The organism is Paenibacillus amylolyticus (genome assembly GCF_050990605.1).
GTDB lineage: Bacteria > Bacillota > Bacilli > Paenibacillales > Paenibacillaceae > Paenibacillus > Paenibacillus amylolyticus_H.
In genome coordinates this window covers 1-115343 of record NZ_CP158832.1, presented here as the reverse complement: position 1 = coordinate 115343, position 115343 = coordinate 1, and the positions used below count along the sequence as shown (strand labels likewise).

Here is a 115343-nt window from a genome sequence, read left to right as displayed (position 1 = left end):
CACATGTTCTCCGCCCTGATCGGCAATCCAGCGAATGGCATCCGGCACGGTTAATTCTTTGCGATCCAGTGCTTGTTGCAGACTGTAGGTGCTGAGTCCAACTTTCATTTTTCCTCATCCTCTCATGTAGTCAATGTCCATACCCAACGTATACCTTTTTCCGGCGGACACGACAATTCTCAATAATCGTTTGGCTCACCTATTTTCCTTTTCCTAGCCCAAATCCGGTGTATCCACGAACGTTACGGCCAGTTCAGACGTCTGATGAAGCTCGAATACGATGATTTCATTATCACCTTCACGAAGAAGCGGGGCAGGTACATACAACGTTTTTTGCGGTCCTTTATTCCAGTAGCGACCCAGATTGAATCCGTTTACAAATACAACTCCCTTGGTCCAGTTATCCAGTCGCAGAAAAGTATCTCTTACCCCCATGACTTGAAAACTTCCCCGGTAAAAGGCTGGCCCTTCCCCCGGTCTCTCTCCTTCTTCATCCCCTGCCGAAGAGGGCTCGTTAAATTTTAGACCCGACAGATCGGTTAAGGGCAGACAATGAATCGTCCAATCATATAAAAATTGAAAGCCATGTCGCACTCCCTCCGTAATCCCCTTTGGATCTCTCAGGTACGGACCATAATTAATTCGCCCCATATTTTCCACAAGGATCAATAGATCTGCACCCTCCGGAGGGACTTCAAAGGAAATCGAAAATGCGGTATTTCCGCGTTCCAGCACACCCTGAAACTGCCCATTAACAAACACAAGTGCACGATCACGTACCTCCTGAACCACCAGTTCCTGTCGCTCCCTGGGTCCGGATATCCGGGTTTGATAACAAATAAATCCATAATCCTGACCCAATTTCTCCATTGGTTCCGGATTCGTACGCTGTAACGGGACGGATATCCGGTCCAACTGGGCCAGTAATGCAGCCTGCTGGTTCAACTCCACGCGCCCATAGGCGATAGTCCCCTTCGATTCTGGCAGCACAAGCTCACCCAGACTGTTGTCGCTATACCGAGCAATAAGATCACGCACCGCGTGGAATTTTGCTGTCGGCTCCCCGGATTCACTGAGCAGTGAATCATAGTCGTAACTTGTAATCGTTGGTTCGTATTGATCCTTCTGCTGACAGTTCGCCCCGTTATAGAATCCAAAGTTCGTTCCCCCATGGAACATATAAAAGTTAACCGAAGCTCCTGCCCGAAGCATCTCCTCAAACACCCCAGCCACATCCGCGGCTTCCCGGGTATGATGCAACTCTCCCCAGTGGTCGAACCAGCCGTTCCAATATTCCATGCACATCAGTGGTTCTTCCGCCTGATATTCACGCAGCTTGGCGAACGCCCCTTCTGTTCCTGATCCAAAATTGACCGTAGCCAGATGCCCCGGCACCGATCCCGCTTGCAGCATAGGGTCCGTCGGTCCGTCGGAGGTAAATAACAACACATCCATACCGCGCTCCACCATGCCATCACGTAAATATTGCAGGTAACTCGCATCATTGCCGAAGCTGCCGTATTCATTTTCAATCTGCATTGCAATAATCGGCCCGCCATGGGTGCTAAGAAGGGGTTTTAATTTGGGCAAAAGCACATCATAATATCGATCCACATTCGCCAGAAATTTCACATTATTACATCACAGACGAATCTCATCATCAGCCAGCAGCCAATAAGGCAATCCGCCAAACTCCCACTCGGCACATATGTAAGGACTTGGGCGAACAATCACATGAAGACCCACTTCTCCCGCCATGCGAATAAACCGTTCCAGATCTGCCATGCCTTCAAAACAATATTGCCCAGGCTGCGGCTCATGAACATTCCACGGCACATACGTTTCCACTGTATTGAAACCGCAGGCTTTCAGCTTGAGTAGCCGATCCTCCCAATATTCGGGGACCACTCTGAAATAATGAATCGCACCCGACAAAATCTGAAGGGGCTCACCATCATACATGAATTGTGAACCTTTATACGTTAGCAACGCCATTTGACAGCCCTCCCCGCTCGCTCAGATATATGCCTAACCCGGACAACGCAGGATACCATCTGGATTCATGAATGGTTACTCGCATCCTTCTCGATGTGACCTGTGGGAAACAGCAAATTCGTTTATACCCCACTACCGTCCCCGTATAGAACGCTTCCCAACCACCATCTGCCCTCTGTGACTCCAGTGTAAAACGCTCAATCCGTTGGCCTGTCTGGATATGTTCCATCAGCACCACCCGGTCGAATGAACGTTCCTCCTGCAAATCCAGCTCGACCCAAGCCTGCTCCGTTCCTTCATGCGGGCACCAGTACGTATCCCGTCTTTCCGTCAGTACCTCCGATACGTCATGTTGTTCATCCATCGTCTCCGATGCTTTTACCAGCGCCTGCAAGGACAAATTTTCCTGAAAAATGGTGCGCAGCGAAGCTCCCAATTCCTGTAGTCGCTCCACATCCCGTTCGTGAATGAGACCACGCGTATCCGGTGGCAGATTGAGTAAAAAAGTGGCATTGCCCCCTACTGCGCCGTAATAGACAGCGAGCAGTTCTTCCAATGTTTTGACCTGATCATCTTCACTTGCATGATAGAACCATCCTGGGCGAATCGAGGTATTCACCTCGGCAGGGTACCAGATCAGTTGGTCAACTTGGGAACAAATGACCTCTCGACTTCCCAAATCACTGTCCTGCGTATTAATTCTTGTGGCAAACTCACCATCATCCACCTGCTGTGATTGTTCCTGAATCTTCTCATTATCCTGCATATGCGCTGGCACAACGCTCCATTCCGATTCCCGCGTATGCCCCGCCTCATTGCCACACCAGCGAACATCCGGGCCGCATACCGAGATGACCGCTTCGGGCTGTAGTTCACGAATAAGCGCATAATAGGCGTCCCAGTCATAGACCTGCCTTTTGCCATTTGGCCCTTCTCCGCATGCCCCGTCGAACCATACACAGAAGATGTCGCCATAATTCGTAAGCAGCTCGCGTAACTGATGGAGGAAAAATTGGTTATATCTCTCGGAATCTCCATAAGTGGATTCATGCCGATCCCAAGGAGACAGGTACACGCCAAACTTCAATCCACCCTCACGGCAGGCATTGGCGACTTCCTGAACCAAATCCCCCGCACCGTTTCTCCATGGACTGGCTGCAACCGTATGCGCTGTAAACTGGCTTGGCCACAAACAAAATCCATCATGATGCTTACACGTCAAAATCAGCCCCTTCATCCCGGCGGCCTTGCACGCCTGCACCCATTGCGCTGCGCTCAGTTCAGAAGGATTGAAGATAGCAGGGTCTTCCTCCCCAGTGCCCCATTCCCGATCGGTGAATGTATTTACCGTAAAATGAATAAACGCATAGAACTCCATCTCCTGCCATCTTAACTGGCGTTCCGATGGGCTGACCTGTGCTGCGGACTTGATCCATTCGGCTGATTGCAGTTCTTTATTCATGGCGTATCACTCCTTTTATTTCGTGCATTCCTATATCACTGGACCAATATCACTATTGATTGGACCACTACGCATTGCACTACTGTTCATGAATCGCTGTGATGCAAGCAATAACTGCTGCTTGGCTCGAGCGATAAGCTGCGAATCTGCAGGATGGTCGAAGCTTCCTTCACGGCGTACGCCTGATCCCATATGGATCTCCGTGATCCCCGTCTGACTCACTAGCTTCTGAATCCCCTCTATGATGACCCCCGCCCCTGCCATGACAGCGATGTTTAAGGTTTGCCCCAGTTCCTGAAGCTGTTTCAGTTCCAGTATGGCTTCAGGCGCCGTCCGTCTCCCTCCCGATGTAAGCACACGCTCCACGTTGCCCCATGTGTTGATGGCCTTGAGCGCCTCTGTCAGGCTTGCGCTCACATCAATCGCCCGATGAAATGTAACGCCCAACCCTTCAGCTTCGACCATACAGGATTGCAAGGATAGAAGGTCCACCTCACCTTCTTCTGTAAGAGCACCAATCACGATGCCAGCGGCCCCAAGTTCCTTCGCCACGTGGATATCCCGGGTCATGGCGTCGATGTCATCTGCGCTATAGCGGAACGAGCGACTATGGGGACGGATCATGACATACACCGGGATGGAGACTTGGGATACTACTTGCTCCATGACACCATAACTGGGGGTAAGGCCACCCTCGGACATCGCAGACACCAGCTCAATTCGATCGGCCCCTCCCTCCTCAGCTGCCTTGGCATCTTCCACATCCACAGCAATGACTTCCAGTACAGGCTGTCTTCCCATAAGGATTGCTCCCTTCACTTCATCGTAGATTATTCCAGCACCGTTAAGCCGTATGGATACCCATCATTCGAACTGCATCCAGCCTGATCCATGACATAAAGGACCGACTGAACGCTTCCTCAGCGCTCCTGCGGTCCTTCTTCATCACTATGGGCGACGGTCAATTTCCAGAACGCAATCCGAACAGGCTGACCTTCCTGAAAGATATATTGTTTGTCAGCAATGATCTTCATGAGTGGATTCTCCTCTCGGAACCGGAATGGGCTAACAAATAGAGAGTGTAACGGACATCCTGTTATTTGCTTGATTTATTTTGTTATTTTTGTTATTTACAATGTTATTATCGATTAGCAATAGTCTAAAACGTTAGGTTCAGAACGTCAATACAAAAAAAGACACCCCAAGGGTGTCTTCATGTCTCCGATAACTTTCTGGTTATCCGAGCTTTTTCTATTTTTTACGCCGAGCCTTCGTCATTCGATTAAACATGATCAGTGCAGCAATGATCATGGCTATCATGGCAATATTACTTGCCACTTCTTGTGATAACCCGAAAAGAACTCCCAGGTTAGTCACCAGGCCTCTTACAATCAGCGCCACCACAACCAGCAGGATTGGACTCAAAAAGTTATAATTTCTCATTCTTGGCAACACCCCTGACCCCATTGTTCAGAACTTCAAATTCCCTAACACTATCATAACAGTAGCTATTCCGCGTTACAACAAAGGACACCGCGAGCAGTGTCCTTTGCCAATTCAACAACATATTCTGGTTTGGATCTCTTCTACACCTGCTTGAATTCGATCCAATCAATCTGGAGACCCGGTTTCGTGAAGTCCAGTTTCAATTCATACAGTCCTGCTTCAAGATCTACTTTGACAAGCTTCTGTCTGATCCATTTGCCTTCTGTACCATTCGTTTGAATGGTAGTTACCAACTGATCATTCAGGAGCAGGTTACATGCACTTTGAGCCAGTTCCGGCTCTGGGGACATGATCTGTACGATAATCCGGTAATGGCCAGCCTCGTCCACTTTCATGTAGACAGGTTCAGCTACCGCAGGTTTCACCTGTGCGTTCTCAACCAACGCCTGAGCTTGTGCAACCGATAGAGATGTATTTGCTTGGAACGAAGCGACATTCTCCACGATCTCGTGTTTTCTGCCGGACACCGGTGCGTTCATGATGAACTTGCAGATGTTGATTGCCGAGCGTTGCAGCTCTCCACGAGTCAATGTTCCATTTTCCAAAGATTCAATTGTGTTGTCGTCCCAGCCATTGATCTCTGCGCCGTAGTTCGGTACAACCATGTAGAGATCATTCTGCGCACGAATCATCCAGTTCGTGTATTTGCGATCAGCCTCTCCCCCTTCGGTCACATCGTTCATAATGGCCCACCAGTCGGTCATTACGATCCCCTCGAAATTCCATTCACCGCGCAGAATTGTGGTGTTCAGGTCGTAATTGGATGCTGCCCAGTGTCCATTAACCGGGTTGTAGGAGGTCATGATGGAGTTCGCTCCGCCTTCTTTGACTGCGATTTCGAACCCTTTCAGGTAAATTTCACGCAGTGCACGTTCGGAGACAACGGCATCTACTTTGCTACGGTGTTTCTCCTGGTTGTTGCAGGCAAAGTGTTTCAGTGTAGCATTGGAACCACCCTTCATAATCCCTTTCGTACATGCTGCGGCAAATACACCCGAGATCAGTGGATCTTCAGAGAAGTACTCAAAGTTCCGGCCATTGAGCGGGCTCCGGCGGATATTCAGTCCAGGTCCGAGCAGAGTATCTACCTGATTTCTCAGCAGCTCCTGTCCCTCCATCACATACAATTCTTCAACGAGATCCTTGTTCCATGTCGCGGCAAGCAACGTACCAATGGATACCTGTGTTGCTTTCTCTCCACTATCCATACGAATACCGGACGGGCCATCTGCCGTACATGCTACCGGAATACCGTAATTGAACAAGCTGTCGCTGACACCACCAAATGCAGATGCCGTTCCCGAAGTAACGAGCGGGCTGCTCATGCCTTCGCCACGGATAATCGCCGCCAGATCCTGATCACTCAGTTGAGCGATGAAGGTTTCCAGGCTCACTTTGCCAGCCTTAACGTCACTCAGCTTGTAGCCTTGGTTGCCCGTCTGCTCCAGCGTTTGCGGGAGATTCTCTTCAATCCGTTTTGCCATGGATATCTTACGTTTCGGTACTTCTGTATAAATCAGTTCATAAGATCCATCTTCCTTGCGCGCACCTGGTTTCATCCGTGTAAAATCTTCAGTTGGCGCCATTGCTTCCTGCAGTTGCTCCACCAATTGAAGGGATTCAATCACATATCCATCCTGGCCATCGATGCTAACGTGCTGCACTTGTTTCACACTGGTTCCTACATGCAGTCGATATGTGCCTTCTTCCAGAACGTATGCGGAAGCATGACCTGTAACGCCCGCATCATCATAGGATGCCATGTCATGGATCGGGAAGCTGATCGTCAGCAGTTCAGACTCGCCCGGCTGCAACAATCCTGTTTTACCGAAAGCCACCAATGCCTTCACCGGTTGTCCCAGTTTGCCTTGTGGTGCTTCATAATAGACCTGCACAACTTCTTTGCCCGCATATGTTGTACCTGAGTTGGTCACATTTACACGAACTTCAATGTAGGTTTTGCCATCTTTGGACACTGATTTTGCTTCTTCATGCTGGACCAAAAACGTCGTATAAGACAGGCCGTAACCGAATTCAAACTGAACACGCTCAGGTCGAAACGTTTCGAAATATCGATAACCTACATAGATATCTTCCTGATACAGGTTCTTGAACTCATTACCGTAGTTGCTGGTTGAAGGATAATCTTCAATGGAATATGCAATCGTATCTGTCAGTTTACCGCTTGGTGTAACGTCTCCCGCCAGCACATCAGCAATCGCGTTACCGCCCTCCATACCGCCATGCCAAGAGTAAATTACGCCTTGGATCGGATGTAGATACGTTTCGTTTAACCAGCTCATGTCGATGATATTCGAGACATTCAGCACAACGATCGTGTGTTCAAATTGCGAAGTGACTTGCTTCAACATCGCTTTCTCATCTTCTGTCAGTTGGTAACTTCCTGGCGCATCCGCATTATCCTGGTCTTCTCCTGCTGTACGTCCAATTACAATAATGGCTTTGCTAGACTTGCTTCTGGCTTGTGCAACCAGTTCATCCGTCAAAGGCATTTCTTTCTGATTCCACGGCTCGGCAGCCCATACTTTTCCGCCATCATCAAATGGATTTTCCTCAATCCACTTCTCATAGACCGCTGCCAGCTCTTCATTCACGGTAATATTCTTTTTGCTGCGCAGACCATCCAGCAGATTGGTTGTGTACGCCACATGAACACTACCGCCTGAACCTGTGCCACTGCGATAATAATTGACTTGAATTCGACCAAAAACTGAAACGTTTTCGTTTTCGCGAAGCGGAAGCACTTGCCCTTCATTTCTAAGTAAAACGGCTCCTTCTGCGGCAACGATACGACTAAACTCTGCAAACCCTTCCAATGGAACTCCAATTTGATGTGTGCTCAATGATTTCCCTCCTGATTGTCATCCCCATACCTACGAATCGCTATATATAAAATGAACTATATAAATTGAACTAAAGAATATTTCCACTGGACACTCCGATGACAGAATAACCTTCCGATCGCTGTTATCCCCAGATTTTATGAATCCCTCTTATATGGGGAAATCCGGGGATAGCGTATGCTTCCGATGCAGCTTTCTTTCAGAAAGCTTTTAGGCGAACGCTTTCGCTTCTTCAGGTTTTTTCTGTCCTCTCCGTTTCGTGTAAATGTTTAGTTCAATTTTTATATAACAAAACGTACACTCATTTTATATAAAAGATATTCTATGATCTGGTAGATTCACTTGTACCTAGTCTCATATTAACAGATTCTATCGCAGAAATTAAACTAGATTTGTGCCTAATTTATATTATTAAGGCTTGTCCACGATCAGTGGCATAACAAAAAGCCACGGACACCTGCTGTCCGTGACTTTTCTCCATTTTAGATCACTATATCACGTCGTAAGTTTCGCATACACCAGGAAGAACAACATCTCTTCGCCCATGATGACATATCCCGGAACCTGGTAGACCAGATCCACAAGAACAAATGCCACAAGCAACCCTACCATTACCGCCAGATGACGCGGGCCTAGCCGCAGATGTGCGTGTCTGTAACGATGGAACACAAGGGTAGTCGACAAGAAATACAACAGCGTTGATCCAAATACAAACCCTAGCATGAACACATAGTTTAACTGATTCTGATATAACAGCTGAATGGACGCAGCAATCATACTCATGGAGATGTAAATGAACAGATGGCCGTATATGATCGCTTGCCCGGCAGTCTGAATCTCTTTGCTGACCTTTTTCTCCACGTTATCGAAGTACTGCCACCACATCGCAATGACAAAGATGGCTGTAAAAGCGGCAAACAGGATGGATTTCATATCCCAATGATCGGCTTGCAGTACAGCAATAATGCTCACCACTGATTCACCCAGCAGGATGAGTGTAAAGAGCGCGAAACGTTCCAACAAGTGATGGGTTTGAACCGGTACTTTCACCAGATTTTTACGTCCGATCAGCGGAAGCACAATATCCACGGCAATCCCCACATACAAAATCAAGTAGCGCAGCCAGGAATCGAAGAATAATGAGCCCGATGAGATCAATATTCCAATGAGGAAACAGATGCCCAAGTACCGGGCTGCTTTCTGCTGATACTCGCTTTTCGACTTGTGAACCGTCAGATACTGAATGGCCGTAAACGCCCGTGAACCGATATAACCTACGAAGAAGGACAGGTAGTACTGGTCAAAATGGGTAGAGAGACTCGCCGTCATGACCATTACGGACAGGAGCTGAAGGATGAGGAATATTCTATGGATCAGGATGTCTTGACCATAGCGGTTAATAAACAAGGTCTGACCAACCCATGCCCACCAAACAGGGATGAAAATGAGTACAAACTTCATTAAGTATTCAAACGTAATTACTCCGTGTTCGGCATGTAACAAGACATGACCCGCTTTGGAGACTGCTGCTACAAAGAGCAGATCGTAGAACAGCTCCAGCCAGGTAACCTTTTTCTCCATCATCCTTCGTTGCTCCTTTGATTTTCATTTACACATACACTTCGATGACAGAATAACCTTCCAATCGCTGTTATCCCCAGATTTTTTCGATTCCCTTTTCTCAAGGGAAAATCCGGGGATAAAGGCGAACGCTTCGCTTTTTCAGTTTTCTTCTGTCCTCTTCGTTATTGTGTAAATGGATAGTTTAATCTATATAGTAATTTATTTCGCAGTTGTAGCAGGTACGAGCGTTCTTACCACGATTGGTTGCAGATTGTCCTCAATCTGAGGGCGGTATTTCTCGAACCACTCTGGCAGCATCAATTTTTGTCCCAGCGAATCAGCAGGTTCATCTTTGGCAAAGCCCGGAGGATCTGTAGCAATTTCGAACAGAATGCCTCCCGCTTCTCTGAAGTAGATTGCGTTAAAGTACTGACGATCCCGAACTGGAGTCGGTTGATACCCGTAATCGCGTACAGCTTCACTCCACTGTGCATGCTCCTCATCGTCTTTGGCGCGCCATGCAATATGGTGCACAGTTCCTGCGCCGCCCATCCCCAAAGCCATGCGGGTCACTGGAACATCTACAACATTACCGATATCCCCGCTTGACCGGAAACGCACATACTCTTCATTTTCACTGACTCTGACGAATCCTAAGATTTTCTCAAGGGCATCCATCGTTCTTTGCGGATTAACACTGAACAGGACAGCACCACCGAAGCCTTTAATCGCTTGATCTGTTGGAATTCCTTCGTGTGCCCAAGTGCTGTTTGCTCCCTCTTCCCGTTCTACAAGCTCAAGCCGCAGGCCTTCGCTATCTTCGAATTGAAGCAGCTCTTCATTGAAGCGAGTTGTTTTGGTTACCTCAATGTTATACTGTTCCAGCCGATTCTGCCAGAAGCCAATCGACCCAGGAGGAATGACATAGGAAGTGATGCCGACCTGACCTCCGCCAATTTTGCCTCGTGGTGATCCAGCTGATGGGAAGAAGGTAATGATGGTACCCGGGCTTCCATGTTCGTCTCCAAAGTACAGATGATATACATCAGGTGCATCGAAGTTGATTGTTTTTTTCACGAGACGAAGTCCCAGAACTCCGGCATAAAAATCAACGTTGGCCTGTGGATCTCCTGCGAAAGCTGTAATATGGTGAATACCTGCTGTTTGAATAGTCATGATTAATTCCTCCTTGGTTTGGTAAGCATGTTTTGAATTGAGTAGGTGTTAGAGATCATTTGATAAATGGGATAGTTTAGATCGTTGATTCATTTATAGTAATTTGTATTATCTTTAAATTAAGATATATATCATGGCGAATGATATGCTAGTTTTTATTTTGATTGGCCTGTTCTTGTTTCAATTTATCAGGAGTCACGTCATCGCCGTTTGGATCATAGATGGTTGCATTCAGCAGAATGTCGTTGACCGAACCACGAAAAGTTTGCAGATATTCCTGGCGAAGACGAACCTGTTCCTCTTTCTCCATCTCCGTCAATCCGCCCTCTTTGGCTTTTCTTGAAAGTTCGTTTATTCTGGTCAATGTTGGGATCATCATCTTGATCGCTCCTCATGTAATGGATTAAAGATATTTGGTTTGTTTTTGTTTGTTATTTATATTCAAATTAAATATCTTAAGTTAAAGATAAATGATTTGTGATTCGTTGTCAACTGTTTTATCTAAACTAAAATAAATGAACTTGCTCCCCCACCTTACATCATATTGCTTTAACTAGAAATCGAAACAAAAAGAGATAGCTCCCGCAATATCACAACCATTGCTGAACTATCCCTACATGTATTCATTTTATTAGCCCAGCTTTTGACCACAGTTTGGACAGAAGTTGGCTCCTTCATTTTTGGCTCCACAGTTCGGACAGAAGTTAGGCTTCTTGTTGCCCTCTGTAGAGGAAGAGTTACCTGAATCACCGTTGTTATTGCCCGCTGGCTTCTGGTCGGCGTTCTGATTCTGAGACGAATTGGCATTATTGTTCTGGTTCATGTTCTTCATCATTTCATTGGCCATGTTCATGCCCATCATCATGCCCGCCATATCCGAAGCTGCGCCGCCGCCCTGTACTTTACCGGATGAGATGCCGTCTGTCATGCTGACCTGCTGATACTTTTGCAGATTACCAATCATCTCATGCGAAGCGGTCTTCGTAATCATATCCTGAATCTCTTTCGGATAATTGAAGCTCATCACCTGGAAACCGGTAATCCCAATGCCGATGTCCATCATCTGCATATCCAGATCTTCCTGAATCCCTTTGGCAATATCGGATGCATTGGCTTGCAGGTTGAACATATCCTTCCCTTCACGGCTGATCCACTTCATTAGAAGCTGATCCAGCACGGAAGTAATTCGGATTTTGACATCCTCCACCAGATAACTCTGCTTGATGCCTGCAATCTTATCAATCAGGGTCACATAGTCACTCACTTTGAAGTTAAATGTTCCGTTGGCCCGGATCGGCATCCCGCCCGGCAGTTGTGGTGTCGGAATCAATACGGGGCTTTGCGTGCCCCACCGCACAGTGAACTCTTTGGTATTTACAAACAATACCTCGACCCGCATGCCGCTGTTGAATCCGAATTTGAATCCTTTTAAGGTCGAAAGAAACGGAATGATCTCGGAATCGATATTAAACGATCCTTCGTCCTCGAAAATCCCTTCCACTTTACCGTTATTCAGGAAGATCGCGTCCTGACCCGAACGGATGATAAGTTTACTGCCCTTCTTGATCTCCCGGTTGCTCCACTTCCAAAATATCATGTCATCTCTGAACTCTTCCCATTCCACCACATTCGAAAATTGATTTCTGAAAAATCCCATATTCGCTTCCATCCCTTCTATATAAACGTGCTCCGATTAATCCGTTACTAAAACGACCCTCTGCTTCCACTGTGTGAATGACCGCCTCGCGATGTACCTCCACCGCCGCCTCCGCCACCATTGTTATTATTCTTCTCAATTTTGCGCTTGGTTACGGTGGTACGGATATATCGATCCTGACGATCAATTACACTGGAATTGCTTGAATCCTCATAAGTCGCACGATTGACCGTGACACGTCCTCCGGAACGATAAGTCATCATGCCTACAACAATACCGCCCAGTACTACGGATACTCCCAACTGAAACCAACCGTTGAACAAAATATTGTTCGGATTCACACCAGGTTCATACCCCATATATTTGTAAGAGAGCTCAATATATTTCTCAAATGCGAGTTTATAATCTCCACTGGACAATTCAGAGGTAATTCGGTTACGGATAGCATCAAGCCGCTGATCACTCAAATATTCTTTTGCCTTATAAAATCCAGCCAGATACACTTCGCGATTATTCATATCCATCGTTAAAATGACAGCATTACCAAACTTCTTATCGTACCCTAGCCCCTGCTTATCATAAAAATCTTCTGTTAAAAGCACAACATCCTGATTCTCTATATTATTTGTTGTCAAAATAACAAAGTCCGTCTGCCGTTCCGTGCCATACTGATTCGCAAGTAGATTCAATTCACTCTTCTCCTGCTCACTCAGCAGGTTGGCCTCATCGTAGATGAGATTTTTGCTCTCCGCTGCGGATGCCGATGACATGGGAATCAACGGGGCAACAAGGGTGATCATAAGTAAAATGAGCGTAGCCATCACGGCCAGAGGGGTTCTTTTTATCATAAGAATCCACCTCCCATCATCCAGGAAACCAGCTTCAGTGACAGCAACGAGACAGCAGAAACTCCTGCGAACCATCCGGCCACTTTGGCTTTGCTGATCGGCGGTTTGCCGACCACCTTACCTGTCTGACCATTCATGGCAAACGTGTACTGTGCACGATTGTAGTCATAATTGACCATCCACACCGGGAGCAGCACATAGTCTGCATTTTTGAGCGTAGTGTCAATCTGCTTGTCGGTGTAGCTCACGCTGCTATAACCGGATACGGTTGAAGCAATATAAGAATCAATGTAAGATCTCGTCTTTTCCTTGGCCCGTGGGAAAAGTTCCTCGTCCGTATAACTGTATTTTTCCGCAATGTACCCTGCCAGATACGGGGTCTTGAACAATTTCAGCTGATTATATGGGAATGGCTCCAGCTTATCCATCAGTTCATCCTTCATTTTCTCCGATGCATCGATGGGCAGATTCACGTAATTCAGCCGAATCCGGCGGTATATATCGAAATGCTGTGTTTCCGTGTAATGGTAGTCGCCCTGGGTGTAGGATCTGACCTTGGTGCCACGACCATGCACTTCGATTTTGTTATGTAACTCGTACAACCAGAACGGCACGTACATGCCGGTAATGCTCTGAATCCGATCGGCAGACATAAAGCCACTTGGCGTTAACAGGCCGTTTTTGCACCATTTTTTGAAAGCCTGCTTGGCTTGATCCTTGTTTATGGAAAAGGGAATCACCATCGCAGGGGCCAGATTGCCCGTCAGCCGATCACTGAGTACAACCGCCGCACCGCAGAAACTACATGTCGTCGCACTGGTCTCCGGCTCCGTAACAATGTCAGCTCCGCAGCTGTTACAGTGGTATTCCTTGACCTCATTTTCCGTGAACACTTGTCTCTTCAAAGGATCTGGGATCTGCTCTATGTTGTCCTGACGGCCACAGCTGGGACAGGATAATGCCCCTGACACACTGTCAAAGATCATGCCACTGCCGCAGTTGGGACACTTATATTCAATAACCGGCATCTGCTCACCTCAATGTTAACGAAATATGATTCTAATTGACCCTGTATAACTTCGCTGGCAGAACAACCTTCCGATCGCTCTTAAGGGCGAAGTGTCTGGTTCCGATGCAGCTTTCTTTCAGAAAGCTTTTAGCTCTGCTTCTTCAGCTTTTCCTGAATCGCTGCGAGTTCTTCCTCCGCACTTGGCGACGCATGTTCATTATTACCCGCATCCGCGTTCATGTCCCTCTCAAGCTGGGCAATTAATTCATCCAGATCATCTTCCTGTGCCCCTGCACGAAGTTCTGCCAAAGCCTCTGCTTCGTTCAACGCCTGGTTCGCCTTGTCTTCCATGGCCTTCAATGCAGCATCAGCCCTGCCCGCAGATGCATTCCGTTCGTTGGCCTGTTGCTGTGCTTTCGCATCTGCCATGCGACCTTTCAGCTCTGCATGTCGTGCTTCCAATTGCCCCAGATCGGCAACGAGCTTATCGTTCATATGCTTCATCATCTTGGCTTTGGCAGAAGCACGTTCATAGGCAGCCTGTAATTCGCTCAATTTGTCAGCCAGCTTCACTTTCTTCTCCAGAAAACCACGTGCCTTGTCTTCGTCTCCCGACTTCTCTGCATACCGCTGCAATTTCTTAACCTCGGCACTGCACTCATCCAATGCTCGCTTCGCCCGGCTCTCATCTGACAACACCGCCGTCGTCTCCGCTTTTACCTGCCCCAGATCACTGCTCAGACTGCGCATATACTCATTCACGCTTTTCTCCGGGTCTTCCGCCCGAGACAACATGTGGTTCACATTGGCCTTCATCACGTCTCTAAACCTCGATAAGATTCCCATTACGTGTTCCTCCTCCGAAAAGTTCATATGTATACTATAATACATGAATAAGGCGACATACGTTTCACATTTCACGTTGGCAAGTGGAGTCCATATGATGCAAATCCCTATCTAATCTAAGGTTCAACCGGAAGGCTCTCCACCGCTGTGAAGAACACATCCAATAGTTCAACGTGATACATCATGCGCACGTATTCTTCGATCTCGGCTAACTCTTCTTCCCGCTGATACTCCAGACATGGACGGCCTTCACTCCACAGCGTCCTGCACGGGAACTTTCCGACAACATCCTTAATGATGTGATCTGGCTCAGCTACTTTATGAATGTCTCCCATATAAAACTCCTCATTTCTCTATATTTATCGTGGCAATTATGCATTAATTTTTAAATAGTTAACGAATCGATTCAGTGCACTTCATCACATTTCACGGGAGAGTTAGGCGACATCCCACACAGGCATTTGGCACACCTAACAGTGACCTGTCCCACCATAGGTGCCATTCCTTCGCAAGTTGGCTATAATAAGGGGATCAAAGTTTTCGATAAAGGCAGGAAAATTATGCGTACACGAGTTCACTTTATTGCTCCCTACGAATCGATGATTCCTATTATACAAGAGTGCATTCCCCGTTTTCCCCAGTTAACCATTCAGACAGACGTGGGCGACTTGGCGAACGGCGTGGAGCTAGCAACCCAAGCTGAGAAAAATGGGGCAGAGATTATCATCAGCCGCGGCGGAACCGCCCAATTGATTAAAAAAGCCGTGACCATTCCCGTCATCGATGTGCAGTTATCGGGTTATGATATGATTCGTTCCCTTACCCTGGCAAGCCAGTTTAACGGCCAGACGGCCATCGTGGGCTTCTCCAATATCACCTCTGGTGCACAATCCATTATAGATCTGATGGATCTGCCCCTTAAGGTCTATACCATACATAGCTCGGAAGATGTGGCGCGATTGCTCTTGGAGTTGAAAGCTTCCGGGTACAGACAGATTGTCGGAGATGTGATCACCGTCAACACCGCGAAAACTTATGGTCTGGAAGGATTATTAATTCAATCCGGCCAGGAATCCATCCTTAGAGCCATGGAGGATGCGCAGTTGGTCTACCGTTATTTGAGCAAAAATCATGCGATATCGATCATACTGAATGACCTGGTTACACAGGAACATCCGAATTTGCTTATTTTAAATGAACGAAATGAAGTCGTATTCGAGAACCTGACTGATTTTGAGAAAAATCCGCTGACCGATAATCACCTTTATCTGACCAACACCAGTCTGGAATTCCATCAATCCCAGATCCAAAATGTGTTCATGGTGGACGATTATCAGCTCACGGTCAACGCCTATGAAACGACCCTGGACAACAAGAACTACAAGGTATATATGCTGGAAAAAGGACAACCCTATGCCTTTGCACAATTCGGCATAACAACGTTCACGGACGCATCGATGGAGCCCATCGTTGCCGAATCCCCTGCCATGCAGATGGTATTGAAGAACATTCGAGCACTCTATGAGAATCATGAACCGATCTATCTGCTCGGTGAAGCGGATTCCGGTAAATCTTTTCTGGTCAAACATATTCATCAGATGTACTCCGGTGGTGGACTTTTATTACAGATTGATCTCTCGCAAGTGCCTCCCGGTCATTTGCACAAGATACCACTCGCCAAAGTTAGAAATGTAGAAATTAACCACGTGGAAACACGTATGGAAGATCCGGAGTTGCTCTCCTTTATCCAGAGCTGCCTTCAAAGCCAAATTGGGGTGTTTATCCTCGGGAAACAGGTAATAAATCCCCATTGGTCACTCGATTTGAAGCTTAATACGATCATGATGCCTAATCTTGCAGATAGACCAGAGGATCTGGCTCCACTGATGCAGCATTTCCTTACGGGGTACTACCACAAATACGGAACTACTGCGGTGAGAATAAAAGAAGAGGCGCTACAGCTGATCCAAGAACAGATTACACATATGAATGTCAACCAGCTGAAACATCTGATCAAGCAGGCTGCACTTAATGAACAGGAATATGTAATCACCACGGCTACCTTATCCCGCTTGCTCGATCAGGAACCTTCTTCAAGCCCAATGAAGTTGAACGGTACGCTGAAGGAGATCGAGAAAGAAGTGATTCAGATCGTGCTTCAGGAGGAAAATAACAATCAATCGAAGGCGGCAGAGCGTCTGGGGATTAACAGGGCCACATTATGGCGTAAACTTAAAGATTAACTTTAAGTTTGCGTCTTTTTTATCGCCTTAATGTGTTGCATTTTTAAACAATTGAGCAAGTATTTAAAATTTGCAATAATTAATTGTTGCTATATTAAACGATATGGGATAACATAATCCCTGCAAGCGCTTCATAAAAACGATTACTTCATAAGGAGCTACTACTATGAACATTAAAGCAACTTTAGATCGCATCCCTGGCGGTATGATGGTCGTTCCCTTGTTACTTGGTGCAACCATCAATACATTCTTCCCGAATGCCCTGCGCATTGGCGGTTTCACGGAAGCCCTCTTCGTTAACAGTGCCAGTACGTTGATTGCGCTGTTCCTTTTAATTGCCGGTACACAGATCACCTTCAAAACAGCAGGAGCATCGGTCGGCAAGGGGGTCACCTTGCTTGTCATCAAGTGGGCGATCGGTGCAGCACTCGGTCTCGTTGCCATTCTATTTGCTGACTCAAGCGGATTATTCCTGGGTCTTGCCCCACTTGCCATTATTGCTGCAATGACTAACTCCAACGGCGGATTATACATTGCACTCGCTGGTCAATACGGTAAGGAAGATGACAAAGCAGCCTATCCGTTCCTTGCGCTCAGCGATGGTCCATTCCTAACCATGGTAGCGCTCTCCATCTTCGGTGCAATGGGCTTTGCGAACGGCATGTTCTCTCCTATGGCATTCGTTGCTGTATTGCTTCCGCTCATCGTTGGTGTCATTATTGGTAATCTGGACCGTAATCTGGCGGAGTGGCTACACAAAGGGAGCGATAAACTTGTTCCATTCTTCGCCTTCTCACTGGGTATGGGAATCAACTTCTCCTCGATCATCCAAGGTGGGCTTGGTGGTATTGTGCTTGGTGTTCTGACCGTGCTTCTCACAGGCGGAATCGGATATCTGTTGTTCAAAGCCATTGGCTGGAATCCTATTGTTGGTGCTTCCGAAGGTTCAACAGCCGGGAATGCGGTAGGTACACCTGCTGCCATTGTCGCTGCCAACGCTTCATTTGGCCCGATTGCCGAGATTGCTACTGTGCAAATTGCGGCGAGTGTTGTTACGACAGCTATCCTGTTACCCATCTTCATCGGGTTCCTTTCCAAACGACTGGAGAAATCAGGGGGCGTCGAGAAATACAATCAACGACCAACCACCTAAATGGTTATCACCTGATCCGGTATGCTTAATCTGTACTATTGATGATCTGAACGGACTGTTTATGAAATTTTGCTTACAAGGAGGGATGACTGCATGAAATTAGCCATTATTGCAGATGATTTGACCGGTGCCAATGACAGCGGGGTGCAGCTTGCTCGCCATGGCTTGAAGACCAGTGTTCTTTTTAATATGAATGAAGAACCTCTTACACGATACGATGCTGTCGTCTTTGATACAGATAGTCGTTCCATATCCCCGCAGGAAGCGTATGATCGTGTATATCGGGCTGCTGAATTGCTAACGAACAATGGATTTGAGACGATTTTCAAAAAAATGGACTCCACCATGCGCGGCAATATCGGCATTGAGATTGATGCTGTATATGATGTCGTGAAGCCGGACTTTATGATGATTGCTCCGGGTTATCCCAAAAATAACCGGACGATATTGGAAGGAATTCATTACCTGAACGGCGTTCCGCTGGCCGATACTGAAATTGCCCATGATCCGAAGACACCTGTTACGATTTCCTACCTTCCGGACTTGTTGAAACAACAGACCAAGTACGAAGTTGGCGTGATCACCGTCGCAGATCTGGAAGCCGGGCAGAATCATATTCGTACCAAGCTGGAACATTTAAAAACAAATAACATTCCGTATGTGATGGTGGACTCCACCGAAGAAAGCCATCTGGAACTCATTTTACAGATGACCCGCGAGTTGGAGTATACCTTTACTTGGGCAGGTTCGGCGGGTATCGCCAATTACCTCCCCGCGCATTACGCGTTGGAATCCAAGGCTGCTTCACTTGATATCCCGGAGAATTCCGGTCCAATCCTCACGGTAGTAGGCAGCGTGAACAAAAACTCCCGTGAGCAGCTGCATCGCTTGATGCGCAAGTCCCGCGTGGCTTCCGTCTCCTTCCATTCCTTCAAGGCAGTATCCGCAACCGCAGACCGCGCGGAAGAGATGGAACGTGTCTTTAATGAGGTCCGAGACAAAGCGCTGGCAGGACAAGATGTTGTCCTCTACTCCACCGCTGAACAAGTGGATATTGAACTGGCACGGGCAACGGGCGAAATTCGCGGTCTCAATCACACGGAAGTCAGCAACCAAATTGTACTCTCGATGGGTGAGATCTGTGCCAGACTGCTGGAAGAGGGACTTTTCAATGGGGTATCCATGACTGGCGGCGATACGGCAAAACAAATCTGTCTGAAATGGAATATTAGCGGCTTCGAGCTGCTGGATGAGCTTGAAATCGGCGTGCCGATCTCCAAGTTTATAGGCATTGATGATCTGCACGTGATTACCAAAGCAGGCGGATTCGGTAAACCCGATGTCTTTATCCATGCGATTCAAAAATTAAAAGGGGGTATTCTCGTATGAAACCTACAATCGGAATTACAATGGGCGACGCAGCAGGTATCGGACCGGAGATTATTATGAAAGCACTGGGTCACCAAGAGATGTATGATCAGTGCAACCCACTCGTGATTGGTGATGCGAAGATTCTGGAGCGCGTGCTGCCGGTTATCGGATCAACGCTGAACGTCCATGCTATTCAAGAGCCTTCCGAAGCCAAATACGAATTCGGTACTGTAGATGTGATCGATCTGAATCTCGTTCCAGCGGATCTGGAATACGGTAAAGTATCTGCCGTAGCTGGGGATGCAGCATTCCAATTTCTCGCCAAAGCCATTGATCTTGCCAAAAAGCAGCAGATTCACTCCATCTGCACGGCGCCTTTGAACAAAGAAGCTCTGCACCAGGGCGGGCACCTGTATCCGGGACATACCGAGATTCTGGCGGATCTGACGGATACGCAGGACTTCTCAATGATGCTGACGACGCCGAACCTGCGCGTTATTCACCTGACTACACACATGGGTCTGATCGATGCCATTGCAAGTATCAACCCCGAAAGAACCTACACCGTTGTGAAGCTTGCTCATGATACGCTGAAAAAAGCAGGCTTTGAGAATCCGCGCGTAGCCGTATGCGGAATCAATCCTCATGCCGGAGAGAACGGCTTGTTCGGTAATGGAGAAGAAGAAGAGAAACTGCAGCCCGGCATTGAGCGTGCGCAGCAGGAAGGCATTAACGTCGTTGGTCCACTCCCGGCGGACACACTCTTCTTCCGCGCTGGTCGCGGTGACTTCGATATCGTTGTTGCCTGCTACCACGACCAAGGCCATGCACCGATCAAGGTAATGGGTATCGAGGAAGGTGTAAACATCACCGTCGGTCTGAAAGGTGGCATCATCCGTACGTCTGTCGACCACGGTACAGCCTTTGATATCGCTGGCAAAAATATCGCCGATGATAAAAGTATGCTGGCTGCCATCCGCTCTGCCATTGAGCTGGCGCCGAAGAATCTGGTGTAATTGGCGTTTCACATAGCAGCATTCACCTTATCTACATGCAGCTTTATAGACGAGAAAAAAAGGCAAACCCACTCTTCATTAGAGGGTTTGCCTTTCTGCATGTCACCATACATACCTGTCTCAAGGGAACATGCACTTATCTTCATCATCGTATCTAACTCAACCCTTTAAGCAAAAATCCAACTTAGGATAATAATTCCCAGCCAGATGAAAAAAGAAGCTCCACAAGCAATAAGTTCATAGAAATGAATCTGAAACAACCTGTACGCGCCCTGTTCGGTTTGGCGCAGTCCCAAAAAATCACAATGCTGATTAATATAGATCAGTCCGCAAGCAACGGTTAAACCCGATAGTATAAAGGTAGATGCAGGTAAACTCATGACATAGCGCGGATTACCCCCAGTCTCCAAACTGAGCTCCCACCCGAACCATTTTGTAATCAGAAACGTCAGCACAATAATTAGAAACACAAGAAGCCCTAAGCTGAAAGGGTGTTGCCTGTAATCGATCAGACGCATAAAGGTCTGCATGAATTGACTTTGAGGCTTCAAATCCTCCTCTTGCTCCTTCAGATCTCCCCTGTCATCATTCAGAATGTAGAAGAATGAGAAGGTAATCATGCCGACAAATATGCTGATCTGCAGCATACGTAAAGCCACACCGAGATGAAAGACCGCGATAACTGCATGGATGATTAAGAGAAATAAAATTATTTTGCCACCCACAGCCTCTCGTTTTTTCCACATTCGGTTCACGAAGCGCTGCGTAGGCGTCCTCTCATCCTGTATTTCTTGAACTTCGTCCTTCGTTCGAGTCTCTCGCTTCCGTTTATGCTGAATCATACTATAAGCGAACATCATCAAGCATAGTCCGATTGCCAAGAGAACCCATGCTGATCCAGGGTAGATATCATAGGAATCGACCGTCTCCACAATCCATAGTCCATCCAAAATAACGATAAAAATACCTAACATAAGTATATAAGGTGCTGAGTTATAAATGATTCGTCTTCACTCCTTTGTTGCATGTTATAGGCATTATGGGAAGTGATTATTTTTTACCCTGATGGAGATAGCAATGAATCTTGTATGATATGTTATGCTAGACTGAATAGAAATCAGTGAAATCCGAAGTTACACGCATACAATGTTGCAATAATGCAGTACAGATTTTATAGATAAAAAGGAAGAGATTTCTGATGGGTAGAAAACAATCATTTACTGAAACAGAATTGCTGGATATGACCAAAAAACTAGTGCTTGAGCACGGCTATGATGGCTTTCATCTCAAACTGCTCTCTCAGCATCTATCTGGAGCCCGAAGCACGATATATCAGTATTACTCTAATAAAGAAGAGATTGTTGCTGCTTGTATGAAGCGTGTAATAGCAACCGTGTTGGAGAATTCATTAGCCGTTGATGAGACTGATCCCATGGATGCTCTTGAGCAGCTGCTTCTGATTTACGCAGAAGAATCGACGCTCCACCAACTTCTGGGAGATGCAAGCAAAATTAATACAACTAATTCTTCCGCAGCAGCGAGAGATCTCGAATTTATTGAGGAAGCACATACAACCCTTAAAATTCAATTATCACGCTTGTTTGAACGTGCACAACAGAATCAATCCCTGCGGCAAGATATCCCTCTACCTGTACTTGTTGGTGTTTTCTTCAACTTAATCAATACACCTAACATGCTGAATATCCCTACGCCTGATTGGGGGAAACTGTTGTTTCAAATGTGGATTGGAGGAGCCAAGAGCTAACGGTGTTCTTGGATTTAATTTGACACATGTGTCATTTATATCGTTTAATGAGGAGGACTGCGCGGTCGTACATCTAATTTGACACAAGTGTCAAAAAGAGAGAGAAGGAGTTGAGAAGGTCATGTTTCTAGCGATGAAGGAATTAATGCATAACAAAATGAAGTTTTTGATGATTATCATTATTTTTGTACTCATGGCTTGGTTGGTATTTATTTTATCCGGTCTGGGGAACGGTTTATCTACACTAGCTGCGTCAACATTCAAGACCATGAAGGCTGATTATGTCATCTTTGAAGAAGGGTCACAGTCTTCTATGAGCAAGTCGCTGCTGTCAGATCAATTGGTTGCGAAGGCAGAACAACTGACACATGTGGATGCTGCTGCACCCATGGGAAGTACGATGGCAACAGCAATGAAAGAAGCCAGTACCAAGAATGAAGATAAAATGGATATCGCGATTATCGGAATTAACCCGGGCAGCTTCCTGGAACCAGCTATTGTAGAAGGTGAAAGCCTGTCTTCCGACAATCCTACGGGTGTCGTGGTGAATTCGACAATGAAAGATGAGGGCTATCACATCGGGGACACCTTCCAACTGGATGGAACAACAGAATCATTAACGATTATCGGATATGTAGAGAATCAGACGTATAACCACGTTGCGTCCGTATTTACCCCAATGACCGAATGGCGGAAGATTGCCTTCGCGGCTCCAGGTTCAGATAAAGGAATTGCCGGACCGGTTAATGCGATCATGTTACAAGGAAAGAATATCGATTCAGAAGTTATAAATAAAGAATTATCCAGTGCTGATACAGTTACCCGGGCCGAAGCTGTGCAAGGTATGCCAGGGTACAAAGAAGAGAACGGTACTATTCTAATGATGCTTGCATTTCTACTTGCCATCTCCGCATTTGTGCTTGGCGTATTCTTTTATGTCATTACGATGCAAAAGACCAATCAGTTCGGCATTATGAAAGCAATTGGTGCCAGTAACAGGTTCTTGGGCAAAACCATTATATCGCAAGTGTTTGTACTTTCGTTGACTAGCATTGTTATTGGGATCTTGCTGACTTATGGGACAGCAGCGATCATGCCAAAAGGTATGCCATTCAAGTTGGAAACCAGTCTTGTCTTCACGTATTCCATTATATTGTTAGTTATCGCCATGTTAAGTTCGATGGTTTCTGTTCGTAAAATTACAAAGATTGATCCGCTCAAAGCGCTCGGGAGGGTTGAATAATGGTTAAGGGACTGCAAATGAAAGAAGTCACCATGTATTATGCCGAAGGAAACCATCGAATCATGGCACTCGATCATGTATCCATATCAGTGGAGCCGGGAGAGTTTGTTGCTGTGGTTGGACCTTCCGGTTCTGGTAAAAGTACGTTCTTATCTATTGCCGGAGCAATGCTTAAAGCCTCCGAAGGAGATGTTCAACTGAATGGAAATAATATCTCTACGCTTACGGAGAAAGAGCTATCTAATATAAGGCTGCAAGAAGTTGGATTTATTATGCAATCTTCAAATTTGGTTCCCTATTTAAATGTTCTTGATCAACTGCTTGTTGTAAAACGGATGTCGGGATCGATTAAAAAAGAGGATAAGGAGTTTGCTACTAAATTGCTGGAAGAGCTGGGTCTGGGCTCGAAGTTAAAAAGCTTTCCAGAAGAGCTTTCAGGTGGTGAGAAGCAACGGACAGCCATTGCTCGTGCTTTAATGAATAATCCCAACATCATTTTGGCGGATGAGCCGACCGCAAGCTTAGATACGAAACGAGCTCATGAAGTGGTCAGTCTAATCGCACAAGAAGTGAAGTCGCGTCAAAAAGCAGCCATTATGGTTACCCATGATGAGCGCATGCTTGAATATTGCGATAAAGTATACCGGATGAGTGATGGAGGATTAACATTATCCGAATCATGAATATATTTGATCGAACAATATACCATAGCTCTTCTCTATTCTTTCTTTTATAAAATGCTTCTATCCAGAAAAGTAACATGTTAAATAGAGTTTAGCACTGTCCATCACTTTCCTCGTCTCTCTCACTCTAGGCACCGAAGTGGGTCGGGTCTCTCACCCACAAGCATCACTTCACGCTCCCTCTGCAAATGTCTGCTTCGACGATATGCACTTGGTGACATTCCGTTCTGTTTGTTGAAGATGCGATTGAACTGGGAGAAGCTTGTGAACCCGCACTGTGCAGCGATATCTGTGATTTTCTCACTCGAATTCAGCAGCATTTGCTGGGCATTCCGAATACGAGTCATCTGCACATACTCTGTGAAGGTGAAGCCGGTAACTTTATTGAATTGGCGAGACAAGTGATGGGCACTTACATAAAAGCGCCTGGATACCTCATCCAGCGATAAATCCTGCTGATAATGACCATGAATATAGGATGCAATGGCATACATGCGTCGGGACATCGATGATCCTGTCTCTTCACGCACATACCCGTTCTCTGCCGAGTAACGATGTATGGCACACAGGAACTCTACAAACTTGCTATGAATCATAACCGATTGAAGTGCAGAAGACTGCTGCGATATAGTGAAAATATCATTGATCGGCGCAAGGACTTCCTTGCGTCTTTCTTCTGTATATCGGAATATCGGGATGGGTTCGTCAAAGATCGAAAATAACTCCGTGTAATCGTTCTCAAGACCAGGCGTATTGCGTGGCATGGCAAAGGTAATCATCAACCGTTTCGGCGGGGCACCCTTCGGATATTGCGTTTTATGCAGCAAAGAAGGCCGCAGCAGAACGATATCATAAGGTTGAATCTCGTACAAACTGCCTTCGATGATGTGGGCAGCCGTGCGATCCAGAAGAATACAGATTTCATAGAAATCATGGAAATGCTGAAACTCCATATTTAGATCATAAGAACGCTCGTCATAATCCAGATGATAAAAAAGCGAATCTCCAGGCTGGTTCACATGGACCGCATATCCCTGCTCGTATACCAAAACCGATTGTGTCATGAACATGCCCCCATCCTGATTCTAATGAGTTTATTTTAGCATGAAATGCAATAAAAATACGTTGTTTTCAGCATACAATACGTAGTTTCGCCCATTTCTCTTTTGTTATGATAAAGTTGATATGTTAGCGCTTGCAAAATTTTCGCTCCATTAATGACTACAGCCTGTACTTACTACAAACCAAGGTGGGAAACCAACATGAAAATGAATTCCTTGTATACTCGAATCCATACTATTGTTAAACACTTGGAACGTGCACGACTAACCTCAAAGACATATATCCCTGAGCTTTATCATAAGGAAAGTGGTTACCACTCCTGGGAACTGGTGCATGAAGACCCGTCCTCCTGGAACGTATTTCGTAAAGGTGATGGCTGGGGCGGTAAAGACGTACACAGCTGCTTCAAAACCCGGATTCGCATCCCGGATCATCTGGAAGGAAAAAAGGTCGTTTGTACCATCGTCACTGGTGCTGATGACATCTGGAATTACGATAATCCGCAATTTCTGGCATTCCTCAATGGAGAACTCATCTGCGGTCTGGATGTGAATCATACGGAGATCGACCTGACATCCGCTGCGGCAAAAGGTGATGAATTCGAACTGGCATTATATGCGTATTGCAGTACGTCTGCCGCGGATGTTTTTCTGAATGTATATATCGCCGAGCATCATCAGCAAGTCTCCGATTTATATTACGATCTCAAGGCTGCGCTGGATGCTGCGGATCTGCTGCGTGAGGATGATCTGGAGCGGCTGAAGTTGGTCGAACATCTGAATAAAGCCGTGAATCTGCTGGATTTGCGTCAGGAGAACAGCACAGAATTCCATACGTCGGTGCTGGAAGCGCGCCGATATCTGCAAGATCATGTCTATGGTGATATCCGCCCTGCCGGTGATCACATCCCTACCGTGCACTGTATCGGGCACACACATATCGATGTGGCATGGCTATGGACGCTCGACCAGACCCGGGAGAAGGTCATTCGCAGCTTCGCGAGTGTACTATACTTGATGGACAAGTTCCCAGAGTATACTTTCATGTCTTCTCAGCCCCAGCTGTATGCATACCTGAAAGCAGACTACCCGTCCCTCTATGAGAAAATCAAGGAAAAGGTGGCCGAAGGCCGCTGGGAAGCAGAAGGTTCCATGTGGCTGGAAGCCGATTGTAACCTGATTTCGGGTGAATCCATGATCCGTCAGATTATCTACGGCAAACGTTTCTTCAAGGAAGAGTTCGGCGTGGAGAACCGTGTGCTCTGGTTGCCGGATGTATTTGGTTATAGTGCAGCGATGCCGCAGATTATGCGCAAGAGCGGTATTGATTATTTTATGACCACCAAAATTGCCTGGAATGATACCAACCAGATTCCGAATGACACGATGTACTGGAGAGGTATTGACGGCTCTGAAGTTCTAACCCATTTCATCACAGCGACAGACTATGACAAGCATCCCGATTTCAGACAACGTCGCTTCGAAACGACTTATAATGGACGATTCAACGCCTCCCAAGTAAAAGGCACTTGGCAGCGATACCAGAACAAAAACATCAATGCAGATGTCCTGCAATGTTTCGGATTCGGGGATGGCGGCGGCGGACCAACCGAAGAGATGTTGGAGCATGGCAGACGACTGGATGTCGGATTGCCGGGTGTACCTGCGGTGAAACGTACGTTTGTACGAGAGTTCTTCGAGAAGTTGGAGCAAAACCTGGCGGATGTTCCATCCGTTCCCCGCTGGTCGGGCGAGCTGTATCTGGAATACCACCGGGGGACCTACACATCCATGGCGCGCAATAAACGGTATAACCGTCATAGTGAATTTGCACTGGCCGATGCAGAGCTGTATGCCATGATTCATAGTCAGGCGAATGCCCAAGCGGCCTATCCAACCGATGCACTGGAGCATGCATGGAAGCTGACGATGCTGAACCAGTTCCATGATATTCTCCCGGGCAGCTCCATTGAGCAGGTGTATGTGGATTCCCAGGAGCAATATGAAGAGGTGCTGCGTGTTACGGATGAACTGAAAGACAGCGCACTGAACGGCATTACCAGCCGAATTACATCTGATGGCGAAGCCATTGTCGTATTCAACACCACCGGATTCGGTCGGACGGATGTGGTTGAACTGCCTGCTTTTGCAAGAAAAGTAACCGTCTACGATGGGGATCACCCTGTACCAAGCCAGCGAACTCCCGAAGGCGGACTTGTGTTCCTTGCAGAGAACGTGCCTGCATCTGGATATAAATCGTTCCGAATTACACCGGATCTGACAGACGAACTTGTCGCGGGCGTATCGGTTGCACAGTGGGAAGCAGATCAGCGCTACATCCATACACCTTGGTACGATATTCACCTGAATGAAAGTGCCGAATTCACATCCGTATGGGACAAGCTGGAGGGTCGTGAGCTGCTTCAGTCGGGCAAGCGCGGCAACGTGCTGCAAGTGTTCGAGGATCGACCTGCGGAATACGAGGCATGGAACATTGACGATTATTATGAACAGCATATGTGGGAGATTAACGACCTGCAGTCGTTGGAGTGGGTTGAGAGCGGGCCGGTGCGTTCCGTGCTTCAAGTGAAGCGACAGTTCCTGGACTCGGTCATTGAGCAAACGATCATCTTCTACGCGCATACACGCCGGATTGATTTCCGTACGTTTGTGGACTGGAAGCAAGAACATTTGCTGCTGAAAGCCGCCTTCCCGCTGGATATCTGGAGTGAGAAAGCAGTCTACGAAATCCAGTATGGTAACGTGGAGCGCGCTACCCACCGTAATACCAGCTGGGATCAAGCCCGGTTTGAAGTATGCGGACAGAAGTGGGCCGATCTGGCGGAGAACGGATACGGTGCGGCTCTGCTGAACGACTGCAAATACGGATATGATATTCATAACTCGGTGATGCGACTATCCCTGATCAAGAGCGCAACGTACCCGAATGAAAATGCTGACAAAGAGCAGCACGTATTCACCTACGCGCTCTATCCACATCAGGGCGACTTCCGTGAAGGACGTGTCATCCAATCCGCTTATGATCTCAACCGTCCTTTGGTAGCCCGTGAGATTACATCGCAAACCGGTACGTTGCCGGGAACATGGTCGCTCGCATCGGTAGATCAGGATAATGTCGTGCTGGAGGTTATCAAAAAAGCCGAGAACAACGATGATATGATCATCCGTGTCTACGAAGCACATGGCCGCCGCAGCCGTGCTTCCCTGCAATTGCCTGCGGGGGCAGGTATTACGGCGTACGCGTGTGATTTGCTTGAGAATAACGAAGCGGAATGCGCCGTGGAAAATGATCGGATTTCTTTTGATATTAAGCCGTATGAGATTCTGACTTTCCGGATTCCGCGGGACAGTAAATAGAACGTACGCAACATGGAAAACTGTAACAATGCTTACTATGCTTCAATAATGAAGGGCTGCCTCCTGTCATATCTGACATGGGAGCAGCCCTTCCTTATTTTCTATGTATTACACGTTATATTCTCATACCACCACTGCATCCTAGTTGAAGTCCATCCAGAAAAATTGAGAGATGGCAATCCCTAGCCCGATAAGATTAGCCACAATAAAAAACCACTTTTTCGCCCTTCTACTTGTTTGTTCCCCCGTCCATAAACTCCAGGCTACAATCCCATTCACCACAACCATAATAATCAGCGCGAACCACCAGTTAGCCACCACTAAACATCGCCCTCCCCTGAACAACCTGCTTATGACCCCATTGCTATGCTGCTTGCCATCCAGAATTCCATAGATATATGCTCTTATCGTTATTAATATAGCCCGATAAAGCAGGCTATGACTAGATAAGATTCACTCAAAAACACCCTTTGGAATTTCACTGGTAACCCAGAGGGACCAATAATTATTCCAAAAGGTGCGCAGGTTATAATGGCGTTTAATCACATCGTACTTACAGTCTGGAACACATCTAATTTCATATTGATCCATACTTGGCAGCAAGTGACACGAAAAGTTTTTCATATTGCTTTGTAAAGTTGGGCAGATATTGCTTGTCCTTCTTTAAAATTCTTCGTACTCACTTGGGTCCTGATCCCACAAGCGTCCATCCGGACGATTAAATGCAGAAATGACCTGCATCTCTTCTGTGCTCAACCCAAAATCAAATATATTGATATTTTCCTGCTGATGTTGCAAGGAGCCCGCTTTCGGAATTGGAATGGAGCCCAGCTGAACATGCCAGCGCAAAATGATCTGGGTTGGCGTTTTGCCATGCGTTTCCGCGATCCGAAGAATGTTCTCATCCTTCAGAATATCCTGTACGGCATCATTGCCACGTCCGATCGGACTCCAGGATTCGTCCACGATGCCATGCTTCGCATCCTGTTCCCGCTGACCAGCTTGGTCAAAGAACGGATGCAGCTCAATCTGATTCAGGCTCGGTGCTACCCCCGTCTCCTTAATCAGGCGTTCATTGTGCTCAGGCAGGAAGTTGCTGACGCCGATGGATCGGATATATCCACGCTTTTTGGCTTCGATCAGTGCTTGCCATGCCTCGACATACATGTCCTTCTTCGGATTGGGCCAGTGGATCAGATACAGGTCATAATAGTCCAGATCCGCTCTGTACAATGATTCCTGAATCGCCACGAGTGCTTTATCCTGCGCGTGATAACGCCCCGGCAGCTTCGAGGAAATCAGCAGTTCTTCTCTGGCGATGGAGCTTTGCTTAATTGCTCTGCCCACGGTTGCCTCATTCTCATAGTTATACGCCGTATCAATTAATCGATAACCCGCATCCATGGCAGATGCGATCGATTTAACGCCTTCTTCACCTTTCAAACTATAGGTACCAAATCCAATTGCAGGTACTTTCAAGCCATCATTCAATGTATATTCCGGAATCTGATGATTCATGTGAGAACTCTCCTTTGCCAAAAGGTTAGATTTTCGTTCCGAGATTAGATTGTTAGAAAATAAACGTCCTCTCGTTATTCTACCCCTTCACGCCGGCTTGAATCAATGCGAACTCCTCTACATATAAACCATCCAATAACACTTCAACTCGGTAGACCTATCATAGACATATACATCTATTTGCCATCTCCTACAATTATATCTGTGATGATGTCTAACTGTTTCTCTACCGCAATAGGGTCACTCGGAAGGAACTGATCAAAGTTAATGGAGTATACGTGACCCGCTTTCCCGGCTGGTGAGGCATCAATCAACTTTTGCACATCCTTGAGTTTGTCCTCAGCTCCCTCATTGACGGCCAGGAACAGACGGTCACCGATAAACTCGGGAATGACCTCGGTGGAAATCTCCCACGTTTCTCCGTGAATGACGTCCGACTCTACCTTGGCCGCTGGCTTCAACCCAAGATATTTATAAATAATGTTGCCCCCCATATTGGTATCTCCGTATACAAAAAGAGCATCTGGACGCACGTTTAAAATAGAATACGTTTCATCCGCACGAACATAAGGGCTAATTTTCTCTTTATACGCTGCGATTTTGGCTTTGAATTGCTCATTCCATAACCGTGCTTCCTCTTGTTTCCCGAGAATATCCCCAAACATCTCCACATCTTTAATCGGGTCATTATACTGCTCCACAACAATGGTTGGAGTGATCTGACTCAGTGCATCATACCCGCCTTCCACAGCTTCTGCGAATGCTGCCGTTGTCACAATCAGATCTGGCTCCAGTGACAGGATTTTCTCGGCATCTGGCGGAACGCCCACATCTGAAATACCGGAAGTATCATCTATAAGTGGGTTTTCTAAAATATATGTCGTTGTGCCAACCGGCTTCACTCCAAGCGCCATCAACTCACCCAAGTGATAGAAGCTGACAACTCGCTGTGGGTTCACAGGAATCTCGGTTTCGCCTTTCAGATGTTTATATATCCGCGTTTCCACAGCTGCGCTGTCTGTAGCTACAGCAGTAGTCGAATCCGATGAAGCTGGCTGGGTAGCCGCTACTTCTGGAGTACTGCTGGTCTGACATGCACTTAGAAGCAAGGATGTACTTAATAACATCATCGCCCCAAAGGCTGGTCTTGAAAATCTGAACATGGATGTGTCCCCTTCCGCAATACGTTGATAATAAGTCTCATTCTCATTATGAGAACCGGAGTTAGGGGTTACAATAGACGATTCTAACCAGCGTAATGGATTATACTGAACCTGCACCGGTTGCCGATATTGCTTACGAAATTGAAGTGGCGATAAACCAGTATGCTTTTTGAACAAACGACTGAAATAATACATATCCGCATACCCCACGTTGCTTGCGATTTCCTGGATACGGGCATCGGACCTGAGAAGGTACTGCTTCGATCTGTGAACGCGCACATGAATGAGATATTCGATGGGTCCCAATCCAATCTGGTTCTTGAACAAACGGGACAGGTAACTGGTGCTGCAATGGTATCTCTGTGCTAATTCTTCGGCTGTAATTGGTTCACTATAGTGATCGTGAATGTAGTGGATTGCCTCAGTGACAATATTGGGTCTGTTACTTTCCTTATGGGCCGATGCCTGGATCTGTTGCCGCATGATCTCGTACACCAATGGGAGAAAAGCCGATTGTGCCTGTAGCTTGTCTATGGGGGCAGACTCTTGCCACAGACGACTCATGGCTTCACACTTTTCCTGAATAGGAAGTAACGCATTCGGAGCAAACCCATACGTCACTTGGAAGCTCTTCCGATCTTCCGGCGATGTACACTCGGCTATATATAAGAGCAAATAACAGGCAAAATCCTGATCCAACGGTATCATACTTAGCTCAGCATCTGCTCCCCCATGCAATATGTAAGGTGAACGGGTCTGATACACCTCTCCTGATATACTTATCCTAGCCTCTCCATGCGTAGTAACTAAGAAAAAGCTATTTTCCGCCACATCGTGATCAGGGACCGTTCCTTGCTCCGCACGATAGTACCGAATATCCAGTAATCTAACGGCCGTTCGACTCCAGTGTTCGATATGAGCTTCCCAATCCATACGCGTTCCCCCTACTTCTTCGTTCTTAAAATATGCCTATTATATCACAGACAAAAAGCCCTCAACCCAGATGGGTTAACGGCTTATGAGATGAAAAAGTATATTGGAAAAGGCATAGCTATGATGAGGCCCTAGTATTCTCGCGCATATTGCTTATCCTCTTTCAGCTGCACAATGTCATGTCCGGTTGGATTCTGGAAGGCCCGCAGTCCAAATGTTGGCGCCACCGCGAAGATATGGTCAAAGATATCCGCCTGAACATTCTCATATACTCCCCAGTTGATATCATTGCTGAATGCATAGATTTCCAGAGGAAGCCCGCGATCTTCCGGTGCTAATTGTCGCACAATCATCGTCATATCTTTATTGATCTTCGGATGATTTCTCAAATATTGATGGATATATTCCCGAAATACACCGACGTTTGTCAGCTGTCTGCCGTTCACGTTGCTTTCGGTATTCACCTGGTGCTCCATGTTGTACGCTTGAATTTCCTTCGACTTTGCCGTGACATAATCAGTCAGGTAGTGGATTTTCTCAAACTCGGCCACCATCTCTTCCGTACAAAAACGAATACTGCTGATATCAATATAGACGCTTCGCTTAATCCTTCTGCCGCCCGAGAGCTGCATGCCTCTCCAGTTACGGAACGAGTCCGAGATGAGGGCATAGCTTGGAATCATCGTAATGGTTTTATCAAAATTCATTACTTTCACTGTATTCAGTGTAATGTCGATGACGTCGCCGTCCGCATTATACTTTGGCATCTCGATCCAGTCACCGACACGCACCATATCGTTCGACGATAACTGTACACCCGCCACGAGGCCCAGGATCGAGTCTTTGAATACGAGCATTAATACTGCCGATAACGCCCCTAGTCCACTGAGTATAATGAGCGGATTCTGTCCGATCAGACTGGAGATGACGATAATACCCCCGATAATGAACAGGACGATCTTGGCTACCTGAATGTAACTCTTGATGGGGCGGATCTTCGACACCTCATAGGTACGATAGATATCATCGAATACATTCAATAATGCATTCAGAACCGTAATCATGATGACAATCATGTAGGTCATTGCTGCTTTTTCAATTATGGCCTGATAGGGTGGGAAAATATAAGCCGAATAATAGATAATAATAGCCGGCACGAGATGCGACAGCTTCTGAAATAAATTTTTCTGAACCACGATGTGGCCCCACTTAAAACGGTTGTTACTTACGATACGATGAACCGTCTTCAGTACCACTCGCTTGGCAATAACATTCGCCAGTACTGAGATTAGTGCGATAAAAATAACCATAATCACATTCGAAAGGTATCCAATGGAAGGTCCACTCATGCCGAGTTCTTCTAGTTGATTTCTGATAAAGTCCATTGTTTCCTCCTGACATAATCTAGTTTAGCCTATTATTATAGAGTAGTTCAGGGTGGTAAGCAAAGTTTGTGCTTCCGCTTCATTCTTCCTATACATTATATATAAAAAGGACCCAGTCATTCAAAGAATGATGGGTCCGTTCTATTTAATCGTACTCGATTTTACTTCATGTCCTCAACTATTTTCAACAACTCACTCACTGTCACTAAACGGTACCCTTCCCCCACCAGTTCCTCCACCAGCACACGAACTGCCTCCACCGACTGGGAACGATTCCCGTACCCGTCATGGAATATGAGCACGCTGCCAGGTTTCACCGCAGATCGGGTATGCGCCAGAATATGCTCAACGCCGGGATTATCCCAATCTCTCGCATCACCGTTGACTGCACCAATCGTGCGATATCCCCGCTCCGCCGCCAGAGACAGTATATCATCGTTTACGCCAAAATACGGCGGTCGGAAGCAGCGGGCAGGTTGTCCCGTAACTTCTTGAACAAGACGTTCTGCGCGTTGCAGCTCCTCCCCGGCGTCCTCCAGCGTCAGCTTGGTCAGGTCCGGATGCGTATACGTATGGTTGGCGATTTCATGCCCTTCCCGGTGCACCTCCGCCGCAATCTCCGGGTGAGCCTCCATCTCTTGGCCTATCATGAAAAATGTCGCCCGCCCATCGGCACCGCGGAAAATCTCAAGCAATTGAGGTGTATACACCGGATGCGGCCCATCATCAAACGTGAACGCCACAACCTTTTCCCGAACAGACTCCTGCTCTACCATTGTGATGTTGACCATACTATAATGACCCCTCTCTGCAACTACCTGCTACATACTCCCTTATTATTCCATGTCCACAGGCTCCGGTCTAGTTCAGAGATCACACCTTGCGAACTCCCAGCTCAAGTTGATATCTGCCGGAAAGAGAGTACAGCGAACGACCAAGCAGCAAGCCCTTCTACCACCCTCCAGTCCAGCCTCCGGCTAACCTTTGATCGCACCTGCGATCATGCTCTTCTGCACCTGTTTGTTCAACAGCAGATAGATGACTACCGTTGGCACCGTCGTAATCATCAGTCCCGCACCAATGATACCCCATTGCGTAATGTACGTTCCCACCATCGACATCATGCCCACCGTCAATGTCTGATAAGCCGTGTTATTGATAAACGTGACCGCAAACATCAGCTCATTCCAGCATGACAAAAACGTGAAAATGGCTACCGTTGATATAGCCGGGGTTACCAGAGGCAGAATAATGGAGAAAAACGTCCGGTAGATACCGCAGCCGTCGATCACCGCCGACTCCTCCATCTCTCGCGGGATACCTTTGAAAAAGCTGCCCAGAATGAATACCGCCATCGGAATGCCAAACGCCACATAGGGAATGATCAGAGACCAGTAGCTGTTGAGCAGGCTCAGATTTTTCAAAATAATAAATAATGGCAGCAGCGCCGCATGAATCGGCACCATCATGCCCAGCAAAATGAGCGTCATCGTGAATCCGCTGAGCTTCCAGTTCATCCTCGTGATTGCGTATCCCGTCATGGAGGACAAGATCAGTACCAAGACAATGGAGGCCGCAGTAACCAGCACACTATTCATAAAATAGGTCAGTACATGGCCGTCGGACATGGCTTTGGTGTAGTTGCTCCACAAAAACGCTTTGGGCAATCCAGCCACATCACCGCTGAAGATTTCACTGTTATCCTTCAGGGAGAACAGTGCCAGCCAGATGAGCGGGTAGATCTGCACAATTGCAACGAGGATCAGAAACGCTTGCAGGAACACTTTCCCGATTGGTCCGGAGATGGACCTTGGCTTGGGCTTTTTTTGCAACATGACTTCTACGGTACTCATGCCTCATGCCTCCTTCTATTCCGTTTTGAACAATGAATTAATGAGGATCGTACACACCAGACACTCCACAATGATAAAGACCGAGATCGCACTGCCATAGCCGTACCGGAACGTATCAAAAATGGTGGCGTACATCAGCGTGCTCGGCACTTCAGTCGTGTAGAATGGCCCGCCGCCCGTTAGCACATAGATCAGGTCAAACACCTTGAATGCACCGATGACCGAAAATACAAGGCTTACCTTCAGAATCGGCTTCATCAGCGGGATCATAATGGACCACGCCGTGCGAAGACGTGAAGCACCATCCATTCGAGCTGCTTCCAGCACATCCTGAGACACGGACTTCGCTCCTGCATACATCAGCAGCATGTGATACCCCACGTACTGCCAGAGGGTCGGGATAAAAGAAGCCGCAAGTGCCGTATGCTTCTGACCGAGCCAATCTTGCGCCCAGTGGGCTAAGCCGATATTTTGCAGCAGCACATTCAGCAGACCGTAATCGGCATTGTAGATTTTCGACCACAACTGCGCAATAACCACCGTGGAGATCAACACCGGGATGAAATACACGGTCCGGTAGAACCCTTCCCCCTTGACGTTGGACGCCAGAATCAGTGCAAGCACCAGCGAGATCGGCAGTTGAATGAACACCGAAGCTCCCGCGAATAACAGGGAGTTTTTGATCGAATTCAGCACCCGGGTGTCCTTAAACATCTCTACATAGTTGTCCAGGCCGATAAATGTCCCCCTGCCTACTCCGTTCCAATCCAGCAGACTGTAATAACTGGAGACAAAGATCGGAATAAGCACAATGCCGCAGAACAGAATCAGCGTGGGCAGTACAAAGACGGCTATCGTGCCTTTATTGGAAAATACAGAGTTCATTGTTGTTCTCCTCTCAAAGGCGTGACCGGGATATGCCGGACCACGCCTTGTTTGGGCTTTAACTGTTTAACCTACAGGCTTAGCTCCGTTGGTTTGAGCTGTGCCATCTGTTTGCAGAACTCCTCCGGGGTTACATCGCCGGCCAGCAGCTGGGCAATCAGGTTTTTATGCGCTTCGGCAGACTCCGCTGGCAGAATGTTATCCCACCACGCGATGAATGAGGTCGCCGTTTTCATAATATCCGCTGCAGACAGATCAAGGGAGGATAGGCTGGACGTGTCGAGTGCATCGGTTTTCCAGCTTGGCAGACCGGCTCCAGCCAGGAAACCTTGCGTACCCAGCTGCTCGCTCAGATACTTGAGGAATTCCACAGCTTCCTTCGGATGTTTGGTATTCTGGTTGATGTAGAAACCATCGACGGCACCGCCGAAGATTTCGGTATTTGTGCCTTTGCCATCCTCAAACACCGGGAACGGAATCACTTTCACTTTGCCTTTGACTGCGGAGGATGGATCCTCAATTCCTGCATTCACCCAGTTGGCCTGGAACATCATCGCCCCGTTGCCTGCATTAAATGCCCCGAGCATCTCGTCATAGCTCATGCTGAACATGCTGCTGTTGAAAGCTCCTGCTTGCGCAAGCTGCTGCATCTTGGTCGCGGCGGCAACAAAGTCGGGTGAATCCCACTTTGACGGATCTTTAAAAGCTTCCATCACCGCAGCATTGCCTGCCTGGCGCATCGCAATAATGTCGTACCAGTACATGCCCGGCCAACGGTCTTTTTCCCCAATCACAGCCGGAGTAATTCCTGCCGCTTTCAGCTTCTCGATTGCATCGAGTAGTTCGTTATAGGTGGTCGGAATCTTGGCACCCGCCTGCTCGAACAATTCCGTGTTCACGTAAAGGTTGGCGATATGTGTGTACACGGGCAACGTGTAGATTTTGCCGTCCATATTGATCGCCTCAGCCATACCCGGGCCCATCCGTTCTTTGATATCGTCCGTCAGGTAACTTGAGATTTCCAGCACATTACCGGATTTGATGTACGGCTGCATGAAGCTGCCGCCTCCCATGCCATAGAACAGGTCCGGCGCTTCACCAGCTGCAATCGATGTTTTGACTTTGGTTTTGTACTGTTCTCCTGTCGTGCCCGTACGTTCAACCTGAATGTCCGGATGCTCGCTGTTCCATTTCTCAACAATCTCGGGCAGTAACTTGGCCGAAGGATCGGTATTGCCGACCGATTGATCCCACAGCGTCAGCTTGATTTTGCCGTTACTTTCCCCCTGTGCACCGCCGGACGAATCGGTTGAACATGCTACCAGACTGCTTACAATGCCCAGCGTCAGAATTAGACTTGCTGATTTTTTTAATAGCGCTTTCATCTCTATGGACCTCCCTATGTGTTTAGTTGCTTCTAGCCCATATTTTAGGCAAACTGTGCTTTGTTCTCCATTTAGAAAACAGGCATCGATTTGTAATATTCGAACATATGTGGAATTGGAAGTGGAAGTGCGTTTACGCTCAAACCCTCTCTGCACTCCCCCACACTCCCCATTTTTGCATTCTCGTTTTTCAGGTTTTTACATTCCGATACTCATTCATGGATCGGCCGATATGTTTTTTGAACAAAACGCTGAAATAGTGTGGGTCCGGGATGCCTACCTGCTCCCCAATCTCATATCCTTTCATATCCGTCTGTTTTAACAGCATTTCAGCCTTCTTCATGCGGAGTTGCGTCAGATATTCCACAAATGTCTGCCCGGTTTCTTTTTTCATCAGCCGCCCCAGATGGCCCGAACTTACGTAAAAAGCAGCCGCGGTGCTGGAAAGCCCTACTTCCGCATTGCCCATGTTCTCTTCAAGATAAGCCTTGACCCGGTCGATCAGATTATCTTCCTTGGCCTGTCGCTTGGCTTGTATGACATCCGATACGGTGCGGACATACTGCGTCAGCATGCTTTTTAGTTCAGGCAAATGATCTGCTGTGAAAATGGCCGCAACGACCTCTTTGTTCAATGCGTGTTCTCCCTCAATCTGCTGCTCTATGGCAGCACGCTGGCACTCCGTAACCACATCCATGGCTGCCATCCGAAACTGTGAAACGTCCGAGAATGGCACAGACAGCATACGCTCCAGCAACAATACGGCTTCTTCCCCCGCACCAATACTGACGTAAAATTGCAGTTGTTGGAGCAGCTGCGCATCCGAGTGGTAGGGCCTTTTCCCGCCTTCGATGATCAGATCCTCGAAGCAAATGACCTGATTTTTCCCCACAAACGCCTGATAGTCGAGTGCACGACAAGCTTCCCGGTATCCCGCACAGGCCTTCCCCCATCCTGATTGCCATTGTCCAATCCCTACGGTCACATCCACTTCGCATCCTTCGAGCTTAAGCGTATGTTGAAGTTCTTCCTGAAGCTGCTGTACCTGATTGGCAAATTCCGTATTCGCCCCAAGCGAGAACACAACGATCCGATTATGCGGGTCCATGACGATAATGGTTTGCGAATCCTGCGGATAAAAAGCCTGTACCTGCTTCATGCCTACCATTCGCAGCAGAATATGTATTTCCTCAGCAGGTTGTGGATGGGCCTCTGTCTGATGCCAGCTTAAATGGGTTTGATCGTGTTGAGGCTCGGTTTGAACTTGGCTGAGTTGGTGGGGTTGACGAGCTTGATGAGCTCGTTGTGCTTGATGTGCTTGATGAGACGTCTCGGACAGCTGCTGATTTGCCTCTGGTACATCTATCTTCGCTTGTGGGACAGCAACCTGCACCTCCATTACTGCGATACGTAATCCTGGTTCACTAGACGAGATAGGAATGCCGAAGAATCTTGCCTTTTCTTGGAGTTCATCCTCAGGGATCACATCACTTAACCATTGATTCACAAATCGCTCCCTGAGATATGGCAAGCTCTGCTCCATTTCCTCCCGCAGCTTCATCAGCTCGTACTCGCGCCCAATCTCCTGCTCGATAGCCGCTCGCAGCTTCGCCGTAACCTGTAATAACTCAGAAGCACGAATGGGTTTCAAAATAAAATCGGATATGCCCAGCTTCACACTCTGACGAGCATACTCGAATTCATCATGTCCCGTCACAACCACGATTTTTAGGCTTGGGTAACGCTCCATGAGAATGCCGCTCAGTTTAATGCCGTCCATCTTCGGCATGTATATGTCCGTGAACACGATGTCTGGACGCAACAGCTCCACTTGATCCAAAGCCTCTTCGGCATCGGAGGCCTCGCCAATAATGGTCATGCCTTGCTGCTCCCAATCAATACGCATGCGCAACAGATTTCGGATGAGGTACTCGTCATCCACAATCAATACCTTTAACGGTTCCACAGTTAATTTCATGATTCATCGGCTCCCTTCGGGATCGTTATGATAATGGTTGTTCCTTTTCCAACCTCGCTCTGCAGCTTGAGTCCATCTTCTCTTTCATAGAAAATGCGAAGCCGCTCCATCGTGCCCCATAAGCCAAAGCTTGGATTGTGTTTAGAATTATAGCTAGGATTAGAAGGTTTAGATGAACTAAAGGGGTTAGATGGGTTAGTTGAATTAGTTGAGTCAAAACGGTTAGAACGGTTTATTTCTTTGCGTTGAACCTGCTGCACTTCTTCCTCGGACATGCCGACTCCGTCGTCAGTGATCGTTAGAAGTACCCCCTCCTTGGATCGATGAGCTTGAATACGTATCATGCCTGGGCTGCCTTTAGGGCGTATGCCATGATACAGCGAATTTTCCACCAACGGCTGGAGTACGAGCTTGGGAATCATCACCCGCTCACAGTCTGAATCGATATCGTACTGCACCTCAAATACACCGGGGTAGCGTACCTGCTGGATCGTCAGATAATTGCGTACAATCTCAACCTCCTCGTGCAGTGTAACCAGTTCACGGCCTTTGCTGACACTCAGGCGATAGTAACTTCCGAGCGCTTCTAACAGCTCACATACCTTCTCGTTCATGCCCGACATCGCCAGGGAGGTGATGGAATCTAGTGTGTTGTATAGAAAATGGGGCTTGATCTGCGCCTGAAGTGTATTCAACTCTGCGCGGCGGATTGTCTGTTGCTCCTGAATGATGCGTTTCAGCATCTGGTCGATCTGCTCAATCATCTGGTTGTATCCTCCATATAGCTGTTCGAACTCGTAGCTGTTCAGCTCAACCGTCACTTTGCGAAAGTTGCCGCTGGGTGCCTTCTGCATGGAACGAAGCAGCTTGTGAATCGGTTTAATGACACTGCGTGAGATGATAAACGAACTGACGAAAAAGACAGTCCCGTTCACCGCCAGTAATATTAGCGCAAGCAGCACCATGGATTTATTACGGGTATCCGTAGCCCGGTATGGACTCACGCTGATGAATTTCCACCGATCATCACCAGCCGAACGATAGGTCACCGCATATTCCTGACCATGTGCATGTAAAGTAATAAATCCGGAGGGTTGCTCTTGAAATGCTTGTTTTAACTTGGCTTGATTGGCTTCTAACATCTCGTACATGCCTTCCTGTCCAGAAGCCGCAGACAAGGATATGGATGCGTCGGATACTGCAGGTACGCCCTTCTTTCCATCGGTTGCGTTGGTTGCGATCACCCGCTGATGCTCATCCAGAATGGCCACCTGAAATGAATCCGGTGCAGACAGGTTGGCGTAGGCTTGCGCGATGGATGCCCCCTTGATGTTCATGACCAGAAATCCAAGCGGAGACGTATCATCCAGATCCCGAATGAGGCGAATAAATGAGACCACCTCTTGCCCATCATTTTCCCCCGTCGCCGAGACACTGCTGTCGTTGTTGCCACCATTCAGCCTGAGCAGATATCGTCCGTTGTGCTTCAAAGCCTGTTCGTACCACGGCGCTTCCTTCACATTCGCTTCCATAAACGTGGGCCATTCCTGTGTACCAACCGAGAATCGGTGACCCGAATTATCGTATATATAGACTGAATCAATAATTGGAACCGCTTGCATAAGATTGGTTAAATACGCGCTAACCTTGGACTGTGTCTGTAAATTGGAGTACACATTGCCCTGACGCAGCAGGTTCTGCAAATTGGGATCGGAGAAAATCATCTTCGAATAATTGTTCACGTTCCCGATCATCAGATTAACATTGGTCTCAATGGATGCGATTGTCTGCAGCGATGCTTCATTGATCTTTCGCTGCGCATCACTTTCCGAGATTCGATTCAAAACCAACGCACTAAACGCCACCGTTAGCAGAATAATGACACAGTAGGCAAACGGAATTTTAAAAGCCAGCGTCTTGGGTTTGCGTCGAATAAACTCTTTGAAACGGGGAGCCCACTTCCGCTTCATAGCGCTGGGGTTTGCTCTTGTGTTTGCTTTCGTATTTTCGTTTGCTTCTGCATTGGTCTCGGCATCTGATCGGGCTGTTTCTTTTGCTGTTGCTTTCGCTTCAATCGTTGCCTCTTCTTCTGCTGCTTCTGCTGCCTCTGTTTTTGCATCCTTTGCTCTGTTTTGCACTGTAAACCTCCTTTGGTTCCGAGGTGTGATGGGTTTAACGCTTGGGATCGGATGACCTGTTGTGATACCCACCTCTATCTCGGATTTTATACAATTGTATATTATAGGACGGTGTGCGGAAGAGGCTCAATTCTTTTTTATCGCTTGAGGATGGCTAGATTGAGTGAAGTAGAATGAAATTTGAGGGCCTGATTGTTGTGAATGCAACGGGTAGAGGCCCCCGTAATTGGAGCCGCAAGAAACACTGTTTTATAAAATATTGGAGGTAGAGATAAAAAGTTGTGTCTTGTTCCGGGTGGGGAAGGAAGGGGGGCGCGGATTATCTTGATACACAAAAGACGACGATAAGCATCTATTTTGATATGCGCTACTTTTGTGCAAAATTACGATATGTACGAGCATGCACAAATCTTACTATGGGGCGTGTGTTGATCGAGTGGTTAAGTTTGGAGAGTCCAATCATCATTTTCTCGTATAATGAAATTAAGTGGGGAAATTTTCGGAGGCAAAAACGCCCTCGGGCAGGACAAGTACAGAGTTCGTTATGGTAAACAGCCACAGCCACTCGTGATCAAAGCGAGAATTCGGTCACGCCTTTTCGGAGGCATATTTCAGTGTATAGCTTCCTTCTATGCCATATGGCATCGTAGCGATTTGGATGCGGGTGTAATCGAGCCGACTCTCTCTCAGCACTTTTTTAATTAGCGCTATGCTCCGATCCTCGTCCCTTACCACACAGAAAATGTTCATTACATATTCCTTCGGATCAGCCACGCGACTACCCAGATCACACCCATCCACCTCTCCCAACTCCGCCTGTGTCAGAGCCATTTCCAGATATTCCATCACCTTTTCCTTCAACCACTGATCTCGTTTTCTGCCCTGCGCACTCTTCAGTGGATATTGCACCACAAGCCAGTATTTTTCACTCATTCAGCTTCACCAACCAATCTTTATAGGATAGGGCATTACGTTATGCGTGAGCACTTGAACGATAAGAATGCATGTGTCAGCCTTACATTTCTCCAGGTTCCAAATGGGCTAGATCATTGACCTTACTGCTTTTTGGAATTGTACTGCCCTTCCATTTGCAGGATGAGGAACATGATAATGTTTAATGATATGGGAAAAAAATCTTCTGCTCATTTTTCAGCAAAAGACTTGCAAGCCAGCGTTATATTTCATTTTGAAAACTTATATTTTCCCAATTCAATCCACGTACTAAGTTGCCATCTCTTTCGATTGTCTCTCTTTCGAAAACGATGTTTTTAGGTATAATTTCAAAGGAATTGTCATCCTCAGTTAATGACTTTAATGAAAACCGTGATATCACTTCATTATTTTCATTATATACTTTCATTTCTCCAGTTGAGTCAATTTTAAGTCTTTCATAAATTTGTTCAGGCAAATTGTCTTCTAACCTCACAAAAAATTGATCACCAACATGCGTTATTTTATTTAATAAACCAAAACATTTAAAAATAATTATCTTATCTTTATCATAGAGTTTTATTACAAATTTAAAATTTTTCATTTTTATTGGCATAAAAAATACTACTTCATATCTAGGGGAGCCACTTGGTGGATTTTTGTAAAAAGTTAAAGAAGGAGCATTTTTAAAAATTATCTCACTCACATCAGTATCTTGCTGTTCCTCCAAGTATTTGAGATCACATATCTCTTCAGCTAGTGGTAGATAGCCCTTTCTAAAAGGATCTTTTAGATTTTTCACTTGATTTAAAATGAAGGTTAAGATAATCAATAATCCACTTAACAAAAAGTAAAATAAATAAACACCAAAATTTATCGTAGAAGGCAACGAAAAATCTAGTTTAGTTCCGAATCTAAATTGAGTATAAAAGCCTACAGTTATACCCCATACATAAATAGTAAAAGATGAGACTGTTAAATAAATCCAATACATATAGTTGATCAATTTATTTCCAACAATATTACTTTCATAGCTGAGAAGAATTTGTCGAATATCTGAAATTGACAATGTGTAAGGACGATACAAAAGTTTCAAATCATTTGAGGATGCTATTAATTTATTTTCATACATATATCCGATAAAGAGAGCAAAAAAGGAAACCAGCGCCATTATACCAGAAAACACCCAACTTATAAGCTCAATTTGATCTTTCAATAAGTCAGACTTATTTGTTGATAAAGATGCATTAAAATCAGTTAAAAAAAGTAGAAAAAAAGGAGTAAATATAATTACAAAAGATATCCATTTACGCATACTTTCGGGACATCTCCTTTATTAAAGCAGATAGAGTATAAAATACATCGTTTTCAATAGCCGTATCCGGAAAAGATACAACAGAATTTTTATCGATATAAAATATTGAGTTTCCTTCCATATGAAAAGTTAGGTTTGTTACAGAATTATTTTCAAAAAGACTTTCTAGCTCAAATTCAGTTATATTTTTTATACTAATCTTCTTTATTTCATTTGCATCATGTGAAGTTGGTTTTTTTTCGATATGTATACTAGTTAGTTTTGCAAACCAGTTTAAATTTTCACAATAGTAAAATTGCTTCCAGTAATCATAGGGAAACACTCTTTCAAACTGTGTAGGGATAATAGTAGAGAGTTTACTCATAAAATAAGCAATAGAGCTTTCAGAATTCGAAAACGCACATATGAATTTTTCAGATTTAAATACCCAACAACTAACGCTTCTTTGTTCTCTAGAGAGGATCTTGTCTCTCACTCGAACTGGATCTAGCCATGTATATACTAATTCAATCACATCATCATTTTTTTTTGATACAGATAAATCTTCAAATGGAGAGGTGGCTAATCCATTGAGATCTTGAATTTTAATTTCACTTACAAAGTGAAAAAGAATACTATCAGTTGTCCAAGTTAACAATGGAATACCTCCCCCTTTGTAATTAATGTGAAGCCCCTATTCCCCTCCCTCTTCATCGGCAGAATAATCTTCTTCATCTAATATATTTGGACTCTCATCGCCTACAAAAGCATTTAATGATTTAAGATCCAAATCGGCGTTATTATATCCAATTGAATCAAGAACTGTTCTGTTAGACTGTATAAATTCACGCATGCTATTATTTAAATCTTCATCTTGATCATTTAGAAATGAGAGCAAATTAGTAACTATCGATATCGAGCGCAAAGTATTTTCTTCAATAACACGAATAATTAATTGATCTTTATTCAAATATTTATTTGCAATCGTATTTAAGAGCACCTTAGTTTGAGCTATATCCTTTATTCCATTATTACACATATCGATATATTCACTTTGTATAATTTCAATCACTTCAGACTTAATATCCTCATCATCCGTATCTAAAATCACTATTTTAAGTATATCCAACTTGGAACCCTTAAGATACACCTTTGTCGAAAACTCAACTCCGTTATAAATCATATCCGTAGAAAAGAAAACAATATCACTTCCAATAGTAATATACTCACATGCAAGTTGAGATGAGAGTAACGCTTTTCCTCCTATTGCTACATCTTTAATTCCATCTTTTTTATTTTTTGAACCTGTATAAAATTTTATTTCTTTAAAAGTAGCCTCTATTCCTTTTTGTTTTAGCCTGTGAGAAACAAAATCTAACAATAATGCTGTTTTAAAGCTCACACTACCAAGTTCATTGATTTGATTATGAAAATCTTTTAAACTATATGAAATTATCGGCATTTTGAAGATACTACTCATAAATGCAATCAACACATCTTGAACTTGGTGGTTACCCGTGTAGACTGTCAATACCCTATTAGATGTATTTAAAGTAACGTTTGCGGTGAAAACTGCAGATAAACTTGTTAAATTATTTACACCTGTTAACCACTGACTCTCAAATTCCTTTAGTCGAAAGTGAAATTCAAGTGATTCCCCCATGCGTTCGGTCTTTGTAGAAATTATATAGACATCTTTAAAAGTATGTTCATCAACAGTGAAATTTTCAATGATTTTTTCTTGAGAGAATCCATCAAGAAAGGTTAAATTAGTCACTTTGTATGTATATGCTGGTAAGCCAATGCTTTTCCTCATAACTGCCATCTGTACGAAATCTTCAATTTCCTCTTCTTTTATTATTCTTTCTAACTCAAGAAATTTATCTTTTATGTCTTCTTTCTTCTTTAATTTTTTCTCTGGAACCCAGCCTGTTTTTTCTTCGATAATTGCTAAAGCGTCTTGTTTAGGAATCCTATTAAAGACTCGTAGTAATACTCCTGTTAAATTAACCATATCCTCACTCCTCAATAGATTTAAAACTGCAAAAACACAATGTTTATTAAGCTTGTTAGAAATCGTAAAGAGCTAAACTGATTATATAAAATACAAATTTATTAAGTATCAAGCAATTTCTTGTTAATTATACTTGATGAGTGCACTATAGTAAATATTAAACAAACGCATAACTGTCGCCCAACCTTGTAGCACTGATAGTTATTAACTGACGTCTACAGATCATGCATAAAAAGCAAAAAACCCGCTATTTCAGCGAGTTTTTTTTAATGGAGGCGAGGGGAGTCGAACCCCTGTCCGAAGATAACGGCACATAAGCTTCTACGGGTGTAGTCACAGTTTTGATGTCACCCGAGTATCGCCCCGTAACCGGCTATACGTTGGGTCAGCCTGATTGTCTTCTTCAGCACACCCCAGGCGGAGATGTGACAGCGTATCCCACTACTAGTTAGCCCCTATCCCTGTCACATGGGCGATGCAGGGTAGAAGCACGCACACAGTTTCTTAGGCTGCGAAAGCGTAGTTTGTTTGTTGTTTGCCGTTTAATAGGCTTTAGCGTTGATAAAGCGGACGCGTCCCCACTACCCGCTACCCATGCTCGAACTATCCCCGTCGAATCCATAAACGCCCCCTCAATGAAGAAGGGCTCCAGGATTAATCCGTGAATACGGAGCAAAGGTGCTGCACATCTTTTTCCTCCAAGGTAAAAAGATGCTTCTTTCAAACTCGGCATTCCTGTCTGCTACATGAGTAATCATAACATAGGAAACATCACCGAAATAGTACAGATTGCTGGAAGACATTCCAGCAGGCTGAGCACGTGTACAAAGTTATCCAATACAACAGGCTCAATCGTCTACATATTATACCGCGTCACCAATCGGAAGTAAAGTTTACCCAGATCGGATCACGAACAACGGCACCTAAGTATCTTACCCATGATTAAAGTAAACTACGCAACAGTCTGATATTTCATATTTCAGCACCTACAAAGTTCATGTTTCTGGTGCCTTCTTCCAATGCATAACAGCCAAATTCATCACAGCACACTTCAACAATTCAAATTACCTTCCCCAAAACAAATAAAAAAGCCTCAATCTTGCCCATTGCAGGACAAACCTTGAGACTCCTTAACTCATACATCAATCTTCCTAGCTCCATCATAAAAACTAACTTATACACCTAAAGTAAAGCCTTCACACCCAGCGCTCCACTTAACGCGCAACCTTCTGCTTCTCGCGCAGTACCCGTTGGATATCACGTTGTGCATCCCGCTTGGCCGCAGTCTCCCGTTTATCATACTGCTTCTTACCTTTACCCAGTCCAAGCAAGAGCTTTGCGTAACCGTTGCGGATATAGATTTTCAGCGGAACGATGCTGTACCCATCCTGTTTCGACAACCCGAGCAGCTTGTGAATCTGCACTTTATGCATCAACAACTTGCGTGTACGCGTCGGATCGAGCGGATTATTTCGGTTCCCTTGTTCAAAAGGACTAATATGCATATTGTGAATATGGATCTCACCGTTACGAATCGTGGCAAATGCATCACCAATATTCGCACGGCCGTTACGAAGAGATTTGATCTCCGTTCCGGTAAGCACCATGCCCGCTTCATACGTATCTTCAATGAAGTAGTCATGGGAAGCCTTTTTATTCTGTGCAAGCACTTTACTCTGTCCATCATTCTTGCCCATGTCCTCACTCCTTCTCCGTAAAATAAGCCGGTACCATGCTCTGTAGCAGCGCACCCATTGTTGCACCAAGGTACCACGTGCCAGACCTTAATTGTAGCAAGTACGGCTGTTAAAATCAAGAAAGAGGCGACCTCTGCCGCCCCTCCTCATTACACCACTTTCAGACTGTGCGAAACAACATACCGGCTGAAGTGACTATTTTCTCCAACGCTTAACCTGGAGGAACGAATTGTAATCCATCTCTTCAGGTAACGTTAGCTTTATTTTTTCTTTTTCCGCACAAAAGCTGCCGTGCCGTTACCAGCTGCACCTTTGCTCTTCTTCCGCTTGCGTCGTGGTGCTCCGCCTTCCTGAGCGCCACCAGGAGTTGCATTCTCTCCAATAAATACGCCGCTCGGCGAAGTGTTTTTGCGTCCACTTCCGCCTTTGCCACCTTTACCGCCACCCTTGCCGGACTTAAAGCTTCCTTCACCGCGACCGCTCCCGCTGTTCAGGCCACTTCCTTGTCCACCGGTTGAACTAGTATCAGATCCACCCGATGTAGAGCTATAACCGCCTTTACCTGAGCCAAAACCAAAGCTCACCGCGCCTTTGCCCCGGCCAGTTGATCCGCCAGCATCACCAGCACGACGCTCACCTTTAGGCTTGCCGCCACCTTTACCTGCGTAGCCACCGGATGAGCCTGCTCCCGCACCTGCACTTGCTGCTCCGCCGCGACCGCCACGTCCACCTTTGCTGCTCTCTTCCGTTGATCGGCCATCACGGTTGCCTCCAGCACTGGCTGAGCTGCCTTTGCCGCCACGCGATCCGCTGAAACCACCAGGTCCACCCTTGGCACCACCGCGTCCGCCGCCGCTACCAGGACGTCCACCTTTACCGCCACGTCCTCCACTGAAGCCGCCAGGACGTTCAGCGCGAGGTTTCATATCCACCATTTCAAAATCAATCGTATACTCTTCCATGCTGACACGTGCCACACGGATCTTCACTTCATCCCCGATACGGAAGACTTTTGAAGTCCGTTCACCAATCAGAGCCATATGTTGATCGTCAAAATGGTAATAGTCGTCCGTGAGCGCGCTCAGACGAATCAGACCTTCAACCGTGTTCTCCAATTCAATGAACATACCGAAGCTGGTCACACTGCTGATCATGCCTTCGAACTCTTCGCCGACTTTATCCAGCATGTACTCGGCTTTTTTCATTTTCTCTGTATCCCGTTCAGCTTCTACCGCCACACGTTCACGTTCCGAAGACTGCTGCGCAATATCGGCCATCCGTGCTGCCAAATACTCCTGTCGGTTCTCCGGCAAAGCACCATTATTTTCAATGACTTCACGAATCACCCGGTGAATGACGAGATCGGGATAACGACGAATCGGAGACGTAAAGTGACTATAGAATTCTGCCGCGAGGCCAAAGTGACCTGACATTTCAGAATCATACTTCGCCTGTTTCATGGAACGGAGCATCATCGTACTGATCACGGTTTGTTCTTTCGTTTCTTTGATATCCTCAAGCAACGATTGAAGCGCACGTGGATGAATTGCATTGCCACGTCCTTTGACCTGGTGTCCAAAATTCGCCGCAAAGGCGAGGAAATTTTGCAACTTTTCCTGATCCGGGTCTTCGTGCACACGATAAATGAACGGAACCTTCAACCAGTGGAAATGCTCTGCCACTGTTTCGTTTGCTGCCAACATGAACTCTTCAATGATTTGCTCCGCAATCGAACGCTCCCGTTTCACGATATCGATCGGTTTGCATTCTGCATCCACAATAATTTTGGATTCTTCAAAATCAAAGTCAACCGCACCACGGCGCATACGCATCGCACGCAGTTTTAAAGCAATCTCTTTCATCAGATGAAAATCATCCACCAGATCCTTATAACGCTCTAGCAATTCCGGCTCTTCACCTTCAAGGATTTTACGAACGTTGGAATACGTCATCCGCTCTTTGGTTTTGATTACACTCGTGAAAATGTCGTGTTTGACAACCTTCATCTGATCGTTGAATTCCATCTCACAAGACAGAGTCAAGCGATCTACCTGCGGGTTCAAACTACAGATTCCGTTGGATAGGCGCTGAGGCAGCATCGGAATAACCCGGTCCACCAGATATACACTGCATCCGCGGTTGTAGGCTTCCTGATCCAGCTTGGAATTCTCCTGTACGTAATAGCCAACATCGGCAATATGAACACCCAGACGGTAATTACCATTAGGCAATTTCTCTACATTTACAGCATCGTCCAGATCCTTGGCATCTTCACCATCAATCGTGACAATGTTCAGTCCACGCAGATCACGGCGACCCTGTTGTACAATCTCCTCATCCGTGATGGAGTCCGGTGCTTTCTCCGCCTCTTCGACCACTTCATCCGGGAAAGCTTCAGGCAGCTGATGCTTGCGAATGACGGACAAAATATCAATACCCGGCTCATCCTTATGACCGAGAATCTCGATCACTTCACCCTCGGCTGCCGCCCGGCCCTCTGGATAGCTGACGATCTTTGCTACGACCTTCTGTCCATCAACCGCCCCTGCAAAGTTGGTACGCGGGATGAAAATATCTCGATTAATCCGTTTGTCATCAGGAATAACGAAGCCGTACACCTCATGGCTTTGGAACACACCGACAACTTGTGTCACAGCACGAGTAACAATACGGACGATCTCACCCTCCAGGCGACCGCCAGAAGGTCCTTGAGACGTGACTTTAACCAATACCGTGTCACCATTCATCGCACTTTTCATATCATTGGCGTGAATGTACACATCCGGGTGCTCCCGATCCTCAGGAATAAGGAAAGCAAAGCCTTTGGCATGAGCCTGTAAACGTCCGCGTACCAAATCCATGCGCTCTGGCATACCATAGCGATTGTTACGGGTCAGCAAAACTTTACCGGATTCCTCCAGCGTATTAAGCATAATCAAAAAGGCTTTGAAATCAGCTGCATCTTCAATAGCGAAGTGCTGTTCCAACTCCTGATAAGTCATGGGTTTATAAGCGGTTTCCCGCATGAAGTCGAGCAATTGTTGTTCTGTTATCATTAATATATTCACCTCGGGAAACATAAAAGTGTATTCAAGTCTCATCTCTTTATGTATCGGAATCCTTACCATTTTCATGATACACATAGCCACTGCCGTGTAGAGTGTAGTAGTGCAACCATACTATCTCATACCCTAGTATACACGAATTCAATCCGGACCATCCGTACCTCGCAAAAAAACCACAGTGGCCTGGCGCTCCTCTATAATCACGCTTTCACATATCTCTACAGACATTTTATGCGGCACAAATGCAGTACGCATCTGGAAAAGGACCAGACCCGAAAATTTTCTGTACACATGACATTCATTATAGGGAGTGAGTTCGCGCGTAACTAATAAGCGAGGGACATACCATACATGATAGGGGTGTGTTGCATGTTAAGGAAGGAAAACCGAACAGAAGTGAGAAGAAGACCAAAAATCATGGAGTCTATAGATTAGATTGTTGGAAAAGTTTGGACGCGTAAGAATTTATTAAAAAACCCCCGTTTCTCCACGAAACGAAGGTTCATCAATTAAGCCATTAGCTTAAGCTATTCATTGTACAGCAGTTCCAATTCTTACTTGGAAACCACCGTAACAATAATAGACAAAATCATAAATCCTGCACCCAGTACCACCGTTGCACGTTGCAGGAAGAGATCCAATCCGCGCGCTTTCGTTTTACCGAAAAGATGTTCCGCACCACCGGAGATGGCACCCGCCAAACCAGCGCTTTTCCCGTGCTGCAGTAATACTACAGTGATTAGACCGATCGAGAAGACAACGAGCAGCAATTTCAAAGCAATATCCATTCTTTCCACCTCCTACCCATGTGGGCATAACATCTCACCATAAAAACAGTTACTATAATTGTAACATAGCTATGGTTGTGATTCAAGTAGTGCAGTTCATACCATGCCTAAATTTCACCATCTACGTCATCCGTACGTTATACCAATGCTCGTTTCAATAAAAAAGACAAGCCGGTTACCCGGCTTGCCTGTAAAAGCTGGATATCCAGCTTATTTTTTAAGGTTGTAGAATCCTTTAAGACCATTGTATTGAGCCAGTTCACCCAGTTGATCCTCAATGCGGAGCAATTGGTTGTACTTCGCGATACGGTCTGTACGGGAAGGAGCACCCGTTTTGATTTGACCAGCGTTAGTTGCAACAGCGATATCAGCGATTGTGCTGTCTTCGGACTCACCGGAACGGTGGGAGATTACAGCTGTGTATCCTGCACGTTTAGCCATTTCGATTGCATCGAATGTTTCAGTCAATGTACCGATTTGGTTAACTTTGATCAGAATGGAGTTACCGATACCTTCTTCGATACCTCTGCCCAGACGCTCAGTGTTTGTTACGAACAGGTCATCACCAACGAGTTGTACTTTGTCTCCCAATTTCTCAGTGAGCAATTTCCAACCATCCCAGTCATCTTCGGACATACCGTCTTCGATTGTGATGATTGGGTATTTCTCAACCCATGAAGCCAAGAGGTCAACATACTCAGCGGAAGTGTATGATTTACCTTCGCCAGCAAGAGTGTACTTACCATCTTTGTAGAACTCAGTGGAAGCTACGTCCATACCCAGGAATACGTCAACACCTGGTTTGTAACCCGCTTTTTCAATCGCTTCGATGATTGTAGTGATTGCTTCTTCGTTCGAACCAAGGTTCGGTGCGAAACCACCTTCGTCACCTACAGCTGTGTTCAAGCCTTTGGAGCTCAATACGGATTTCAAGTTGTGGAAGATCTCTGCACCTACGCGAAGAGCTTCTTTGAAGCTTGGTGCTCCAACAGGAAGAACCATGAACTCTTGAACGTCAATGTTGTTGTCCGCATGCTCACCACCGTTGATGATGTTCATCATTGGAACTGGCAATGCTTTAGCGTTGAATCCGCCCAGGTAAACGTACAATGGCAGGTCCAGAGCGTCAGCAGCTGCGCGAGCTACTGCCATAGATACAGCCAGGATTGCGTTAGCACCCAGTTTACCTTTGTTTGGCGTACCATCCAAAGTGATCATCAATTTGTCGATACCCAGTTGATCCAATGCATCCATACCGATCACTTCTGGAGCGATTGTTTCGTTTACGTTTTTAACAGCTTGCAGAACGCCTTTACCGAGGTAACGGGATTTGTCACCATCGCGAAGCTCAACGGCTTCGTGGGCACCAGTGGATGCACCGGATGGAACGATTGCGCGTCCGATTGCGCCGGACTCCAGGTATACTTCAACTTCTACTGTAGGGTTACCGCGGGAGTCGAGGACTTCGCGAGCGTACACGTCAGAAATAATAGTCATTTGTGATAATCTCCTTTAAATTTAAATTATTTTATTTTAATACGTTCAGAACAAACATGTTTCACCAAGCTACTCCGCGTGCAGTACCGTCCTTCGATCGCTGTTATCCCCAAATTCTTTGAACTCCTTATAAAAGGTGAGAATTAGGGGATAAAGGCGAGCGCTTCGCTTCTCCAGATCGGTTCTGCCCGCTTCGTTAAGGTGTTACTTAGGTCTTATTCGACAACCTATTAAAATTATATTATTTACGGGTAGCGATGACAGATGTTCCTGTCATTTCTTCCGGTTTAGGCAATTGCATCAGGTCAAGGATCGTTGGCGCGATATCCGCCAGAATTCCGCCTTCACGCAAGGTAACGTTAGCATCCGTAACGATGAATGGAACCGGGTTCGTTGTATGAGCTGTGAACGGACGTCCTTGCTCATCGAACACCATATCCGCGTTACCATGATCCGCCGTGATCAGTACTACGCCGCCTTTGGCAAGTACTGCATCCACAACACGGCCCATACACTCATCTGTTACTTCTACCGCTTTAATAGTAGGCTCCAGCATGCCGGAGTGTCCAACCATGTCAGGGTTAGCAAAGTTCAGAATGATGGCGTCATGTTTGTCTGCTTCGATCTCGCGAACACATGCGTCAGCTACTTCATACGCGCTCATCTCTGGTTGCAGATCATACGTTGCAACTTTTGGTGAGTTGATCAGTACACGAGTTTCGCCCGGAAGCTCCACATCACGACCGCCGCTGAAGAAGAAGGTAACGTGCGGGTATTTCTCTGTTTCTGCAATACGCAGTTGTTTTTTATTGTTCTGTACCAGAACTTCACCCAGGGTGTTGTCGAGGTTCTTCGGCGAATAAGCCACATAACCTTCAACCGTCTCGCTGAACAAAGTCAAGCATACAAAGTGCAAGCCTACAGGGAACTTAGGACCACGATCGAAACCGCGGAAATCCTGGTTCGTGAATACTTGCGACAACTGGATCGCACGGTCAGGACGGAAGTTAAGGAAGATAACGGAATCGCCGCTTTCTACCAGACCTACCGGCTCACCATCCGCTTTGACGATAACCGTTGGTTCAACGAATTCATCAAATACGGATTTCTCATACGATTCTTCAACCGCTTTGAGTGGGTCAGTGTATTTCGGTCCATCTCCATAAACGATGGCACGGTATGATTTCTCCACCCGTTCCCAACGTTTGTCACGGTCCATCGCATAATAGCGACCTTGGACTGTTGCGATTTGTCCTACACCAACTTCTTCAATCTTGGCGATCAGCTTCTGCATGAAGTCTTTACCACTGTCTGGCATAACATCACGGCCATCCATGAAGGCATGAATATATACATCGTTCATTTCTTCTTTTTTGGCCAGATCCAGCATAGCAAACAGGTGGTCGATGTGGCTATGTACGCCGCCATCGGACAACAAGCCGTAGAGATGAAGCTTTTTGCCGCTTTGTTTCGCTTCGCGAACCGCTTTGACAAGTGTTTCATTGTCGTAGAACTCGCCGTCACGAATGGATTTGGAGATACGGGTCAAATCCTGGTATACGATCCGGCCGGCACCAATGTTCAGGTGACCTACCTCGGAATTTCCCATTTGCCCTTCTGGCAAACCTACAGCTTCGCCGCAAGCAGTCAGCGTTGTATGTGGGAATTGGCTCATGAAACGGTCGTAGTTCGGTTTCTTGGCTTGCGCTACCGCGTTGCCTTCCACCGTGTTACGCAGACCAAAGCCATCCATGATGATCAGTGCTACAGGTTTTGGAGCTGTCATCTTACTTCGCCCCCTCAACAAGCGCGATGAACGAAGCCGGCTGCAAGCTGGCACCGCCAACAAGCGCGCCGTCGATGTCGCTTTGTCCGAGGTATTCTGTTACGTTCTCCGGTTTAACACTGCCGCCGTATTGAATACGAACTGCACTCGCAACCGTCTCGTTGTACAGATCCTTCACCAGTGTACGGATGTAAGCAATAACTTCATTCGCATCTTGGGAAGTGGAGGATTTGCCTGTACCAATCGCCCAGATTGGCTCATAAGCGATAACAACTTGTGCCGCTTGCTCTGCGGACAGACCTGCAAAAGCAGCTACCGTTTGCACTTTGCATACGTCTTTTGTTTGGTTTGCTTCGCGCTCTTCAAGCGTCTCACCAAGACAGAAGATTGGAGTCAATCCGTGACGGAATGCTGCATGCAACTTTTTATTGACAGTCTCATCGGTTTCCGCGAAATATTGACGGCGCTCCGAGTGACCAATAATGACGTAATCCACACCCAGGTCTTTCAGCATTACACCGCTGATTTCGCCTGTGAATGCACCATTGTCTTCAAAATGAAGATTTTGTGCACCAATTTTGATATTTGTGCCTTTAACGGCTTCTACCAGAGATGGCAAGTTTGTAAACGGTGCGCAGATTACAGTTTCCACGCCTTCAACTTCCGCTTTTCCTTTAACTTCCTGAATGAAGTCATTGGATTCGGAAACCGTTTTGAACATTTTCCAGTTACCTGCGATAATCGGTGTTCTCATGGGTTTCAACTCCTTCATGCTATAGACTGCTAAAACTTACTTGTCGTTCAATGCCACTACGCCTGGAAGTACTTTACCTTCCATGAACTCGAGCGATGCACCGCCACCTGTAGAGATGTGGTTCATTTTGTCAGCCAATTTGAACTTCTCAGCTGCTGCTGCGGAGTCACCGCCACCAATTACAGTGTAAGCTTCTGTCTCAGCGCAAGCTTCCGCTACTGCACGAGTACCGTGGGAGAATGGCTCGATTTCAAATACGCCCATTGGTCCGTTCCATACAACCAATTTGGAGTTTTTGATTACGTCAGCATAGATCTCACGTGTTTTAGGACCGATGTCGATTCCTTCCCAATCTGCTGGGATGCCGTCGATGTCAACGATTTGTGTGTTTGCTTTCGCACTGAAATCGTCAGACACTACGATATCTACCGGCAGGTAGAAGTTTTTGCCCAGTTTTTTCGCTTTTTCGATGAAACCGAGCGCAACATCAAGTTTGGATTCATCCAGCAAGGATTGTCCAATTTCATGTCCTTGTGCTTTGAAGAACGTGTAAGTCAGTCCGCCACCGATGATCACGTTGTCTGCAATATTCAGCAGGTTGTCGATTACATCGATTTTGTCCTTAACTTTGGATCCGCCAATGATTGCTGTGAAAGGACGCTCAGGGTTGGAGATTGCTTTGCCCAACACTTCAAGTTCTTTCTCCATCAACAAACCGGACACTGCTGGAAGCAAGTGAGCGATTCCTTCAGTCGAAGCGTGTGCTCTGTGAGCCGCGCCAAACGCATCGTTAACGAAAACGTCAGCCAGTTCAGCAAATTGTTTTGCGAGTTCCGAATCGTTTTTCTCTTCGCCTGCGTGGAAACGAACGTTTTCAAGCAACAATACGTCGCCGTTGTTCAGTTCTGCGATTTGAGCTTTAACAGCGTCACCAACGGAATCGTCGGCTTTAACAACTGTTTTACCAAGCAATTCAGACAAACGCTCAGCTGCTGGAGTCAAACGCAAGGATTCAACCACTTCGCCGTTAGGACGACCCATGTGGCTTGCCAAAATGACTTTAGCGCCTTTTTCAATCAAGAAGTTGATTGTAGGAAGCGTTGCACGAATACGTTTGTCATCTGTAATTTTACCATCTTCGAGCGGCACATTGAAATCTACACGGACAAAAGCCCGTTTTCCTGTCAATTCGATATCGCGTACACTTTTTTTGTTCATCTGTATTTCCTCCGCACCCATGTATTTGGTGGACCAATCAAGAGCTGAAATCCCTTGTCAATCCTGGTGTTTTTGAGAAATTTGCAAAATATTGATATATAAAGAGCGGAAACAATATAGCATCTGTTTCCGCTCTATGTTATTGCAGATATTACTTAATCATTTTTGCAAAGTGCTCCAAAGTGCGAACCAATTGTGCAGTGTAGGACATTTCATTGTCATACCAAGCTACAGTTTTAACCAATTGTTGGTCGCCAACAGTCAGAACTTTAGTTTGAGTTGCATCAAACAGGGAACCGAAAGTGATACCTTGGATGTCGGAAGATACGATTTCGTCTTCAGTGTATCCGAAAGTTTGTGGATCGGAAGCTTCTTTCATTACTGCGTTAACTTCTTCAGCAGTAACTTTTTTACCCAGAACTGTTACGAGCTCAGTCAGGGAACCAGTAGCTACTGGCACACGTTGAGCTGCACCATCCAATTTGCCTTGCAGTTCTGGAATTACCAGACCGATTGCTTTAGCAGCACCAGTTGTGTTAGGGATGATGTTTTCAGCTGCTGCGCGAGCACGACGGAAGTCACCTTTAGGGTGTGGAGCATCCAATGTGTTTTGGTCGCCAGTGTAAGCGTGAATTGTAGTCATCAAACCTTGAACGATTCCGAATTTGTCTTGCAGTGTTTTTGCCATAGGTGCTAGGCAGTTTGTTGTGCAAGATGCGCCGGAAATTACAGTTTCAGTACCGTCGAGGATTTCATGGTTTACATTGTAAACGATGGTTTTCATGTCGCCAGTAGCTGGTGCGGAGATAACAACTTTCTTAGCTCCACCTTTCAAGTGTTTCTCAGCTGCTTCTTTAGTTGTGAAGAAACCAGTACATTCCAGAACGATATCTACGCCCAGGTCGCCCCAAGGAAGTTCTTCCGGGTTACGGTTAGCCAATACTTTAACTTCTTTGCCGTTCACTTTAAAGAAGCCATCGTGTACTTCAACATCGCCATCGAAGCGACCTTGAGTTGTATCATATTTGAGCAAATGAGCCAGCATTTTAGCGTCAGTCAAGTCGTTGATTGCTACTACTTCAATGCCCTCTACATTTTGAATACGGCGGAATGCCAAGCGTCCAATACGTCCAAAACCGTTAATACCTACTTTAATCATGAGTAAGTTCCTCCCAAGTTTTGATTAATTTTTTATGAAACTTATATATTCAAGACAGACGGTAAAGTCCGTCAAGACAACAATGGTTGTATTGCAAAGTAAACCCTATTCCATTTCAGCAACGATGACTTCGGCAGCAGCCTCATCAATAATCAGAATATCTTCCTGACCAAATCGCAACACGGAATGTATAGCAGCAGCTTTGCTTTTGCCACCTGCGATTCCAATCACGACATCGGTTCGTTCAATATCCTGAAGTCGCATACCCAGTGTAAGCATGGTATGTACCACCTTACCCTGATCATTAAAGTAATAACCGAAAGATTCAGACACGGCTCCTTGCTCCTGAAGCTCTTCAATAATCTCCGTCGCAAGTTTACGTCTTGTCGCCATCTCCACGGCATCACCAATGCCATGAATAACAATGCGCGATTGCCGAATCAGCTGCAGAATCTCCTGAACACTGGGGTCCTGGATTAATGATTCATAGGCATGATCACTTAGCAAATCCGGTACATGCAGGAGTTTGTATTGCGCTCCTACCCGTTTTGCCATTGTGGATGCAATCGTATTTGCCTGAATTTCAAGGCTTTCTCCAAGTCCACCACGTGCTGGTACGAACCAGACACCTTTAAGCGATGTTGGCGGAGTCAGTTGCTCTGCGACTTCGGCCGTTGTTGATCCGCCAGTTACGGCGACAACGTCGTTGTCACTCATGATATTGCCGAGAGCCTTCGCTCCGGCTCTGCCCAGTTCCCTTTTGGCAAACGGAGAAACGTCCGAATCACCAGGAACCACAACTACCTTTTGCAGACCGTAGGCTTGCTTGATGCGCTCTTCCAGCTCGGATAATCCAAACAACTCTTTGGCTACGGGCTCTAACTGCTGCAGCAAATCATACCCTGCCTCGCTGATCTTCATTCCTGCACTGTCAATTTCAATAAGTCCCTGAGCCTTTAACAGATCGGTCTCAGCCCTCAGAACCCGCTCGGTCATCTGCATGGAATTAGCTAACGTTCTCCGTCCGATCACATCCGATAACATGATCTGTTGCAGAATCGTATACCTCTTTTTCAAGATATCCATGAGATCAGGCAGAAGCTGCTTTTGTACTTCTAAAATCGTTCGCATGCTTTCCACTCCCGCAAGTTCTCGTTCCAAGCTCTCTTTCGTGGCCCTAAAACGTCCCGGGTTAACTTTTTAAGTCCCACGTCTATTCTACCTAAAACTGACGTGACATGCAAGTGTTTCAACGTGTTATTTCGACACGCATTCAGCGTTTGTACGCGCCTATTTTCACAATCCTGGACTTCCATGATCAAGGACTAGCTCACGCATACCATATATAGAAGAAACGAATGATTTCCATCTACATATCGCCCACAATTACATTTCTTACGGCATGTCCAAAACCTCTAATAGCATTTACTTAAATACACTCTTTATCCACTCTTCTTTATCATGATCATTTTTAGCCCAATCCAAACCAATACACATAACGAACTGCTTGCAATTAAATATTTCATGAGCTATAATCATTATTGCTGTCACATAATGTGCGCCCGTGGTCCAATGGATATGACGTAGGCCTCCGAAGCCTGAGATCCAAGTTCGATTCTTGGCGGGCGCGCCACTTTTATTTAACAGCTCATAACCCTTTTAACCAACGAAACCGGAAAGGTTTCTTTTTTTTGCAAGTTAGTTTGACTTTCTTTGACTTTTTGTTTGGAATTGTTTATTATGTGGGTAATACGGTAACAGTTTAAGTATAAACACCAATAACATTTACATTTCCGAGGAGGTTTTTCACGTGAGTTTTATTCCTATGGTCGTTGAACAGAGCAACCGGGGTGAGCGCGCCTATGACATCTATTCCAGATTGCTGAAGGATCGTATTATTTTCCTTGGTAGCGATGTTAATGATGTTGTGGCTAATGCAATTATGGCACAGATGTTGTTCCTGGCTGCGGAAGATCCGGAGAAAGACATTCACTTATACATCAACAGCCCAGGCGGATCGATTACAGCTGGTATGGCCATTTACGATACAATGCAATTCATCAAACCGGATGTATCTACCATCTGTGTAGGTATGGCGGCTTCCATGGGTGCATTCTTGCTGAATGCCGGTGCTAAAGGGAAACGTTTTGCGTTGCCTAACAGTGAAATTATGATTCACCAACCGCTTGGTGGTGCTCAAGGTCAAGCTTCAGACATCGAAATTCGTGCTCGCCGCATCCTGAAAATGCGTGATACCTTGAACCGCATCATCTCTGAGCGTTCAGGTCAACCGCTGGAGCGGATTGAGAAAGATACAGATCGTGACTACTTCATGAGTGCTGCTGAAGCTGCCGATTACGGTATCATTGATAAAGTTATTGAAAATGTAGGTTCCCAAGGTATCTAAGTGTGACGTAGACCACGCTCTACGTGTTGACATACGAACACCTAACGTAATCAGCAACACCTTATTGTGTTGTCTATACGAGAAGAAGCCCTCATCATGATTATGATGAGGGCTTCTTTTTTCATTTTATAAGAAAAATAACTTAAGAGTGCATAATAGTGATTCGTGATTCGTTATTTGGTTCCCGTTACATCGCTAAATGGTTCTGTGCCTTTAGGGAGAATCTCTTTATACGTAAATGGCATTTCCGGGAAGCCCTCTGCGTACGCCGTATATTCATACAACTGGAAGAACACAACTACACCCGTTGGTGTCACATAGAAATCCTGATCTTTATTTAACCCTTTGTAACCTTCCAGGTATCCACCACGTGCTTTCAGTTGCTCGCCCACTTTTTTACCCAATGTCTCGCGCATGGTTTTGTTATTTTGCAGCACATCATCTAATGTAAGCTCCTTGCCTGTGTCCAGTGAAAAGGTGTGGCCGGTACGAGTCGTCATGCCATGTGCTCCTGCATAGTCCTCATAACGTTGAGTGATCAAACCTAGCACGCCGTTCTCATTGTAGGTCACGACATACGAAGTTTCAAAAGCATATGGACGTTTTGCGGTTGCTCCGCCGAATTCAGACGTTTGTTTTTTGAAAGCCGCAACAGCAGTGTCCACTTCATCTTTCAGCACTTTGTTAATCGCCAATTCAGCCTCTTTGCTAGCCAGACCGCTTACTTGCGGATATTTCACAACTACTTCAGCATTTTTCACATTGACATTAACAGTTGCTGCTTTAACTTTCACGCTATTTTGTTTCACCTTGCTAAGTGTCAACGTTTTGGTTTTGCCATCCCAATTCCCTTGTACACCCAGATAATCTCTCATCGCCGAGAATGGGATGTACAATCGACCCTGAATCAATTTTGCTTCCACCTGAGGGTAATACCCGTTAATATAGACGTTTGGCTGTCCATCCATCAGGCTAACGGTCATCGCATTGTTTGCTGCTGTTACTGTATATGACTTCGTTTTCGCATCATATTTCAGCGTTCCGCCTGCGACATCTTTGACTGCTGTCAGCGAGACCCAAGTCGATCCACCTTGAAGAAGTCCTTTTTGAGTCAGTGTTTTCCCACCCGATTTCAGCGTGACCTCCGCCGGGGTTGTCACTTTCGAGGATACAGAAGCCGCTTGTACCGAACTATCCTGCAACACTGCACCGCTCCCCACAATAATTCCTGCTGCAAGCAACGCACTTGTCCATTTTTTCCATGATGTCATATATAAAACTCCTCTCTGAATTCACAATTAGGTATCATTGCGTATGTAATCCTGACCTGTTCGCATATCTCATACGCTCACCTCTCTATTATAATTAACCCGATTTCGGAAAGGTTTACAGCTCGAGTTACAATGTTGATGAATATCAGGCGGAAAATTTAATGGGATATGACCTTTTTGTCACGAACAACTATACAAAAAAGATACCAATATACAGCATTTCATATAGCTTCAAATGGGTTCCCTCGTGTCCAACTTCATCAAATTTTGCTTTTCCAACAAAAAAGACTCTGTCCGCAGGACAAAGTCTTTGTCATCATTTCGTTGTACCCTCCAAGCGACCCTTAAAAAGGGTTACTTGAGCTTACAATCTGGTTCCATCTCGTTTATTTCATTTCATACGTGATATTCAGGATTGTGCTTACTTTAACTTGACCCGTTTCAATCTCAGTGCCACCTGCTGCATCTTGTGCTTTGGACATCAAAGACTCACTTGCATAGAACACAGGTACATTCGCGTCACCTTGGCTCACGGATAGAACAGCACCGAGTTGACGTTTAACTGCTTTTGCAATGGCGCCAGCTTTCACATCTGCATTGGCAACAGCTTTCTCAATCACTTGTGATTCATAACTTTCTGGATTTTCTACAGTAAAGCGCACGTTTTCAATATTGTTGGCACCTGCCCCCGAAGCAGCATCGAGCAACTCGCCAATCTTGTCCATCTCACGATATGTGACTGTCAGCGTATGATGCGCTGTATATCCTTTAATTTTCTGTCCGTCTTTTTCGCTATACGTATAGTTAGGTTGTACAGAGAACTGACTCGTTTGAATGTCGTCTGCACTGATCTTCCACGTATTCTTCAGCAAGTTGGATACCTTTTGAACTTTGGCAGCATTCGCTTTTTGAGCAGATGCAGCTGTCTCTGCAGTACTGTTCACACCAATAGACAGATAAGCGATATCAGGCTTCACCTGAATCTCACCTTTACCCACAACATTAATCACATTCTGTTGTACGCCCTGAACCTCTGCAGCGTAAGCATAGTTACCTGGTGCGACCCATGCCGTTCCTCCAACCAGCAACGTACTTGCCACAAGCACCGCACCAAACGGTTTCATCCATTGTTTACCCATCACGATAGCCTCCTTATGTGTTAACATCTCAAACTTTAATCGATTTGATACCTTAACAGACGGGACAAATTCCATAATGTTGCACTTGACGATAGCAAATGAGTCAATAACGCAAAAAAGCCCCTTTCGGGACTTCTTCATTGGATTGAACATATCTTATTGGTTTTCGAGCTCTTCCTTGCTTACCAGACTAACTAAAGCGTTTACAGCCTGTTCGGCATCCGCGCCTTCTGCACTAATCTGGATTTCCGTACCTGTGCTAATTGCAAGGCTCATGATCCCCATGATACTTTTTGCATTAACTTTTTTGTCGTCCTTCTCGACGAACACTTCAGACGAGTACTTATTCGCTTCTTGAACGAACAGTGCCGCAGGTCTGGCATGGAGACCCGTTTTCAAACGGACAACTACCGGGTGCTTTGTCATGGAAACTTACCCCCTATTATGAAATCTGGACATTAAATACACAATTATATTTATACAACATTATACCATTAACCCGTGCAGGACACTAGAAGAAAAAACTCAGGATGCTTTGAAGGACTTTATCTTGCCCTATTTCATCTTTTGCAGAGCGCATCCAATGACCTAAGTGAGTCTCCCAGATCCTTAACAGCTGATTTCCCGACCGTTTCTGTTCAGCAGAAACAGCCGACCTTGTTACTTTACCCTACGACGTCTTAACCATAACGTTCTGTGCGCACTTTCTCAGCCAGCTCATCAATTTTACGAAGCCGATGGTTTACTCCCGACTTGCTAACTGTACCTTTAAGGAGTTCGCCCACTTCCTTCAAATTGATATCTGGATGAGCCAGTCGAACCTCCGCCACCTCGCGAAGTTTCTCAGGCAGTGATTCCAGACCAACTTCTTTTTGCAACAAACGGATATTATCGATTTGTCTTACCGCCGCTCCAATGGTTTTATTCAGGTTGGCAGTCTCACAATTGACAATCCGGTTAACGGAGTTGCGCATGTCTCGCATAATCCGTACATCTTCAAACTTGAACAAGGCCTGATGAGCACCAATGATGCTGAGCAGCTCAATGATTTTCTCGCCTTCCTTAATGTATAGGATGAATCCTTTTTTCCGTTCTATACACCGGGCATTCAGATGAAATTCATTGGCCAGATCAACCAGTGCCTGACAGTGCTCCTCATACATGGATGCAATCTCCAGATGGTATGAAGAACCTTCCGGATTATTAACCGATCCACCGGCCAGAAATGCACCGCGAAGATAGGCCCGTTTACAACAATTCTTCTGAAATAACTCTGTATTAATGCCTGGCGTAAACAGAAAACCTTCCGATACAATATGAAGACTGTTGAGAATCTCCTGCACCATGGTTGGAATACGAACAATATATACATTGTTCTTTTTCAGCCGCATTTTTTTGCGGACCAGTAATTCCGTATGCACTTGAAAATGCTTTTTAAGCAGAGAGTATGCCCGTCTTGCAATGGCGGCATTCTCCGTCGAAATATCCAAGATCACTTTTTTATTCGATAACTGCACTGCACCAAGCATACGGATGAGGGCTGAAAGTTCCGCCTTTTCGCAGCACGGTTCGCTCTCGATCATGGTTAACTCTTTTTTGGTCTGTGCTGCAAACGACATGGGACTTCACCTCTTCCGTAACATCCAATTTTGTACCAGTTGGTAGATGTGATGACTTAACTTGTCGGCATCATGACGCAGATAGGTCTTGAATAGAACAAGGGTATCTGCAACCACCTGATAACCGGCACTTTCGAGTACATTCATATCCAGTACAACCGGTTTTGCTCCTTTTTCCGCATACTTATTCTGCACTTGCAGCGGAATATCACCATTATTTACAATAACATAGTCGAAGAGCTGATGACCTATATGCTCGTGTACCGCCTTAAGGTGGTCACTTACTGTATAGTTATCCGTTTCTCCCGGCTGTGTCATAACATTACAGATAAACATCTTCACGGCATCAGCCTCTACCACAGCTTCTGCAAGCTTAGGTACGAGCAGATTGGGAAGGATGCTTGTATATAAGCTGCCTGGCCCGATTAGAATGGCGTCAGCTTGACGAATGGCCTCTACTGCCTCTGGCAACGGCTCCACGTGATCCGGTTCAAGGAAAACACGTTTGATGCGTCCACCTGCCTCAGGAATTTTGGACTCACCTGTTATAATTGTCCCATCTTCCATCTCGGCATGCAACACCACGGCCTGACCTGCGGCTGGCAACACCTCACCTCGAACGGCAAACACGCGGCTAAGTTCCCGCACTGCGGTCACAAAGTCGCCCGAAATATCCGTCATGGCAGCCAAAATCAAATTCCCCAAGCTGTGGCCTGCAAGCCCCGCGCCTGTATTGAAACGGTACTTCAACATATCTGAAAGCAATGGTTCTACATCAGCCAGTGCCGTAAGCACGTTGCGAATGTCGCCCGGAGGCGGCATCTGTAGCTCATTGCGCAGGATGCCTGAACTTCCACCGTCATCAGCAACTGTGACGATGGCCGTGATATCCAGCGGCTTCTCTTTCAAACCGCGCAGCATCACGGATAATCCGGTTCCGCCGCCCATTACAACTATTCTCGGACGTTCTCTTCGTGGTCCGGCCTCTTTCATCCCTTCACCCTCTTCAATGACGGTCCCGGTCAGCGTCGCGATGGCTCACGGTGACAGCTTCAGTCTCGCTGCTTCCCAACATCTTGCCCAAATATTCCGATATTGCTACCGAACGATGCTTGCCTCCGGTACAGCCGATTCCAATAATAACCTGGCTTTTGCCTTCCTTCCGGTATTGCGGAATCAGGAAATGCAGCATATCCAGCAGCTTCGTCAGAAACGCCTGTGTCTCTGGCCATTTCATAACATATTCGTACACATCACTATTCTGTCCCGTATTTGGTCGTAAATGATCAATATAATGCGGATTCGGTAAAAAACGTACATCAAACACCAGATCAGCATCAATCGGAATGCCATACTTGAATCCAAACGATGTAATATTCACCGACAGCATTTGACTTTCCAGATGAGAAAAGCGGGATATGATGCGTTCTTTCAGTTGGGCAGGCTTCATTGTACTTGTGTTCAGTACCTGAGTAGCAGAGTTTTTGAGTTCCTCCAACATCTTACGTTCCAGTCGGATGCCGTCCAGCGGCATGCCCTCAGGAGCCAGAGGATGTCTGCGTCTGCTTTCCTTGTAACGCTGAACAAGTACAGAATCTGTAGCATCCAGGAATAAAATTTCGCAATGAATGGTAAAATGATCTTTAATATAGTTCAAAGACTCGGACAGAGCCGTAAAGAATTCACGCCCGCGCAGATCAATAACTAATGCAACCTTACCAATCTTGCCGTTAGACTGTTCAATTAGTTCCGCAAATTTTGGAATCAATACCGGTGGCAGATTATCCACACAGAAGAAACCCAGATCCTCCAGGCTTTGTACTGCAATGGTTTTACCTGCCCCGGACATGCCCGTAATGATAATGAGCGTGGCGCCTGTGCCTGGTGAGCCTTCACCTTCAAGCATAAATGTCCCCTCCTTATCATATTGCTGTCTCCATATATTGTTACGAGGTTACTAGGAACGTAAGAGAAGACCTGCTGCACCCACAATACCTGCATTATTGCCAAGTGTAGCTTCCAGAATCTGAACCCCTTCTTGCAGTGGTTCCGGTGTCAATTTAGCAAATACAGTACGTATTTCATCGAACAAGAAATTGCCCGCTTTGGATACGCCACCACCAATGATAAACATCTCCGGGTTAATAACAGCAGCTACAGTAGCCATGGACTTGCCCAGGTAGAAGGCCGCACGGTTTACAATGCGCTGTGCCACTTCATCGCCTGCCTTGGCAGCATCAAATACTTCTTTGGCTGCAATCTTGTCGACAAGTGCCAGTGACGTATGATCACCGCGTTCTACCGCATCCTTCGCCATACGGATAATACCCGTTGCAGACGAAACTGTTTCAACACATCCCATTTTACCGCAGCCGCACTTGATGGCCTCCAAATCAGGTACAACACTGATATGACCCAGTTCTCCCGCCATACCAGAGAAGCCTTGATAGATGTTTCCATTCAAGATCATGCCTCCGCCAACGCCTGTACCGAGTGTATAACATACGCAATTGTCTACGCCTTTACCGGCTCCTGCCCATACTTCACCCAGTGCAGCTACATTCGCATCGTTATCTATTTTGATTGGCTTGCCCAGACGTTCTTCCAGGATCGAACGAATGGCTACATTCCGAAATCCGATGTTAGGGGCATGAACGATAATTCCCTCGCGTACATTCGTGAAACCGGCCACTCCAGCACCTACACCCTCAAGCTGTTCCCAACTGTAAGGTGATTCGGCTACGATATGTCGGACATACTTCTCGATGTTGGCGATGACCGTGTCTACGCCCTTATCCACTTCAGTCGGTCCTTCATACGTATGCATTAGCTGACCTTGTTCATCGCATATACCGACCTTGATTGCTGTTCCGCCGAGATCGACCCCAACGTAGATTTTCTCAGACATGCTGCAAGCCACCTTTATCTATCTAAAATAGTTTAAGTCCTACGTACCAACTATAATTGAAGGATACGCCTGGGTCAAGACGATAAGACCTCTAGTACCTCCTGCTCCGATAGGGTTGTGAACCACATCACATAGCATTTTTGAATACGTATACAATCTTATTACCTTCATTTATAAACGCACGCTTAATTCCTTCCTCCATAACAGAGGAAGCCTCAACTCATGATATTGCATCTTCACTCGTTCCATTCGTAAAAAATGATCATTGTCACCTCAGAGTGGTGACTCGTCTTATGCACCCCACCACCTGCCATTCTCATGCAGAAAGCTATCTAATGGCGTTATTGCCAACACAAAAGCGCCTTCAACATATAGAAGGCGCCTTACTTTTCACATATATCTGAAGTTGCTCAATTGGATTGAACTCAGCGATTCTTCAGCTATACGTCACAACTTCGATTCCACACGTACCGGCTCTTCTGTCTTCTCCATCTTGTTCACATCCAGAATATCGAGCAGGAAGACAAAAATCGGAATACCAATGATCAGTCCCCAGATTCCCAGGAAGTGTTGCGACAGAATCAGTACAATAAAGGTGTAGAACATCGGCAATTTGGTCTTGTGTGCCATGAGCTTCGGATTCAGGAAGTAAGTCTCCAGCGCATGAATGATAATAATCATGATGATCACGATAATACTCAGTTTCAGTCCACCCATCTGATACCCAATCAGACAGAGCGGCACCAGGGAGATGATCACCCCTGCCACAGGCACCAAACTTAACATAAATACGAGAATGGTCAATGCGAACAAATACGGATATCCAAGAATCCAGAGCCCCAGCATCGTCAGCACCGTATTGAATACAGCAATCAGCAATTGCGCCTCAATGACTTTACCGAAAGAAGAAACGAATTTATCGCCCAAGTAAGCAACTTCCGTATAGAACCATCCAATTTTGCTTGTTTTGAACTTAGACGTGAATTTGGATATCTCCTGCTTCTGCAACAAGAAGAACAGACTCAGAATGATAACGAGCAGTATAAACTCCAACCATTTGCTCAATGCGAAAATATATTTTAACGCATCATTGGTGTAATTTTTAATATCGAAGGATTGAAGGTAACCTGCAATTTTGGATGCAAAATTATCACCGTCTGCACTATCCAGAAATTTCATAATCTCGTTCGTCAACTGAACGACCTGATCCACAATCCGCGGTGAATACCTGGATATACCGAGCACAATCACTGCGATAACGATCATATAGAGCAGGATGACCACGACTTTATAATTGACTGGAAATAGCCGATTCAGACCACCTGTAATGAAATGCTGTAGCCTGTTCATGACATACGTCACCAGGAACAACAGCAGAATCATGTGCAGCATACTCCCCATACTGAACAAAATTAAACAGAATAAGAGCAGAATCAAAAACCGTCTCACTGTTGCATTTTGTAACCAATCTTTTATCATTTCCCCCAAAATCTTCACCTCACAGCTAATATGCCCCATATGTATACGAACTCATGCCCACTGTAGTTTCAAAAAAAGAGAAGCCCTCCGGCTTCTCTCATTTCATGAGACTTCCCGTTGTCTCTTATTCCTAGCCTATGCCTAACCTAACGGATGTCATGCTTACTTATCCAACGTTTCGCTCCAGTCATGCACAATGCTTCCTTCAAGGAATTTCTCGCAATCCATTGCAGCCATACAACCTGATCCGGCTGCCGTAATGGCTTGACGATACTTCGTATCCTGAACATCACCGCAGGCAAATACACCCGGAATATTGGTCTCCGTTGTTCCCGGTTTAACCACAACATAGCCATGTTCGTCCAGTGCGATCGCATTACCCAGGAATCCGGTATTCGGTGTGTGACCAATGGCAACGAACACGCCATCTGCTTCTAGCAACTCTTCCTGCCCCGTCTCATTATTACGCACCTTCAGTCCTTTGACGCCCAAAGCTTCCGGTACGACCTCGAGTGGAGTACGGTTCAGCGCCCACTTCACCTTCTCATTGCTGCGAGCCCGATCCTGCATAATCTTGGATGCACGCAATTCATCCCGACGGTGAACCAATGTGACGTCTGTTGCAAAACGAGTCAGGAAGCTCGCTTCCTCCATCGCAGAGTCTCCACCGCCCACAACCACGATTTTTTTGCCCCGGAAGAAGAAACCGTCACATGTCGCGCATGTGCTTACACCACGTCCCACATTTTCCTGCTCGCCCGGAATACCGAGATAACGAGCAGAAGCACCTGTGGAGATGATGATCGATTCAGCTTCCAATTCACCGATTCCTCCAACTTTGACCTTGAAGGGCGGTTTGCTAAAATCAACTTCTTCCACCCAACCATTTTTGAACTCCGCTCCAAAACGCTCAGCTTGCTTACGCATGTTGTCCATCAGTTCCGGACCCATGATACCTTGCGGAAAACCGGGGAAATTCTCAACTTCCGTTGTCGTTGTCAATTGACCACCCGGCTGAAGACCTTCGATAACCAGTGGTTTCAGATTAGCACGTGCCAGATATATCGCTGCTGTCAGACCCGCAGGTCCCGTTCCGATCACAATCGTTCTGTATTTAGACATATAGATACAGCCTCCTTAATTAAGGTGAGAATGTGTTGTACTAGCGATGAACTTGCCAAGATGATATCCTACAGGCGTTTACAAGGCCCATTCGTTAAGTTTACCCGTTTTCCCGGTTGTTGTATCCTTCACCTGATGATGTCTTTCTGAAAACGAGTCTGAGGGCCAACTTTCTATACAAGTGGTGGCTTGCTGTTACAAACCGAATGAATCTGTTTAGCATACTTGCTAACCGTTGATGCCGATATCCCATACCGCTCAGCAATGCTTTGATAGGTAACGGGCCGACTGTGATTCTTCGCTGCCAAATATTCAAGTCCCGCAGCCCAACCCTCAATCTGCTTCGTACCCGGAACCTCCGGATGTACCCGGGATACATAATCCGTCCAGAGCCGTTCCATCTCTTGCTGTAACTCAGCCTTCGCTTCAGACATCTGTAACGCACGATCAACAACAGCCTGCCAATGGGAGGTTGAGCCATTGTACAATTGCTCTGATGTGGATTGAACCTTCCCAATGGACTTCAAAGCAACAGGAGAAAACAGGCGAACTACCTCAGTATTCCGATCCTCATCTTCAGCCGATTTCAATCCGCTCAGTACAGCTTGTGCTGCCTCAATCAGATCCTGTTCTTCTCCAGGCTCTTCGATGAAGGATTGCAGAGCCTGCCGCACCTCATAATCACCGATCATTCCAAGCGCATGAATTACCTGCAACTTGGTTGCCCGATCACCATGGCGCAAAGCCCAGAAGAACGATGAACGAATCAGCGGATCATTCTTCATTTCTTCAGGTATGCCGTTACCATAGTTCTCCCACTGTCTGAACTGCTCATCGAATGGCAGATGATAGTGATAGCTCAGCTTCTCCGGCTCTTGCTCGCCTTGTTTTACAGCCTCAAGACCTGACAGATAGTAGCGGGAGACCTCGGAACCCGGATCAAGCTTGGACACATGATGCCATAGACGCTCAGCAGCATCATAACGTTCTGTATTATAAGCCGCCACTGCTGCATAATGAGCAAGTGCCGGATCAGCAGCTGTCTCTTCGTCCTTGAGCAAACGCCGGAAGTGAATATAAGCCGTATCGTGTTGGCCCAGAATTCCCATCGTTGTCGCCAGTTTGTAGACTTGTTCGTGCTGGAATGGCACGATGACCCGTAATTTTTTGATCAGAAGCAGCACTTGATCAGCCCGGTTTTCATTTTGATGGAAAATGGCCAGATTACAGAGTGCATGCAGATTACCCGGCTCCTGTTCAAGCACTTCGGCAATGGTCTCTTTTGCTTTGGAAAACAGACCCATATAATAGTAGGCGAGTGCCAGATTGTTACGGGCAGCCAAGTAATCAGGATAATCAGAAGACATGCCTTCGAGCAATTCAGCAGCCTGTGCAAATTTCCCCTCTTCCAACAGTTCCCGTGCCTGATCGTGCTCCACTACACCTTTGCGTGATTTGATTCGATTCAGTTTGGTCGGACGATCCAGTTCATAATACAGAAGCTCCATCATCTCTTCGGCCTCTGTCATGAACTGACCCTGGGTGTCCTCCTCCAGATAGGTAACAAGTGCTTGCTCGGCTTCCTCAAACCGATCCATATTTGCATAATTGTTCGCCATATAGAAATAACATTCCGTCATCGACGGATCTACCACTTCCAGCACGTTAGCCAGAATGGCATTGGAGGCTTCGTAATCCCCCTTCTCCGATAATATACCCGCCATATTACAATGATTTACCGGATTTTCCGGTTCGTATTCAACAGCTTTGCGAAAATATTTTAATGCCTTGTCGACATGATTACGGTCCAGCGAGCGGACAGCTCTTTCAAAAAAGAAAGAAGCATCCAAGTGAATCGGTATAATATTGGCAAGGTGTCCCTCAGCCCGCACTAGCTTGCCCTTCATCTTCCAAGGCACCTCCTCTTTGCATTTCATTCATACTCTTCAGTATACCACATCTTAAGGCCCACTTCTCAATATGTAGTTTCATGTCGTTTATGAAAAAAATGCAAAAGAAGATGATATTCCATCATGCACAGATGAAATGCCATCTTCTAAATTAAAAGTACGTTTGTTTAGATCTTCAACCCCATCGAAGGAGAAAGTGAAATATGAAGGGTTTTATCAAACGGCGTCATGAAATTGACCAGCACAACCTTGCATTTTTCCGGCAGTTTTGCCTCACGAACCGTTGCCGCCAGATGCCCGAGTTCGCCCCCGGTGATCTCCAGCCAGTCTTCTCCGCAGGTATAACGTAAGATACCGCCTTTCCACAAGAAGTGACCCTCACTCGTTTCAATCGCATCCTCACAGGTAAGCTCACCTTCACTTCCAAACACAAAGGACAATTGCATCATCGTATCCTCCGGTTCACTCCCCGTGAGATGCATCGTCCAACCATTTTCCGTATGCAGAACTTCTGCCCCTACACGGAGTGTCTGCTCATGAGTAAGTTGACGACTCTGATGCGGTAACAAGTACCACGGACTTATCGCTGATGCAGCAGATTCCGGCAGGAGTTCCGTAGGAATTGGGCCATAGTACCCTTTCTTCTGTTCACCTGTCAGGTGATATCCCTCGGGCAACTTGGTCATGTTTTGCATAGGTATATATCCTGGATTAAAATAAGAAGCCAGTTGCACAGCAAGCAGACGCACCTGACCATGTCGGAGTGCAAAGAAAGGCGGCACTTCTGTCATCACCGTCACGCTAGTAGCGCCATCTCGAATTCGGGCTACAGGAGCACCAAAGTCCGTATGCATCCGACTGTGAGAGATTCGTCCATGATGTCCTGCCGACTCCATCTGCCCTACATATTGCTCACGTACAAAGTGTTCATTCAGCATCAACTCATAATTTTCCGGGAGCGAATCCTTCGTACCACTGGTTTGTTGAAGATCAGGTTCCAGCAACAGTCTAACGAGAGCGTTGACCGAGCATACACCCGGGTCCGTTAATGTACTATCTGCCCATGCTGCCATGCCCGCAAAAATGGAGTCACCATCGATCTTCGCCAAGATCGCATAGGGTAGATAATAAGATGACAAGTCATGGATACTCCCCAGATCCTGCCGACCAGAATAATCCGTAACAATTTCACCCGTAGGATGCACCAGATACACCATCATACGTAGATTTAGACGCACCGGCTCCAGCAACTCTGGACGCTTGAGCAGACGCGCCGCATGAATGAGCATAATGTCGCTTACCGCATTATAGATTCCGTTGCTTCGTTCGGTCCACTCCCCATCAGGTGTAATGTCCATGCCTTCCGCCAGCCACTGCTCTGCGCGCTGCACAGCTTCCTCCACACCAAAAATGTCATGCAAGAAACCGAGCGCCGCGCATAGCACCCAGCGATGATTAGGCGTATGACAGCCTCCTGTAAGCATGGTTGGGATTGTCCGTTCCAGAAATAGCCTCATATTGTTCAATACAGGTTGCAGTGGCTCCCATTGTTGCTGCAGAAGAAGCTGATACAATTGTGAGTACCCCACAACAACAAATGCGGTATCGGGAGGGGAATGGTAATTGGTCCAGCCTGGCGATATTGAACCATCCTCATGCTGGAAGCGAAGTACATATTCCGTAGCTAACAGCAGTCGATTTAACAACGCTTCGTCCCGGTAATAGATGGAGTCCGGATTGGAGAGCGCTGCTCCCCAGTAACACATATCCGTGGGCGTTCCAGTCGTATGGTTGACCCAGGCAACACCTGTATAGGGATCGATAGTCCCTCCATAGTAACGGCTTTCCGGGTCAAGCATCTGCCGGGATATGCCTCTTTCTACCGCTCTGTCATTACTGTCCACCAGTTGTTTGTACATGTGCAGTCCCCTCCATACCAATACATTCTCCCGATGTGCGGAATATGTTGCTTCAGCGCCTTCAATTCAGACCGGAAGCTTACTCATACCGCCCTTAGGTGAGTTCATTTTTCTCGTCAGTATATATCATATTTCTACAAAAGTCGCCAGAAAATCTGTGCTTGTTTTACTACATATATGTGGGTCTCCGTCACTGAGGAAACAGGCGTTAAACACATGATGTGAACATGCAAACTGTTTCCCACATCACCGCGCCTACTCTGTCACTCCAAGCTTCCTTATAAGCAAGTCATGACTCTCATGGATCTCTTCTGCCTTACAGGCAGACTTCAACTCATACACCTTCACTTGTGCGCGGCGAATCATCGGCAGATAGGCATCATAGAAGTTCATATCCGTACTGTGTACATACGGGCACCAGTGATCCGAGAGACCAAGCGTCTCATGGATATGGACTCCTACGATATCATCCATCAGCCCCTGCATTTCTCCCACACTGTCATATAGGCCCATTCGATCCATCATGATGGCATGACCGGTATCGTACCAGATACCAACCGGAGCCCCTTTGAGAGCCTTGATGATGGTCTTGGCTTCAGCTAGGGTAGGAATCTGTTGTGGTCTGGATCTCGTCTCGATGCCAAAACGAACATTCAGACCTTTAGCTGCCGCCCGATTACATACTTCATCCAGACTGGCGATAATTTTCTCCACATACCCTGAACTTAGGGCTTCCCGCCGCTCCATCAATTCAGCCCACTTGCTGCGATACTTCGGTGAATCCGGACCTTCCTCGTTATAGATCTTTCCAAGATCTTTGCTGATATCCTCAGGAAAAGGTACCTCTCCCGGGTGTACAACAACAGCTTCTCCCCCATAACGTTGTGCATATTCAGCCGACTCTACCAGCAATTCGATCGCCCGCTTACGTTTCACTTCATCTTCGAAACCAAGCAAAATAGAATCCGTTCCATAATCGGGATCAGGGTCATGAGGGAATGTGTTGTGCACACTGGACACCCCAATCTCCCCTCGCTCGATCATCGGCTCAATCGTTTTGAGCATTTCTTTCGTTACATTATAATTTAGCTCCACCCGACGAAATCCGAGGTCCGCAATCTCCCGAATCATGTCTTCCCCGACATCATGTTTTCGGATATTCCAGCATGTCGAGAATGAGTATTCTCCCTTATCTATGTGCTGCATCTGTTTTCCTTTTCCTCCCTCTGGCTAGGCTTTTTACATCAGCCTTAACTCAACCTTTTACTGCGCCAAGCATTGCACCACTGACAAAATACTTTTGCAGCCACGGATAGACGAGTAGAATCGGAACGGTTGCAAAAATTACGGTCGCAGCCTTGAGACTCTCTGGAGTTAATGGCGTACGGTTAGCACCCTCCATCTGAGTAAGCTCGCTGACCATATTGTTCTGTACCATTTGGAATAACTTCAGTTGCAGCGGGTACAGCTTCGGATCATTAATATACATCAAGGAATCCTGGAACCCATTCCAGCGTCCAACCGCATAGAATAGCGCTAACGTAGCCAGGACAGGCATGGATAATGGCAGTATGATTTTGAATAGCGTGTGTACATGTGAGCTGCCGTCAATCTCAGCCGATTCTTCCAGACTTTCAGGAATACCTCTGAAAAATGAGATCAGGATAATCAGGTTAAATGGACTGACCAGTCCAGGCAGAATCAGTGCCCACACTGAATTAAGCAAGTTCAGGTCACGAATGAGCAAATACTCAGGAATGATCCCGCCACTGAAGAACATCGTAATGATGATGACATACATGAAGAGCTTGCGCCCTTTCAATTTTTTCTTAGTTAACGGGTATGCAGCTGCCAGTGTGAACATCATGCACAGGACAGTAGTAGCAATGGTCAGAACAGTCGTGTATCCCAGTGAATAGATCATCGACTGATCAGAGAACACCTGAATATACGCATCCCAATTGAATTCTTTAGGGAATATGGTTACTTCACCTGACGTAATCGCACGGTTAGAGCTGAATGATATCGCGATCGTATGCAGAAATGGAGCCAGACAGAATATAACAAACAAGGTGATAAAGGAGATATTAACGATATCGAAAATCCGGTTTGAGGTGCGTTCACTCATATGCGCACAGCTCCTTTACTGATGGTCTATACAAACAAGCCGATTGGCGTCTCTTCCGTTCATCTACAACCTACAAAATACCTTCACCGGTTGTTTTCTTCGAAATATAGTTGGAGCCTAGTACGAATACAAGTCCTACTACGGCCTGGAACAGTCCAACGACAGTTGCCAGCGTGTATTGTCCTGATTCAAGACCAACTCTGTATACAAAGGTACTGAGTACATCGGAATATTCACGCACGGCCGTATTACCAATGATATAAGGCCGATCAAAACCGATGCTGACCATATGTCCAAGATTAAGAATGAGCAGGGTCACAATGGTTGGTTTGATACTTGGCAATGTAATATGCCAGATTCTCTTCAGCCGCGATGCTCCATCGATCTCAGCTGCTTCAAATAATTCCTTGTTGACGCCGGTTAATGCGGCCAGATATAGAATGGTTCCCCATCCGGCACTTTGCCAGACACCTGTGAACAGGTACGTCACAAGCCATGGATTTTTTTCTGTCAAAAATGGTATTGAATTTAAGCCCATACTCTCCAGTACACCGTTAACCATACCGGATTGATTACCGAACAATTGGTATACAATTCCCCCGATGATTACCCATGAGATAAAGTGAGGAATGTACAGAATGGTCTGTGATATTTTTTTAAACCATTTGAATCGAACTTCATAGAGCATGATCGCCAAAATAATAGGAGCTGGAAATGAAACGACCAAATCCAGAAAATTCAGCATAAAGGTGTTGCGCAATGTGGTGTAGAAGTCCCGCATTCCAAACACTTCACGAAATGCATCAAAACCGATCCACTCACTGCCACTGATTCCCTGGAACAGGTTAAAGTCCTTAAAGGCGATCTGTACACCGTACATCGGTCCATAACGAAAGATTAAAAAGTAGATAATGGGCAGTGAAATTAGCGCGTACAATTGCCAATATCTCTTCAAGTATGTGGTGGTCAAGTCGGTTTCCTCCTATCAACTAAGAAACGGCTGTGCCGCCAAGCCGGCGGCACACGTCCCTTCCAAAGTTATACGGTAACATGCTTATCTGTCTTTGATCTTGAAGTGTAGAACTACTTAGTTTGCAGGAAGTGCCTGAACCGCTTCTTCAAGTTCTTTTTTCAGTTCAGTACCACCAAGCGACATGAAATCAGCCATTTCTTTCTCATACACCGCATCGAAATCTGCTGGCTTAGCCATCGCTGTTTTTACGATAATGACGTTTAATTTATCTTTGAGCGCTGTGCTGTACTTCATCTCTGCTTCAATCGGTTTATCAAAGATAATCGGTCCCACTGTATCGGTGTTGGCAATATCAATGGATTGTTTCAGGAGCTCCTGGTTATTCTGCGGGAAGCCCAGAATCCATGCTTTTTCATTCGTTGCCTGATCACCAATGTTTTTACCGTTGGAGATAATGGCTGTATCCCCTGCATTGAACAGGCGATCCTGCGCTTCTTGAGATGCATCTTCCTTCACCACCGGAATGCCGTCTACCAGATCATAGTTCTCGCCTTCCACACCACTGTAGATATCAATCAGATTGTTGTCAGATGCCATCCAGTCGAGATATTTGATCGCTTCGACAGAACGTTTGCTGCTCTTCGGAATCATAATGTACATACCATTTGTTCCGTAGCGTGACTTGATGTGTTTGTTGTCAGCATTAGGGTTAGTGTATACATCAACCGGCAACACTTCGCTGCCACTCACATTTTTACGCAAATTATCCAGTGTACCATCCCCGTAGAACATGGCATCCACATCTTCAGACCAGTAACCTACGTTACCGTTTTGAATGTCTTTACCTAACTGCGTTTTGTCTTCATCCAAACTGAAATCTTTGCTGATCAAACCTTCATTGTACAGTTTGTTCAGGAACTGCATCGATTCTTTGAATCCTTCATGCAGCGGCAACTCATACCGTTGACCATAAGTCAGGTCGCCACTAACCGGCTTAATGAATGAGTAGATGAGCGTTTCGAATTGAGCCGGTGCAAGAGCCATACCCATTGGGATATTTTTGCTTCCAAGACCGCCAGGATCTTTATCCTTGAACGCTTTTAAAGTTGTATATAATTCATCTGTAGTTTTCGGTGCTGGCAATCCCAGCTTATCGAGCCAATCCTGACGAATGTAAGAGCTGTATCTGCCTGTGATAGCACGTTTACCCGGAACAGCAAACTGTTGTCCTTCCACTTGCCCGAACTTCAAAGTATCTTCGCCCAGGAACTTCTTCAGGTTTGGACCGTACTGATCAATCAACTCTCCAACATCAGTCAATCCACCTTGTTGGGCATACCGATAAAACACGCTTGAGTCATAAACAAAGACAATATCAGGGACATCTGTATTACTAGCCATCAGGACGTTCAGCTTGGTAACTTCCTCAGAACGCTGAACGGGTACAAACTGTACATCAATATTGTTGGGATCACCGAACTTCTCTTGAATCATTTTAGATAGATAGTTGTTCGTAATTGTGTACGGTGAAGGACTGTTACCACGGTCGAAAATCTCCACCTTTAAGGTAACGCGCTCGCCATTTCCTGATGTTCCGCCTTCAGCTGTTTCTTCTGATGCTGATGAGCATCCCGCAAGTAAAGAAACGCCCATTACCATCGTAAGCGCCAAACCCATCCATTTCTTCAGACTCCCTTTGGTTGCTTTTCTTGTCATTTTGTCATCCCCTTTGGCTTTGCGTGAATGTTTAAAGCTTGCCCAGAGTATTTCACATTTTTCCGTTATCCTGCAACAAACCACTTTCGGAAGCGCTTTCAAACGGATTATGGTTTATATGCTAAGCCCATTTTCGCAGACTGATTATTTTCCCAAAGCGGCGCTACCCTAGGCTTTGAAGGCTCTTGAGGCCTCACAACTCGGGAATGCCTGTCCCCATTCGGATAAACTATTTTCACACACTGCCTATATTCGTAAACAGAGAAAAAACAGGAATATACGCCTGCTATCCTGCGAAAACAGTTGCATCGATCTCGGGCAGCAGAGAACGGCTCAACGAAAACAGGGCGAACCTCTGCAAGCCTGCTCTCCTCATGGAAAGTGACTGCATGAAATTCACCCTGTGTTATCCTGATGTACAGATCTCAGAATATGATCATCATTGCGTTACTCTTCGGGTTCTCGATGTTCACGTTTCAATCGACGATAATCTCCTGGTGTAATACCCGTTATCCGTTTAAATACACGTCCTAATGTAATTCCATTCGCATACCCAACCTTCAGGGCAATATCCTGCAAAGAGTAATCGGTATTGAGCAGAAGCTGCTCCGTCTCCTTCATGCGAAGCTCTGTTACAAAATCAACAAACTTCATATTGAATTCTGTCTTGAACAAATAACTCGCATGTTTGCCCGTAATCTGGAATCGGTCGCTCAGATGTTTCAATGAAAGATCCGGATTGGCAAACTGTTCTTCGATATAATTTTTCATTTCGTTGACCATGGCTTTGTAACTCTTGGTTTCCGTTACGGCCACATACGTTCTGAACAAGTCTGTCAGACCATCGAACAAAAGAGTTTTCACATCCGTAAGCGTCTCTGCCTCTTCTACAGCACTTAACCATCTGTTGATGTTTTCTTCGGAAAGCTCTTCCTGAAGCCCTTCCGACATCATGGCCACCTCTCGGCTGAGCATCTGCAGCATGGCCTGAATCAGAGAACGAATCTCGTCATCCGGCAGTTTGTTCTGTTCAAATGCTGTAAAGATCTCCTCCAATTGTTCCCGCCACTGTCCACTCGACATCCGGAACCGCTTAACAAAGTCCGCAATCATCTGCAGATATGTATAGGTATCTAGCAAAGGATGCTGCGGTTCACCGCAGTCGGCTTGGCCGACATCTCCGTTCATCAATAGTTTGCGTTGCATTACCGCTTCTGCTGCCGCATAAGAGCTTCGTATCGCACCGATTCCCTGAGCAATAGGTCCAATGCCAAAGCTTAAGGAAATGCGTAGATTTTGTTCCACCCAAGATTTGCATTCCTCAGCTACAACCCGAATCTGCCCAGACATGTCCAAGTTGTTATTACTCTGTTCTTTGAACACAAAAAGGATTGCAATTTGATCTACACTTATCCATTCCGTCCAGCATTGTACTCCGGTATTACGTGACAGTTCTTGCAAAACATTCATCAAGGCAAACTTCAGCGTATTTTGTTCACCTCTCGTATACCTCTCCTGGAACCCTTTCTCATAACGATTAATCTCTCCAACAACAACGATAAAGCGTGACGATTCATGCACGTCATTCAGTGGAGAGAGCTCTGTTAATTGCTCTTCTGCATTTTCGATGTGGTCACCGTGCAATAGGGCATTGAACAACTTACTGCGCTGCATGAGTATATTTTCCCTGCTTTTCTTGTCATAATCCATCATGTGATTAATCAGATTCTCAAGTACACCGTCAATCATCTTCATCTCATCCGTACGAGCCCCCGAGTGTTCAAACGCTCGAATCTGATGAGACTCAATTCGGTTCATGATGATCTGAATGGGCTTATAGTTACGACGCGTAATATACACGATATACACAATTGCACAGATAACCGTCACAATCGCAATGATTACCCATACATAAGACACGACAGATACCCAGCCAAATAAGTTACCGGCCTTGATTCCACTGGATATGGTCCATCCCAGTCTTTCTAATGATAGCCTGTTCAGTTCCTGACCATCTATCGAGCCCTCTTGGTCCGAGTGTGCATTATACACAACCTTACCTTCCCGATCGGTAATCGTCAGGAATGAGAGCTGACCATTAACCATACTATCTACGCTCTGTTCAATACTGCTCATCTTGATATTAATGACCAATGTGCCCTGAGAGCCAAAAGGCAAAGGCATGTCCTTGTTCACGGTTAATACGCGAATCGGGGTACGTTGAGAAGAGTCCGTATCGAATTCCCGGACAGGTTGCCACCCTGAACCGATAGAACCGGTACCCATCTGGTCAATCCATGCCTTATCCGAGAAACCTTCCGCTTCTCTGGAGCCACTTACGGTCAGAACATGTTTATTTCGCTTGTCATATAGATAGATGGATTGAATCCATGAGGACGAATTGGTTAGCTCTCGTAAGTTCTGCGCAATTGCATACACTGTGTCCGAGCTGGTCTGGTTTGTGTTATTAAAATAGAGTCTGTATGCCTGCTGACTCTGTACTGTTTCCAGGATGGATAGTTCAATATCCCTGATTGTGCGATCCACCGTGTCTATCATATAACTGGAGGAGATCCGGTCTGCTTTTTTTGTTTCCTCTTTAGAGATGTCATTGATGAAAACAAACGCGATGAAAATGAGTATGGTCACCGTAAGAAAAAAAATCGGGAAATAAGAGAACAGTAACCGGTAGTACCAATTACGAGACAATAGACCCCACTCCTCACTCCACGATGCCAATGTTCTCAGCCGTGGTTCTACTGTTCAGCATCCATCTCACCTTGAGGGCTGAATACTATAATGATAACGCTATCATAACTGATTTTATGTTATTATAGCACATGCCTCGGAGCAGCAATGCAAGAATTGAATTCCAAGAGCCAAAACAAAAAAACCGTGCTGAGCAGACAACAACTCAGACACGGAACACTTCATCCGGCAGCACACCGTTATATCCTCGATGCTCTAAATGCCAGAATCCTTAAACAATGTGGCCATGGAGCCACCATCCACAATAATGCGTACGGCGCGAGCCAGCATTGGCGCAACAGGTAACACCTTGAAGCATTCGGGGTGGTCATCTGGCAGTGCGATCGAGTCTGTAACAACCACCTCTTCAATTGACGGGTGATTCAATTTACTTACTGCCCCATCCGAGAACAATCCGTGTGTTGCACATACATATACATTTTTGGAGCCACGTTCCTTCAACCCTTCTACAACATTCAGAATGGTTGTTCCGGTGTCGATCAGATCCTCAATAATAATAGGTGTTCGTCCCTCTACATCACCAATGACATGGGTAATCACCGATTCATTATGGCTTGGACGTTTCTTGATCATAATGGCAAATGGGGAATCCAGGCGGTTCGCCAGTTTCTCTGCCATCGATGCTCGCCCCGCATCCGGGGAGACTACTACAGGGTTCTCAATGCCTTTGCTCAACAGATAATCACTAATCAGATCCAGCGATGTCATGTGATCAACTGGAATGTTGAAGAATCCCTGAATGGCCGCTGCGTGCAGGTCGATCGTTACCACTCGATTGGCGCCAGCCGTAGTTAATACATCGGCGACCATCTTGGCCGAGATCGGCTCCCGTGGAGCAGATTTGCGCTCTTGACGAGCATAACCATAATACGGAACAATGATGTTCACCGTGCGCGCAGAAGCCCTTTTTGCGGCATCAATCATCACAAGCAGCTCAACAAACAGCTCATTGATCGGATGAGACAACGACTGTACCAGAAACACATCACAATTACGGATCGTTTCTTCATAATGAACGTATATTTCTCCGCTCTTGAACCGGGACAGCTTGATCTTGCCCAGTTGTACTCCCAGCTTGTCACAAACCTGTTCTGCCAGCTTAGGGTTTGATGAACCGGAAAAAATACGTAACGAATGCTGCATAATGCCCTCCCGAGGGTTGAAGCCCCTATATAATCCCTTATCTAAAAGCGAGTGTTCAAAAAGACCGGTTTTCAGTGCCAAGAAGATGGGATAAAGCTAGAAATGGAGTAGCGGAGCGTAGGCAAGACTACGTGAGCAACCACAATGTTTCCAGAGGAAACATACTTCGTAAGCATCCACCTATTTCGGCTGAATTCCAGCTTCGATGCTGAAGATGCCATTAGGCATCCTTCGTAATCAAAGGCGGACTTTTTGAACTCTACCTCTAAAAGGTTATTTCCTACCCTCATTATACTCCACTGACTTATACATTTAAAGGAATGAACGAGCGATGACGGCCTTCAAAAACAGCCACTTCCGTACAGCCCAATTCATGTAAAAGTGCTTCAGCTTCAGACAGATAATCGCCCAGCTTCAATGGATCATGTGCATCAGAGCCCATGGTTAGTGGAATACCCAAGCGAATAGCTTCTGTCAGCATTCTGCGACTGGGAAACATCTCGGCACAAGGCTTCGATAACCCGGAAGCATTCAGCTCCATGGCGCAGCCACTTGTTGCAATAGCCTGCAGCGCTGCGTTCTCCAGTGAGATACGTTCTTCTGTTTGCTCCGCTGAAGGAACATAGCCGAACCGTTTAATGACATCCGTATGGCCCATAATATCGTATAGGCCCGTCGCAGCTGCCTTGCTTACAGCATCATAGTACTGACGATATACTTCAAGGATGTCTTTGCCCCCCCAGTGATGGGTCTGGCGGAAATCCGTAATGTCCCATTCTCCGAGGAAATGAACGGAGCCAATCACATAATCCCATGGATAACGCTCAATGATCGCTCGGATCTCTGTTTCCCAGCCTTCAATGTAGTCACCTTCCAGACCGACACGTACGTCAATCTGTCCACGGTAACGTTCTTTCAGGGAGAAACATTCCTCCACATAACGCGGTAGTTCATCCATAGGCATCGCCATTTCCGGATAATATTGAGCCGGATCAACATGCAACAAAGGCATGTGATCAGACAATCCAATCTGGGATAGTCCGATCTCCACACCACGTTGCACGTACTCTTCCAGTTTGCCAACGGCATGTCCACACCGCTCATGGTGTGTATGATAATCTATTTGCACGAAGCTCGCCTCCTAATCGCGGCGAGGCCGTTCATGACGGCGGCTCAGCTCTGACATGATGTCGTCCAGCGGCAGCTTGCACTCTTGTAGCAGGACGAGCAGGTGATACATCAAGTCGCTGACTTCCAGACGCAGCTCGTCATTATCTTTATTTTTGGCGGCGATGATCGTTTCGGATGCTTCTTCACCGATTTTTTTCAATATTTTGTCTACACCTTTATCAAACAAATACGTTGTGTATGCACCTTCAGGGCGCTCGCGTTCACGCTCTGCAATAACGGATTCCAGTTCGGCCAATACCTCGAAACGGCTTTCGGAACCTGAACTTGCCGGAGCAGATGCAACATCCGCTTCATCCGAAGCCTTGTCTGCCGATTTCTCTGGCAATCCAATGATCTCATTATGGAAACAAGTTACCGCCCCTGTATGACAAGCTGGACCGTTCGGTTTCACCTCAACCAGCAAGGTATCGCCGTCACAATCATATTTTAGGGAAGTAATCGTCTGCACGTTGCCAGATGTTGCCCCTTTATGCCATAACTCCTGACGCGAGCGTGACCAGAACCAGGTCTCACCGGATTCCAGCGACAACTTCAGAGATTCGCGATTCATATAAGCCATCATTAAGACTTCCCGAGTATTCACATCCTGCACAATGGCAGGAACCAATCCGTCACTCCAACGAATGTGTTCCACAACCTGTTCCAAGGACAACCGTTCCTTGATTTCATCGCTCACTTTAGTCACGGATCTCCACCCCTTGTTCTCTCAAATGTTGTTTTAACGCCGGTACGGCGATTTCTTTGTAATGGAAAATCGTTGCGGCCAGACCTGCATCCGCTTTGCCTGTGGTAAATACATCATAGAAATGAGATTCCTTACCCGCACCGCCCGATGCGATGACTGGAATACGCACAGATTCAGATACCGCTGCCGTCAGCTTCAGATCAAAACCGTCTTTTGTTCCGTCCGCGTCCATACTGGTTAGCAGAATCTCTCCCGCGCCCAAGCTCTCAGCCTGTTTAACCCATTCCAATGCCTTGATGCCGGAGGGTTTCCGTCCACCATGTGTATAGACCTCCCACTCGCCCCAAGCTTCGTTATACTTGGCATCGATCGCTACCACGATACACTGCGAGCCAAAGCGACGTGCACCATCGGCAATCAACTGCGGATTAAGCACTGCGGCTGTATTCACTGCAATTTTGTCCGCTCCTGCCCGGAGAATCCGCTTCATGTCCTCCACCTTGGAGATGCCTCCACCTACCGTAAAGGGAATAGCAATCTCGCCAGCCGTCTGCCGCACGACTTCTTCCATCGTTTCGCGACCTTCTACCGAAGCGGAGATATCGAGAAATACCAATTCATCCGCGCCTTCGCGGTCATATAGCGCCGCCAGCTCTACCGGATCACCCGCATCGCGGAGATTGACGAAGTTGACGCCTTTGACGACCCGGCCGTCCTTCACGTCCAGACAGGGGATGATTCTTTTTGCCAGCATGCTACCTCTTCCTCTCTATCCGAGTATCCCTTACTTATTTACTGCACGCACCGCTTCAGACAGATCGATGCTTCCTGTATACAGTGCTTTACCCACGATCGCTCCACCAACACCATCATCGGCGTGACGACTCAGACGAAGCAGATCATCCATGACACTCACACCACCGGAAGCAATAACGGTCCGTCCGCTTGCCTTGGCAAGAGACACAATCGCTTCAACATTAGGCCCCTGCATCATGCCATCGCGGGAAATGTCCGTAAAGATAAACGTCTCTGCCCCATACGCCGCCAATTCCTTCGCGAGTACCTCTGCCTGTACTTCCGATGTTTCAAGCCATCCGCGGGTTGCCACATAACCATTACGAGCGTCGATACCAATTGCCACTTTGTCGCCGTAACGTCCCAGTACTTCCTCTGTAAAAGCACGATCCTCAATGGCTGCTGTTCCAATGATAAGCCGGCTAACACCCAGACCCAGCAAACGCTCTACATCCGCTACTGTACGAAGTCCGCCGCCTACCTGAACAGGTACGTTCACAGCCGAGGCAATGCGACCGATCAGCTCATCGTTAACAGGATGACCTGCTTTGGCACCATCCAGATCCACCAGATGCACATATGTACCGCCTTGCTTCTCCCAGGAAAGAGCCACTTGAACCGGGTCATCGTTATACACGGTCTCCTGATTATAATCTCCCTGCACCAGTCTTACACATTTGCCGTCCCGGATATCAATCGCCGGATATAGGATAAAAGATGACATACAAGGCCTCCTGAATATGAATTAGATTTGTACACTTTCTATAGTTAAGAAGAGATGATTGTTTTACCTTTGTACAGGCGCTCCTGTCAGAGCCAGAAAGTTACCGAGCAGCTTCATACCAAGCTCTCCACTTTTCTCCGGGTGGAATTGCATGCCGAAGTTGGACCCTCTGCCTACAATGGCTGTCACCGGATGTCCGTAATCCGTTACCGCCAGCAGATCCTCCCTGTTGTCAGTAAGTGCATGATAGGAATGGACGAAATAGACGTGACCTGCCTCAAGCCCCGTGAATAGCGGGTTTTCCGCGTGCAGGAATTCCAAACGGTTCCATCCCATATGAGGAACCTTCAGTTCTCCGGGTGCGAATCGCACCACTTTACCTGGCAATATATCCAGTCCCTCATGTTCGCCATGCTCCTCACTTGAGCTGAACAACAACTGCATCCCCAGACAGATACCGAGCAGTGGCTTGGACCCTGCAGCGGCTTCTTTCACAACCGTATCCAGTCCACTCTCCCGCAGATGAACCATCGCATCACCAAAAGCACCTACGCCTGGCAGAATGACACCATCTGCGCCAAGAATCTCTTCCCGGTCACCCGTGACCAGCGCTTCGTAGCCAAGACGTTCGACCGCTTTGCCGACGCTGTGCAGGTTACCCATACCGTAATCGACAATTGCAATCGCCATCGTCTACAGCACTCCTTTCGTGGAAGGCACACCCGTTACACGTGGATCAATCATCGTTGCTTCATCCAGTGCACGTCCCAATGCCTTAAAGATTGCTTCAATCATGTGGTGGGTGTTCTGACCATAGTGCACAATGACATGTAACGTAATCCGAGCTTCCAGCGCCAATTTCCACAGGAACTCATGTACCAGCTCCGTGGAGAAACTGCCTACCTGTTGGGAAGGGTATTCTGCACGGTATTCAAAGTGCGGTCGGTTGCTCACATCAATAATAACCTGAGCGAGTGCCTCGTCCATCGGTACAAAAACACTGGCATAACGCTTGATGCCGCGTTTGTCACCCAACGCTTCTCGCAACGTCTGTCCCAGACAGATTCCGATATCTTCAACCGTGTGATGATCATCGATATCGATATCTCCACGGGCCTGCACGTTCAGGTCGAATTGTCCATGCTTCGTGAACAGATCCAGCATATGGTTCAGGAAAGGTACATCCGTTTCAATCGTGGATTGTCCTGTTCCATCTACATTAAAGGCCAATTGGATATTGGTCTCGTTCGTTTTACGATCAACCTCTGCTTGGCGCACTGCACCTTTGTTTTCAAGTTCCACACCATTATTTTGCTTATCCATTGTCCGATTCCGCCTTTCCTTCCTGTTCTAACCGTACAGCGATTGCACGGGCATGCCCTTCAAGACCCTCATGGCGGGCCAACTCTATAATAGCCGCTCCGTTCTGCAGCAGCGCTTCTTTACTATAATAGATCAGACTCGATTTTTTGATAAAATCATCCACATCCACTGGCGAACTGAATCGCGCAGTTCCATTCGTCGGAATAATGTGATTGGGTCCAGCAAAGTAATCCCCTACCGGCTCCGAGCTATACGGACCGAGGAAGATCGCTCCGGCATTCTCGATCCGGCCAGCGTAAGCCATTGGCTCCTGCACCATGATCTCCAGATGCTCCGGTGCGAGCCGGTTTACCACGTCGATTCCCTCATCGATAGAATCGACTACAATAATTGCGCCGTACTGCTCTACCGAAGCAGCAGCGATATCCCGCCGCGGCAGCACTTCAAGCTGCCGCTGCACTTCGCCCTGCACGGCTTCCGCCAGCGTGGCCGAATTCGTGACGAGAATGGCCGATGCCATCTCGTCATGTTCCGCCTGCGACAACAGGTCGGCGGCGACATACACCGGATTCGCCGTATCATCGGCGAGCACCACAATCTCACTCGGCCCGGCGATACTGTCGATATCGACCGCACCGTACACCTCGCGCTTCGCGAGCGCCACGTAAATATTGCCCGGTCCACAGATCTTGTCGACCGGGGCAATACTCTCCGTGCCGTAAGCCAGGGCGGCGATGGCTTGAGCGCCGCCAACCCGGTACATCTCGCTCACGCCTGCTTCCGCAGCAGCAACGAGAATGTACGGGTTAATACCTTCGCCGCCATTCGTCGACGGCGGCGTCACGAGAACAATCTCCGGCACGCCTGCCACCTGTGCCGGAATCACATTCATCAGCACAGACGATGGATACGCTGCTTTGCCGCCAGGTACATAGACCCCGACCCGCTTCAGCGGTCGGATGACCTGGCCCAGCAGGCTGCCGTCCGGCTGCCAATCCATCCACGAGTTGCGTTTCTGTTTCTCATGAAACGCACGAATGTTGGCGGCGGCTTGCCGAATCGCCGTCACAAAGGATGGCTCCACGGCTGCATAAGCCGCCTGCAGCTCTTCCTGCGGCACGCGCAATTCCGCGGCCGTCAGCTTCGTGCGGTCCAGCTGCTCCGTGTAACGCAGCAGGGCCATATCACCCTCACGGCGAATGTCGCTGACAATACGCCGTACCGTTTCATTTTGCTCTGGCGTGCCATACTCCACTTCCCGCTTCAGGTCAAACTCCCGTGCAGGTACAATTTTCATACGTACAACCTCCTCATCCTCTGTAATGCCTGCCTTTTTATGGCCAATTCGTTTCCTTGTTATGTCTCTTGTCTTGCTTTGCATGTTTCTCATCTATATTTCTGACGCAGTAGTTTATCCCCGAAAGCTTCCCGCCGATATCTCATTCGTTGCCGGTATGACCTGCTGAAGTGCATCACACAAAGCCTGGATTCGTGCATTTTTCATCCGATAACTTACCCGATTGGCGATAAGACGGCTGGTGATGTCCAGAATGCCTGTCATCTCCACCAATCCGTTCTCCCGCAGTGTCTGACCTGTCTCCACCAGATCGACAATCCGGTCTGCCAGACCAATCAAAGGCGCAAGCTCAATGGAACCATTTAGCTTGATCACCTCAACCTGCTGCCCCTGCTCCCGGAAATACTGCGAGGCAATTCTCGGATACTTCGTTGCAACACGTTGCTGAATGCCTGGCTTCCAGTCTGGAAGTCCGATCACAGACATGCGGCACTGGGCGATTCCCAGATTCAACAGTTCGTACACATCCCGATCTTCCTCCAGCAGCACGTCTTTACCGACAATTCCGATATCGGCAACACCGTACTCCACATACGTTGGAACATCTACTGGCTTCGCCATAATGAATTCCATTCCTGCTTCTGGTACTTCAATGACCAATCTGCGTGTATCATCCACGTCTTCTGGAATATCCAGCCCCGCTTCACGAAACAATTTGGAGGCTTTTTTATAGATTCGGCCCTTCGGCATGGCCACCTTCAGAATATCCGACATCTCAGCGTCCTCCTTCTTCAGATCCGTAAGTAATAACCTGCTCAGCCTGAACGGTTGTTGCTCCAGCAGATAAAGTACTTGCCCCAGCCCCGTCTTCAGGAAGAAGGAGTGTCACTACATTTTGTCCCATACTGCGTAATCTTGCCGCTTCTGTTAGTGCCTCGGCCCGACGTTTCGGGCTATATTGGATAAGTACCGGTTTATTCTCTTCAATGGTAATGCCGTGAACGCCATCAATAATCCGGTTGGTTTTCAGTGCAAACCCTGTAGCTGGCAACGAACGCCCGAATTGTTGTAACAGGTTGTCATAACGCCCGCCGCTACATACCGGAGATCCCAGTTCTGCTGCATATCCTTCAAACGTCATGCCCGTATAATAGGAGAAATCACCGATCATCGTCAGATCAATCAGCACATGCTCGGATACACCGTAAGCTTCCAACACTTCGAATACCGCACACAGATGTGCAATCGATTTTGCTGCTTCAGCGCTTGAACTTAGCTCTGCCGCATGGGTGCAGACTTCCTTGCCACCGCGCAGACGCAGGATCGCTTCAAGCTGTTCTTTTAACTTAGGCTCCAGATTCAATGCTTCAATGGACTGGCGATAGCCAACATAATCACGTCCGAGCAGCCCTTCCTTCAATTGCTCCTGCTCCGTTGTCTGGCCTGGAATCACTTCCTCCAGTAATCCGTTCAGGAAACCCATATGACCCATCGCTATTTTAAAAGAAGACACACCCGCTGCCTGCAAAGAGGCAATCGCAAGCGCAACGACTTCTGCATCCGCTTCAGGTGAATCGTCTCCGACCAGCTCCACGCCTGTCTGGAAGAATTCAGCCTCACGTCCAGCTTCCTCTTCAATGGAACGGAATACGTTCGCATGATAGGACAGACGCAGCGGCAACGGCTCATCTTTGAGCATGGATGAAACGACGCGTGCAATCGGAGCTGTTAGATCCGATCTCAACACCAGCGTGGTTCCCCGGCTGTTCAGCAATTTAAACAATTTGCGATCTGATGTAGAGCTTGCTACACCTACCGTGTCGTAGTATTCAATCGTTGGTGTGATGATCTGACGGTAACCCCAACGTTCCATACATTCCAATACATTCCGCTCAATCATCCGTAGCTTGGATACTACATGTGGTGTATAGTCGCGAAATCCGGTCGGTTTTTCAAATCCTTTTGGTTTGGACATTGGTATTATTCACCCCGAGTCAGTAATTTAAGAGTGGTGCTCGTTCTATTTCAACAGGATTTATGTAGTGTAAATCCCCATTCTATCTTGTAACCCTGAATCACCGTATTGCTTCAAAAAGTATTCAGCTATTGGTTTAGTTCAACCTTTATCACGTTTAATTCTTTCGATAATACTTTCGCATGGTAAAGTGCTAACAAACTAAAGGATATGGGATATGATAACATGAAATCTGCACTACCGTCAACAATACCAAAGCTTGATTGCCCTTGTAACGACATATCGTTTGATATACACACCCTTACCCTCACCAATCGGTATTTATATACGAAAAAAGCTGCCATAAGCAGCTTTTTACTACGAATCATCTTCATTGATTCATCTTCATTCATTACTCTATTGACTTAATGCACACTCCCCTGAGAAGAATCATCCGTGTTAAAGACAGTGTCTTCCTTAGAATCTGCCGCACGGGATAAATCACGCAGTGGATTGCCTCCAACAAAAGCTCCTGGTGCAACATTCTTATGTACGACAGCTCCAGCAGCTACAACGGCTCCATCCCCTATGGTTACACCAGGCAGAATCGTTGTATTGGCCCCAATCAGTACATTTTCCCCGATAATCACCTCACCGAGCCTGTACTCCTTAATGAGATACTCATGAGCGAGAATCGTTGTGTTGTAACCGATGACCGAGTTTTCGCCGACCGTTATTTTCTCCGGAAAAAACACATCAACCATCACCATCAGGCCAAAGGCCGTGTGTTTTCCCACCTTCATACCGAGCATTCGGCGGTAGATCCAGTTCTTCACCGATAGGATCGGGCAGTAACGTGACAACTGGATCCAGATAAAATTACGAACGCCCTTCCACGGACTCACTGTCTTGTAGATATGCCAAAGTGCATTCTGGTCCTCTACCGGATAGCGGGTTACTTTTCTCATGAACGTCCCATTTCAATACCAATGAGTTTTAACAAGTCTCTCATATCATGCAGCATATGATCGGGCCCATATCCGTTCAGGATTGTTTCCCCTTTAAGTGACCATGCAACCCCCGCCGAGAGTGCGCCCGCATTTTGAGCTGATTGGATGTCCACGGGACTGTCACCTACCATCAGCGTTTTAGCCGGATCTGAACCCAGTTCTGTCATGGCTTTCAGTACAGGCTCAGCGTGTGGCTTCGGATTCGTCACGTCGGTCACTGTTACAATTGTCTTCATATATTTCAGTAGGTCAAAACGTTCCAGCACCTTTAATGTAGATGGACGAATTTTGGTTGTGACTACACCCATCACAATGCCAGCCTGATGCAGCGCCTCTACTACCTCAATGACATGTGGAAAAGGTCTAACCATCGCTTCATGATGGATGTCATTATAGGCACGGTAACCTTTCACGTACTCGGAGACGTCCTCCTGGCCAGAGAAGGTGCGCATTTGTTGCTCCAGTGTGCCACCCATATGCGGAATAATCTGTTCCCGTGTCCATGGAGCTGAATGCTCCCATCCCCCCATGACATGCTGGAATGAGCTGATAATCAACTCATTGGTATCAATAATCGTTCCATCCAGATCAAACAATACCGTGTCAATCATGTTGCATTACTCCTTTTTATCATCAACTTGCTTGGATTCATCTTTGGCTGGAGGTGTTACCTTATTCTCTTTGCCTGCAACTGTTCCTGTATGCTCCATATCATCTGAGGTAACTTTGGACGATACAATTGGATCACTATAACGAACAACCGCTTTACCTGTCACTCTTCTCACCACAATGAATACAACAGCAACAATAATGATGCCAATAGCGAGCAGTTGCGAGATTCTTACGTTACCATAAGCAGGATCAAGATATCCTTGTTCGAAGCCCATCGCAGTCATTGGAGACCACAGCCCGTTCACTAATGAAGCAACCCATTGTGGAGCCTGGAAGCCGAGACTGTCCGTACGCAAAGCTTCAATGAAGAAACGACCGATAGAGTACCAGATGAAATAAGACATGAACAGTTCAGCTGAACGCAGAAACTTCTGACGACGCAGAACCAGCAACAAGACCAGACCAACGAGACTCCATATCGATTCATACAAAAACGCAGGATGGTGGAATACCCCGTCTACGTTCATTTGATTCACAATAAAGTCCGGCAGATGAAGCTTGTCTCTCAAAAATGACTCTTCCACAGGACCGCCGTAGGCTTCCTGATTCACAAAGTTCCCCCAGCGTCCTATCAACTGTCCAACGAGCAGTCCAGGCGCGCAAATATCGGCCATACGCCAGAAGTTATACCCTTTACGACGGAAGAAAATAACTGCACAGATGATTGCACCAATAAGGGCACCATAGATGGCAATACCGCCATTCCATATTTTAAAGACATCCCAGAAATTATCCTTATAATCTTCCCACTTAAATGCGACGTAGTAGATGCGGGCACCAATGATGGCAGATGGCACACCTAAAAGGACCATGTCCATGAACACTTCCTGTGGAATATTGTAGCGTTTGCCCTCCCGGATCACGAGCAGGAGTCCTATAAGTGCAGCAGCACCAAGAATAAGCCCGTACCAGTGAACCTTTAATGCTCCAACAGAGAAGGCAATCGGGTTCAACAGTAATAATGTATCCATTCATTCACACTCCTATTTATTCGATCAATCGCATGCATGACGAATGGTTGGCATGCCCTGCGCTTTAAGAGAAGCAGTACATGTCAACCATTCATCTTCATTTCATGTATAAAATATTCTTAATCCATGTCTTCCATATCTTCCGAGATGGTTGCTGTAAGCTTATTCGTGAATTGTAGTGCAGCATTAAGACCCATCTGTTTCAGACGATAGTTCATACCGGCTACTTCAATAATAACCGCCAAGTTCCGTCCCGGACGAACAGGAATCGTAACCAGAGGTACATCCGTATCAATGATACGTGTAGTCTCTTCATCCAGACCCAGACGATCGTATTGTTTATCCTGCTGCCATGCTTCCAGACGTACAACCAAGGTAATCCGTTTGTTATTTCGAACCGCACCAGCTCCGAACAATGTCATGACGTTGATAATACCGACACCTCGAATCTCGAGCAAGTGGCGAATCAATTCAGGTGCAGTACCGTGCAGCTGAAAATCTGACGTTTGGCGGATCTCTACCGCATCATCGGCAATCAGTCGGTGTCCACGTTTCACCAGTTCAAGTGCTGTTTCACTCTTACCAATACCGCTACTACCTGTGATCAGCATACCTACGCCATAGACATCACAAAGTACACCGTGAATGGTTGCTGTTGGTGCCAGTTTCTTTTCCAGGAATCCCGTAATTCGGCTAGATAGAATCGTTGTAGCCATGTTGCTGCGAAGTACAGCCAGATTCTGTTCTTCACTGATATCAATCAGCTCTTGGGGAACTTCCAGTCCACGCGTGACAACGATACAAGGCGTCTCTTCCGTACAAAGACGTTGCATACGATCACGTCGCTCTTGCTCAGGTAACATTGCAAAGAAAGCTAACTCCGTTCTTCCAAGTAGCTGTACCCGTTCTTGTGGATGGTATTCAAAATAACCGGCCATTTCCAGACCAGGACGGTTCAGGTCATCTACCGTGATGACTCTTTTCAATCCGTGAGATCCAGAAACAACCTCCAACTGAAATTGCTGCACCAATTCAGATACTTTCACTTTTTTCGCCATTTGTCTCTTCCTTTCAGCATTCGCTGTCCCTCTATGTACATCAGATCGTGTATCAGTTATTTCCATTATTAGCGCATTCATAGCATGGGGTACAGACTGCATACCCTTCCAACAGTCGATTCTCACAAAAATATGAAGACAGACCTTCAAATAATCTTAAATGAATTCCGGGATGAATGCAATCGCAGCCTCCGACAACCACTAATAAGAAAAGTCTTCTGATCGAAACCCTTCATAGGATACTACATTCGTAGTTTAGCGGCTGTTTTTCTTGCGGTTATTAATCATCCAACTCTGCCAAAACTTATAAATCCAATAATCTTAAAAGAGCCCCTTCCAGCAAAAACGGAAGGGGCTCTCATTACAATGTATAATTGCGTTAACTGTCAGGTTCCATCATCACCGAGGAATCCCAGTATTATTTGTCTTGAAGAAGTACGTTCACTTCAGTCTCTTTGTCAAAGATATGAACTTTGTTCATGTCGATGGCCATTTTAACTGTGGAACCATCACGAGTGTTAGAACGTCCATCTACACGTGCGATTGTTGTATCATTACCTACACCACTCAAGTAGAGGAGCATTTCGTGACCCAGGTTCTCTGTAACATCTACGTGTGTAGAGAATACAGAGTTCGGGGATGCTTCCAAGAATACTGGCTCTTCGTGAATGTCTTCTGGACGAACACCCAGAATGACTTCTTTGCCAATGTATCCTCTAGACTTCAACACTTGTGCTTTACCTTGCGGGATTTCAACGTCCACGCCTGGAGCTACGAAGTGCAGGTTAGCACCTTGCTCAGCCAATTTACCCGAGATAAAGTTCATTGTCGGGGAACCGATGAAACCAGCTACGAACAGGTTAGCCGGCAGGTTATACAACTCTTCCGGAGAAGCTGCTTGTTGGATGATACCATCCTTCATAACTACGATCCGATCACCCATCGTCATCGCTTCGATCTGGTCATGCGTTACGTAGATAACCGTTGTTTCCAAACGTTTCGCGAGTTTAGTGATCTCAGCACGCATTTGACCACGCAGTTTGGCATCCAAGTTGGAGAGAGGCTCATCCATCAAGAAGACTTGTGGATCACGGACAATCGCACGTCCCAAAGCGACACGCTGACGTTGACCACCGGACAATGCCTTAGGTTTACGCTCAAGCAAATGCTCGATATCCAGGATTTTAGCTGCTTCACGTACACGTTTGTCGATCTCATCTTTTTTAACCTTACGCAATTTCAAACCAAACGCCATGTTTTGATATACGCTCATATGCGGATACAAGGCATAGGATTGGAATACCATCGCGATATCGCGGTCTTTAGGTGCAACATCATTAACGACACGGTCACCGATATAGAGTTTACCTTCAGAAATTTCCTCAAGGCCTGCGATCATACGAAGTGTTGTTGATTTACCACAACCGGACGGACCTACCAGTACCAGAAATTCTTTATCTTTAATGTCCAGGTTAATGTCAACTACAGTTGCTTTATCAGAACCCGGGTATTTTTTGAAAATATGCTCTAAACGTACTCCAGCCATGATTGTTGCCTCCTCAGAGATCATTTTGTAATCGAATACAATTTGTATTTTTATAATACCCTATCTACGTGAGGTTTGACTATTCGCAAACTGCACAAAAATATCAATGCTTTTTCGTCACTTTGTACATTAGTAGTAAAAACTGCACTAGAACAGCACTCTCGAAGTGCCTCACATCATAACCAATTTCCTGTTTGATCTTATCCAGACGATATACCAACGTGTTACGATGAATGAAAAGCCGTTTGGCTGTCTCGCTTACATTACAGTCCAGGCTAAAAAAGGTCTCTAGCGTAGCGAGGGTCTCACTGTCATTGAAGATTAACGTGTCTTTGCCTGTTTCCTGTATAAAACGTGTACGTTGTTCATCTGGGATGCTCGCTACCAACCGCTCCAGATGCAGATCCCAAGGGAGATGAATATGCTGCGTAACATGGAATGCTCTCCCCAAGTGAACACTTTCTTTAAGAAGAGCTGTGACCGATACGAGTTGTTGTGAGGGAATGCATGGCAGGGATGCAGACAGATGGAATAACCCAGCCCACTCACTGGCAACCAATTCATGCAGCCCCAGACAAAAAGCGTTCAGGGAATCCTTTTTGGCTTCCGTTGTATCTTCCTCGGCTTCTTCTGTAACAATTTCTTTATCACCCATGAAAATCCACTCTTGCTCCCCTAAAGGAATCATCACAATTTCCTTGCCAAAGTAACTCTCAAGCAACTTGTTGAGTTCCTTGGATAGTAAACGATGTGCATCCGGTGTATCCCCTTGCAGCAAAAACAGAATCTTCTCAGCGTTCAATCCTGCAGACACCACAAAGCGATCAGGAACCGCCTCAGATTCCTTCTTGGTTGGTTCTTCGATCTGCTCTTTAAGCCAGAGACCCAATTCAGTCAAATACTGCTCTCTATCATTCTCATATACAACAGGCTGTGTCTCATCGGGTAGTCCCATATTAGAACGGATCAAAAGTTCAATAAATCTCCGTCTCTCCACAGTGATAGATCTTGCAGCGCATCCCCAACATACGACGGTCTCTTCTTCCTCATTCATCCGAACCTTAAAAAATATACGCTCTCCCGTATTCAAACTGATCACATCGGATGAACTTGGAGATGTAGATTGGTCAGATATATCCTGAATCTCACCTTCATCACCACAGGTCTCAGAATTCCCATGAAGATGAACCAGATTCGCCACGGATTGCGTCCATTCTTCTATTGTAATTTCATATTCGTCCAAAGTTGTGCCTATAATGACTTCAATTTGCTGTTTTAGATCAGGTATGAACTTCATATAATGAACGTCACCACTCTGCATGTTTTCTATTAGTTTATCATATCTTGCCCAGCATTAATAAATATCCATATTCCGTTAAAATTAAATAACAAAAAAGAGCAACTAATCAAATTAATGATTAATCACTCTTCTTAAAGATGAGTCATGAAGGGCTCGAACCTTCGACACCCTGATTAAAAGTCAGGTGCTCTACCAACTGAGCTAATGACTCATAAAACTGGTGGAGGATGATGGATTCGAACCACCGAACCCGTACGGGAGCAGATTTACAGTCTGATGCGTTTGGCCACTTCGCTAATCCTCCAGGGATTAAAGGTGGCTCGGGACGGAATCGAACCGCCGACACGAGGATTTTCAGTCCTCTGCTCTACCGACTGAGCTACCGAGCCATATTTAATTTTTAGGATTAATGGCGGAACCGACGGGATTCGAACCCGCGATCTCCTGCGTGACAGGCAGGCATGTTAGGCCAACTACACCACGGTTCCAGGCATTAATGGTGCCGGCGAGAGGACTTGAACCCCCAACCTACTGATTACAAGTCAGTTGCTCTACCAGTTGAGCTACACCGGCGTATATGGTGGAGGCTGAGGGGATCGAACCCCCGACCCTCTGCTTGTAAGGCAGATGCTCTCCCAGCTGAGCTAAGCCTCCTGGGTAATATGGTAGCGGCGGAGGGGATCGAACCCCCGACCTTACGGGTATGAACCGTACGCTCTAGCCAGCTGAGCTACACCGCCATATTAATTGTGTCTTGATTGCTTGTCCATCTTTCTTTAGGTAAAGATGGCGGAGAGAGAGGGATTCGAACCCTCGCACCGCTTACGCAGTCTAACCCCTTAGCAGAGGGTCCCCTTATAGCCACTTGGGTATCTCTCCAAATAACAATCTTCAACATCATCAAGGATTGCTCCCTGAAAACTAGATTCGAAACGAAACATGCGAATTAAACTTGCTATTGGATAAGCCCTCGACCGATTAGTACTGGTCAGCTCCATGCATTGCTGCACTTCCACCCCCAGCCTATCTACCTCGTCGTCTTCAAGGGGTCTTACATACTGGGAAATCTCATCTTGAGGGGGGCTTCACGCTTAGATGCTTTCAGCGTTTATCCCGTCCGTACATAGCTACCCAGCGGTGCTCCTGGCGGAACAACTGGTACACCAGCGGTACGTCCATCCCGGTCCTCTCGTACTAAGGACAGCTCCTCTCAAATTTCCTACGCCCACGACAGATAGGGACCGAACTGTCTCACGACGTTCTGAACCCAGCTCGCGTACCGCTTTAATGGGCGAACAGCCCAACCCTTGGGACCTACTTCAGCCCCAGGATGCGATGAGCCGACATCGAGGTGCCAAACCTCCCCGTCGATGTGGACTCTTGGGGGAGATAAGCCTGTTATCCCCAGGGTAGCTTTTATCCGTTGAGCGATGGCCCTTCCATGCGGTACCACCGGATCACTAAGCCCGACTTTCGTCCCTGCTCGACTTGTAGGTCTCGCAGTCAAGCTCCCTTATGCCTTTGCACTCTTCGAATGATTTCCAACCATTCTGAGGGAACCTTTGGGCGCCTCCGTTACTCTTTAGGAGGCGACCGCCCCAGTCAAACTGCCCACCTGACACTGTCCCCGCACCGGATTACGGTACCAGGTTAGAACCTAGATACGATCAGGGTGGTATCCCAACGTTGCCTCCACACAAGCTGGCGCTCATGTCTCTCAGGCTCCCACCTATCCTGTACAGATCGTACCCAAATTCAATATCAAGCTGCAGTAAAGCTCCATGGGGTCTTTCCGTCTTGTCGCGGGTAACCTGCATCTTCACAGGTATTAAAATTTCACCGGATCTCTCGTTGAGACAGCGCCCAAGTCGTTACGCCATTCGTGCGGGTCAGAATTTACCTGACAAGGAATTTCGCTACCTTAGGACCGTTATAGTTACGGCCGCCGTTTACTGGGGCTTCGGTTCACAGCTTCGGGATTGCTCCCTAACCACTCCCCTTAACCTTCCAGCACCGGGCAGGCGTCAGCCCGTATACTTCGCCTTACGGCTTCGCACAGACCTGTGTTTTTGCTAAACAGTCGCTTGGGCCTTTTCACTGCGGCCCCCTCGTGCTATTCACACTACCGGGGCACCCCTTCTCCCGAAGTTACGGGGTCATTTTGCCGAGTTCCTTAACGAGAGTTCTTCCGCGCGCCTTAGAATACTCTTCTCGCCTACCTGTGTCGGTTTGCGGTACGGGCACCTTCACCTGGCTAGAGGCTTTTCTTGGCAGTGTGAGATCATGACCTTCGCTACTATAATTTTCGCTCCCCATCACAGCTCAGCCTTACGATGTGCGGATTTGCCTACACATCAGCCTCACTGCTTAGACGGACATCCATCAGTCCGCGTCACTACCCTACTGCGTCCCCCCATTGCTCATAACGGCTTACGGTGGTACAGGAATTTCGACCTGTTGTCCTTCGACTACGCCTTTCGGCCTCGCCTTAGGTCCCGACTTACCCTGAGCGGACGAGCCTTCCTCAGGAACCCTTAGGCTTTCGGCGGATCAGATTCTCACTGATCTTTTCGTTACTCATACCGGCATTCTCACTTGTATAATGTCCAGCGCTCCTTACGGTACACCTTCAACCCTTATACAACGCTCCCCTACCCCTGATGCAAAGCATCAAGCCATAGCTTCGGTGGTGTGTTTAGCCCCGTTACATTTTCGGCGCAGAGTCACTCGACCAGTGAGCTATTACGCACTCTTTCAATGGTGGCTGCTTCTAAGCCAACATCCTGGTTGTCTGTGCAACTCCACATCCTTTCCCACTTAACACACACTTGGGGACCTTAGCTGATGGTCTGGGCTGTTTCCCTTTTGACAATGGATCTTAGCACTCACTGTCTGACTCCCGGAAGTAAGTCTATGGCATTCGGAGTTTGACTGAGCTTGGTAACCCTTGCGGGCCCCGCACCCAATCAGTGCTCTACCTCCACGACTCTGTTTTCCGAGGCTAGCCCTAAAGCTATTTCGGGGAGAACCAGCTATCTCCGAGTTCGATTGGAATTTCTCCGCTACCCCCACCTCATCCCCGCACTTTTCAACGTGCGTGGGTTCGGGCCTCCAGTGCGTGTTACCGCACCTTCACCCTGGACAGGGGTAGATCACCCGGTTTCGGGTCTACGTCCACGTACTAACTCGCCCTATTCAGACTCGCTTTCGCTGCGGCTCCGGCTCTTCACCTTAACCTTGCACGGGAACGTAACTCGCCGGTTCATTCTACAAAAGGCACGCCATCACCCCTAAAACGGGCTCTGACTTTTTGTAAGCACACGGTTTCAGGTTCTATTTCACTCCCCTTCCGGGGTGCTTTTCACCTTTCCCTCACGGTACTGCTTCACTATCGGTCGCTAGGAAGTATTTAGCCTTGGCAGATGGTCCTGCCGGATTCATACGGGGTTTCACGTGCCCCGCACTACTCGGGATCCGTCTCGGAGGGAACCAACTTTCAACTACAGGGCTTTTACCTTCTTTGGCGGGCCTTTCCAGACCTCTTCGCTTAACCGGTTCCTTTGTAACTCCATGTGAGACGTCCCACAACCCCAGAGAGCAAGCTCTCTGGTTTGGGCTTCTCCGCGTTCGCTCGCCGCTACTGACGGAATCACTATTGTTTTCTCTTCCTCAGGGTACTTAGATGTTTCAGTTCCCCTGGTATGCCTCTACACAACCTATGTATTCAGTTGTGAGTAACTGGAAATTACCCCAGCTGGGTTTCCCCATTCGGACACCCCCGGATCAAAGCTTGCTTACAGCTCCCCGAGGCAGTTTCGTTGTTCGCCACGTCCTTCATCGGCTCCTAGCGCCTAGGCATCCTCCGTGTGCTCTTAGTAGCTTAACCATATTGCTCCGGTTTCGATTGCTCGCTTCCCTTGTTTTGGACTGCGTCCAAAGCCAAAAGTCGCTCCCACTCGATACCATCGCAAAAGCAATTAAGTACCAATTTATTAAACTTGTTATACACAAGTTCAGCTAAAAAGGAATATTCTAATTCGCGTTTGTTTCGTTTCGATATCTAGTTTTCAAAGAACAAGCTCCATGCAAAAGCAAGCTGTTTGAGAGTTTGAGCTCTCAAAACTGAGCAACGAGTGAGTTGAAAGCTTTACGAAGTAAAGCTCGCTTCGGAAGCATGCTTCCTGAAGACTTTTTGAATGTTTCCGTTACAGGAAACGATTCTCCATAGAAAGGAGGTGATCCAGCCGCACCTTCCGATACGGCTACCTTGTTACGACTTCACCCCAATCATCTATCCCACCTTCGGCGGCTGGCTCCTTGCGGTTACCCCACCGACTTCGGGTGTTATAAACTCTCGTGGTGTGACGGGCGGTGTGTACAAGACCCGGGAACGTATTCACCGCGGCATGCTGATCCGCGATTACTAGCAATTCCGACTTCATGCAGGCGAGTTGCAGCCTGCAATCCGAACTGAGACCGGCTTTGTTGGGATTGGCTCCATCTCGCGATTTCGCAGCCCGTTGTACCGGCCATTGTAGTACGTGTGTAGCCCAGGTCATAAGGGGCATGATGATTTGACGTCATCCCCACCTTCCTCCGGTTTGTCACCGGCAGTCTATCTAGAGTGCCCACCCGAAGTGCTGGCAACTAAATATAAGGGTTGCGCTCGTTGCGGGACTTAACCCAACATCTCACGACACGAGCTGACGACAACCATGCACCACCTGTCTCCTCTGTCCCGAAGGAAAGATACATCTCTGTACCGATCAGAGGGATGTCAAGACCTGGTAAGGTTCTTCGCGTTGCTTCGAATTAAACCACATACTCCACTGCTTGTGCGGGTCCCCGTCAATTCCTTTGAGTTTCAGTCTTGCGACCGTACTCCCCAGGCGGAGTGCTTAATGTGTTAACTTCGGCACCAAGGGTATCGAAACCCCTAACACCTAGCACTCATCGTTTACGGCGTGGACTACCAGGGTATCTAATCCTGTTTGCTCCCCACGCTTTCGCGCCTCAGCGTCAGTTACAGCCCAGAGAGTCGCCTTCGCCACTGGTGTTCCTCCACATATCTACGCATTTCACCGCTACACGTGGAATTCCACTCTCCTCTTCTGCACTCAAGTCACCCAGTTTCCAGTGCGATCCGGGGTTGAGCCCCGGGATTAAACACCAGACTTAAATGACCGCCTGCGCGCGCTTTACGCCCAATAATTCCGGACAACGCTTGCCCCCTACGTATTACCGCGGCTGCTGGCACGTAGTTAGCCGGGGCTTTCTTCTCAGGTACCGTCACCTTGAGAGCAGTTACTCTCCCAAGCGTTCTTCCCTGGCAACAGAGCTTTACGATCCGAAAACCTTCATCACTCACGCGGCATTGCTCCGTCAGGCTTTCGCCCATTGCGGAAGATTCCCTACTGCTGCCTCCCGTAGGAGTCTGGGCCGTGTCTCAGTCCCAGTGTGGCCGATCACCCTCTCAGGTCGGCTACGCATCGTCGCCTTGGTGAGCCGTTACCCCACCAACTAGCTAATGCGCCGCAGGCCCATCCCCAAGTGACAGATTGCTCCGTCTTTCCAGTTCCCTTCAGGTGAAGAAAACAACTATTCGGTATTAGCTACCGTTTCCGGTAGTTGTCCCAAACTTGAGGGCAGGTTGCCTACGTGTTACTCACCCGTCCGCCGCTAAGCATCAAGGAAGCAAGCTTCCTATCAACTCCGCTCGACTTGCATGTATTAGGCATGCCGCCAGCGTTCGTCCTGAGCCAGGATCAAACTCTCCAATAAAGTATTGAAAAGAGCGATAAGCTCATTTTGAATCTGACGAGATTAAACATCTCATTTGTGCTCCAGCCGATTCAAGCCAAGGCTTGTTTCGAACTTTCGCGTTCATTCTGCAAGCAGAATGTTTACTCACTCGTTGTTCAGTTTTCAAAGATCAAACTTGTTTTGTTACCAAATGTTGTTCTCTTCAGCAACTTTTATATCTTACCACATCCGAACCAACTTTGCAAGCTTTTTTCTAAGTTTCTTTCGAAGCTTATTTCATTTGCTTGCCGCACCGTGTAAACCGTGTTTTCTTGGCCGGAATTAGAATATACCATGTACAGATATTGAATGCAAGTCTTTTTTTGAGTAATTATATATCTTTCTATAATCTTTCTGTTTTTTTCTACATTCCACACTTATTTCACTTAAAAGGCCTCTCTATAAAGAAAGGCCTTCTCATCAATACTTTAATATCTATAGTTATCCGATAACCTCTTGGATGTGAAGCTGCCGTTGCTGCATCAGGTTAATGATGGTTCCTTCTACTGACACCATAGGCCGTGTAGGATGATCTCGATCAGAGAATACGATCTCTCCAATTTGGTTATTGCTGAGTTTTACTCGGATGCCATTATGGATCTGGGTCGACCGTTGAACAAATACTCTTACAATTGCAGGGTCCAATTTCCCAAATGCCTCACTTTGGATCTGTTCTAGGACTAGGTACGGTGATTGTGCCTTGCGGTAGATCTTCTCCAGCGTCATGGCGTGGAAAATATCAGCGATAGCTACAATCTTGGCATAAATATGAATCTGCGTCCCACTAAGCTGCAACGGGTAGCCTGATCCATCCACTTTTTCATGATGCTGTAATGCTGCAAGTCTGGCTCCCTCATTAATGGCCTTTGCCTGTTTAAGAATCTGATAACCATATTTCGTATGCTGACGAATCTCTTCCTGCTCTGTAGCCGTCAACGTGGATGGTTTATGGAGAATCTGCGGATCTACCTTGTTGTTACCAATATCATGGAACAAGCCTGCAAAAGCCACTTGCATCCAATCCTTGGAGGGGAGATCGATCCATTGAGCCAGTTGATAGGATGTGATCGCACTCAGTACGGCATGGTGATATACATAATCATGTTCTTGCATTACTCGTGGGCTGAAGGTAAGCACATTATAATGTTTGAGATGTACAAACACAGCCTCCATCTGTGTACGTAACTCATAGACAGGCAATTCAGCCGCCAGAGAGGACAGGAAAGCATTTTTCGTTAGTCCGACCATCTTCTCATACTCATCCTGCAAAGACGTTACTACAGGCACTGTGGTGAGGTTCCCTGTCTTCCCAGCCCGTTCACCATTGTTGTCATTGGCAGAACTTCCTGCGGACACAGATGCACCTTTGGTTCCTGTACTACTCGACGCCATTCTTTCTTGTTCAATATCTACCTGTTGAATCATAAAGGCTCTGAGCACTTCCATATCCTTGGGTAAAATGACTTTCCCCTTCTGAAGCAGAACGTTGCCGCGAAGTGTTTGCACATCACTCCCAAGTTTGAGTCCTGGTTTGATTTCTGACAGGGTGATTAATCCCATATGTATTCCCCTCACTCATCGTTCTTCTATGTTAATAACAAACAAGACCATAGTCCCGGTTTTTCATGATATTTCCCATTATATTACTCAGGAATCAGGCTGTACATCCCAGATTCGGAAGAATAAAAGAAGAGATTCATTTATACAAACAAAAGGGCTCCCTGTGGGAGCCCTCGCAATCTTCTTCCAATCTCCAAGAGATCGGCCTTTATAAATTCTATTTTATACTTCTGAACCGGAATCGTCGCCTTCAACTTCAGCGTCAGCAACGGGGCCTTCTTCCAGGCTTACTGCCGGAGCTTGGGAATCCCCGCCTTCCGAGCCTTCAAGCAATTCGTCGTCTGGTTCTTCTTCATTCTTATCGATTCGGCTGACTGTAGCTACGGAATCTTCATCACGAATATGAATCAGTTTAACACCCTGCGTGTATCGACCCATAGTGGATATGCCTTCCATGCTCATCCGGATCAAAGTACCGCTAGACGTGATAATCATCAGATCCTCTTCGGTTTTAACCATCTTAAGGCTGACTACTGCGCCGTTCTTCTCTGTGACATTAATAGTCTTGATCCCTTTACCACCACGAGTCTGCATCCGATAATCACTGACAGGTGTACGTTTACCGTAACCTTTGGCTGTAACGATCAGAACATCAAGCTCTTTATCAACTACATCCATGCCGATAACAGCATCCTGCTCATCCAATGTAATCCCCTTAACTCCGGTAGCACTACGTCCCATGGAACGTACATTACCTTCGGAGAATCGAATAGACATTCCGTGAGCTGTACCCATAATGATCTCTTGCTGTCCATCAGTCAGCTTAACATCGATCAGAACATCATCATCACGCAAGGAAATACCGATCAAGCCGCCTTTGCGGATATTGGTGTAATCCTCAAGTGGTGTTTTCTTCACTACCCCTTGGCGGGTAGCAAAGAACAAGTATCTGTCACTTTCGAATTCCTGAACCGGAATTACGGCATTAACCGATTCACCCTGCTCAATCTGGATCAGGTTGATAATCGGCGTTCCCCGTGCGGTACGTCCAAGCTCTGGAATCTCGTAGGCTTTGAGACGATACACTTTACCTTTGTCCGTGAAGAACATGAGGTAATTGTGAGAGTTCGTTACGAATAGATGCTCAACAAAGTCGGTATCTTTCGTATCCATACCCACGACCCCACGTCCACCACGTTTCTGGCTGCGGTATGTGGATACCGGCAGACGTTTCACGTAGCCTGTATGGGTAATCGTAATGATAACCTCTTCACGTGGAATCAGGTCCTCATCCAGAATGCTCTCTTCACCTACAGTGATCTCTGTACGACGATCATCGCTGAAGCGGTCGCGGATCTCTTGCAGCTCCGTACTGATAATCTCAAGGACCAGATGCTCATTGGCCAGAATTTCGCGATACTCTCTGATTTTGACCATCAGTTCGTTATATTCATTTTCAATACGTTCGCGTTCCAGACCTGTGAGTCGTTGCAAACGCATATCGAGAATAGCTTGAGCTTGATCATGACTGAGTGAAAAACGCTCAATCAAACCTTCTCTCGCTGCATCCGCATTACTGGATGAACGAATCAACGTAATAATCTCATCGATATGATCCAGCGCAATACGCAAACCTTCTAGAATGTGTGCACGAGCTTCAGCCTTTTTCAGTTCGAACTGCGTACGTCTGCGAATAACCTCAATCTGATGCTGCAGGTAATGATACAACACTTCGCGCAAGTTCAGAATTTTAGGTTCTTTATTAACAATCGCAAGCATGTTAATCCCGAAAGTGGATTGCATCGATGTATGTTTGTACAGGTTGTTCAGGACAACCCCCGGATTAACGTCTCTGCGAAGCTCAATTACGACCCGCATACCATTACGGTCAGACTCATCACGTAGGTCAGTAATACCATCAATCTTTTTATCACGTACCAACTCGGCGATTTTCTCAACGAGTCTCGCCTTGTTTACCTGATAAGGCAGCTCCGTAACGATAATTCGCGCCTTGTTGTTGTTCTCTTCGATGTTGGTTTTGGCCCGCATCGTTACTGAACCACGTCCGGTTTGATACGCCTGGCGAATGCCTGAGCGGCCCAAAATGTAGCCGGACGTAGGGAAGTCTGGTCCTTGGATGTAATCCATGAGTTCCATGGATGTAATATCCGGATTTTGAATCATGGCCTGTACACCATCAATGACCTCACCCAGATTATGAGGAGGAATATTGGTGGCCATACCTACCGCGATCCCGCCGACCCCATTGACAAGCAAGTTAGGAAAACGAGCAGGCAGAACGATTGGTTCATGTTCTTCACCGTCATAGTTTGGCTGGAAATCAATCGTATCCTTGTTGATATCTCTGAGCATTTCCATAGCAATCTTGGACAAACGTGCTTCGGTGTAACGCATGGCTGCTGCCATATCACCATCGACCGATCCAAAGTTACCATGTCCATCTACATGCATATAACGCAGGGAGAAATCCTGGGCCATCCGTACCATCGTCTCGTAAACAGCAGAGTCACCGTGTGGGTGATACTTACCGATAACTTCGCCGACGATTCTGGCTGATTTTTTATGTGGTTTATCGGGGGTCATGCCGAGCTCTGACATTGCGTACAGAATACGCCGGTGAACCGGCTTCAATCCATCACGCACGTCAGGTAAGGCACGGCTAACAATGATGCTCATCGCATAATCCATAAACGATTCACGCATCTCGACGCCTATATCCCGATCTGTAATCTGAGAGTTCATTTCTTCCGCCATGCTGGACCTCCTTCTTGTCCTTCAACAAACGTTCCATTCCGTCATGCAAGAAAATTGATTATATGTGAAAAGCCTAACAAGGCTAAAACCGCGCAAGAACGCTACTCTTTATTATATTACTTTCACAAAAGTTACACAATTAAACGTCCGCTGGGCAATAGCCTTTCTTCCGGGAACTTCTGCGTCTCTGGGGATACGCCCTGCCTTCCTCCCCAATTGCACATACAATGCTAGAAATACGGCATATGTACTGTGCCCATCGAGGCTAAGGCCATTCCCGTCCTACGATCAAACTGCAAATTGTGCAGCTCATCGCACAAAACGCCATATTTCTCTATTATATCACTGAAATCGTCTCTTGTCCTTTGATTTCTCCGTGTCTTTCCCTCTTTGGAAATGAGCAAAACATGAAAGGACTGATGGATCTTGGGTATCCAACGCGTCTCCAGCAAATGGGCCAAAACAGCTGTGTTACAACGCAGTCGCATTGTGAATGAATATATCCCAGTCACCCGAAAATATAGCCGTCAAACTTTAGAACGAATGACTGAATTATTCGAGTCCAACTATATCAAACCGGACCGTGGTACTTACGGTAATGGGGTCATGCGGGTGAAAACAACCCGTTTATACGAACCTGTCGTTAATTCCGAAGATTCCACCACAGATGCAGAGGTTTCGGAAGAACCTACTGATCGGAACCTGCCTGATGAATCCGAAGTAAGTGCTGTTATCTCCAGAGCTACCTATCTCACAACAACATATCAACTCCAATACGGTACAGAGGAGAGATCATTTCATTCCCTGGATGAACTCGAACGAGCACTGAATGATCGAATTCAGGAACGTGATTATATCATTCAACAGGGAATCTCGCTGATGAAGCATGGAGATTTGCCTTTTGACTTACGTGTGTTAACTCAGAAAAATCTGCAACACAACTGGGAAACCACAGGTATTCTAGGACGTGTTGCTGCGCCGGGCAAAATTATCACCAACATTCATGGCGGTGGACGATTGGCCACGTTTGAAGAACTGGTACTCCCCCATCTTCACCAGGACGGTTTCAAAAAACTTCGCACTGAGCTGTACCGCTTAGGTATTCATACCGCTGTGCAATTGCAAACATCATTTCCGAGACTCAAAGAGATTGGTATCGATATTGCACTAGACGAAGCAGGGCGTCCCTGGATTCTTGAAGTCAACACACTGCCAGGCATTTATGCCTTTGGCTTATTACCGGACAAGGAGGCATACCGGAAGATCAAACGCTATGCGATTGCGTACGGTCGTTTGCCCTCCAAAAAGGGTAAGAGCTCTCGTACATCCCCTAAAGCCCAGGCCTCGTCTGCCAAAAAACGTGTTCGCAGATAACAAAGGGATACGGAATTCTATGTCTACTGCCTTCCCTATTCCATACTTCCCCTAATATAAAAAGGCGCCCTCGCAGGCGCCTCTTCGAATATGTTAAATGTCGAGGTTTTTCACGTATTTCGCATTTTCCTGGATAAAGTCACGACGCGGTTCAACGTTATCCCCCATCAGGGTGTCAAACATGGCATCAGCAAGTATGGCATCATTAATCGATACTTGCATCATGGTCCGGCTCTCCGGATCCATCGTTGTTTCCCACAATTGTCCGGCATTCATCTCACCGAGACCTTTGTAACGCTGAACGTTGAACTTCGCATTTTCACCGAGACTTGCAATAATTTCATCGCGTTCTTTCTCGGAACCAGCGTAGCGAATCACTTTGTTACGTTCAATCTTGAACAATGGCGGCTGCGCAATGTATACATAGCCAGCCTCAATGATTTTACGCATGTACCGATACAGGAATGTCAGCAATAGTGTTCGGATATGAGCACCATCGACGTCGGCATCGGTCATCAAAATGATTTTGTGATAGCGGGCTTTGGCAATATCGAAGTCATCACCAATACCTGTACCCATCGCAGTAATAATTGCTCTAATCTCCGCATTCCCCAAGATCCGGTCGAGACGAGCTTTTTCCACGTTCAGAATCTTGCCACGCAGCGGTAAAATTGCTTGAAAATGACGATCCCGCCCTTGCTTCGCTGATCCACCTGCAGAGTCACCTTCGACGATGTACAATTCGCTGATTGAAGCATCCTTGGATGAACAGTCTGCCAGTTTACCTGGAAGTGAGCTTACTTCGAGTGCACCTTTACGACGTGTCAGTTCACGGGCTTTACGGGCAGCTTCACGCGCACGTGCTGCTTGCAGTCCTTTTTCCAAAATGCGACGGGATACGGAAGGATTCTCTTCCAGGAACTCCTGCAGCTTCTCGGCAAACAAGGATTCGACAATCCCACGCACTTCGCTGTTGCCCAGCTTGGTCTTGGTCTGTCCTTCAAATTGCGGTTCTGGAATCTTGACCGAAATAATAGCTGTCAAGCCTTCACGCACGTCATCCCCGGAAAGGTTCCCCGTGCTGTCCTTGATTACCCCTGCCTTACGGGCATAATCATTGATAATCCGCGTAAGGGCACTCTTGAAACCTGATTCATGCGTTCCACCCTCATGGGTGTTGATATTGTTGGCGAAGGAATAGATATTCTCGGTGTAGTTGTCATTGTATTGCAGGGCAACTTCCACCTGGATGTTATCTCTGGAACCTTCAACGTAAATTGGATTCTCATGCAGTACTTCGCGCTTCTGGTTGAGGAAGGAGACATATTCGATAATACCGCCTTCATACAGGAATGAGTTGGTTGCACCTGTACGCTCATCCGTCAGTGTAAGACCAATACCCTTGTTCAGGAACGCCAGCTCACGAATACGAGCCAGCAAGATGTCATATTCATAAACTCTTGTTTCCGTGAAAATTTCAGGGTCCGGATGGAATCTAACTGTTGTTCCCGTTTCTTCGGTTGTACCGATCACTTTCAGGTCGTACTGTGGAGCTCCACGGCGATATTCCTGTTGATAGATATGCCCTTCACGTTTAACCGTTACAACCACTTTTTCAGAGAGTGCATTCACAACGGACACACCAACACCATGCAAACCACCGGATACTTTATATCCGCCGCCGCCAAATTTTCCCCCTGCATGGAGGACAGTCATAACTACCTCAAGTGCAGGACGTTTCATTTTAGTATGTTCGCCGACAGGAATACCCCGTCCGTTATCGACTACAGTCACGCTATTGTCTTCATGGATACTGACCTCAATATGGTCACAGTAGCCTGCAAGCGCTTCGTCAATACTGTTGTCCACTACTTCCCAGACCAGATGATGCAGGCCCTTGGAACTGGTCGAACCGATATACATCCCCGGACGCTTCCGTACGGCTTCCAATCCTTCAAGGACCTGAATTTCATTCGCATCATATGACGGTTGATTCATAGACATGCCTTTCACCTACTTCTATAGATTCAATATCGTAAATATGCGTTAACTAATAATGTTTGCTGGAACAGGCTACGTCCTTCATTTCAGCCAGCTATCCCAATTTAAAGACAAGCAGCAAAAGAAACATCTTTTATGCCACACAACGCTAGAGATCCGGAAAAATGTGAGCTCGCTTCTTCAGCGTGGCTGAGGAAATAGGCGAGTAGTACACAATGTTTTTGGTCACCACAATGGACTTGGCTTCCTCTTCGCCGATGTGTTCCACGGTTTTTTCCTGCTCGGCATGCGTGACATACTGCTTGGAGATCTTTGAGGATTTTTCAATCGATATATCAAAAATAGCGACCAATTCGGAAGAACGGATGATCTTCTCACCGCCCAGATGAATGTACATAAGCCCCTCACTCCTTAGCGTTCAACCTGTCCGGCATGAACGTGATAAATACTGGCATCTTTGAGCTTGTCAACGTTCAGGCTCTCGATCCCGGTAGCCGTAATAAAGGTTTGCACCTTGCTCTGGAACGTTTCGATCAGCTGTGTCTGGCGAAAAGGGTCCAGCTCGGACAGAACATCATCCAGTAACAGAACTGGATATTCTCCGATTTCTTCATGAATCAGTTCAATTTCCGCAAGTTTAAGGGACAACGCCGTTGTGCGCTGCTGCCCCTGCGAGCCATATGTTTGCACTTCCCGATCGTTAATGAAAAAGGACAGGTCATCCCGATGCGGCCCACTAAGGGTTGTGCCTCGGCGAATCTCCTGCTCTTTCATTTGTGATAATTTTATCATAAATTGGTCCATTAAGACAGCTTCATCTTCCTCAGCGGCTTCGCTGAAGGAAGGAAGGTAGGCCAGCCGCAAGACTTCTCCGCCTCCGGTGATCCCCTGATGAATCGTTTCTGCCCACTTTTGCAACTTCTTTATGAATTGTTTCCTTTTTTTGACGATTTTAACACCATGCTCAACCAGTTGTTCGTTCCATACCTCAAGCATGGTCTGGGCCGATGCCCCTTGTCCCCATAACTGTTTAAGCAAATTGTTTCGTTGGACGAGCACTTTTTGATATTGCTGCAGATGATACAGGTAACCTGGTGCAACCTGTCCAATCTCCATGTCAAGAAACCGGCGGCGGACCCCCGGTGTGCCTTTTACAATCTCCAGATCCTCCGGTGCAAACATCACAACATTGAGCGCTCCGACAAAATCGCTTAACTTGCGCTGCTCCAGGCCATTAATCTTTGCTTTTTTGCCTTGTTGCGACAAAGATAGTTCAAGCTTGACCGATCCGTACTTTTTGTCAACCTCTGCTGCAAGTCTGGCACGTTCCTCACCGAAACGGATTAACTCCTTGTCACGGGATGTACGATGGCTCTTGGTGAGTGCAAGTACAAAAATCGCCTCTGCAAGATTGGTTTTGCCTTGGGCATTTTGCCCGATCAACAAGTTTACGGGACCAAATGAATCCAGTCTCAGATGTTCATAATTGCGGAAATTCTGCAGATCAATGCTGTTCACAAACACGCGGTAACCTCCCTTTTATCCCGTCCGTCAGGAGGCAGCAGGATCGAACTGGTCCTCTTATTCTGCAGCAACTTCGAATGTGCCTTCTCCGTCCACTTCAACGATATCCCCAGGGTATAACTTACGTCCCCGGCGTTCTTCAGGCTCTTTATTCACACGTACAAGTCCTTCCTGAAGCAAAGCTTTGGCCATACCTCCGGTTGGGATGCAATCAGCCAGTTTCAAAAATTGATCAAGCTTAATATATTCCGTACGAATCGTAACTTGGTTCACTGTGATCTTCCTTTCGTTAGTTGGTCGTCCGATATGGCAATATCACGTAAAGGCTGTGACTGTCATCCAGCGGTTTCAAGATAATTGGACTCATGACTCCTGTAAAAGCGATCATCAGCTGTTCACTTTCAACAACTTTCAGCACATCCAGCATGTATTTGGAGTTGAATGAGATTTTTAACGGATCTCCTGTAAACTCGGCAGGTTCGATTTCTTCTCTTACTTTACCCAGCTCGGAAGAGCTTGAGGAAATTTCAACGGATCCCGAATCCATGGTTTGCATACGCACGATGTTTGTTTTCTCTTCACGCGACAGCAAATAAGCCCGGTCAATGGATTCACTTAATTTTTTTGTATCCAAAACAAGTTCTGTTTTGTAGGACGTTGGAATAATTCTAGAAGTATCCGGATATGTTCCGTCCAAAATACGGGAGTAAAACAATACACGGTCGATTTTGAACAGGACCTGGTTATCTGCAACAACGATATCCACAAGGGTATTTTGATCCGGAACAATTTTGCTGAGCTCGTTCAGCGTTTTACCGGAAATAACCACGTTGTTGAAGCGGATACCTTCTGCATTATCCAGCATTGCTGATCGAGTAGCAAGACGGTGACGGTCTGTTGCCACAAATTTCAATTCATTGTCACCCAAACTCCAGAGTACACCTGTCAGGATTGGAGTGGTCTCGTGTGTGGAAATGGAGAAGACGGTTTGTTTGATCATATTTTTCAGCAAATCTCCTGGAATGGAGACCGTTTGGTTTTCTTCGATGCTTGGCAGTACCGGGAATTCTTCCGGATCAAGACCTACCAGTTGAATTTCGGTAGCACCTGCGGAGATAAAGGTGTTGAAGTTCTCTTTGACTTCCATGTGCACTTCCTGTGATGGGAGCTTTTTGATGATCTCCACGAAAAACTTGGCTGGCAAAACTACACTGCCGGGTTGATCTACCTGAACTACGCTTTTATCTCCATCTTCAAGCGGAATAAAGGATTGAATGGATATATCGGTGTCACTTGCTGTCAACGTTACACCTTGATGATTCACGTCGAATTTGATACCGCTCAGAATCGGAATCGTTGTACGGCTTGAGATCGCTTTGGATACTTGCTGTATGGAATCGTTTAAGTAGTTTTTCATTATGCTGATTTTCATGGTTTCACTCCTAGCTGATTTTTTTGGTGTTGGGGTGTTAAAAGGTGTTTTTCAAAGGCCGAAGGCTAAGCTCCGAAATGGCTATTTTGGAGATGATATCTTTAAGATCTTTTTAGTAATAATAGTAATAGGGGCACTGAATATGTGGATAAGTGGGTATAAACCCGTACACCCAAGCCTATCCACATGTGTATACGTTGTGCATAGGCTTGGGACTTGTTCAGGTTGGATTCTTAATTTTTTCGGTTAAGTTGTTGATAACTTTATAGAGATCCTGATCGTTTTTAATCGCTTGGGAGATTTTTTCGTGAGCATGTATGACAGTGGTGTGATCTCGTCCTCCGAATGCTTCCCCAATTTTGGGCAGAGAAAAGTCTGTCAGTTCACGAGAGAGATACATGGCAATCTGTCTTGGAAAAGCAACTGCCTTGGTCCGTTTCCGTGCTTTGAAATCTTCAAGCTTGAGGCTATAATACTCGCCGACCTTTTGTTGGATGTCATGAATAGTGATCATTTTGGGACGACTGGAAGGAATAATATCCTTCAGTGCTTCAGCTGCCAGATGAGTGGTTACATCTTGATTAGTCAGTGAAGAATAAGCAACGACCCGAATCAGGGCACCTTCCAGTTCACGAATGTTGGTGTCAATCTGGTTGGCAATGTACATCATCGCTTCATTCGGAATATCCAAGTTTTCCGCACGTGCCTTTTTACGCAAAATTGCAATCCTAGTCTCCAAATCTGGAGGCTGGATATCCGTAATTAACCCCCATTCAAAGCGAGAACGAAGCCGTTCTTCCAGTGTCGGAATTTCCTTCGGTGGTCTGTCGCTGGAGATGATAATCTGCTTCCGTTCCTCATGCAGCGCATTAAACGTATGGAAAAATTCCTCTTGTGTTGATTCTTTTCCCGCCAAGAACTGAATATCATCAATGAGCAAAATGTCGACGCTCCGGTATTTGTTACGGAAGCTCTCTCCGCGGTTGTCACGGATTGAGTTAATGAATTCGTTCGTGAATTTTTCAGACGACAAATAAACGACTTTGCTGCCCGGATCATGCTCCAGAACATAATGTCCGATCGCATGCATCAAGTGAGTTTTACCGAGTCCTACTCCTCCATACAGAAAGAGAGGATTGTAAGCTTTGGCGGGCGCTTCAGCGACCGCCAGCGATGCGGCATGGGCAAAACGGTTGCCCGGCCCGATGACAAATGTATCGAACGTATATTTCGGATTCAGCATGCTGAGTACCGCTTCTTCCTGTACAACTGTAGGCGTTGGTGCCGGCAGTTGCGGGTCTGGTTCAGCAGGCTTGTTCTCTTCGATGACAAATTTCACATCGACTTGCTTGCCAAGCAGCTCGTATACCGTCGAACCAACCAATTTGGTGTAACGGCTCTCCAGCCATTCGACGGCAAATGTGGTTGGTGCGGAAATGACGATTGAACGGTCATTTAGCTTGGTGGCTTTGGTTGCTTTGAACCAGGTGTCAAAGCTGGGTTTGCTGAGTTTGTTTTGTATGATTGATAAAATTTGCTGCCATAAATCAGAAGTATGGCTGTCCAC

Annotated in this window: 88 protein-coding genes, 9 tRNA genes, 2 rRNA genes, 1 other RNA gene and 1 pseudogene (1 of these 101 running past the window's edge); 11 read left to right on the top strand and 90 right to left on the bottom strand. The window is 46.6% G+C overall.

All coding sequences use genetic code 11. From position 1 onward, the window contains the following. The 14 genes and pseudogenes from ABTV53_RS00505 to ABTV53_RS00440 form a co-directional block, all read right to left on the bottom strand. On the bottom strand, positions 1–108 hold the beginning of the coding sequence (locus ABTV53_RS00505; RefSeq protein WP_433749453.1) for a sugar phosphate isomerase/epimerase family protein. The gene continues 759 nt to the left of window position 1, outside the view; the window shows 108 of its 867 coding nt (coding positions 1–108); the start codon lies at positions 106–108; its stop codon lies beyond the left edge, outside the window. Positions 109–213: 105 nt separating this feature from the next. Beyond that, positions 214–1995: pseudogene (locus ABTV53_RS00500) on the bottom strand (glycoside hydrolase family 35 protein). Further along, a complete protein-coding gene (locus ABTV53_RS00495) occupies positions 1976–3457 on the bottom strand; it encodes an alpha-L-fucosidase (RefSeq protein ID WP_433749450.1) in 1482 nt (493 codons plus the stop codon). Before ABTV53_RS00495 ends, ABTV53_RS00500 begins: the two are co-directional and overlap by 20 nt. A 30-nt stretch (positions 3458–3487) precedes the next feature. Continuing rightward, complete coding sequence (locus ABTV53_RS00490; protein WP_433749447.1) at positions 3488–4258, bottom strand: copper homeostasis protein CutC; 771 nt, start codon at positions 4256–4258, stop codon at positions 3488–3490. Between the two features lie 450 nt (positions 4259–4708). Then, positions 4709–4900 (bottom strand): hypothetical protein, encoded by a 192-nt coding sequence (locus tag ABTV53_RS00485; RefSeq protein ID WP_062837718.1) that lies wholly within the window; start codon positions 4898–4900, stop codon positions 4709–4711. 143 nt (positions 4901–5043) lie between these two features. Then, complete coding sequence (locus ABTV53_RS00480) at positions 5044–7827, bottom strand: glycoside hydrolase family 3 C-terminal domain-containing protein (protein WP_433749444.1); 2784 nt, start codon at positions 7825–7827, stop codon at positions 5044–5046. A 495-nt stretch (positions 7828–8322) separates the two neighbouring features. Beyond that, positions 8323–9411 (bottom strand): low temperature requirement protein A, encoded by a 1089-nt coding sequence (locus ABTV53_RS00475; RefSeq protein WP_433749441.1) that lies wholly within the window; start codon positions 9409–9411, stop codon positions 8323–8325. A 198-nt stretch (positions 9412–9609) separates the two neighbouring features. Continuing rightward, positions 9610–10566, bottom strand: a complete 957-nt coding sequence (locus ABTV53_RS00470; RefSeq protein ID WP_433749438.1) for a ring-cleaving dioxygenase — start codon at positions 10564–10566, stop codon at positions 9610–9612. A gap of 148 nt (positions 10567–10714) precedes the next feature. Then, positions 10715–10942 carry a DUF896 domain-containing protein gene (locus ABTV53_RS00465; RefSeq protein WP_074096683.1) on the bottom strand — a complete coding sequence of 76 codons (228 nt, stop codon included), beginning with the start codon at positions 10940–10942 and terminating at the stop codon, positions 10715–10717. A gap of 255 nt (positions 10943–11197) precedes the next feature. Further along, positions 11198–12223, bottom strand: a complete 1026-nt coding sequence (locus ABTV53_RS00460) for an SPFH domain-containing protein (protein WP_433749435.1) — start codon at positions 12221–12223, stop codon at positions 11198–11200. A 47-nt stretch (positions 12224–12270) separates the two neighbouring features. Continuing rightward, a complete protein-coding gene (locus ABTV53_RS00455) occupies positions 12271–13071 on the bottom strand; it encodes a TPM domain-containing protein (protein ID WP_433749432.1) in 801 nt (266 codons plus the stop codon). Further along, the gene (locus ABTV53_RS00450) at positions 13068–14099 is read right to left on the bottom strand and encodes a TFIIB-type zinc ribbon-containing protein (RefSeq protein WP_433749429.1); all 1032 of its coding nucleotides are present in this window, start codon (positions 14097–14099) and stop codon (positions 13068–13070) included. The genes ABTV53_RS00455 and ABTV53_RS00450 overlap by 4 nt, the downstream gene beginning before the upstream one ends. A gap of 128 nt (positions 14100–14227) precedes the next feature. Next, entirely contained in the window at positions 14228–14926 is a 699-nt protein-coding gene (locus ABTV53_RS00445; RefSeq protein WP_433749427.1) for a PspA/IM30 family protein, read from the bottom strand. A 116-nt stretch (positions 14927–15042) separates the two neighbouring features. Next, on the bottom strand, positions 15043–15261 hold the full coding sequence (locus ABTV53_RS00440; RefSeq protein ID WP_433749425.1) for a hypothetical protein: 219 nt from the start codon (positions 15259–15261) through the stop codon (positions 15043–15045). A gap of 225 nt (positions 15262–15486) precedes the next feature. Between ABTV53_RS00440 and ABTV53_RS00435 the strand changes: the two genes are divergently transcribed. The 4 genes from ABTV53_RS00435 to pdxA all read left to right on the top strand — a co-directional run bounded on the left by ABTV53_RS00435 (position 15487) and on the right by pdxA (position 20709). Beyond that, positions 15487–17169 carry a PrpR N-terminal domain-containing protein gene (locus ABTV53_RS00435; protein ID WP_433749422.1) on the top strand — a complete coding sequence of 561 codons (1683 nt, stop codon included), beginning with the start codon at positions 15487–15489 and terminating at the stop codon, positions 17167–17169. Positions 17170–17335: 166 nt separating this feature from the next. Continuing rightward, positions 17336–18322 carry a 2-keto-3-deoxygluconate permease gene (locus ABTV53_RS00430; RefSeq protein ID WP_433749419.1) on the top strand — a complete coding sequence of 329 codons (987 nt, stop codon included), beginning with the start codon at positions 17336–17338 and terminating at the stop codon, positions 18320–18322. Positions 18323–18415: 93 nt separating this feature from the next. Next, positions 18416–19711: a four-carbon acid sugar kinase family protein gene (locus ABTV53_RS00425; RefSeq protein ID WP_433749416.1), complete on the top strand. Its 1296-nt coding sequence runs from the start codon at positions 18416–18418 to the stop codon at positions 19709–19711. After that, positions 19708–20709 carry a 4-hydroxythreonine-4-phosphate dehydrogenase PdxA gene (pdxA, locus tag ABTV53_RS00420; RefSeq protein ID WP_421895374.1) on the top strand — a complete coding sequence of 334 codons (1002 nt, stop codon included), beginning with the start codon at positions 19708–19710 and terminating at the stop codon, positions 20707–20709. Before ABTV53_RS00425 ends, pdxA begins: the two co-directional genes overlap by 4 nt. Before the next feature lie 167 nt (positions 20710–20876). Here pdxA and ABTV53_RS00415 read toward each other — a convergent pair whose 3' ends face one another. Then, positions 20877–21683 (bottom strand): hypothetical protein, encoded by an 807-nt coding sequence (locus ABTV53_RS00415; RefSeq protein WP_433749414.1) that lies wholly within the window; start codon positions 21681–21683, stop codon positions 20877–20879. A gap of 224 nt (positions 21684–21907) precedes the next feature. On the opposite strand from ABTV53_RS00415, the gene ABTV53_RS00410 reads away from it, so the two are divergent. From ABTV53_RS00410 to ABTV53_RS00400, 3 genes are all read left to right on the top strand, one after another. After that, on the top strand, positions 21908–22474 hold the full coding sequence (locus ABTV53_RS00410) for a TetR/AcrR family transcriptional regulator (protein WP_433749412.1): 567 nt from the start codon (positions 21908–21910) through the stop codon (positions 22472–22474). Between the two features lie 121 nt (positions 22475–22595). After that, complete coding sequence (locus ABTV53_RS00405) at positions 22596–23717, top strand: ABC transporter permease (RefSeq protein WP_433749410.1); 1122 nt, start codon at positions 22596–22598, stop codon at positions 23715–23717. Then, the gene (locus ABTV53_RS00400; protein WP_433749407.1) at positions 23717–24400 is read left to right on the top strand and encodes an ABC transporter ATP-binding protein; all 684 of its coding nucleotides are present in this window, start codon (positions 23717–23719) and stop codon (positions 24398–24400) included. The genes ABTV53_RS00405 and ABTV53_RS00400 overlap by 1 nt, the downstream gene beginning before the upstream one ends. Positions 24401–24522: 122 nt before the next feature. On the opposite strand, the gene ABTV53_RS00395 is transcribed toward ABTV53_RS00400, so the two are convergent. Next, positions 24523–25464, bottom strand: coding sequence for a helix-turn-helix domain-containing protein (locus ABTV53_RS00395; RefSeq protein ID WP_433749404.1), 942 nt, complete (start codon positions 25462–25464; stop codon positions 24523–24525). 198 nt (positions 25465–25662) lie between these two features. On the opposite strand from ABTV53_RS00395, the gene ABTV53_RS00390 reads away from it, so the two are divergent. Continuing rightward, entirely contained in the window at positions 25663–28839 is a 3177-nt protein-coding gene (locus ABTV53_RS00390) for an alpha-mannosidase (protein WP_433749402.1), read from the top strand. Between the two features lie 141 nt (positions 28840–28980). Here ABTV53_RS00390 and ABTV53_RS00385 read toward each other — a convergent pair whose 3' ends face one another. The 24 genes from ABTV53_RS00385 to ABTV53_RS00270 form a co-directional block, all read right to left on the bottom strand. Then, positions 28981–29157 carry a hypothetical protein gene (locus tag ABTV53_RS00385; protein ID WP_433749399.1) on the bottom strand — a complete coding sequence of 59 codons (177 nt, stop codon included), beginning with the start codon at positions 29155–29157 and terminating at the stop codon, positions 28981–28983. 345 nt (positions 29158–29502) lie between these two features. Beyond that, on the bottom strand, positions 29503–30357 hold the full coding sequence (locus ABTV53_RS00380) for an aldo/keto reductase (RefSeq protein ID WP_433749396.1): 855 nt from the start codon (positions 30355–30357) through the stop codon (positions 29503–29505). Between the two features lie 176 nt (positions 30358–30533). Next, positions 30534–32453: a helix-turn-helix domain-containing protein gene (locus ABTV53_RS00375; RefSeq protein ID WP_433749393.1), complete on the bottom strand. Its 1920-nt coding sequence runs from the start codon at positions 32451–32453 to the stop codon at positions 30534–30536. Positions 32454–32584: 131 nt separating this feature from the next. Next, positions 32585–33838, bottom strand: coding sequence for a mechanosensitive ion channel family protein (locus ABTV53_RS00370; protein WP_433749390.1), 1254 nt, complete (start codon positions 33836–33838; stop codon positions 32585–32587). A gap of 161 nt (positions 33839–33999) precedes the next feature. Next, the gene (locus tag ABTV53_RS00365) at positions 34000–34629 is read right to left on the bottom strand and encodes a polysaccharide deacetylase family protein (protein WP_433749387.1); all 630 of its coding nucleotides are present in this window, start codon (positions 34627–34629) and stop codon (positions 34000–34002) included. Between the two features lie 186 nt (positions 34630–34815). After that, positions 34816–35691 carry a carbohydrate ABC transporter permease gene (locus ABTV53_RS00360; protein ID WP_340911235.1) on the bottom strand — a complete coding sequence of 292 codons (876 nt, stop codon included), beginning with the start codon at positions 35689–35691 and terminating at the stop codon, positions 34816–34818. 15 nt (positions 35692–35706) lie between these two features. Next, entirely contained in the window at positions 35707–36576 is an 870-nt protein-coding gene (locus ABTV53_RS00355; protein ID WP_339304843.1) for a carbohydrate ABC transporter permease, read from the bottom strand. Positions 36577–36647: 71 nt separating this feature from the next. Next, on the bottom strand, positions 36648–37961 hold the full coding sequence (locus ABTV53_RS00350) for an extracellular solute-binding protein (protein WP_421895337.1): 1314 nt from the start codon (positions 37959–37961) through the stop codon (positions 36648–36650). A 190-nt stretch (positions 37962–38151) separates the two neighbouring features. Beyond that, positions 38152–39939, bottom strand: a complete 1788-nt coding sequence (locus ABTV53_RS00345) for a response regulator (RefSeq protein ID WP_433749383.1) — start codon at positions 39937–39939, stop codon at positions 38152–38154. Further along, positions 39936–42077 (bottom strand): cache domain-containing sensor histidine kinase, encoded by a 2142-nt coding sequence (locus ABTV53_RS00340; protein ID WP_433749380.1) that lies wholly within the window; start codon positions 42075–42077, stop codon positions 39936–39938. Before ABTV53_RS00340 ends, ABTV53_RS00345 begins: the two co-directional genes overlap by 4 nt. A gap of 588 nt (positions 42078–42665) precedes the next feature. Beyond that, on the bottom strand, positions 42666–43010 hold the full coding sequence (locus ABTV53_RS00335; RefSeq protein WP_433749377.1) for a hypothetical protein: 345 nt from the start codon (positions 43008–43010) through the stop codon (positions 42666–42668). A gap of 241 nt (positions 43011–43251) precedes the next feature. After that, positions 43252–44322, bottom strand: coding sequence for a hypothetical protein (locus tag ABTV53_RS00330; RefSeq protein ID WP_433749375.1), 1071 nt, complete (start codon positions 44320–44322; stop codon positions 43252–43254). Beyond that, complete coding sequence (locus ABTV53_RS00325) at positions 44315–44959, bottom strand: hypothetical protein (RefSeq protein ID WP_433749372.1); 645 nt, start codon at positions 44957–44959, stop codon at positions 44315–44317. Before ABTV53_RS00325 ends, ABTV53_RS00330 begins: the two co-directional genes overlap by 8 nt. Positions 44960–44995: 36 nt before the next feature. Beyond that, positions 44996–46315 (bottom strand): hypothetical protein, encoded by a 1320-nt coding sequence (locus ABTV53_RS00320; protein ID WP_433749369.1) that lies wholly within the window; start codon positions 46313–46315, stop codon positions 44996–44998. A 267-nt stretch (positions 46316–46582) separates the two neighbouring features. Beyond that, positions 46583–46947: a transfer-messenger RNA gene (gene ssrA, locus ABTV53_RS00315) on the bottom strand. A gap of 582 nt (positions 46948–47529) precedes the next feature. Then, positions 47530–48012, bottom strand: coding sequence for an SsrA-binding protein SmpB (gene smpB / locus ABTV53_RS00310; RefSeq protein WP_036674736.1), 483 nt, complete (start codon positions 48010–48012; stop codon positions 47530–47532). A gap of 260 nt (positions 48013–48272) precedes the next feature. After that, a complete protein-coding gene (rnr, locus tag ABTV53_RS00305; protein WP_433749366.1) occupies positions 48273–51068 on the bottom strand; it encodes a ribonuclease R in 2796 nt (931 codons plus the stop codon). Positions 51069–51631: 563 nt separating this feature from the next. After that, positions 51632–51865, bottom strand: a complete 234-nt coding sequence (secG, locus tag ABTV53_RS00300; RefSeq protein ID WP_062837740.1) for a preprotein translocase subunit SecG — start codon at positions 51863–51865, stop codon at positions 51632–51634. A gap of 210 nt (positions 51866–52075) precedes the next feature. Then, on the bottom strand, positions 52076–53362 hold the full coding sequence (eno, locus tag ABTV53_RS00295; RefSeq protein WP_076291983.1) for a phosphopyruvate hydratase: 1287 nt from the start codon (positions 53360–53362) through the stop codon (positions 52076–52078). Positions 53363–53603: 241 nt separating this feature from the next. Further along, complete coding sequence (gene gpmI, locus ABTV53_RS00290) at positions 53604–55148, bottom strand: 2,3-bisphosphoglycerate-independent phosphoglycerate mutase (RefSeq protein ID WP_339258246.1); 1545 nt, start codon at positions 55146–55148, stop codon at positions 53604–53606. A 1-nt stretch (position 55149) separates the two neighbouring features. Further along, positions 55150–55902, bottom strand: a complete 753-nt coding sequence (gene tpiA, locus ABTV53_RS00285; RefSeq protein ID WP_076216888.1) for a triose-phosphate isomerase — start codon at positions 55900–55902, stop codon at positions 55150–55152. Positions 55903–55938: 36 nt separating this feature from the next. Further along, positions 55939–57120, bottom strand: coding sequence for a phosphoglycerate kinase (locus ABTV53_RS00280; protein WP_433749360.1), 1182 nt, complete (start codon positions 57118–57120; stop codon positions 55939–55941). 151 nt (positions 57121–57271) lie between these two features. Beyond that, entirely contained in the window at positions 57272–58279 is a 1008-nt protein-coding gene (gap, locus tag ABTV53_RS00275) for a type I glyceraldehyde-3-phosphate dehydrogenase (protein ID WP_056695277.1), read from the bottom strand. 105 nt (positions 58280–58384) lie between these two features. Beyond that, on the bottom strand, positions 58385–59410 hold the full coding sequence (locus ABTV53_RS00270) for a sugar-binding transcriptional regulator (RefSeq protein WP_421895311.1): 1026 nt from the start codon (positions 59408–59410) through the stop codon (positions 58385–58387). Between the two features lie 427 nt (positions 59411–59837). On the opposite strand from ABTV53_RS00270, the gene ABTV53_RS00265 reads away from it, so the two are divergent. Both ABTV53_RS00265 and clpP read left to right on the top strand, forming a co-directional pair. Next, positions 59838–59912, top strand: a tRNA-Arg gene (locus ABTV53_RS00265). Positions 59913–60089: 177 nt separating this feature from the next. After that, on the top strand, positions 60090–60686 hold the full coding sequence (clpP, locus tag ABTV53_RS00260) for an ATP-dependent Clp endopeptidase proteolytic subunit ClpP (RefSeq protein ID WP_017691245.1): 597 nt from the start codon (positions 60090–60092) through the stop codon (positions 60684–60686). Between the two features lie 173 nt (positions 60687–60859). Here the strand turns inward: clpP and ABTV53_RS00255 are convergent, their stop codons facing one another. The 44 genes from ABTV53_RS00255 to gyrA form a co-directional block, all read right to left on the bottom strand. Beyond that, on the bottom strand, positions 60860–61957 hold the full coding sequence (locus tag ABTV53_RS00255) for a stalk domain-containing protein (protein ID WP_433749356.1): 1098 nt from the start codon (positions 61955–61957) through the stop codon (positions 60860–60862). 386 nt (positions 61958–62343) lie between these two features. Further along, positions 62344–63096 carry an SIMPL domain-containing protein gene (locus ABTV53_RS00250; RefSeq protein WP_433749353.1) on the bottom strand — a complete coding sequence of 251 codons (753 nt, stop codon included), beginning with the start codon at positions 63094–63096 and terminating at the stop codon, positions 62344–62346. Between the two features lie 156 nt (positions 63097–63252). Beyond that, complete coding sequence (locus ABTV53_RS00245; protein ID WP_017691248.1) at positions 63253–63522, bottom strand: HPr family phosphocarrier protein; 270 nt, start codon at positions 63520–63522, stop codon at positions 63253–63255. A 254-nt stretch (positions 63523–63776) separates the two neighbouring features. Then, on the bottom strand, positions 63777–64715 hold the full coding sequence (gene whiA / locus ABTV53_RS00240) for a DNA-binding protein WhiA (RefSeq protein ID WP_433749350.1): 939 nt from the start codon (positions 64713–64715) through the stop codon (positions 63777–63779). Positions 64716–64721: 6 nt separating this feature from the next. Further along, positions 64722–65708, bottom strand: a complete 987-nt coding sequence (locus ABTV53_RS00235) for a gluconeogenesis factor YvcK family protein (RefSeq protein WP_017691250.1) — start codon at positions 65706–65708, stop codon at positions 64722–64724. A gap of 13 nt (positions 65709–65721) precedes the next feature. Beyond that, positions 65722–66621: an RNase adapter RapZ gene (gene rapZ, locus ABTV53_RS00230; RefSeq protein WP_017691251.1), complete on the bottom strand. Its 900-nt coding sequence runs from the start codon at positions 66619–66621 to the stop codon at positions 65722–65724. A gap of 51 nt (positions 66622–66672) precedes the next feature. Beyond that, positions 66673–67623: an ROK family glucokinase gene (locus ABTV53_RS00225; RefSeq protein WP_433749345.1), complete on the bottom strand. Its 951-nt coding sequence runs from the start codon at positions 67621–67623 to the stop codon at positions 66673–66675. A 447-nt stretch (positions 67624–68070) separates the two neighbouring features. After that, the gene (locus ABTV53_RS00220; RefSeq protein ID WP_433753992.1) at positions 68071–69102 is read right to left on the bottom strand and encodes an AI-2E family transporter; all 1032 of its coding nucleotides are present in this window, start codon (positions 69100–69102) and stop codon (positions 68071–68073) included. Positions 69103–69264: 162 nt separating this feature from the next. Continuing rightward, positions 69265–70224, bottom strand: coding sequence for a thioredoxin-disulfide reductase (gene trxB / locus ABTV53_RS00215; RefSeq protein WP_036674745.1), 960 nt, complete (start codon positions 70222–70224; stop codon positions 69265–69267). Between the two features lie 173 nt (positions 70225–70397). After that, a complete protein-coding gene (locus ABTV53_RS00210) occupies positions 70398–72131 on the bottom strand; it encodes a tetratricopeptide repeat protein (RefSeq protein WP_433749342.1) in 1734 nt (577 codons plus the stop codon). 170 nt (positions 72132–72301) lie between these two features. Continuing rightward, positions 72302–74053 carry a hypothetical protein gene (locus ABTV53_RS00205; protein ID WP_433749339.1) on the bottom strand — a complete coding sequence of 584 codons (1752 nt, stop codon included), beginning with the start codon at positions 74051–74053 and terminating at the stop codon, positions 72302–72304. Positions 74054–74308: 255 nt separating this feature from the next. Then, positions 74309–75259: a sugar phosphate isomerase/epimerase family protein gene (locus ABTV53_RS00200; RefSeq protein ID WP_433749336.1), complete on the bottom strand. Its 951-nt coding sequence runs from the start codon at positions 75257–75259 to the stop codon at positions 74309–74311. Between the two features lie 49 nt (positions 75260–75308). Beyond that, positions 75309–76181, bottom strand: coding sequence for a carbohydrate ABC transporter permease (locus ABTV53_RS00195; protein WP_091038632.1), 873 nt, complete (start codon positions 76179–76181; stop codon positions 75309–75311). Between the two features lie 70 nt (positions 76182–76251). Next, complete coding sequence (locus tag ABTV53_RS00190) at positions 76252–77151, bottom strand: ABC transporter permease (RefSeq protein ID WP_215078265.1); 900 nt, start codon at positions 77149–77151, stop codon at positions 76252–76254. Between the two features lie 117 nt (positions 77152–77268). Next, positions 77269–78870: an extracellular solute-binding protein gene (locus ABTV53_RS00185; protein ID WP_421895279.1), complete on the bottom strand. Its 1602-nt coding sequence runs from the start codon at positions 78868–78870 to the stop codon at positions 77269–77271. Positions 78871–79317: 447 nt separating this feature from the next. Next, complete coding sequence (locus ABTV53_RS00180; RefSeq protein ID WP_433749331.1) at positions 79318–81579, bottom strand: helix-turn-helix domain-containing protein; 2262 nt, start codon at positions 81577–81579, stop codon at positions 79318–79320. A 255-nt stretch (positions 81580–81834) separates the two neighbouring features. Next, a complete protein-coding gene (locus ABTV53_RS00175; RefSeq protein WP_036616184.1) occupies positions 81835–82782 on the bottom strand; it encodes a ribose-phosphate diphosphokinase in 948 nt (315 codons plus the stop codon). Positions 82783–83086: 304 nt separating this feature from the next. Then, positions 83087–83911: a histidinol-phosphatase HisJ gene (gene hisJ / locus ABTV53_RS00170; RefSeq protein ID WP_433749328.1), complete on the bottom strand. Its 825-nt coding sequence runs from the start codon at positions 83909–83911 to the stop codon at positions 83087–83089. 12 nt (positions 83912–83923) lie between these two features. Then, the gene (gene hisIE / locus ABTV53_RS00165) at positions 83924–84658 is read right to left on the bottom strand and encodes a bifunctional phosphoribosyl-AMP cyclohydrolase/phosphoribosyl-ATP diphosphatase HisIE (protein WP_433749325.1); all 735 of its coding nucleotides are present in this window, start codon (positions 84656–84658) and stop codon (positions 83924–83926) included. Then, the gene (gene hisF, locus ABTV53_RS00160) at positions 84651–85412 is read right to left on the bottom strand and encodes an imidazole glycerol phosphate synthase subunit HisF (RefSeq protein ID WP_017691268.1); all 762 of its coding nucleotides are present in this window, start codon (positions 85410–85412) and stop codon (positions 84651–84653) included. The genes hisIE and hisF overlap by 8 nt, the downstream gene beginning before the upstream one ends. 30 nt (positions 85413–85442) lie before the next feature. Beyond that, positions 85443–86177, bottom strand: coding sequence for a 1-(5-phosphoribosyl)-5-[(5-phosphoribosylamino)methylideneamino]imidazole-4-carboxamide isomerase (gene hisA / locus ABTV53_RS00155; RefSeq protein WP_047841450.1), 735 nt, complete (start codon positions 86175–86177; stop codon positions 85443–85445). A 63-nt stretch (positions 86178–86240) separates the two neighbouring features. Beyond that, complete coding sequence (gene hisH, locus ABTV53_RS00150; RefSeq protein ID WP_433749321.1) at positions 86241–86867, bottom strand: imidazole glycerol phosphate synthase subunit HisH; 627 nt, start codon at positions 86865–86867, stop codon at positions 86241–86243. 3 nt (positions 86868–86870) lie between these two features. Then, entirely contained in the window at positions 86871–87500 is a 630-nt protein-coding gene (hisB, locus tag ABTV53_RS00145) for an imidazoleglycerol-phosphate dehydratase HisB (protein WP_036674766.1), read from the bottom strand. Continuing rightward, positions 87493–88797 carry a histidinol dehydrogenase gene (hisD, locus tag ABTV53_RS00140; RefSeq protein ID WP_433753990.1) on the bottom strand — a complete coding sequence of 435 codons (1305 nt, stop codon included), beginning with the start codon at positions 88795–88797 and terminating at the stop codon, positions 87493–87495. The genes hisB and hisD overlap by 8 nt, the downstream gene beginning before the upstream one ends. 114 nt (positions 88798–88911) lie before the next feature. Further along, positions 88912–89571 (bottom strand): ATP phosphoribosyltransferase, encoded by a 660-nt coding sequence (hisG, locus tag ABTV53_RS00135; RefSeq protein ID WP_433749317.1) that lies wholly within the window; start codon positions 89569–89571, stop codon positions 88912–88914. 1 nt (position 89572) lies between these two features. Then, positions 89573–90772 carry an ATP phosphoribosyltransferase regulatory subunit gene (locus tag ABTV53_RS00130; RefSeq protein ID WP_433749314.1) on the bottom strand — a complete coding sequence of 400 codons (1200 nt, stop codon included), beginning with the start codon at positions 90770–90772 and terminating at the stop codon, positions 89573–89575. A gap of 404 nt (positions 90773–91176) precedes the next feature. Then, complete coding sequence (locus ABTV53_RS00125; protein WP_433749311.1) at positions 91177–91719, bottom strand: acyltransferase; 543 nt, start codon at positions 91717–91719, stop codon at positions 91177–91179. Further along, positions 91716–92372, bottom strand: a complete 657-nt coding sequence (gene ppaX, locus ABTV53_RS00120; RefSeq protein WP_433749308.1) for a pyrophosphatase PpaX — start codon at positions 92370–92372, stop codon at positions 91716–91718. The genes ABTV53_RS00125 and ppaX overlap by 4 nt, the downstream gene beginning before the upstream one ends. A 6-nt stretch (positions 92373–92378) precedes the next feature. Next, the gene (gene lgt, locus ABTV53_RS00115) at positions 92379–93404 is read right to left on the bottom strand and encodes a prolipoprotein diacylglyceryl transferase (RefSeq protein ID WP_433749305.1); all 1026 of its coding nucleotides are present in this window, start codon (positions 93402–93404) and stop codon (positions 92379–92381) included. Between the two features lie 119 nt (positions 93405–93523). Next, positions 93524–94462 carry an HPr(Ser) kinase/phosphatase gene (hprK, locus tag ABTV53_RS00110; protein ID WP_017691278.1) on the bottom strand — a complete coding sequence of 313 codons (939 nt, stop codon included), beginning with the start codon at positions 94460–94462 and terminating at the stop codon, positions 93524–93526. A 418-nt stretch (positions 94463–94880) separates the two neighbouring features. Then, positions 94881–96008 carry an ABC transporter ATP-binding protein gene (locus ABTV53_RS00105; RefSeq protein ID WP_433749302.1) on the bottom strand — a complete coding sequence of 376 codons (1128 nt, stop codon included), beginning with the start codon at positions 96006–96008 and terminating at the stop codon, positions 94881–94883. A 103-nt stretch (positions 96009–96111) separates the two neighbouring features. Further along, entirely contained in the window at positions 96112–97305 is a 1194-nt protein-coding gene (locus tag ABTV53_RS00100) for a PucR family transcriptional regulator (protein WP_433749299.1), read from the bottom strand. 141 nt (positions 97306–97446) lie between these two features. Further along, positions 97447–97519: transfer RNA gene (locus ABTV53_RS00095), tRNA-Lys, on the bottom strand. Positions 97520–97526: 7 nt separating this feature from the next. Beyond that, positions 97527–97612: transfer RNA gene (locus ABTV53_RS00090), tRNA-Tyr, on the bottom strand. Between the two features lie 12 nt (positions 97613–97624). After that, positions 97625–97697: transfer RNA gene (locus ABTV53_RS00085), tRNA-Phe, on the bottom strand. Between the two features lie 21 nt (positions 97698–97718). Further along, positions 97719–97796 (bottom strand) — tRNA-Asp (locus ABTV53_RS00080). Positions 97797–97805: 9 nt separating this feature from the next. Then, positions 97806–97881: transfer RNA gene (locus ABTV53_RS00075), tRNA-Thr, on the bottom strand. A 5-nt stretch (positions 97882–97886) separates the two neighbouring features. Continuing rightward, positions 97887–97962 (bottom strand) — tRNA-Val (locus ABTV53_RS00070). A gap of 9 nt (positions 97963–97971) precedes the next feature. Continuing rightward, a tRNA-Met gene (locus ABTV53_RS00065) sits at positions 97972–98048 on the bottom strand. A 47-nt stretch (positions 98049–98095) separates the two neighbouring features. After that, positions 98096–98187: transfer RNA gene (locus tag ABTV53_RS00060), tRNA-Ser, on the bottom strand. Between the two features lie 79 nt (positions 98188–98266). Further along, a 23S ribosomal RNA gene (locus ABTV53_RS00055) occupies positions 98267–101194 on the bottom strand. A 342-nt stretch (positions 101195–101536) separates the two neighbouring features. Further along, a 16S ribosomal RNA gene (locus ABTV53_RS00050) occupies positions 101537–103089 on the bottom strand. The 16S and 23S rRNA genes sit together here with 8 tRNA genes alongside, the layout of an rRNA operon. 462 nt (positions 103090–103551) lie before the next feature. After that, entirely contained in the window at positions 103552–104670 is a 1119-nt protein-coding gene (locus ABTV53_RS00045; RefSeq protein ID WP_433749297.1) for an HD-GYP domain-containing protein, read from the bottom strand. A gap of 222 nt (positions 104671–104892) precedes the next feature. Next, the gene (gene gyrA, locus ABTV53_RS00040) at positions 104893–107445 is read right to left on the bottom strand and encodes a DNA gyrase subunit A (protein WP_433749295.1); all 2553 of its coding nucleotides are present in this window, start codon (positions 107443–107445) and stop codon (positions 104893–104895) included. A 426-nt stretch (positions 107446–107871) separates the two neighbouring features. Here gyrA and ABTV53_RS00035 point away from each other — a divergent pair, with 426 nt between their 5' ends. Further along, entirely contained in the window at positions 107872–108819 is a 948-nt protein-coding gene (locus tag ABTV53_RS00035) for a YheC/YheD family protein (protein WP_433749292.1), read from the top strand. Between the two features lie 93 nt (positions 108820–108912). Here the strand turns inward: ABTV53_RS00035 and gyrB are convergent, their stop codons facing one another. From gyrB to dnaA, 6 genes are all read right to left on the bottom strand, one after another. After that, positions 108913–110823 (bottom strand): DNA topoisomerase (ATP-hydrolyzing) subunit B, encoded by a 1911-nt coding sequence (gyrB, locus tag ABTV53_RS00030; RefSeq protein ID WP_433749289.1) that lies wholly within the window; start codon positions 110821–110823, stop codon positions 108913–108915. Between the two features lie 145 nt (positions 110824–110968). Then, the gene (gene remB, locus ABTV53_RS00025) at positions 110969–111217 is read right to left on the bottom strand and encodes an extracellular matrix regulator RemB (RefSeq protein ID WP_017691405.1); all 249 of its coding nucleotides are present in this window, start codon (positions 111215–111217) and stop codon (positions 110969–110971) included. Positions 111218–111231: 14 nt separating this feature from the next. Beyond that, a complete protein-coding gene (gene recF, locus ABTV53_RS00020; RefSeq protein ID WP_076216624.1) occupies positions 111232–112344 on the bottom strand; it encodes a DNA replication/repair protein RecF in 1113 nt (370 codons plus the stop codon). 57 nt (positions 112345–112401) lie between these two features. Then, positions 112402–112617: a S4 domain-containing protein YaaA gene (yaaA, locus tag ABTV53_RS00015; RefSeq protein ID WP_036611994.1), complete on the bottom strand. Its 216-nt coding sequence runs from the start codon at positions 112615–112617 to the stop codon at positions 112402–112404. A 16-nt stretch (positions 112618–112633) separates the two neighbouring features. Then, the gene (dnaN, locus tag ABTV53_RS00010) at positions 112634–113776 is read right to left on the bottom strand and encodes a DNA polymerase III subunit beta (RefSeq protein WP_017691408.1); all 1143 of its coding nucleotides are present in this window, start codon (positions 113774–113776) and stop codon (positions 112634–112636) included. A gap of 220 nt (positions 113777–113996) precedes the next feature. After that, positions 113997–115343 carry a chromosomal replication initiator protein DnaA gene (dnaA, locus tag ABTV53_RS00005; protein ID WP_036611990.1) on the bottom strand — a complete coding sequence of 449 codons (1347 nt, stop codon included), beginning with the start codon at positions 115341–115343 and terminating at the stop codon, positions 113997–113999.

Bases quoted from the DNA above. Each gene is read 5' to 3' on its own strand.
- gyrB (WP_433749289.1), bottom strand. From the start codon at position 110,823: ATGTCTATGAATCAACCGTCATATGATGCGAATGAAATTCAGGTCCTT.
- gap (WP_056695277.1), bottom strand. From the start codon at position 58,279: ATGATTAAAGTAGGTATTAACGGTTTTGGACGTATTGGACGCTTGGCA.
- ABTV53_RS00490 (WP_433749447.1), bottom strand. From the start codon at position 4,258: ATGGGAAGACAGCCTGTACTGGAAGTCATTGCTGTGGATGTGGAAGAT.
- ABTV53_RS00390 (WP_433749402.1), top strand. From the start codon at position 25,663: ATGAAAATGAATTCCTTGTATACTCGAATCCATACTATTGTTAAACAC.
- whiA (WP_433749350.1), bottom strand. From the start codon at position 64,715: ATGTCGTTTGCAGCACAGACCAAAAAAGAGTTAACCATGATCGAGAGC.
- rapZ (WP_017691251.1), bottom strand. From the start codon at position 66,621: ATGCTTGAAGGTGAAGGCTCACCAGGCACAGGCGCCACGCTCATTATC.
- lgt (WP_433749305.1), bottom strand. From the start codon at position 93,404: ATGGATACATTATTACTGTTGAACCCGATTGCCTTCTCTGTTGGAGCA.
- tpiA (WP_076216888.1), bottom strand. From the start codon at position 55,902: ATGAGAACACCGATTATCGCAGGTAACTGGAAAATGTTCAAAACGGTT.
- ABTV53_RS00445 (WP_433749427.1), bottom strand. From the start codon at position 14,926: ATGGGAATCTTATCGAGGTTTAGAGACGTGATGAAGGCCAATGTGAAC.
- ABTV53_RS00330 (WP_433749375.1), bottom strand. From the start codon at position 44,322: ATGCGTAAATGGATATCTTTTGTAATTATATTTACTCCTTTTTTTCTA.
- trxB (WP_036674745.1), bottom strand. From the start codon at position 70,224: ATGTCTAAATACAGAACGATTGTGATCGGAACGGGACCTGCGGGTCTG.
- ABTV53_RS00465 (WP_074096683.1), bottom strand. From the start codon at position 10,942: ATGATCCCAACATTGACCAGAATAAACGAACTTTCAAGAAAAGCCAAA.
- hisD (WP_433753990.1), bottom strand. From the start codon at position 88,797: ATGAAAATTGTACCTGCACGGGAGTTTGACCTGAAGCGGGAAGTGGAG.
- ABTV53_RS00485 (WP_062837718.1), bottom strand. From the start codon at position 4,900: ATGAGAAATTATAACTTTTTGAGTCCAATCCTGCTGGTTGTGGTGGCG.
- hprK (WP_017691278.1), bottom strand. From the start codon at position 94,462: ATGGCGAAAAAAGTGAAAGTATCTGAATTGGTGCAGCAATTTCAGTTG.
- ABTV53_RS00460 (WP_433749435.1), bottom strand. From the start codon at position 12,223: ATGGGATTTTTCAGAAATCAATTTTCGAATGTGGTGGAATGGGAAGAG.
- hisF (WP_017691268.1), bottom strand. From the start codon at position 85,412: ATGCTGGCAAAAAGAATCATCCCCTGTCTGGACGTGAAGGACGGCCGG.
- ABTV53_RS00210 (WP_433749342.1), bottom strand. From the start codon at position 72,131: ATGAAGGGCAAGCTAGTGCGGGCTGAGGGACACCTTGCCAATATTATA.
- smpB (WP_036674736.1), bottom strand. From the start codon at position 48,012: ATGGGCAAGAATGATGGACAGAGTAAAGTGCTTGCACAGAATAAAAAG.
- ABTV53_RS00380 (WP_433749396.1), bottom strand. From the start codon at position 30,357: ATGAATCATCAGATTCCGGAATATACATTGAATGATGGCTTGAAAGTA.
- ABTV53_RS00355 (WP_339304843.1), bottom strand. From the start codon at position 36,576: ATGAACTCTGTATTTTCCAATAAAGGCACGATAGCCGTCTTTGTACTG.
- ABTV53_RS00125 (WP_433749311.1), bottom strand. From the start codon at position 91,719: ATGAGAAAAGTAACCCGCTATCCGGTAGAGGACCAGAATGCACTTTGG.
- ABTV53_RS00425 (WP_433749416.1), top strand. From the start codon at position 18,416: ATGAAATTAGCCATTATTGCAGATGATTTGACCGGTGCCAATGACAGC.
- ABTV53_RS00185 (WP_421895279.1), bottom strand. From the start codon at position 78,870: ATGACAAGAAAAGCAACCAAAGGGAGTCTGAAGAAATGGATGGGTTTG.
- pdxA (WP_421895374.1), top strand. From the start codon at position 19,708: ATGAAACCTACAATCGGAATTACAATGGGCGACGCAGCAGGTATCGGA.
- ABTV53_RS00220 (WP_433753992.1), bottom strand. From the start codon at position 69,102: ATGATAAAAGATTGGTTACAAAATGCAACAGTGAGACGGTTTTTGATT.
- ABTV53_RS00365 (WP_433749387.1), bottom strand. From the start codon at position 34,629: ATGGTCAACATCACAATGGTAGAGCAGGAGTCTGTTCGGGAAAAGGTT.
- ABTV53_RS00250 (WP_433749353.1), bottom strand. From the start codon at position 63,096: ATGGGTAAACAATGGATGAAACCGTTTGGTGCGGTGCTTGTGGCAAGT.
- ABTV53_RS00360 (WP_340911235.1), bottom strand. From the start codon at position 35,691: ATGAGTACCGTAGAAGTCATGTTGCAAAAAAAGCCCAAGCCAAGGTCC.
- ABTV53_RS00430 (WP_433749419.1), top strand. From the start codon at position 17,336: ATGAACATTAAAGCAACTTTAGATCGCATCCCTGGCGGTATGATGGTC.
- ABTV53_RS00235 (WP_017691250.1), bottom strand. From the start codon at position 65,708: ATGAAAGAGGCCGGACCACGAAGAGAACGTCCGAGAATAGTTGTAATG.
- ABTV53_RS00280 (WP_433749360.1), bottom strand. From the start codon at position 57,120: ATGAACAAAAAAAGTGTACGCGATATCGAATTGACAGGAAAACGGGCT.
- secG (WP_062837740.1), bottom strand. From the start codon at position 51,865: ATGGATATTGCTTTGAAATTGCTGCTCGTTGTCTTCTCGATCGGTCTA.
- ABTV53_RS00400 (WP_433749407.1), top strand. From the start codon at position 23,717: ATGGTTAAGGGACTGCAAATGAAAGAAGTCACCATGTATTATGCCGAA.
- ABTV53_RS00100 (WP_433749299.1), bottom strand. From the start codon at position 97,305: ATGAAGTTCATACCTGATCTAAAACAGCAAATTGAAGTCATTATAGGC.
- ABTV53_RS00225 (WP_433749345.1), bottom strand. From the start codon at position 67,623: ATGTCTGAGAAAATCTACGTTGGGGTCGATCTCGGCGGAACAGCAATC.
- ABTV53_RS00440 (WP_433749425.1), bottom strand. From the start codon at position 15,261: ATGGGAGACATTCATAAAGTAGCTGAGCCAGATCACATCATTAAGGAT.
- ABTV53_RS00200 (WP_433749336.1), bottom strand. From the start codon at position 75,259: ATGCAGCACATAGATAAGGGAGAATACTCATTCTCGACATGCTGGAAT.
- hisG (WP_433749317.1), bottom strand. From the start codon at position 89,571: ATGTCGGATATTCTGAAGGTGGCCATGCCGAAGGGCCGAATCTATAAA.
- ABTV53_RS00410 (WP_433749412.1), top strand. From the start codon at position 21,908: ATGGGTAGAAAACAATCATTTACTGAAACAGAATTGCTGGATATGACC.
- ABTV53_RS00245 (WP_017691248.1), bottom strand. From the start codon at position 63,522: ATGACAAAGCACCCGGTAGTTGTCCGTTTGAAAACGGGTCTCCATGCC.
- ABTV53_RS00255 (WP_433749356.1), bottom strand. From the start codon at position 61,957: ATGACATCATGGAAAAAATGGACAAGTGCGTTGCTTGCAGCAGGAATT.
- hisA (WP_047841450.1), bottom strand. From the start codon at position 86,177: ATGTCATCTTTTATCCTATATCCGGCGATTGATATCCGGGACGGCAAA.
- ABTV53_RS00455 (WP_433749432.1), bottom strand. From the start codon at position 13,071: ATGATAAAAAGAACCCCTCTGGCCGTGATGGCTACGCTCATTTTACTT.
- ABTV53_RS00270 (WP_421895311.1), bottom strand. From the start codon at position 59,410: ATGCGAACGATTTTAGAAGTACAAAAGCAGCTTCTGCCTGATCTCATG.
- ppaX (WP_433749308.1), bottom strand. From the start codon at position 92,372: ATGATTGACACGGTATTGTTTGATCTGGATGGAACGATTATTGATACC.
- ABTV53_RS00415 (WP_433749414.1), bottom strand. From the start codon at position 21,683: ATGTTAGGTATTTTTATCGTTATTTTGGATGGACTATGGATTGTGGAG.
- ABTV53_RS00105 (WP_433749302.1), bottom strand. From the start codon at position 96,008: ATGGCTGGAGTACGTTTAGAGCATATTTTCAAAAAATACCCGGGTTCT.
- rnr (WP_433749366.1), bottom strand. From the start codon at position 51,068: ATGATAACAGAACAACAATTGCTCGACTTCATGCGGGAAACCGCTTAT.
- dnaN (WP_017691408.1), bottom strand. From the start codon at position 113,776: ATGAAAATCAGCATAATGAAAAACTACTTAAACGATTCCATACAGCAA.
- ABTV53_RS00370 (WP_433749390.1), bottom strand. From the start codon at position 33,838: ATGGACTTTATCAGAAATCAACTAGAAGAACTCGGCATGAGTGGACCT.
- ABTV53_RS00345 (WP_433749383.1), bottom strand. From the start codon at position 39,939: ATGAAATTAACTGTGGAACCGTTAAAGGTATTGATTGTGGATGACGAG.
- ABTV53_RS00435 (WP_433749422.1), top strand. From the start codon at position 15,487: ATGCGTACACGAGTTCACTTTATTGCTCCCTACGAATCGATGATTCCT.
- ABTV53_RS00175 (WP_036616184.1), bottom strand. From the start codon at position 82,782: ATGCAGCATTCGTTACGTATTTTTTCCGGTTCATCAAACCCTAAGCTG.
- eno (WP_076291983.1), bottom strand. From the start codon at position 53,362: ATGACTATTATTTCTGACGTGTACGCTCGCGAAGTCCTCGACTCCCGC.
- ABTV53_RS00375 (WP_433749393.1), bottom strand. From the start codon at position 32,453: ATGGATTGGGAAGCTCATATCGAACACTGGAGTCGAACGGCCGTTAGA.
- ABTV53_RS00450 (WP_433749429.1), bottom strand. From the start codon at position 14,099: ATGCCGGTTATTGAATATAAGTGTCCCAACTGCGGCAGTGGCATGATC.
- remB (WP_017691405.1), bottom strand. From the start codon at position 111,217: ATGTACATTCATCTGGGCGGTGAGAAGATCATCCGTTCTTCCGAATTG.
- ABTV53_RS00320 (WP_433749369.1), bottom strand. From the start codon at position 46,315: ATGGTTAATTTAACAGGAGTATTACTACGAGTCTTTAATAGGATTCCT.
- hisH (WP_433749321.1), bottom strand. From the start codon at position 86,867: ATGGCGATTGCAATTGTCGATTACGGTATGGGTAACCTGCACAGCGTC.
- ABTV53_RS00205 (WP_433749339.1), bottom strand. From the start codon at position 74,053: ATGTACAAACAACTGGTGGACAGTAATGACAGAGCGGTAGAAAGAGGC.
- ABTV53_RS00475 (WP_433749441.1), bottom strand. From the start codon at position 9,411: ATGATGGAGAAAAAGGTTACCTGGCTGGAGCTGTTCTACGATCTGCTC.
- gpmI (WP_339258246.1), bottom strand. From the start codon at position 55,148: ATGACAGCTCCAAAACCTGTAGCACTGATCATCATGGATGGCTTTGGT.
- ABTV53_RS00130 (WP_433749314.1), bottom strand. From the start codon at position 90,772: ATGTCCAAACCAAAAGGATTTGAAAAACCGACCGGATTTCGCGACTAT.
- ABTV53_RS00395 (WP_433749404.1), bottom strand. From the start codon at position 25,464: ATGACACAATCGGTTTTGGTATACGAGCAGGGATATGCGGTCCATGTG.
- ABTV53_RS00495 (WP_433749450.1), bottom strand. From the start codon at position 3,457: ATGAATAAAGAACTGCAATCAGCCGAATGGATCAAGTCCGCAGCACAG.
- ABTV53_RS00335 (WP_433749377.1), bottom strand. From the start codon at position 43,010: ATGAGTGAAAAATACTGGCTTGTGGTGCAATATCCACTGAAGAGTGCG.
- hisB (WP_036674766.1), bottom strand. From the start codon at position 87,500: ATGGATAAGCAAAATAATGGTGTGGAACTTGAAAACAAAGGTGCAGTG.
- ABTV53_RS00195 (WP_091038632.1), bottom strand. From the start codon at position 76,181: ATGAGTGAACGCACCTCAAACCGGATTTTCGATATCGTTAATATCTCC.
- gyrA (WP_433749295.1), bottom strand. From the start codon at position 107,445: ATGGCGGAAGAAATGAACTCTCAGATTACAGATCGGGATATAGGCGTC.
- ABTV53_RS00350 (WP_421895337.1), bottom strand. From the start codon at position 37,961: ATGAAAGCGCTATTAAAAAAATCAGCAAGTCTAATTCTGACGCTGGGC.
- ABTV53_RS00470 (WP_433749438.1), bottom strand. From the start codon at position 10,566: ATGACTATTCAAACAGCAGGTATTCACCATATTACAGCTTTCGCAGGA.
- ABTV53_RS00405 (WP_433749410.1), top strand. From the start codon at position 22,596: ATGTTTCTAGCGATGAAGGAATTAATGCATAACAAAATGAAGTTTTTG.
- ABTV53_RS00045 (WP_433749297.1), bottom strand. From the start codon at position 104,670: ATGGGATTAATCACCCTGTCAGAAATCAAACCAGGACTCAAACTTGGG.